A 113,262-nucleotide genomic window follows, 5' to 3' on the forward strand; every position below is an offset into this window, starting at 1 on the left:
TGGCCAGCTCCTCCCAAAAACTCATCTCCCCGACGGCGCTCTTGATCCCGACGGGCAAACCCGTCTGGGTGGCGAGCAGTTCCACAAAGTCGAGCATCGAGTCCACGTCGGTAAACGCGGTGTGCCGCGACGGCGACGCGCAGTCCTTGCCCGCGGGGATGCCGCGGATCGCGGCGATCTCGTCGCTCACCTTCGCACCCGGCAGCATCCCGCCGAGCCCCGGCTTCGCACCCTGCGAGAGCTTGATCTCGATCGCCCTGACGGGCCCGCTCGCGACCACGGACTTCAGCTTGTCGAGGTTGAACCTCCCGTCCTCGTCGCGGCAGCCGAAATACGACGTACCGATCTGCAGGACCAGCTCCCCACCGTTGAGGTGGTAAGGCGACAGACCGCCCTCACCGGTGTTGTGCAGCGTCCCCGCCAGCCCCGCACCCTTGTTCAGCGCCGTGAGGGCCGCGCCGGACAACGAGCCAAAACTCATCGCCGAGATGTTGACGACACTGGCCGGACGGAACGCCTTCGCGCGGCCTCGTGGTCCGCCCAGCACCTTGGCCGAGGGCAACGGCGCCTGCGCGTCGCGCCCATCGGGCAGCCGACCGGCGAACGTGCGCTGCTTCACATACGCGTGACCCTGCACATGCTCGACATCATTGTCGGTACCGAACCCGAAGTAGTTGTTCTCCCCCTTCGCCGACGCATAAATCCAGCGGCGCTGATCCCGGCTGAAGGGCCGCTCCTCGTCATTGGACGTCACGACATACTGCCGCAGCTCCGGGCCGATCCTCTCCAGCACATACCTGGCATGCCCCACCACCGGAAAGTTCCTCAGCAGCGCGTGCTTCTTCTGCACCAGATCACGGACGGCCACCAGCCCCAACACCGCGGCCGCTGACGCACCTATATTCCGAACACGCATAAAAACGCTCCTCTCCACAACCGGCCAAACCCCACCACAACCAGCTACCCCACCCCACCCAAAAACCACGACAAGACAGCCACCGCTCACCACCCACCACCACAAGCCAGCAGCACCACAGCAGCCCACAGCCGTTCGGGGCCGGCGGCCGCCCACCCGGAGCCGTGGTCACCGGCCCTGTACGCCACGACCTACTCACCAAAGCCACACCGCCGCGCGCCTTGCCCGGCCCAGCATCACCCCGCGGCGGGCCTGATATCGCACGGCCCGAACTCCTCGAAGGCACATGCACGATCCGGGAAACACTCCAGCACCTCCCCGACGCGGTCCAGCTAGGCGTCTTGCTCCGGATCAGGCGACTTTGTCCCTGTCTTGTCCGTTGGAAGGTGACGCCGCGACGGCGAGCAGGCACCGTAACGCCCCGCGGCCGACGCAGATGACACGGCCGTAAACGCGCCGCACGTAGGCGGCGAGTTCGCGGATGGACCAGCGAGTGAAGGGCCGGCCGAGCTTGGTCAGGCGAGTGGTCGCCCTCACCAGCGGTCTTCAGGATGATCACCGATCCGTAGGTGTCGGTGATCCGGTCACCTTCTCCCAGTGGCCATCGCGGCATTCATGCGTCGGCACGTTCCGCTGGAAGAAGTACCTGCCGCCGCCTTCAGGGCACGTACTCCCGACGTGGGGCGGCTCCCAGATGATGTGCACCCAGTGGCCCTTGTGGCACCGGAACTGCTCATCCTCGCGATCCCGCCCCCACCCCGCTTCCTCTTTGCAGCGCGCGCCCCTCGCCACACCTTCCTGTCCACCGACGTTGAAGGCTGAGCCCAGGGACGAGCTGGCACCCGCACCGCGACCGTCCCCCGTGGGTGCCGGGATCACACTGGTATAGGGGTCGGGAGAGCCTCCTTGCGTCGAAGTGCCGCATCCGGCAAACGCCATGACTGCGATCGATACCGCAGCAAGGGATGGAGTCAAGCGACTTGGCATGCCCGGACCCTAGCTTCCCGCCGCGAGCCTGGCACTGCTGGTGCTGCAAGACGCCTCTGGCATCAGGGGGCGCGCGTCGGGGAGCCTTTGGATGGCTGTGTATGTCAGCCGGAACACCCTGCGTCGCGCCGGCTTTCATCTCCTGCGTAAACGGGTTCTCCTCGCCTGGCCTCCCGGCGCTCGTCCTGTCAGCTTCTTGCTCCTACAGCGCCGTCTGGTACCGCACTTCAGGGACGGACACCCCGTCGTAGTCATCAACCTGGACAGCGCCATCAGCGACATAGCCAGCTCGTTCGTAGAACCGCCGGGCCCCGGAGTTGTCCGTGAGGACCCACAACAGCACCAGGTCAAAGCCGTCGGCGCGAGCGTGAGCGTGCACGGCGTCAAGCAAGATGCGACCGATTCCGGACCCAGTGAGTGAGGGTTGAACGTACAGAGCGTAAAGCTCACCCCTAGTCGCACTCGTTCCACCGCCACCAAGGGGCCCGAGGCACGCCCAGCCCACGACTCGTCCACGGGGATCGACCGCTACCAGGTTAGTTGCGCCCTCCTTTGCCCCCTTGAAGTGCTGTCGGAGCTGCTGAATATCCGCCTCGACCGTCATGTCATCAAGGAAGGACCGGGGCACGATTCCGGCGTACGCGGACTTCCAGCCGGTCACCCGTATCGCCGCGACAGCCGGAACATCGGATTCCGTCATAGCTCGTACAGTCAACATCACCGCACCGTACGAGACTTGCCACCAGAACTGCCCGGGAATTACGAATGCTCGGACGCAGCGACTACCCAACGTGCGCGCCCCAGGAACTCGCCCAGAGCCCCAACTCACGTTCATAGCGACCTTGGGTGAAGGACACGTTCTCAGAAGATCTGAACAGAAGGACTTGCCAGGGAAAGCCATGAACGTGTGGTCCATCGCCATGGCGGAGCACCACGACCAGAACATGCTCTCGGGCATCATCCCTGCCGCGTTCTCCACCGGCAGCTTCCTCGGCGGCCTCATCTACGGCAGCCGCACCTGGAATGACACCACCACCAGGCGACTGATCATCGCCACAGGCGCCTTTCTGACCGGGTGGCTCCCGCTCTTGGCCCTTCCGGGCCCGTATGCGGCCATCGCCGCGGTCACAGTGCCCGGTGCGTTTCTGAGCATCGTGGTCGCCTGCGCCTACGTCACCACCAGCGCCCTCACTCCCGCGGGCCGCACCGCAGAGGCGTACGCATGGCTCATCCTCGCGATCGGCGCCAGACAGTCCGCCGGCGCCGCCCTCGCCGGACGCCTCCCGAAACTCCGTACTCCCGAGGCAGCGGGCCGCTGGACCTGGCTCCTGGTCGTCGCTCACACCCAACTGCGGCTCCCCCGGCCCCTCGCCGCCCGGACCTCCACCGGCCCTGGGAGAAGCCGTGATGGACATCCTCGACCGGGACGGCCGGTGAGCGTGAGCTGCACGAGATTGCGCGTCTACCTCCTCGCTCCTTGATAGTCGGCGCGGCCCGTGCAACCGGCGGGCCGTCCCGGCTCTTTGGAGGTCCTGTGTTCCCCGCCTGCGGCGCCCTGCGCTCCGTCCGCCCCTCGGAGTGAGAGGCCCGTTCCATGCCGTCGCTCATCGACCTGCCCGATTTGGTCACCGCGCTGGTCGGCAGGGCGGTGCTGACCGGCACCGGGGTCACCTGGCAACGACTACGCACCCGCCGTACTCCTGAACTCGGCGCCCCGTCGCAGGCGCCACGCCAGCTGCGCCGTTACACCCTGCTGCGCACTACCGGAGTGGACGGCACTCCAGACCGGTACGAGACCACCCGGCCGCCCGGCACCGTCATCACCCACCGGGTAAGCGGTCTCCCGCAGCGCTTCGAGCTGACCGACGCACCCCTCGGCGACGGCACCTACGCCGCCGAGCCGCTCGACCCCCTGTAGGAACAACCTGGCCCCAGAGGTCCGTTGCCTGTGCCCCGCCCCGCTCATCCCATGGGCCGGGGCGCAGCAGCATCCACGGCGACGCGGTGAGCAGGGCGGGGTGGCTCCGTGGTGTCGCCTCTTCCGGTGGTCGTGTTCCCACCTCTGGCACGCTCCTCTACGAGAGCTCATGCACCAGGTCGGCTGCCCCCTCGAGTGCCCGTGACGATGCGCGGGCCGCAGCGTTGGAAACGTCACCGCGTAGATGGACTCCGTCCCCCACGGATACGCGGGTGAGGCCCTGTCCCGGCGCAGCAGCGCAAGGGCAGGGCCTCGCGCCTCGTGGTGCCAGGAAGTCCAAACAGGGGCACCGGTGTGGCGGCTTGGCGGCTCCATCGACCCTTGCGACCATGTCCCCAGAGGCAGCGGGTGCTGGTTGCGGGCCGATCGCGCCTGCCTGCCGCCTGGCGATAGTCGGGTTGCACCTTACGAGGTTCCATGCCCCTCAACGAGTTCGTCGAGGTGTACTGCGCCATCGCAGGCTTGATCATCGCCATCCTCACCTTCCTGCACGGCCGTGGCGATGGCGGTGACGACTGACCCTGCCCAGTCCCCCGCTGCGTGTCCCTCGGCGCACAGCGGGGCCTGATAACAGGACCATGCGCCTTGTGAGTCAGGTACGCAACGAGCCGGATACCGGGGACGGTGCACGCTCAGCCAGCAGGGATGGACAAGTTGATCGAGTTGGCCAGCACGCTCATCTCGGGGTGCTCATCGCCGTCCTCGCGGCATCGCTGACCAACCGCTCCCGCAACCGTGCGGCCGCCGCTCGACGGTCCCCGTCGGCGTATGGATCGACATCCTCCGCCAGCTCATCCGGCCCCTCGTCACCGTGCTCATCGCCGTCAACGTAGAACGACGCACGGTGCGGATCTACGACATCCAACGTCGCCGCCGCTGACACTAGAAGGCCCCTGCACCCGCGATGCGGGGGCTTCGGCACGCAATCACTTGACGGATACGCGCACGGAGCAGTCCGAATGATGGATGCCGTGGCTCCATGCGCCCCCTCATGCACCGTGCACTGTAGAGATGCCGCGCTATCCGGCCGTACCAGGGGGAAGGGAAATCACACGGCAACACGCCGAAGCCCTCCGGTGCAGGACAACGGCTTCCCAACCAGTCTGCACCAGAGGGCCATACCGACCAGGCGAACCCAGAAGGAGAAGTACGTGACCGTACCTCAGTGTGTGAATGCCCCCGACGACGGCTGGACACACGGCGCGAATGAGTGGCACGTAATCGTGATCACCGTGACCATCGCAGTGATCGTGCTCGCATGCGCCGGAGTGACCCCTGAGTGGATCGCCGCCGCCACGGCGCTGGCAGGCGTGACGACCCGAGCAGCCGAGAAGTAGATCAAGGCAACGTCCCCTCTCAGATGGGAGGGGACGTCGCGATCAGCCGGAAGGCCGAGGGACTCTGGCAGCGTCGCAAGGAGCAACCCCATGGCCTGGGTTGATCGCGAACACATCCGGACGCTTGAGCAGGACCACCGCTACACGCGTCTTCTCAGCCTCACCCGGCGGCTCCTGGAGGAACGGATGCCCAGAGGGGGCACGAGGCCTGGGACCGCTGTCCGGCTACCCCGCGCCGGACCAGAACGGCTATCTCTTACGGGAGCCGCCCTCGGCAACGCCTGGGCTGCAGGGGCTCACCTCCACCGAGCATCGGGATCGAACGTCACTGCGCTGTCCCGTATCTCCACCCCGGGCACACTCGTATCCCCGTGTCCGGGCAGCGCACGCATACTTCTGAAATCAGCAGCCATGAGGAGAGCAGCCGGGACGTTCTCCACCTCTTTCCCTCCGGGATCGAGCGGGGATGCGCGGTAGTAGCGCCTGGCGTACTCGATCAGTGCGTGGGGGTCCAGCACCTCGCACTCGAACTCCACCGTGATCATGACGCGCTGCGGGCTTTCTTCGCCGCCGTCCATGGCACACCGCTTTCTTGTCATGAAGGCGGGCGCCCCCTGGCGCCGCCGCCGCTTCCGTTCAACGGAATCAGGGTCTGCAGGCGAGCGCCCCTGACCCAGGCTCCCAGCAGGTCGCGATGGAGGGCCACGATGTCCTGGCGCAGCGCCTGGCCGAGGGCGTCCTTGGTGAACGAGCGGCCGGTGGTGACGAACAGGGCGACATCCGCCCGGTGCTCGAGGCGGGCGGTGCCGACGAACTTCTGCATGTCCGGCGAGGACACACTGCGCTGCGGCGCGTATTTCTTGCACTGGGCAACAAGTTTGCGGCCGTCCGGGAGATAGCCGATGACGTCGGCGCCCAGGTCGCCGCTCTTGCCGCTGACGACGACCTGCGTGCAGCCGTCCCGCCGGCACAGATCGGCGACGTAGCGCTCGAACTCCTGCCAGGACAGCGCGTCGACCTCCGTCATCGACAGCTCCCGCGCCTTCGCCTCCTCCTGTGCCCGCCACAGCCGGTCGCGCCCGACCGCGAGCCGGTGCGCCCGCCACAGGCCCCACCCGGCCCCGCCCGCCACCGTGATGGCGAGCCCCCACACCAGGACGGGCCACACGCTCGCCCAGTTGCCCGCCACCCCCACCGCAGCGACGACCGCCGCCACCGCACCCCAGCCCTGCACGTGCCGGCGCGAACGCTTCCTCATCCGCCGACGCCGTCGTCGTGCCGCCATCACTCCCCCACTCCCCGTGCCCCTGGTCCGCAGTGTGGAAGGCCTGTCCGGCCCCGGCAAGAGGGCCCGACTCCCCCACCGGGCGCTGCGGCCAAGCTCATTGGTCCTCGCACCGGATCGGGTAGGAAACCGTTGGCCTCGGTGCGGGTTTCGGATCCTCCTGGCCCTCGAAGCGCACCGGGTACGTAGCCGTGCCGCGGGTCTGGCCCCGAACCCCCGCTGCCGGACGCACCGCTCGTCCCGCCGTAACCCGCGATCACGATCCCCAACAGGACCAGAATCGACAGGTCCCGCCGCGCGCCCGGCGCCCACCGGAAGTACCGGCGCACCTTCCCGCCGCCGCGCTCGTCTTGCCGATCCACATCCGGCACTGGATGTGTGTCCTCTGGCGGACGATCTTCACTGATTGCCAAGTGAGCTTGACCGCCGCGGCGAGAGGCGGTGCGTTTCACCGTGGCCGCGCGTTGGTCGACGTTCGACGGTTTCCGCCCGGGCGCTGGGGGTCGTAGTGGAGCATGGCGGGCGGCGTTCAGCCTGGGCGCCGCGCTCTGATGGACACAGCGGAGGGGACCGTATGACAGGCGGGGCTTTCACCAGTGTCTCCGGCACGTACGAGCTGGTCAGCAGTGAGGGGTACGAGAAGTACCTGGAGTCGATCGAGGTCAACGCGTCAACGCGGGCAGTGCTCGCGGCGGATCCGCAGACGGTGAAGATCGTGCAGGAGGGCGACGTCTACACGCTGCGGAGCGCCGTCGCCGCCAAGGAGTTCGTCCTGCGGTTCACCTCGGCCAGGAGTTCGTCTCGGACTTCGGGTACGGCGACGATCGCCGGGCCAAGGGGATAGCGCGCCGCGACTTCAACCATGTCATCCTGCAGCGCAAGGGCGGCAACTCCGAGACCACGGTCATCTACAGCGCCGACGAAGAGGGCCTCGACGTGCAGTTCACCGACCCGAACGCCGTCACCGCCAAGCGGCGCTACAAGCGCCAGCCCTGACCAAAGAGCACCGGCGATGGGCCGCGGCACCCTGCCGGAGCCCATCGCCGTACACCGCCAGGGCAACCGCACCGCCCCCACCGGTCAAGATCACTTGGCATACGGTCAAGATCGCCCGCCAGAGGGCAATGAGGGGCCGAGCGGCAGTCCGGACAGGGTACCTGGGCAGCTCACGGGGCGGCTCCCATCGTGCGGGCGACGAAGCGGGCGTGTCCCTCCCCCACCGTGTTCCTTCCGCGCGCCCTTGTCCTGGCTCCGGAGATCAAGCAGCACAGATCCAGATCGGCCAAGGAGCGAATGAAGTTGCATTCGGCCATGCCTACGCCCGCCCGATGGACCTGGCGAGCACTCATCCACTCCATCAGCATGGCCGCTGCCTTCTGCACCAGCCAGGGTGAGCGGTAGTCGGCCCGCAGCTGCCGTCCGCCGATCGCACGGTGCCACGTTTCATCGAGAGCCCGGCGAGACGAACCGCGAGCCGCCGCAACCATCTACGTATGGAGTCAGGTCACCCACAGCGAACGCATGCTGCACCCCGCCTGAACTCAAGCGAGCCCGCTAAGCCCACCGATTCACCGACTCACCGCTGAGGCCTTGGTCACCCCGTGATCATGTGATGGCCAGTCAGCGGCTCGGCAGTGATGGGGAACGGGGCCGGAGAAGCCGCGAACGTCCGCGGGTGCTAGCTTCCTTCCCCGTGATGATGTACCAGGACGAGACCAGGGCGGCCTACGACGGGGTCGTCGAGCTGTATGCGTCGCTGTTCGCCAACCAGCTGGAGACGCAGCCGTTCGCACGGAACATGATCGGCACCTTCGCCGAGCTCGTGCGCGAGACGGGGAATCTGCGGGCCGCCGATGTCGGGTGCGGACCCGGCCATCTGACAGCCATGCTGCACGGCTTGGGGCTGGACGCCTTTGGGCTCGACCTCTCCCCTGCCATGGTCGACCACGCCCGGCGGGCCCATCCCACGCTGCGGTTCGACGAGGCACGCATGGAGGCCCTGCCGGTCGAGAACGGCGCCCTCGGCGGAGTACTGGCCCACTATTCGATGATCCATACCCCGCCTGGGGAATTGCCCGCGCTGCTTGCCGAGCAGGTCCGGGTCCTGGCACCAGGAGGTCTGCTCCTGGTGTCGTTCTTCGGGACCGAGGGACCGGAGCCGGTGGGCTTCGACCACAAGGTGGCGCCCGCCTACAGCTGGCCGGTGGACCGATTCGCCGAGCTGCTGGCCGGAGCCGGGCTCGTCACGGCTGCCCGGCTAGTCCATGACCCGGCCTCCGAACGGGGCTTCCTCGACACCCACTTGCTGGCTCGCCGCCCCTAGCACCTGCTCCGTGGTCTCAGGGATGGCGAGCGATGATCGCTGAAGGTGCGCGGGCAGCAGGCAGCCTCGTCGGCAGAGCAGGTTGTCAGAGGCGCTAACAAAGCCGTTGGACGTGGCGGTGTGTGATCAGGCAGACCGCGAGGCCGAGGAAGGCTTCGTGGATGTCGTCGCGGCGTTCCCAGCGGATGCGCAGGCGGCGAAAGATGTGCAGCCAGGCGATGGTGCGCTCGACGACGTACCGGAAGATGCCCAGGCCCGTGCCGTGCTGCTCACCTCGTTTCGCGACCACCGGGCGGATCCCGCGCTGCCAGAGCAGACGGCGGTACATGTCGTGGTCGTAACCGCGGTCGGCCAGCAGCGCGTCTGGGCGCCGGCGTGGTCCAGCTCGAAGGCGATCCGGGCCTGGCTGCGGCGCCGGGGCATCGCGCACACCATCCCCGAACGAGCCGACCAGGTCCGCAACCGGGCCCGGCGCGGCAGCCTCGGCGGGCGCCCGCCCGTCGTCGACCGCGAGACCTATAAGCAGCGCAACATCGTGGAACGATGCTTCAACCGCTTGAAGCAGTGGCGCGGCATCGCGACCCGCTACGACAAGACCGCCGAGTCCTACCAGGCAGCCGTAACCCTCGCCTCTCTGCTGATGTGGGCGTGACATTTGACGACACTCCCTAGGACAGCGGGACGGCAGTGGCACGAAGCTGGTGGAAGGCCTCAAAGCCCAGAAATTCCTACCCAATGCCCTGTACGCCGGAGCGAGCAACGCCTACTTTCCCGACCTGTGCCTCGGGCATGGCTGCACGAGCTGGGCATGGGCTACGGCCCTTGCGCTGGCCGACGACTTCTTCCAGCGCACCGGGACCGCGGCCATCTACGAGGACGTGCGCACGCGGCTGACACGGTGAAGCGCTGCGGCGGCGGCTCCGTACGAAGCGAGCTCCTCCATACAAGGATTCAGGCGATGGTCACAGCCGAGCGTCAGCCTTGTTCGTCGGCCTCACGCCGGTCCTGCCGTGCCCTGCAGGCCGCGCCGCGTGCGTCGTAGCCTCGTCTCTCCGTCCCTCGTCCCCCGGCCCCCGCGCACCGCGCTTGGCACCTGAAGGCGACCCCTCTTCCCTCCCTCACGGCAGGCGCGGCGTCACTTCGCAGCGCGTTTTACCCGCACTGGCTCACGGCGGAGAAGTTCTTCGGCGGTGCAGCCGAAATCAGGATCTTCCACCAGGCAGAGATTGAGTCCTTGCTCGTCCCGCATGACCTGAGCCGACAAAAGACAGGAGTCCTTCGGAGACTCGATGGTCAGGGAGACGGAGTCGCCGCTGGTGAGCGCTTTGTCCTCGAAGGAGGAACCCGCCTCGTCGGGCGCGCTGAAGAAGCTCCAGTTTCCGGTTGCAGCGTCCGGGCACGAGGTGCCTCCCAACATTGCACTGTTCAGGCTTTCCCCCGTCATACCCCGGTCCGCCTGCAAGCGAAGAAGGGCGCCACCCGGGCTGCTCCACTCGCCCGCAAGCTCCGACTGATCAATGCGAGCCGCCCTTCCACCTGCATCAGCGCAAGCAACGCAGGCCCACGCCAAAGCGGCAACCAGAGCTGACCACCGTCTGACTGAAGTGCTCATCCACATCCCCGCCCCACACTCGATGCACACGTTCAGAATAGATAGCGGGCTCGGACGATCTCGCAGCGCATGGTTCCTCTCGCCGGGTGATGGGCCCAGGAGTGCCGTCGCACTGCATGCGTCCACCCGGTCAGTTCCTTGACGCCGGCGCGTCCACCGCTGGCTGCGGCGCGCCCCAAATGGTGCCGCCTGGCCTCGATGGGATGGTGCACGCCCCACGGCGTAGACGAGCCGGTGCGATACATCCGCGGCGCGGGCCGTCCCCGATGAAGGTGACCGGTTCGTCGTCCGTGATCGGCTGGTCGGCAACGGCCAGTACGCGAGCGGGCCTGGCGCATGACCCGGTTGGCCTCGCGGCGGCGCTTTGCCGGGTGCGGCCCTGTGGCGCCCGGGACTTGCGGTGGAGGTAGGCGAAAGCGGTCTCGGCGTGGTCCGCGGCGCGCAGCGGGCGCGCATCTCGTCTCGTGGCGGGGGCGTCAGGTCGCGTGGAGCAGCCGAGGGTGGGGGTCGAGGCCGAGGTAGAGGCCCGCTGTCGCGTGGGCGGGGTCGCTGGGCAGGTGCAGCATGTGGCTGGTTCCGTGGCCGCCGAGCCCATGGGCGCGGTGCCCGTTGACAGGCTCGGTGAGTCGGCGCTGGACGAAGGCCACGGTGTCCTGCTGGGCGTCGTGGAGATCATCGACTCCGGTGATGATGTTGAGGAAGGACTCGTGCAGGCGCAGGTCGTTCTGGTCGCGATGACTGAGGGTCTGTGCCTTGTGGAAGTAGGCGTTGCGCCCGTCGTGGATCCGGTAGAACGCGCTGACCAGTAGGAGCAGCCGTTCGTAGGCGTGGCGGTAGGTGGTGTCGTAGAAGCGGCGGGCCGCCGGCTCGTCGACGTCCTTCTGCATGATGCTGGTGAGGGAGGCCGAGGCGAGCAGGCCGCTGTACATGGCCAGGTGGACTCCGGTGGACAGCAGCGGGTCGAGGAAGCAGGCGGCGTCTCCGGCGAGGAAGTATCCGGGTCCGCTGAACTGTTCGGAGACGTAGGAGTAGTCGCTCTCGACCTTCAACTTTGAGCTGAGCCGGGCGTTTTCGAGCAAGCGCACCAGTGTGGGGCAGCGGCTGAGGGCCTGGTGGTAGAGGGCTTCGACGGAACCCGTGGCTCGGCGTGCTTGGTTGAAGGAACGCTTGTCGGTGACAAGGCCGAGGCTGAGAGTGCCGTCGTGCAGGGGAATGGCCCAGAACCAGCCGTCGTCGGGCAGCGAGAAGACGCCGATCGCCCCGGCGGGAGCCCCGGGCAGGGGCGGGGCGTCGCGCCAGTAGCCCCATGCCGCGACGTTGCGGAAAACGTCGTGAAACCTGCGGTGGCGCAACTGGCGGGCGCTGAGCACGCCGGCCCTGCCGCTCGCGTCGATGACGTGCTCAAAGGCCGTGGCGCCGTGTTGCCCTTGGCTGGTCGACCAGGTGGCGGTGGCGGCCCGCTCGCCAGCCCACTCCACGCGGCCTACGGTGACTCCTTCGCGCACGTCGACGCCCTGACGTCGGGCGTGCTGGAGGAGTAGGTGGTCGAACTCCGAGCGGACGACCTGGAAACTGTAGGGAGAGGGCCTGCCCGGCTCGTCGAAACCGAGTGACCACTCCTCGCCGCCCCAGCCGTAGAAGGCGCCCGTCTTGCGGACGAAACCATGGCCTTCGACCAGCTGTCTGGCCCCCATCACGTCGAGGAGCGGCAGCAGGGACGGAAGGAGCGACTCGCCCACGTGGTAGCGGGGGAAGTGCTCCCTCTCCAGGAGCGTGACCTGCAGCCCTTGGCGGGCCAGGAGCGCGGCGGCTGTCGAGCCTGCCGGCCCGCCGCCGATGACCAGGACGTCTGTCGTTTCCCGCACAGAGTGCTCCCTCGACCTGGTCGTGCGGCTGCGGTTAACCACACGTGTCTACCTGTTCACCATAAGTGACAGACTGTTCGCCATGAAGAGTCAAAAGTGGTCACATCCGTCAACGCAGGGTCCGACAACCGGCGTTGGGGAGTGTCGCGAGGGCGCGGACGGGTCCGCCTCCCTGACGATCGGTGTCGAGGAGGAGTACCTACTGGTGGATCCCGTATCCCGGCAGGTGAGCCCCGAGGCCGACAAGGTCGTCGCCGAGGCGGCGACCGAACTGGGCGCATCCGTCACCACGGAGATCACCCAATACCAGGTCGAGATCCGCACCAATCCCCACACCCGCCTGGCGGACCTGGGCGACCAACTGCGCGCCGCACGCCACGCGGTGGCGCGGGCCGCCGCCCGATGCGGGCTGCGCATCATCTCCAGCGGCACACCCGTCCTCGGCCAGGACACCCCCGTGCCCTTGACCCCAGGCCCCCGCTACGCGAAGAGCGCCGCCATCTTCCGCGCCCTGGACGACGAACAAAGCGCCTGCGCCTGCCACGTCCACCTCGGCGTACCCGACCTGACCACCGCCGTGCAGGTGAGCAACCACCTGCGGCCATGGCTCCCCGCCCTCATCGCGCTCACCGCCAACTCGCCCTACTGGGCCGGGCAGGACACCGGATACGCGAGTTGGCGGACCATGACCTGGTGGCGCTGGCCGGTGGCGGGACCACCTCCGTACTTCGCCTCCCGCACCCACTTCGACGACCTGGTCGATCGCCTCATCGCATCGGGCACGGTCATGGACCGCGGCGGCCTCTACTGGGACATCCGCCCGTCCCATCATGTGCCCACCCTGGAGATCCGCGTCGCCGACGCCTGCCCGACCGTGGAGGACACACTGCTGCTCGCCGCAGTCCTGAAAGGCCTGGCCACCCGCGCCCTGGAGGCCGTACACCATGCGCGTCCCGCTCCGCGCCCGCAGCCGGAAATGCTGCGCGCCGCATGCTGGCGAGCGGCGCGCGACGGCCTGTCCGGACAGGCCGTCAACCCGCACACCGGCCGGCTCGCCCCCGCCTCGGCACAGCTCGACCAGCTTCTCGACGCGGCACGCCCGGCCTTGACGGCCACAGGCGACCTTCCGACTCTCCAATCCGCGGAAGCACTACTGCGTGCACAAGGCAACGGTGCCGATCGCCAACGGGCCGCTCACCAGCACGGCCGGGACCTCAACGACGTGGTCGACCACCTGATCCACACCGCCACAACGCCCCGAGTCTGATCCCCTGGGCCACGCGCCCTGCTGGCCGCTCGGAGAACAGGGCAAGGCCAGTGGCGATGTGGTGCGAGATCAGCCCAACCGTCTGCAACCGTTTGCGGTGCACTTGGAGCAGTGCCCTGCTGATGCCCAGGTCTCGGGCCAGTTGGCTGACATAGGTGGGGCCCGTCGTCAGAGCAGCGAGTACACGCATCCGATGTGGCCTGGCGAGGGTCGCCAAGACTTTCGCCAGGCCGTCGCCTGTCAGATCAGCGGTTTCCATAGAACTCCGGACCATCTGCGGGAAACGTAGCGTGCCCAGGTCGGCGGGAGTGCCCGCGGTGCAGATCGGGTGAAGAAGACCCCAAGGCCCTGGACCGGGGTGAGGGGAATGCCCATATTGCTCACCATGCCGTCCTCAGACGCAACCGGTGCTCCCGGTGGGAAACGTGTTCCTCCGGCCCCGGTCCTCGCCATGATCGTCTATGTCGGCCTCTTGGCCGTCTCTTTCGTCGCGCTCGGAATCGGGCTCGCGATCGCCAGTGGCGAGCCGGCCGCCTCTTTGCTCGGCCTCGTCGGCCTGTTGCCGGGCGCCACGGCCCTCGGACTGTGGCAGGGCAACCGTGGGGCCCGGGTCGTGGCAATTCTGTTCTTCGGCGTGCTGCCCGGCCTGTTGCTGCTCGCTGTGCCCGGATCTGCCCGTGCATGGTTCAACCCAGACCTCTATCCGGCCGACCAGGACGACCTCGATCTCGACGACCTTGGTGGCCTCGACGGCGAGGCGACGGGCATAACAGACAGGACTTGAGGCCGACGAGTCACTCGTACTGGCGCTTTTCAGAACCGCACCTACCGCTTACCGCGCCGCTCGCGGACCGGCGTGAGACCGGTCTTGTTCTGAAGGATTTTGTTCGTCGAGCGCCCGAGGCGCGAGCGGCAACCAGAGCCAAAATCATAGGCGTCCCCCGCTCGAGAGGCTTCCATGCCCGTCATGCACAAGAGCCGTCCTCCGTCGCTTGCCGTAGCCGTCGCGCTCATGTTCTCTGCTCTCACGTCGTGTTCCTCGCCCTCCGCGGACGGGTCTTCCGACGAGGCACGGCCCAGCGAGTCAACCGCCAGGGCAAGCTCCGCGAAGCCGCCCCGGCCGACACCTTCACCCACCGGCCCCTGTGCCGACGGCACATGTGAGATCAAGGTTTCTGTGGGAGACACCGTGACTGTGCCAGCCAAGTACGGACTCGGACCTATCAAAGTGGTGGCGATCACTGGCGGCAAAGTCGAGATGACCGCGGCCCTGACGGGAACGGGCTACAGCGTCTCTGGCTGCTCCGGAGGCGGCAGCGTGTCCTCGCAGGGTGGCGGTGGCGTCAGTTTCAGCTGCGGTGAGGGTCCCGCCGCCACCATCAACGACGCGATGAAGCTGAAGGTCGCCGAGGTGCTCGACGCCTCCGCCGCCCTTCGCATCGAACCCGCTGGATGAGTTACTGCTCGAATTGAAACGGTGTCCATGAGGTACCTGCGCCACCGCACTTCTGTTGCAAGGCCAGCTTCCGGGCCTCCGATGCCTCTGCGGGCGCATCGGTTGTTTGCGCGCGAGGCAGTCCCTGCTCGTCGTACCGCTGTGCGTTGTGGCCTCCGCGTCGCACAGCCGGCTGTTGCGCGGCCGTATGCCAGCCGCGCAACAGCCCTCACCCTCCCCTGTTTCAGTACGCGATCTTGCCGCTCGTGTTGCGATCGAACTTCAGGTAGAACTTCTTGCCGTTCGCCACGTCGGTCACAGCCGTGTCCCACACGCCCTGCGAGAGCCAGCGCTGCGGGTAGCACTTATGCGGCACGCCCGCGCCCTGGTAGAAGCATGCCTGCACGTTCGCGCCGATCGCTGCCTTTACGTTGACGTCGGCGCAGCTGGTGGTGGTGGTAGCCCAGCCGGGGTAGGCCGGCCACACCTTGTTCGTCGTGCTGAAGCTCTTCGCACCGCCGTAGCAGGTCATCGGAGTGACGTCCGCGGAGGCCGTGCCGGCGCCGCCGGTGAGCAGGCCTGCGGCCAGCGTGCCGACGGCCAGGGCCGTAGCGATCTTCCTGTGAGTGCGCATGGTTCTTTTCTTCCCTTCTCATCGACGCGGGATTTCTGCCGCGGACACGAACGGCGTCCCCCGTGTCTGACGGATTGCTCCTTGGTGCATCCAGGGAGGCAGGCACCAGGTTTCTGCGTCGGTTCGTTGTTGCGCAGCCCCGTGGCACCGCGTGAAACAAAACGCCGAGCCCGTGATCACCGGCCGCAAACGGCTGGAACACGCTGCTCAGAGCTTGGCGACCGGCCCTATGGGGGTGGGAGAGTAGCCGCCCGCTTTCATGCGCGTATGGACTTCTGGGGGAGGTCGAGATGGGGCGTCGTGAGGGCGAGCTGGACCCGGCGGCCGGATCGGCACAGCGTTTCGCATTCGAGCTGCGCAAGCTGCGCCAGGAGGCCGGGGCGCCGACATACCGGGTCATGGCGCGGCGCACGGGCTACTCGGTCGCCACGCTGTCGCGGGCCGCCTCCGGTGAGCGGTTGCCGTCCCTGCCGGTGGCGTTGGCTTATGTACGGGCGTGTGGCGCGGATGGCGCCGAGTGGGAGCAGCGCTGGCATGCGGCGGCCGAGGAGAAGGCCGTGGAGCCACGGCACGGTGAAGGAGCGCGGGCGCCATACCGAGGGCTGGCACGTTTCGAAGCCAGCGACCGGGAACTGTTCTTCGGCCGCGAGCAACTGGTGGCTCAGCTCGTCCAGCGGGTGCGTGCCCACCGGGTGGTCGCGGTCGTCGGGGCCTCGGGCAGCGGCAAGTCCTCCCTCTTGCGTGCGGGTCTGATCCCCGCCCTGCAGCAGGAAGGCGCCCCGGGCCACCGGCCGGCGGCGATCAGGATCCTGACCCCTGGACCTCACCCGCTGTCCACCCATTCCGGATTGATGACGGCAGCCCGGGACCCCGGAGACACGATCGTCGTGGTCGATCAGCTGGAGGAGCTCTTCACACTCTGCGCCGACCTTGGTGAGCGCGCGGCCTTCCTCGACCTTCTGGTGCAGGCGGCGGACCCCGGCCGCCGCCTGCGGGTGATCATCGCGGTGCGGGCAGACTTCCTCGGCCGCTGCGCTGAACACCACGAACTGGCTGCGGAGTTGCGGGACGCCACCGTGCTCGTCGGGCCGATGAGCGCGGCCGAACTCCGCCAAACCGTTGTCAAACCGGCGACCGTTATGGGGTTCATCGTCGAGCGCGAACTGACCGCGAGGATCATCGAGGACGTCAGCGACACACCAGGCGGCCTGCCGTTGATGTCCCACGCCCTCCTGGAGACCTGGCGCCGGCGCGCAGGCCGTGCTCTGACCCTGGCTGCCTACCGGGCAGCGGGTGGCATCCAGGGCGCCCTCGCCCGCACCGCCGAGGACCTCTACACCCAGTTCTCCGTCCGGCAGGCCGACTGCGCCCGAAGGATCCTGCTGAGGCTGATCACCCCGGGCGAGGGCACACCGGACACCCGACGCCCCGCAGCCCGGGCCGAACTTGACCCGGCCGACGAACCGGGCGAGGCCCTACTGGTCCTCGACCGGCTTGCCCGCGCCCGCCTGATCATTCTCGACGAGGACACCGTCAACCTCGCCCACGAGGCGCTGATCACCGGCTGGCCCCGGCTGCGCGACTGGATCGAGGGTGACCGCGAGCGGCTGCGCGTCCACCGAAGGCTGACTGAGGCGGCAGAGGCCTGGGCCGATCTCGGCAAGGACCCGGGCGCGTTGTACCGAGGCAGCCGTCTTACCACGGCCGAGGAACAGCTCGCCGCACCTGAACTGACGCCGGTGGAAGAGGCGTTCCTCAGCACCAGTGTCGCCCAGCGCTGTCAGGAGCAGCACCTGGCAGGACGTACGGCCAGACGATTGCGTCGGCTGCGTGCGGCCCTGTCCGTGGCAGCCGTGCTCGCCCTGATCGCGGGGGCGGTGGCGTGGCAGCGCAACCAGGACGGCGAGCAGCGGCTCGCCGAGGCCACGTCCCGCCGGGTCGCGTCGGCCGCCGAGAGCATGCGCTACTCCGATCCCTTGACGGCCATGCGACTGAGCGTTGCCGCTTGGCGGATCAGCCCGACGCTGGAGGCGCGAGCCGCGCTCATGGGCGCCATGACCCAGCGCGAACAAGACGCCTTCGCTGAACCCGGCGCACGTAGCGGCGACCACCGCCAGCTCAGCTCCGACGGCCGCACGATGGTCTCCGGCGGTTCGGGGCGCGTACGCGTGTGGGACCTGGAAACCCAACAACAGAACGGCACGAGACCAATCAAGAGGCAGCAGGAACTGTTCGCCGTCTCCTCCGACAACCGGCGTCTACTGCTGACCTCGCACGCCGGGTGGGAGTTGTTGGACCTGACATCCGGCGAGTCGACCCGTCTCCCGGCCTCCCTCACCGACTTGGGGGTGACGTTCGGACCGAACACCGACATGCTCAGCCTTTGGTCCGGCAACCGGCAGACCGGGCTGTGGGACCTGCGACGGCAGCGCAAGTTATCGAGGAGCGAGACGGAAGAAGCTTGGCGCTCCGCCGACCGTCCGGACGACCGACGCCGCGCCGTCTGCACTGACTCCCGCGAGTTGCACCTTGTGAACGGCCGAGAGATCCGCCGGCTGCGCACCACCGGACGGTGGGCGCCCGTCGTCCGTCTGGCCTGTGGCCCGCGGGACCGCGCAGACGCCGATACCTCCGGCGGGCTGTCTGTCCCCGCTCTCCCTCTCCACCCGAACAGAAACACCCTGATGATCGTTCTCGATGACCGGATACGGACCTGGAACCTGGCTACGCGTAAAGAGCTGCCCCTCGTCCCGAAGACCGGGCCGTACCACGTCACCCCCGACGGGAAGTTCCTGACCACCGCGGACGACCGGGGCATCCGCGTACGACGCTTCAGCGACCTCGCCGAACCGGTCTACCAGTACCCCCTCAAGGGCCGGAGCGTCACCGAGGTGCGTCTGTACCCGGACCGCAGGAGGATCCGCTACATCGAGCGACAGACCGGCTCGGCCTCGGTGGCCCGCACCCTCCATCTCGGAGATGCCCTGGACCCCGGCTGGCGGAGCTTCGCCCACAAGAAGACCGCGCCGCAGCGCGATCGCTCGGACAGCTTCGTTGATCGCCGGCTGACCTCCGTCGCGGTCGGCCCAGATACCGTCGACCGGGTGGCGACCGGGGATGAGACGGGCTGGGTCACCCTCTGGGACCGGGCGGTCGAACGACGCCTCAGCATGTTCGCAGCCACCCCCGCAGATGACGCGGCAGACGGCGGGGCCCAGCCCATCTCCGCGCTGGCCTATTCGCCCGACGGCCGCATTCTGGCCGTCGCGGCCGGCGCCATCGTGCAACTCTGGGACACCGCATCGACCCAGCCCCTGGGCAGCGGCCTGCTCACTACAGGAGACACCGCGACGTCCCTCACCTTCAGCGACGACGGAAAATCACTCACGGCGCGCGGCGCCCACACTCGGCCCCACACCTACCCCGTCGAGCCCAGCCTCGTCGCCAGGGCCGTGTGCGAGCGTTCCGGCGGGGGTGTTTCCGCCGCCGCCTGGCAGACGTACGTTCCAGAAGTCCCATACAGGAAGACGTGCTGAAGAAGTGCGCAAGCGGACCCCTTCAGCGACATGGCCGTCGATTCGTCCCTGGCGGTACGGACTGCTCCAGGCCACGCAGTTCTCCAGCGGCTCGGTCGTCTTCGACGAGGCGCAGTTCCTCTGGCGACACGGTCGACTTGACCGGGGCGCAGCGTGTAGTGGATCGAATTCTCAAGGCGGGCTCGGAGCCGGCGGAAGATTGCTTTCCTGCTGGTTTCCTATCGGCGCTTGGTTGTGCGGCGCCAGCCCCAAAGGGGCCCGGCAGGTCCATCGACGTGGTGCGCCGGCCGGTGCTGCTGTGGGTGCGGCGGGGGCCGTGATTGCCGCCTGTGGTGAGGGACCATGAGCTGGTACCGCGACGCCGACCGTGACCCGAAGGCGCTCCCCCAGCTGTTCGAGGACTGGGAGACCGAGACCATGCACGCCCACGGCTGGGCCCGAGCACCTCAGCTCGCGCCTCCCGAGAGCCCCTCCGGCCTCACCACGCGCGGACGGGGCTGAACACATCGGCAAGGGTCTCCTGCGCCACTGACATTCATCAGCGTCATGGCCTTCTACTCAAGCCTTTGCGATGCAGGCCCCGGCCCCCCTCGACGCCCCCCGACCGATACGCCCCTGGCGCTTTGCTCCCGGCGTGGCTGCAGGCCCTCAGAAGACGACGCCTGTGATCGTCATCCCCGGGCTCGGACGCCGGCTGTGGTGCTGTAGAAGCTCTGAGTGATCCACATGTCACTGCCGTCCGTGGAGGCTTCGGCGGCGAAATAGGAGCACTGGAACTTGGACTTCTTGCCGAGCGGGACCTTCGTGACCCGAGGCAGTGTGTCGCAACGCAGGTCCGTGCCTGCCTCGCGATGATTGCCCCAGAAGTAGGTCAGGGCGCCCTCCCGGGTGAGCAGACCGGTGCTGGGCTGGGCATCGTATCCATCCCCCATGCCGCCGAACCCCGGCTTACCCGTGAACTTCACCGGCCAGGTCACCTCGATGCCCTCATAGATGACAGTGCAGGTGACGCGGGCACCTGTCACCGGCCGGACGGAATCCTTGTCGCATCGGGCGCTGGTCTTGCCCGGAGCACCGGCCATCTTCACCGTGCGCGTGCGCAGTTCGTACTTGACGTGCTCGATGAACGGAGCATCCGGATCCGGCTCCGGAACGGTGTCGCCCAGCCTCTGCGGCATCGCCTTCGGTGACTCGATCGGCTTGCCCACCGGCGAGCCGATGACCGAGGGCTCAGCCGCATCGCCGTTCTTCCCGTCGTCGGCGCTGCTGCAACTCGTGAGCATGAGGCAGGAAATGGCGACGGCAGCTGTTAGGGATCCCCGTGAATTGTGCATGACCAGCACAGTAGCCGCCAGTAACGGACCGCCTACGGCGGGGTCGTTGCCGGAGAAACCCCATAGCGATCAGACTTACCGCTCGTGCGGGTGACACGAACACCTTCTACGGCCCGGCGGCAATCGCTGACTCGCTACGAAGTCCACGACCAGTTCGTGCTCTTCGAGGAGACCCGTGCCCGCCATCACCCGAACCGCCGTCCTGCTCACCGCCGCCGTCGCCCTGGCCATCCCTGCCGCCACCGCGCACGCCACGCCCGCTGGCAGCCCCGATGCGGATCCACGCGCCGGTGAAACCGTTACGAAGCCGCTCATGGCCGCGCTCAAAGCACTGCCCGTGAGGGAGGAGGACCGCACCGGCTACCAGCGGACCTCGCTCAAGCACTGGGTGAATGCCGACAAGGACGGCTGCGCCACGCGCGCTGAGGTCCTCAAGGCCGAAGCGCTCACCGCCCCCGAGCAAGGGCCCAAGTGCAAGCTGAGCGGAGGCCGCTAGTTCTCCGAGTATGACGACCAGTACGTCGACGGCCCCTCCGGCCTCGACATCGACCACCGGGTCCCGCTCGCGGAATCCTGGGACTCCGGGGCCAAACACTGGAGCGCGGCTGAGCGCCAGGCTTATGCCAACGACCTCGGCGACGAGCGGGCGCTGATCGCCGTCACGGCAAAGTCCAACCGCAGCAAGGCCGACCAGGATCCCTCCACCTGGATGCCGTCGTCCGAAGGCAACCGCTGCGACTACGTGAACCAGTGGGTGGCTATCAAGACCCGCTGGAAGCTGACCATCGACCGCAGTGAAGAATCCGCCCTCGCCGAGAATGCCGCCCGCTGCCCCAACTCCCCGATCACCGTGAAGCTCGCGCGGTAGCCGGTCGGGGCACGTGTGGTGCCGGGGCTGCGGGCCAGGATCTGATGGGCTGCCGTCCCGGGCCGCGCTCACGACGGCGCAGTTCCTAGTGGGACTCCGTTAGGTCTGTCTCGATCTTGGCGCCGTGTGTGTCCTGCTGGGACGGGGTTGGTGGCTGGTGGTGCAGATGCCGGTCCAGCACCTCAGTGCGTCCTGGAGAGTGTCGAGGACGGGGTAGAGGGCGAGGCCGGCGTGGAGGCTTTTGGGGCCAGGCGTTGTTCGGTGAGGAAGGCGTGGGTGGCGGTCACGAGGGTGACGTGGTGGTGCTGGCCGTGCCAGGAGCGGCGCCCGGCCTACTTGGCGGCGAAGGCCCATCTGTACGTCGTGCCGCCCTGATCGGACCAGCGGACCTCGATCTCCTTGGCGTTTGCCGGGACCATGTAGGTCCGGCAGATGGTGTAGCTCTGCCCGGCCTTCCAGTTCTCGATGTCGATGGTGCGGTCGCAGCCGGGTGCGTCCTCGGCGGCCATCAGTACCAGCCTCGCGGGGGCGCCGTCCGCGTAGATCTCGGTCGCCGTGCCGACGTCGGGCGAACTCTCCACCACACCACCGGACTTGTTGGTGAACTTCACATGGGCGATGGCGGCGATGCGACCCTTGGCGTTCTTGGGGTCATTGGCAATCTTCTTTGCCTCGGCCTCGGTACTCAGGTCGACCTTCAGCGCGGCAATCTCGTAGGTGATCTTGGGTTCGTCCTCCTTGAAGGGGACGGTGATGGACTCGCCGGCCTTCATCGGCCCGGACTCCGTCTCGCCACCCTCGGGATTGTCACCCTTCGGCGTGCTGTCGGTCGAGCCCTGCTCCGGCTTGTCCGCCGGCTTGGCGTCGGAGTCGGAGCCCCCGCAGGCGGTCAGGGCGAGGGCCAGGATAGCGATGGGCGCGGCGGCGCGCAGGGCGCGGGTACGGCGGGAGGTGCGGATGGACGTACGGCTGAACATGCGGCGGGACAACTACGGTCTCCTGTTCGTCGATCTCCCCCCTCGCGCCCGCTCAGTTGAACGGAGACTGGCGCGCGATCGGCTTTCGACCGGGAAGCATATGGGTGGCGCCGAAAGCACAGGAACGGGGTGGTGGCTCATGAGGTGGACTCCCTTGCTGCGGAGGGCGATCCGGCCGCCCGTCGCGTGCTGCTAACGGACTTCGACGGAGTACCAGGCGCCGGAGAACTCCCAGCCGTCGGTGCCTTCGCCGATGTCCTCGACGATGACGTCGTCGATGAAGTGGTCCTCGAACTCGTCGTCGGTGAGTTCCCCGGCGAGCCAGAGTTCCTCGATCTCGTCCCAGTTGCCCCGGCGGCCGTCGATGCGCAGGGGCGCGGCGGCCCGGGTGCCGCGCGTGCGTTCGTCGTCGCCGGTTTTGACGTCGCCGCTGATCTCGAACTGGCGCTGTTTGAGGTGGGCGGGGATCGGTCCCTGTCGGCCGCGCCCTCAACCCCATCTCCCACGCGAACTGGGAAGGAACCGGTGTGCAGCCAGACATCCCTTGCGCTGCTGCTGACGCCCTCAACCGCGCTCACCTGCTGGCCCGCACCCGTCTGGCAGGTTGAACCAAGTCCAAGTCGGATGCGCTTCCAGGTGGGATCGCCGTCGGGTGGTTCTGCCACCAACTCCTCGTAGGCTGACACTTGCATGTTGGTGGGGGCGTCTAATCGAGAACCGGTGGCCCCGCCTCGATACGCCGTAGCACCGGAGCCAGGCAATTCCGTCTGGAACCTTCCGTACCCGCCCTACGACACCGGCGGGGGCTAAAGGAAAGACCTGCGTCGATGCTCTCTTCGCCCAGCGGAGGCCTGCCCCGCATGTGGCCGGCCGGGGGGACGCTTAAGAGACTGTGCGGCGGCGGCTTGGGCCTGGGGGCAGAGCCGCCGGTCATCCGTGCGCTGTCGGCGGCAGAGTTCGTCCCCGGGCGGTCGCCGTCTCGAACTCCTCCTCGCCCAGCGCCCCTCTCACCAGCGCCGCCGCGCGCTCCACATCGGCGCGCTCGGCCGGGGGCAGGTCGGCGTCCAACGAGGCGCGCAGCGCTTCGGCCGTGCCCAGGAGTTCGGCTGCCGTGACCATCGTTCCCTTGAGCGCGTGCGCCCCCGCCAGCCCCTCCAAGGCCATGGCCACCGCTCGCGGGTCCGCCGTCCTGCGGGCCGCGGCCAGGCCCTCCCGGTGGAGCGCCAGCGCACCAGCCGCGTCTCCGCGCTGCTCGGCGACGTAACCGAGTTGCACAAGGATCAACGCGGCACCGGAGTCGACGCCGAGACTGCGGTTCCACTCCAGCCACGGGCGCAGGTGTTTTTCGGCGTTGTCCAAGTCGCCGCGGCGGCGGGCGCCGAGGGCCAGGCCCGTCTCGGCGAACTGTTCCGCGGGCCGATGTGACTGCTCTATCGCCAGGCGGCGCGCTTGCTCGTGGTACTCGGTGGCGCGCGCGTCCTCACCGTTGAGCAGCGCCACGCGCCCGAGTCGTGCCAGGCGGAAGGAGACCTCGGTCCACAGTTCGAGCTCCTGCGCGCTGCGCACACCGTCCTGGTGCAGGCGGGCCGCCTCCTCGTACGAACCGGTGATCTCGGCGAGCACGCCCAGGTGTTCCGTCGCTCTCAGATGCCCCCAGCGGTCGCCGAGTTCGTCGAACAGCGCCGCACTCTCGTGTGCGTGGTGCCGCAGCTCGGCCAAGTCGCCGCAGTAACCCGCCCGGGTCGCGCGGGAATTGTGGACCGCGGCGATACCCCAACGATCACCCCTCGCGCGGAACTCGACCAACAGCCCGTCGAGCGGATCCTCGGGGGGCACCCCGACGTCGAAACCACTTCGGGAAAAGTCCACCAGCCACCGGGCTCTGGTGTCCGCCCCTTCGAAGCTCTCGTCGTACGAGGTGTCCCCGCCCAGCGTGCCGTCGTCCGTGAGCAGCGCGAAGGCCGCGCGTCTGGCGCGGGCGCTCTGTCGGGAGGTGTCCGGGCCGCCGGGGCATCCCAGCGCCAGATCCAGCGCGCGGCACGCCTCCCTGAGGCGCCCGCGCAGGAACCAGTACCAGGACATGGCGTTGACCAGGCGCAGTGCGAGTGCCGTGTCGGCCACGTCCACGGCGGTGTCCAGGGCCGCGGCCACATTGGCGGCCTCGCCGTCGAGCAGGCGCAGCCACCGGCGCTGGTCGAAGCCGTAGAGGTGCGGCTCGGCCCGCTCGGTCAGGTCGGCGACGTAGGCCGCGTGCAACAGGCGTGCCCGCGCGGTCTCATCCGCCGCGTCGAGACGTTCGGCGCCATATGCCGTCACGGATTCGAGCATCCGGTAGCGGGTTTCGCCGGATGCGGCCAACGCTGCATCGGCCACCACCAGCGAGCGGTCGACCAGACGCCCGACCAGGTCAAGCACCGCATCCCTGGGCACCTGCCCGATCGCGCACACGGCTTCCGCCCCGTCGAGGACGAAACCACCTCGGAAGACGGACAGTCGACGCAGCACGCTTTGCTCCGGAGCGCTCAGCAGCTCCCAGCTCCAGTCGATCATCGTGCGTAGTGTCCGCTGGCGGGCGGGGGCGTCGCGGCGCACCTGGTTGAGGAGACGGAAGCGGTCGTGCAACCGATCGGCCAAGGAGTGCACGCCCAGTGCTCGTACCCGAGTGGCGGCCAGCTCGAGCGCCAGAGGGATGCCGTCCAGGCGGCGGCAGATGAGGGTGACGGCCTCGGCGTTTTCTTCGTCCAACTCGAAGCCGGGAGCCGCCGCCCGCGCACGGGCGGCGAACAGTCGTACGGCGTCGCTCTCGGCTAGCGGCGCGACCGCGTCCAGGACTTCGCCCGCGATGGCCAGCGGTTCTTGGCTGGTCGCGATGACGCGCAGGCCGGGCGCGCGGCTCAGGAGCCGGTGGACCAGGTCGGCGACGGGCTCGAGGAGATGCTCGCAGTTGTCCAGTACCAGCAGCATTCGCCGCTCCCCGACCGCTGCGGCGATGCGGTCGGCGCTCGAGCCGGGCCTCGCCCCGACCGGCTGCCCGGGCTCCGCGCCGAAGGGAGCGTCGTCACGTACCCCCAGGACCGCCGCGACGCTCTCGGCGACCGGCGAGCTCCCGCTCCCGACGGCGGCGAGTTCGACCAGCCTCACACCGTCGGGGAAGGAATCCGCGAGGTGCGCCGCGGCCTCCAGCGCCAGGCGCGTCTTGCCCACGCCGCCGGGTCCCGTGAGCGTGACCAGCCGTGCCTCGCGAGCGAGCGCGCAGACACGACGGACCTCTTCCTCGCGCCCGATGAGCCTGGTGACGGAAGCAGGCAGATTCGTACGGGGCGGTGCGGCAGTTGGCTGCCCGGAGATACCGACGGCGGCCTCGCGCGCAGCGGGTCCGGCTGCCAGCGCGGGGTCCTGTTCCAGGACCGACTGGTGGAGCGCGACCAGCTCGGGGCCTGGGTCGAGGCCCAGTTCATCGGCCAGGCGCTGCTTGAGGTCGTGATAGGCATCGAGCGCTTCCGTCGGCCGCCCTGCCCGGTACAGGGCTCGCATCTGGGCCGCACGCAGCCGCTCCCGCAGCGGGTGCTGGGCTATCGGGCTCGCCAGCGCGTCGGCCAGCGCAGCATGTTCCCCCAACTCCAACTTCAGCTCGGCGAGCTCCTCGATCACCGTCAGCCTCTGCTCCTCCAGCCTCGCGGCATCCGCCCTCACGAACTGCGCGTCCCGGAAGTCGGCATAAGCCTGCCCGCGCCACAGATCCAGTGCTTCCACAAACAGCCCCACCTTCACGCGCGCGTCGTCGGCGGCGCGCGCCGCGGTGGTGAGCGCGGCGAACTCGGCTGCGTCCACCGCCGCGTCGGGCACGCGCAACGCATAGCCTGCGGGCCCGTACACCACCAGGGCGCGGGCCCCGGACTCCGCGTTGTCCAGGGCCTTGCGGAGCTGGGAGACCTTGGTCTGGAGGGCGTTGACCGGGTTGGCGGGCATGCCTCCCTCACCCCACAGGTCGTCGATCAGGCGGTCGACGCCAACGGGCCGCCCGTGGTGCACCAGCAGACGGGCCAGCAGGGCACGCACCTTGGGCTCGGATACGGCCACGGCAACGCCGCTGTCACTCGTCACCGTCATCGGCCCCAGCACGTCGAATCGCATGCCGCCCACGCTAATGCGTTGCCTGGACGGGCTGTTGGGCGGCCGTGCGTGATCCGTCAGCGGTCCGTGCGCGGCGCCCTCCACAGTGGCCACATCAGCCCGAACGAAACAACTGGAAGAGGCAACACAGCCATGACCGAGACACTCCGCTCCCGTGAGATCCACCTCGTCTCCCGCCCCGTCGGCTCCCCCGTCCCCGACGACTTCACCCTTGTCACCACCTCCGTGCCCGAGCCCGCCGACGGGCAGGTCGTGGTCCGCAACACCTGGATGTCCGTCGACCCCTACATGCGGGGCCGTATGAACGACGCCCCCTCCTACATTCCGCCCTTCGCCCTGGACACCGCGATGGAGGGCAGCGCGATCGGTGAGGTCGTCGCCTCGCGTGACGCGTCTATTCCGGTCGGGGCGACCGTTTCCCACTTCCTCGGCTGGCGGGAGTACGCCGTGGTGGACGCTGCCGGAGCGACGGTGGTCGACCCGGCCCTGGCCCGTCCGCAGGACTATCTTGGCGCCCTGGGCACCACCGGCCTGACGGCGTACGCCGCGCTCACCCGGGTCGCACCGGTCAAGGAGGGGGACGTCGTGTTCGTGTCCGCCGCGGCCGGGGCCGTCGGTAGTGTGGCCGGGCAGCTGGCGAGGAAACTCGGCGCCTCCCGGCTGATCGGTTCGGCGGGCGGCCCCGCCAAGACCAAGAAGCTGCTGGACAACTTCGGCTACGACGCGGCCGTGGACTACCGTCAAGGGACCCTGGCCGAACAGCTGGCCCAGGCCGCTCCCGAGGGCATCGACGTCTACCTCGACAGCGTGGGCGGCGACCACCTCCAGGCCGCGATCGGCGCGATACGTCCCGGTGGCCGCATCGCACTCGTCGGCGCGCTCAGTGGTTACGACGCGACCGAGCCGGCGCCGGGGCCCAACAACCTCTTCCAAGCGGCGGCCAGGGAAGTCACCCTGCGCGGCATGCTCGTCAGCAGCTACTTCGAGCTCTTCCCCGAGTGGATCGAAAAGGCAGCCGCCTGGCTCGCCGACGGTTCGCTGCACACCCAGGAGACCGTCATCGAAGGCATCGAGCAGGCGCCGGCTGCGTTCCTCGGCATGATGCGCGGGGCGAACACCGGCAAGATGCTGGTCCATCTCGAGGGCGGCCGCCGATGAACAAGCGCGCACTGGTGGTCGTCGGCCGCCCCCGGTCGGACTCGCTCACCGCACAGCTCGCGGAGCGGGCCCGCGCCCGACTCGGTGTGTCGCTGGAGGCGGCGGGGTCGGTACGAGGGGTCCGATCGGCGATGGTCGGGCCTGTCCTCAGGCCGGGTTGCGTCGGCACCCGTCGTCCGGCGCCTGCCGGCGGTCACCGGGCCGCGGCGGCGCCGGTGCGGTCAGGGCCTCGCAGTGTTGACCGCGCGCACGGTGTCGTCGTCGATGCGCGCGTACCAGCCGGAGGAGTCGGCGGCGAAGTCGGTGATCCCGCCGTCGAGGGGCCACTCCTCGATCAGCTTCCCGCCGCGCAGGCTCAGCGCGCGGCACACCCTGCCCGCGGTGGCGTACACGGTGCCGCCCGCGATCACCGGTGGTATCTGGGCGGTCGTGTCGAACGTCGCGAGCCACAGGCTCGTGCCGTCGCTCAGGTCGATCGCTTGCAGAGTCTTGTCGTTGGTCCAGTGCAGCAGGACGCCGTCGGCGGTGACGGGGCCGTGCCCGCCGCCGGGCAACCGCCTCCAGCCGGCGTCGAGCCCGGCGCTGGGGACGTTCCAGCGGGCCTTGCCGTCCGCGGGGTTGAAGCCGATGAGCCGTCCGGCGCCGCCGGCGAGCAGGAGCCCGGTCCCGGGGTGCTTGTGGCCGGCGGGGATGTGGCCGAGCGCGGTGCTGCCGCGACCGGCTGCGACCTTCATGTCCGCCCGGTGAAGCCGACGGCCGTCGCGTGCGTCGACGACGTGCAGTTCGGCTTCCTCTGTGAGCAGGCCGAACCGGTCGGCGCCCAGGGAGACAGGAGCGGTGAGAACCTGCTCGTCGTCGGCCAGCCCTTGGTAGGTCCACCTCGTTTGTCCGGTGGTGGCATCGAGGGAAAGCGGTGTGCCTCCGACCGGCGAGGGTTGTGGCGCGAGGAACAGCACGGGGCCGAAGACGGCGGGCTTTTGCCAGTCCACGACGCCTTCGTCGAGGGTCCAGGAGGAGTCACCCGAGGGCAACATGCGGGAGCGCAGCGCGTGTTGTGATCCGCCGTCCTCCCCGCTGCTGAGGGTGACCAGACGGCGGGCGGCGACGACGAACCACCGGAGCTCATATCCCCAGGCGTCCTCAGGTTTCCATGGGTCGCCGTCGGTCAAGGCCCGCACCTGGTCGGTGAGGCCGGGCGCGATGAGTGAGCCGTCGATGACACCCCAGAGAGGCTGGGGGGTGTCGGTGGTGGCGCCGAGCGTCTGCCAGCGGCGGGAGCCGGTGCGCGCGTCGGCGGCGCGGATGAGGCCCTGTGTGTCGGAGTAGGGCCTGGTCCCGTGCACGAGCACGGTGGACCCGCTGAGCAGGGCGCCCTCGAGTGCGCCGCCATCGGTGCGCAGCGTCCACCGGACCTTGCCCGGCCGCGCAGATCCCTTCTCGACGCGGAGCCCGGCGTCTTCGTCGTCCCCTTCCCTGTCCTTGCCTGGCGACGAGTGTGAGATCCCGTAGCCGAGGAGCCCGGTGAAGCCCGCGCCGGTGAGGGCCAGGAGGGAGCGGCGGGTGAGACTCTGGCGGCGCTCGGAACGGAGTGCGGCTGCGCGGTCGAGGGGAGCGGGCCGGGCAGGAGTCGGCCGGGTAGGAGTGGGCCGGGTACGGGTGGGCCGCGTGGGCTCGGGTGCGGGTTCACTCATGGCGGCTTCCGTGCGCGGCGCGGCCGGGGTGATCAGGGACCGCAGTGGCTCGCCGCGCCACCACAGGGGCGCGGCGGGATCCGAGGTCCGAGCGAGGACGTCGGCCACGGAGGGCCGGGAGGCCGGGTCCTTGCGCAGGCACTCCGCTATGAGCTCACGCAGCCCGCCGTCCGTCGGTACGCCGGTGAGGTCGGGCTCCTCATGTGTGGCGCGGTAGAGCAGCACCGCTACGGGCCCGGAGCCGAAGGGGTGCTCTCCGCGGGCGGCGAAGGTAAGGACCGCGCCGAGCGCGAAGACGTCGGCGGGCGGCCCGACGTGGGCCCCATCGATCTGCTCAGGGGCCATGAACCCCGGGGTGCCGATCATCGCCCCCGCCTCGGTGAGCACCCGGTCTCCCGCGGCGCGCGCGATACCGAAGTCGATGACGCGGGGGCCGTCGCCGGTGAGCAGGACGTTCGACGGCTTGAGGTCACGATGCACGATGCGGGCCGCGTGGATACTTCTCAGGGCCTCGGCCAGATGGGCCCCGAGCGACAGCGTGACGCCGGCGTCGAACAGCGCCCCGGCGGCGCGTGCCTGACGCAGTGTCACGCCCGGCAGGAAGGCGGTGGCTAGCCACGGCACCGAGGAGTCCGGGTCGGCATCGAGTACGGCGGCGGTGTACGCCCCTGTCACGGCCCGCGCGGCGGTGGCCTCCCGGCGGAAGCGCTCCCTGAAGTGCTCGTCGGCGGCGAGGTGTTCGTGCACGGTCTTGACCGCGACGAGCCGTCCCCCGGGACTGCGCCCCAAGTAGACCTGCCCCATCCCCCCGGAACCGAGCCGCCGCATGATCCGATGCCCGCCGAGCGCCGCCGGGTCACCGGCCAACAGGGGGGTTCCGGGCAGGGCCGGGGGCGTCGGGCCGGGGGCTACTGCGCTCATGAGTGCTCCGGGGTGCGGGGCGGGTCGGGGGTTCGGGCGGCGCTGCTCATCTCGCCGGGGGTGTTGACGTCACGGCGGGGCGGGGCGAGGGCTGCTGCTAGGTGGGGCATACGGGCGGTGTCGCGGGGTGGTGGTGTCATGTCCGCTCCGGGCCACTGATCGCATACAGCGTGCCGTCCGCGCACAGGTGGACCAGGCCGCCGCTCGCGGTGGCGATGTCCACGTTCGTGACGGCGTCCAGGGCCAGGGCCCACTGCGGCACACCCGTAGCCGTGGCCAGGGCGTGCAGCCCCCAGGTGGGCTCGCCCGAGCCGCCGGGTTCCGGACCAGCGACGTACAGCAGGCCGTCGGCGACAAGTGGAGTGTCCCCCAGGACGCGGACGCCCTCGCGGGTCCAGCGGACCGCGCCCGATTCCGCGTCGTACGCACGGACGCCGTCCGCCGTCGAGGCGAATACCAGGCCGTCCGCGGCGGTCGCGGTGATGAGCGAGCCGGCGTCCACGGAACGAGCCCAGCGGACGCGGCCGGTGGCCAGGTCGACGGCTTGGATCTCCTCCCGTTGCGCGTAGTAGCCAGTCCCCTTCGCGCCGGGATGAACCTGCGGTCGTCGCGCGCCGCCCTCGATTTCCTTCTCCATCGTGCCGTTCGAAGCCCGCAGGACGATCAGCGACTCGTCCTGCGCGAAGGCGTCCGTGCCGGGGATCCCCGGGTTCGCGGAAACGGCCAGGGCGATGCGTCCGCCCGCCTGATCGGCACCGATCACCTCGCCCGCGCTCCCCCCATGGAACCAACGCGCCTTTCCCGTACGGGAGTCGAAGCCGTAGGCCCGCCACTTGCGCCCCCAGGCGCTTCGGCGGGCCTGAGCGGTGCCGTACGCGGCGTAGGTCAGCAGGCAGACGACATCGCCGGCCACGATGAACTGCGCCTGGTCCCCCTCCAGTTCACTCGGCTTGGCATTGAACGTGGGCCGAGCGCGGTGCGGGTTACGGGACAGCAGACCGGAATCCCAGGCCTTGCGGCCCGTGGCCTTGCGCAGGGCCACGAGTTCGGCGTCGAAGAGCGGGTCGCGCAGAACGTAGACCAGGTCACCGCGGGCCTCCACGCCCCGCAGGTCCTGCGCCGGGTATTCCCAGCGCAGGGTGCTGGTGGCCGCGTCCAACCGCATGGCAGCGGCATTGTCGACGATGTACAGATCGTCGCCCTGGCGCACCATCGAGCCCCCATAGGTGACTTCACCGATGCCGGTCTTCCACCGCACCCGGCCCCGCGGCAGCCGCGTACGCCGTGCGTCGGGCGGCTCGCTGGTGCCGCCGTCGTCGCCCTGGTTCAAAACGATCCCCGTGGCGGTGGCCACTCCCGCCATGGCGAGCGCGGCACCGGTCCAGGCGAGCAGGCGCCGCCGGGACGGCGGCGCGGGGCGGGGCTGCCGTGCCTCGGGCAGGGGCTCGCGCGGGTGGCGGCTGGTGGCGCCGGGAGGCAGTGCGTCGGTCCTGGCGGCGGAGCGTTTGGGTGGCGGTGTGTCGGTCCTGGCGGCGGATGGTGACGGGCCCGCCATCCCCGCCTCCCCACCCACGTTTTCCGCGCCCGCGACCAGCTCCGCGACCTCGTCCTCATGGCGGCCCACGAGCCCCGACACCGGCTCCCGCTCCCACCATGGCGCGTCGGCGGCCCGCGCCCCGCACCAGGTGAGGATCTCCCCCACCGACGGCCGCTTCCCCGGGTCGCGGGCGAGGCAGCGGCCGAGGAACGCGCGCCAGGTAAGACCCGGCACACCCTCCAGGTCGGGTTCGCTGTGCAGCGTGCGGTAGAGGACCGCGGGCGCGCCGTCCATGCCGAACGGGGCGTGGCCCGTGGCCGCCAGGGCAAGGACCGCGCCGAGGGCAAACACATCGGCGGCGGGGCCCGGTTGACCGTCCCGAGCCAGTTGCTCCGGGGCGATGAAGCCGGGCGAGCCGATCGCCTCGTCGGTGGCGGTCAGCCTCTCCTCGGCCGCGCTCTTGGCGATGCCGAAGTCGAGGACCTTCGGTCCGTCCCGGCCGATGACGATGTTCGACGGCTTCAGGTCACGGTGCGCGAGCCCCGCAGCGTGCACCCCGGACAGCGCCTCCGCGAGTGCCGCGCCCAGCGAGGCGAGTTCGGCGCAGCCGAGAGGCCCGTGCGCCGAGACGGCCGACGTGAGATCGGGCCCCGGGCAGAACTCGGTGGCCAGCCACGGCTCCACAGCATCCGGGTCGGCATCGAGGACCGCCGCGGTGAAGGGGCCCACGACGGCGCGCGCGGCCACCGTCTCCCTGCGGAACCGCTCCCTGAACTCCGGCTCCGCCGCGAGGTGTTCGTGCACCGTTTTAATGGCGGCGAGCCTCCCGGACGCGGAACGCGCGAGACGCACCCGCCCCATTCCGCCCGCCCCGAGCGGTGCGACGATCCGATACCCGCCGATCACCTCCGGCCCGCCATGTGCGGCCTGCGCCATGCCCCGGCTTCCTCCTCCGCCTCGACCGAACCTCCGAACCCCCGCCCCTCCGGACGCTCTGTGCGACGCCTGCGCAGCATCCTACGGTTGCACCGAAAACTGAGGTGGAGACAGGAGCGGGAGCAAGAGATCAGGCCGAGGCGGCCCGGGAGGAGATCGCGGAGCTGACCGCGCTGCTGGACGGATACGACAAGGCTGTCGAAGAGGTCCGGATCACCCGCAAGACGCTGCCGGACCATCCGGGCCTACCAGCAGATCATGGCCGTGTTCTCCACGGCCGACTCCCCGCTCCGCGCGCGGTATGCGAGGCCATGGACCTGGAGATCGCACCCAAACAACAGCAACAATGTCCGCCTCAAGTTCAAGCGGCCGGCTGACCGAGGAATCCTGATCGAGCCCGAGCAGGGGCGGTTCACCCACCCGCGGCCATAACCACCCGGCGAACCCCCGAGCAGCAGGCTTCGACCCACCCGAAAGCCCGAAACGGGCGTCATTTCACGCACCCACTGAGGAAGCCGACGAAGGTCGTCCAAGCGTGTGCCACCGCTGTAGGAGGACTTGCGCCAGTCGGTCAGGTGCGAGGCCTGCTGACGTAGCTTGTTGGGTAGCTGAGTTGGGCGCATAACGGAGGATCGACATGACGCTTCGCCTTCCCCCAGGACAACGTGCCGTCGGCGGGTTCCCGCGCTTCGGCAAGGACCTGAAGAGCCCGCCGCCGCCCATACCGGCCGATCCGGTGATCGAGCTGGGCGGCGCTCTGACGGAGGACGTGACGCTGTCGGTGGCGGAGTTGGGGAAGTTGCCGCGGCGCGAGGTCCGGGCCGACTTCCACTGTGTGGCCGGGTGGTCGGCGACCGGTCTGGTGTGGGAGGGGGTCGCGTTCCAGGACTTCTACCGGGTGCTGGTGGAGCCGCGGCTGCGGCCGGGGGCGATGGTGAGCCACCTCGTGTTCGTGGGGTCGGACGGGGTGCGGGCGTTGGTGCTGCTGGAGGATGCGCTCGGGGAGGACGTGCTCATCGCCGAGCGGCTCGGCGGGGAGCCGCTCACCGGCGATCACGGGGCTCCGGTACGGCTGGTTAGCCCGTGGCAGTACGGATACGTCAACATCAAGCACCTCTGCCGGATCGAGTTCCACGCCACCGCGCCCCGGGTCACCGACCCGTGGTCGCCTCTCGCGGCGCACACCCGGGCCCGGGTGTGGAGGGAGGAGCGGCACCGCCGGTTGCCCGGCCGGGTGGTGCGGCCGCTGTACCGGGCGGTGGTCGTGGTGATCAGGGCGCTCAGTGCGAGGGGTGGGAGTGCGCGACAGGGGTGACGGCTGGGGGGGCGAACGCAGATGCTGCGGGCGTCGTCGTGCCGCCCGCAGCGGAGGGTCGCCGCGGTGACGACGCGCTTGAGGAGCCTGGCGATCTTGTCCCGGTCCTGCGTCAACGGCCTCGTGATCGGCCCGCTGTCCGTGGACATCGGATAAGTCGCTCTTGTAGGGCTGGCGGCCGTTCACCGGGACACGGGACACTCCAGCGCAACCCGCCCCTCCGACCCACGCGAATACAGCGGTCCCACACGTTCCGGTGACCACAGAAACGGCATCAAGTCACATACCGCCCTCTGAGTTCCGTGTCCCCGCCGGGCGCCATCCGCACGCCGCACCCCTCGCCGTGCACACCCGCCTGGGAAGAGGTTCAGGGCAGTTCAGGGATTTCGTCGAGCAGGTCGGTAACGAACTTGCGCAGATGACCGGTGCGCACGGGGCTGACGCCGTGGATGACGTGCGCGCCGTAAGCGACGGCGGTGCCGGCACGGGCGGAGGTGGTTCAGCGCGTACGGCGAGCTTCCTCAAGCCGCTTGGGGGCGCTGTCATGCACGGGGACGTCCGGCTTCGGGGCATGGGGCAGGCTGCGCGTGAGGGGGGTAGCAGGCATGAAGCCCTCCCCTTCACTCACCTCCTGGCCAGACCAGATCCCCGGGCTGGAGGTGGTTTCAATGTAGAAGTCGCCGCCCGCTTCAGCGTCGTCGAGAACGACGCCGATACCGTCCAGGCGACGCGGCGCAGTGGTGGGATCAGGGATGCCATCGAGGTGGGTGGGGACCTCTTGGCCTGCGGTGAATTCGGGATAGGCCCACGGGGCCGCGACGGTGATCGATGGCATGGTGCAGCGGATCGCGGGCATGGCCCGGCGGGTGGCGTCCTGGAGGACCTCCTGGGCGGCTGGCGGAGCGAGGAGAATCTCGGCCTGGTGACGAGGATGCCATCCGCGGGGCTGTCCAATCAACGGTGTAACTGGGGTTGTTGAGGTTAGTGGCGTGCTGCGCTGAGTCGGCCGTCGAAGGTGATGTCGAAGGCGTTCAAGGCTGTCTTCCAGTGGCTGGTCCAGCGGGCCTGTCCCTTACCGGTGGGGTCCAGCGACATGATCGTCATGTAGACGCATTTCAGCGCGGCCTGCTCGTTGGGGAAGTGGCCGCGGGCCTTGACCGGTCGGCGGATCCGCGCGTTGACGGACTCGATGGCGTTGGTGGTGCAGACGGCCCTGCGGATCTCGGCGTCGAACCGCAGGAACGGAGTGAACTCCTCCCAGGCGTTCTCCCAGAGAGGCCCCTGGGTTCAGCGGAACTCAAGCTTGTTCAGCGGGAACTCGGGGGGGCGGTCCGTGTGTGTCGGCTGGGGGTATCCGTAGGTTCGGCAGGAACGTGGGGGTGGGCTACGTGGTTGCGCAGACTATCCCTGGGCAGTGGGGCGAACCACGATGTCGCCTACATCGACACCGTCCGGCTGCTCGATGGCGAAGGCGATGGCGCGGGCCACCGCGTCGGGCGAAAGAGCGGTCTCCATCATCTTGTCGACCTGGGTCTTCACCGCCGGATCCATGCGCTCAGCGAAGTCCGTGCGGACGGCGCCGGGAGAGACGACGGTCACGCGCAGGCTGTCGCCGGCCTCTTGCCGCAAGCCCTCGGAGATGGTGCGCACGGCGTTCTTCGTGCCGGCGTACACCGACTGGAGCGGCACGATGCGCAGTCCGGCGGTGGACACGGTGTTGACGAAGTGCCCGAAGCCCTGCTCTCGGAAGACGGGAAGGGCCGCGGCGATCCCGTACAGGACCCCTTTGAGGTTGACGTCGATCATCTCCTCCCAGTCTTCGACGCGCAGGTCATCCAGACGGGAGATCAGACCGACCCCGGCATTGCTGACGAGGACGTCGAGTTTGCCGTATCGATCGCGTGCCAGCTTGACGATGCCGGAAAGGTCCTCGCGTCGCGTGACGTCTGTGCGGGCCCAGGCGGCTTCACCGCCGGCCTCCTCGATGCGGGCGGCCAGAGCCTCAAGACGCTCCGGACGGCGTGCCCCGAGGACGATCTTCGCGCCGCGCTCGGCGAGCAGGAGCGCGGTCGCCTCGCCGATGCCGCTGCTGGCGCCCGTGATTGCCACGACTTTTCCTTCAATTCCCGACATGATGGACAGTCCTTCCGGCGGAGGAGCGGGGGCGGCCATGCCTTAAAGTGGAGGCGCCGCCACTTGTTCCAAGTTAAGTGGCGGAGCCCCCACTTAGCAAATGAAGGCAAGGGAGAGCCACTGATGGCCCGGGATGCAGGACGCCCGCTGAGGGCTGACGCACAGCGGAACCGGGAGAAGATCCTGGCAGCCGCGGTGCACGTGTTCACCGAGGAAGGACTGGATGCGCACTTCGAGCGCATCGCCAGAGAAGCGGGCGTGGGAACCGGCACCCTCTACCGCAACTTCCCGACCCGGGAAGCTCTGATCGAGGCGGCGTACCGCAACGAAGTGGCCCGGCTGTGCGACGCCGTCCCCGGCCTCCTTGCGGCGATGTCACCGCCTGAGGCGCTGCGAGCCTGGACCCGCCGCTTCATCGACTACGCCACCGCCAAACTCGGCATGGCCGACGCCCTGCGAGCTGTCGTCAACGTGGGAACCAATCCCTACGCCGAAAGTCACGAGATGATTCAGGCCGCCCTCTCCTCCCTCATGGACGCCAACACCGCGGCCGGAACGATCCGATCCGACATCAGCCCAACCGACATGTTCGCCGCCCTCGCTGGCATCGCCCTCACCTCGGCCAAGCCCGAGCAGCGAGAGCAGGCCGAACGCCTCCTCGACCTCACCCTGGACGGACTGAAACCCGCGCCGTCGCGGACCCCCGAAAACTGACGGCAGAAGTCCGGACACCATCGAATCTGCTGTTCAGCGGCCTGTTCCAGTAGTGCTCGCGCGGAGTCCGAGTAGCGCATCGCTGTCTTCTCATCGAGCCCGAACACCTCGGCGAGGTGGAGCGGACCGGGCCCGTGGGTCAGGGCCTCTTCGAGCTGCCGGTCGACGCGGAGGCTCTCCAAGGTCGCTTCCTGGCCGCGCAGGGGCCCACGGATCCAGCGGTTGCTGGCGCGACCGGTGCCAGTGGCGGTCTGGTTGTTGATCAGCAGGTGGAGGTCGGCCGTGTTCGGCCAGCGCTTGCGCCGGGATTCCAGCCAGGCCAGCAGTAGTTTCAGGGTGAGATCGTCGAACGGCCGGACTCGCCCGGCGATAGTCAGGCGGCGGTTCCCGATGTCGACGTCGTCGAGCATGACGGTGGCGATCTGGGCGACCCGGGCTGCGTGCACCGCCGCGAGAGCGAGGACGAGCCGGGAGGCCGGGGTGGTGGCCGCGGCGACAGAGCGATCGACCTGTTCGGGTGCGAGCGGAGCCGTGTTCGACGCCTCGTTCGGCGATCACCGGGCGGATGCCGCGTAGCCAGAGCTGGCGGCGGTTCTTGTCGTGGTCGTAGGCACGGTCGGCGAGCAGGGCATCGGGTCTGCGCCTCGGGCGGCCGACCACGCCCGCCACCGCCGGAATCTTGTCCAACAAGGGCAGCAGCTGCGTGACGTCGTTGCGGTTTCCGCCGGTCAGCGACACCGCGAGCGGGATGCCCTGGCCGTCGGTGATGACGTGGTGCTTGCTGCCCGGCCGTGCGCGGTCGACCGGGCTGGGACCGCTTTTGCGCCCCGCCGGTCCGCCCTGACGTGGGAGGAGTCGATGACCGCCCGGGACCAGTCCAGCTGGTCCTTCGACCGCAGTTTCTCCAGCACCACCGCGTGCAACTCGTCCCAGACGCCCGCCTCGTTCCAGGCGGCCAGGCGCCGCCAGCAGGTCATGCCCGAGCCGAAGCCCAACTCCTGGGGCAGGTACTCCCCCTGGATACCGGTGTGCGCACGAACAAGATCCCGCACAGAGCCTGGCGGTCCGCCTGGGTCTCCCCACCGGAAAAAGCCGCACGCTCCACCGACAGAGTCCCCGTAAGTGGACTGACGAGCACTCGTGAACGATCGAGGCTAACCTCCGTTTTCATGCAGTTCACCCTCGATGGCGAATCCTTCGAGCTGACGCCCACGCTTGTTCGTGGGCGTCTTGCTGGTCACATGCCCGAGGAGATCCGCGAGTACTGGGTCGAAGTAGACGGTGTGCGCTGGCCGGTCAAGCAGGTCATCGCCCTTGCGACAGGTGTCAAGCGCAGCCGGTTTCAGTCGCAGGCCTCTCGGCGGTGGCTGCACAACCTCGGGTTCCTGATCGGTGCCGGATCCTCGGCCATCGTGAGCGGCTCAGTCCCGCGGCTGACCGGCGCGTCGCGTCGTGGGGCTTTCGACGAGTCTCAACTCAAGGAACTGGAGGCGCTCGACGTCCGCGTTGCGTTCTCGTGGCTGAGCGCTGGCCCGATCACGCTGGACAATGCCGGCCTGCCGAGGTTTCCCGGTCTCCCGCGAGTGCCAGGGCTCTACCGCTACGATTTCGGTGTGGACGACGACGGCATCCGTGTGCTCTACATCGGGGAGTCCGTGGAGCTGGCCAGGCGAGCCAGCAACTACCGCAACGCCAAGACTGATCGTTCTAGTCAGCGCACCAGCCGCCGCATCCACAAAGAGATCGTCGGCCACTTGGAGTCCGGTGGTTCGATCGAATTCGCCATCGCCACGTCAGTCCGCTGGACTGATGATGTCGAGCTGGACCTGCGGCTCAAGTCCGCCCGACGCCTTGCCGAGAACGCTGCGGTGCTCATCGCGCAGTCGCACTCCGGGACCCGCGTGCTCAACATCGACGCGGAGCTGGGAGAGGACAGCCGGTGAGCAGTCTTCCAGACCTACGCTTCCTGCTTTCGATGAACAGCGAGAACGCGTGAACCGATCTGCTCGACACCCTCATGCGTGCCGACCAGGTGATCACCCGCTCCGTCCACGGGATCAAGGCTGTTGGCCCGCTCCACATGCGTCGGGAGGTCTCGAAGTCGCGGGGCCGGAAGACAGCCCCCAGCCGGGACCGAAGCTGGCCGAGGGCAGACCACGGGTCCCCGACCGGCAGGCTCTGTGCGGGATCCTGTTCGTGCTGCATACCGGCATCCAGTAGGAGTACCTGCCCAGGAGCAGCCGCTATGGCCCGGCGGTCCGAGTTCGGGCCTGGCGGGGTAATCACCCGTCAGCGGGTTCCCAGGGGGCGACGTGTCGGAGCAGTACAGCGTGCTGCACGTCGTCGGCAAGGGCAACCGCAACCCGCAGTTCTCGGACCGGCCCGGATACTGGCAACTGGAGTACCTGCACGACGACATGCCTCACGCCCTGGCCCCGGCAGATCTCGTCATCGGCCGGGCAGGGGCCACCACCCTGGCCGAACTCGCCGCCCTGGAACTGCCTGTCCTCCTGGTGCCGCTTCCCGCCTCCGTCAGCCGCGGGGACCAGCTCGATAGCGCGCGGGCTTACGCCGCTCAGCACCCGGAGCGCTGCCGTGTCATCGCCGACGAGGAACTGACCGATACCGGCGTGCTCGTCCAGGCGTGTGCTGCCCTGTCCGCCGTCCCCCGCGGCGGACAGGGCGCCGGGGCCCGTCCGGAGACCGCGGCCGAGCGCATCGCTGATCTCGTCCTGCAGGCCGCCGCACGGCGCCGGTAGCGCGGAGTCACTTGTCGTGGTGGCCGTACATGTCGCGGATCTCCTGCTCGCTCTCGCCCCGGTAGAACACGTGCCAGTGCAGGTGCTTGGACTCCTGGTAAAGGCCCAGATTCGTTCCGACAGAGCACGATCCGTGCTCCCTCTCCACTCCGGCGGCCACCTCCCGCACCACTGCTACCACCTCGTTCAGCAACCCCTCATCGGCGTTGCCGAGGTCGGTGAGCGAGGGGACGTGCTCCTTGGGGATCACCACGATGTGCACCGGATGGGCAGGGTTGGTGTAGTGAAAGGCCAGCACCCGTTCGGTCTCCCGCACCTTCTCGATGGAAACCGCGCCGTCAGCGCCTGGTGGCAGTAGAAGTCGGAGACGGTCGCGGTCACAGATGCACACCTTCGCTGGGCAGCAATGTCGGAAGGGCGCCTGCTCGACGGAATCGTCGGGCAGGCGCCGATGCCAGCGTAGCCAGCCAGCGGCCGACAACCGAAACGCCCAACACCGCATTCATGCACGGGCGTTCGTCAACACTGCGTACTCATGACCGAATTCCGCGCAGAGCTGGTTGCGATCGGCGACAGCAAGCCTGCCGATCGCACTCCCAGGCCCGGCGGGCCACTGAGCATGATCCAGTCGGCTACCGCGCGAGCTCCACCTTGACCGGCGAGTTCGCGCAGCGGGTGGCGTTCTCGGCAAGGGCGGCCTCTTCGCTCGGGTCGATGGCGAGCCTCCAGCGGATCTTGACCCACTCGGCCCCCCGGTCCAGGCCCCGGCCCCGGTCCTGATCCTGATCCTGATCCTGATCCTGATCAAAGCCTTGACAGGACTGGTCAAGATTTCCAGACTCATTCCCGCAACCTCGTGTTTACGTAAACATTGTTGAGCGATGTGCTCGCGCGAACTGCACGAGGCATCGGGCAAGGAGGCCGTACAGGCGCCTCCTTGCCCGCCCATTCCCCACGTCACCCCCACACTTCGACAGGGAGAGGCTCATGTCCGCGAAGCCACAGAGGAGAACACCGGGGCCAGAGCGACGGAAGACGAGAGGCTTGGTCGCCCTGCTGTTCGCGGCCCTGGCGGGGCTGCTCCTCGCCTTCCTGCCCCCGCTGGGCTCGGCCCAGGCAGCCTCCGCCGCCGTCACCGTCACCAACGGCACCCAGTTCACCGACCCGAACGGCGAGGCCGTCCACGCCCACGGCGGCGGTGTGATCAAGGTGGACGGCTACTACTACTGGTTCGGCGAGAACCGCAATGAGGACAACACCTTCCGGTACGTCTCCGCCTACCGCTCCACCGATCTGAAGACCTGGGAGTTCCGCAAGAACGTCCTGACCCAGGAGACCGACCCGGAGCTGAAGAGCGCCAACATCGAGCGCCCCAAGGTCATTTACAACAAGGCTACCGGCAAGTTCGTGATGTGGATGCACAAGGAGAACGCGAACGACTACGGCGAGGCCCGCGCCGCCGTCGCGGTCGCCGACACCGTCGACGGCGACTACGCCTGGAAGGGCAGCTTCCGGCCCTTCGATCACATGTCACGGGACATCACCACGTTCGTCGACGACGACGGCACCGGTTACATGATCTCGGCGGCGAACGAGAACCGCGACCTGCACATCTACCGGCTGTCCGAGGACTACACCAAGGCGGACTCGCTGGTGCGCAAGCTGTGGGAGGGCCAGTCGCGCGAAGCCCCTGCCATGTTCAAGCGTGACGGCAGGTACTTCCTGCTGACGTCCGGCGCCACCGGCTGGTCGCCAAACCAGCAGAAGTACGCCAGCGCCGACAGCATCACCGGCGACTGGACCGGCCTGAATGACATCGGCAACGGGAAGGCGTACGGCTCCCAGACCGCGTACGTCCTGCCTGTCCAGGGCTCCTCGGCGACGTCGTACCTCTACATGGGCGATCGCTGGGGCAACTCGATGGGAGGGAACGTCAACGACTCCCAGTACGTGTGGCTCCCGTTGACCTTCCCCACCAAGGACACGATGACGATGGACTACTACCCGCAGATCTCCGTCGACGCGGCGGCCGGCAAGGTGAGCGGCACCGGCACCTGGGAGACACTCACCGCCGAGCACAGCGGGAAGTGCGCCGACATCGCTGACGAGTCCTTCGGTGACGGCGCGGCCGCTGTCCAGTGGTCCTGCGCCCAGGGCCGCCTCAACCAGCAGTTCTGGCTCCAGGACTCGGGGGACGGCACGGTTCGCGCGATGGTCCGGCACAGCGGGAAGTGCCTCGACGTCCGTGACGCCTCCACCGAAGACGGCGCGGACGTCGTCCAGTCCCCCTGTGGCGAGGCCGACAGCCAGCGCTGGACCGTGGAGAACGCCACCGGGGACAGCGTGCGCCTCATCGCACGGCACAGCGGGAAGTGCCTCGACGTGAAGAACCAGTCCACCGGTGATGGAGCCCCACTGCTCCAGTGGACCTGCGACGACGAAGCCGCCAACCAGCGGTGGAAGCGCGCCGGTTCCTGACTCCACCCGAGTCTCTGCACGCCACGCGCTCGTCCGGCATACCGAGGTATGCCGGACGAACTGCGCCACGACCAGCCGCACCCCGGCCCGGAGAAGCAGCCCTGGCCAGCAGCTCGGCCAGACCCTCGACCCCCAGGCGCGTGGAGACGCTCCGGGCGACCGCCGCCAGGCTGAGGCTCTGGCCGTGGACCTCACCCGTCGCAGCACCCCGGCTGAGGGCGGATTGTGCACCTTCACCCTGCCAGCGCCCGGCGAGTTCGAAGGTCCGACGGCCGGAGATCACCGCGCCGGTCGCCAACGCTTCGCGGTAGACCTGGCCGCTCGGACCGTCGGACTCCCGGTCGTCGAGCCAGCAGGAAGAGCCGGTCTCGGTCGATCCATCGACACTCACTACGCTCAGCACGGGCGTGCCTCCCCGGCCGACGGTGCAACGCCGGCCTGCTCGATGACCAGAAGTCGATCACTCGCGAAGGTACGCCCTTCGCGTCCAACCCGAGGCCGATCCACAAGTCATGAGCATTGCTCTCGGCCGCATGTAGTGACTCCAGCAGCCGCATCAGGTCAGACCAGGACAGAGCCATCACGTCCTCCTCCGGGTGAACTGGCCGTTCACCAGGGAGACTTGCGCGATGGCCCACCTCTGTTCAGGGAGTAGTCACTGTCAGCAGGCGCACGCCCCAAGCAGACAACCGCGCATTCCAACGCCCGACCACCTACACCACTCGGCGGGGCACCAGCCAGAGATGCGCCAGAGGCGGACGAAGTGCACCTCTGCGTCGACTTCGCCCAGCTCAACGCCGACGCCGGCCGCGAAGCGGAAATTGCGGCTCCAAGGCCTGCCTCCAAGAAGCCTTCACCCCACCGAAGGTAATTCGTAGGCAGTCATCGTCCACCGCTGCCTACGCTCCCCTCATGCCGAACTCAGAACTGCAGCGGATCAACTCCTTCCTGTCGGCCTTCGCCCGCCGCCAGGCTGCGCGCGTCGTCGACCTCCCGGGTGGGTTCGCCGTATATGACGACGCCTTCACGCATTCACGCGCGAACAACCAGGTCATCATCGACACCATCGTTGACTTTGAGGCTGTGCCCGCCATCGCGGAGGGGGCACTGGGGCATCTGCCTCACCGACTGATCTCCATACTTGAAGACGAAGCCGGAATGGCGTGCGCAGAGCCGCTGATCCGGGCCGGATACACCCACTACACCTATTTGGTCATGCTGCATGCGGGCCCGGTACTGGCCAGCGGGCCCGCAGAGGAGGTGGACCTCGACGCGATACGTATCCCACTCAGCCGGCGATGGCAGAACCTTCTTCCGGACATCGACGACGAGGTACTACGCCATCTCGTCGACCGACGCGAGGCTCGGCGCCGCGGAGCCGACGTCGTTCACTTCCTCGGTGCCCGCACGGAGGAGGGCGAGGTCGCCTCATGGGCCGACCTCTATCTGGACCCGGCAACTGGCATAGCCCAGATCGAGGACCTGATCACCTCGCAGGCCCACCTCAGGCGCGGTTACGCCGACGCCGTCCTGACCACCGCCTTGAGCCTGGCCGCCGGCAAGGACTGCGATACCCGGTTCCTGACCGCTGATGCGGCGGACTGGCCACGACACTGGTACGAGCGCCGCGGCTTCTCCGTCATCGGCCAGTCGCACTGTTTCGAACGGGGCTGACTGCGAGACATCGCGTGCCGGTAACAGGACGCCTGTGGTCCTCGACAAACCATGGCGAGCTCAAGCGATCAACGCACCACCCGCGGATGATCATGTGATCGTGGAGGCACAGGTACGTGACTCCGGGTTCTCGCCGGCTCAGCAGGATGAGGTCTGGAGACGCTGGCGCGAGGGGCAGTCGTTCAGTTGATCGGGCAGGCGCTCGGGGCGCCGATGCATCACGTCCGTCAGCTCCTGTACCAGAGCGGCGGTATCCGGCTCACTCCGCAGCAGCGGTCAGCGCGGCATCTGACCGGTGGCGAGCGCGAAGAGATATCCCGAGGCATCGCCGCCGGAGGGTCCGCCCGGCAGCTGGCCAGACGACTGGGCAGATCACCTTCGACCGTCTCCCGCGAGATCGCCCGCAACGGTGGCAGGGACCGCTACCGAGCCGATGCGGCCGCCTACGCGCGTGGGTGCCGGCCCAAGCAGGCCAAGCTTGCGCAAAGGCCCGGTCTGCGCGCACTGGTGGAGGCCAAGCTGGCTGTGTGCTGGTCGCCCGAGCAGATCGCGGGATCGCTGCGGCTCCAGTTCCCCGGTGACGCCTACTGCAGGTCTCGCACGAAGCGATCTACCTCTCGCTCTACGATCCTCGTCGGCGCCAGGCAATCGACCGGAGTCTCACCCAGCGGCTGCGGTCAGCCAGGCCCATGCGCCGCCCGAAGATCGCCCGCAGGCCCACCGGGCGGGGCATCATCCGCGGCACGGTGTCCATCAGCGCCCGACCCGCCGAGGTCGAGGACCGCAAGATCCCGGGGCATTGGGAGGGCGATCTGAGCTCTGTCATATCTCTCTCGCTTCTCTCACATGACCCTTCCCGCTGGGCCACCGTCCTCAGGGATCGGCCGGGTGACCGCCATGCCCTCGCGCCAGTCCTCGCACCCGTCGGGCGGCCGGCCGCGGTGTGTGCTGCGCGTGTGCTTCGACCTCGCCGATCACCCAAACCCCGATGCGGTGTTCGCGCAGCTGCTCACGCTCGTCGAGGACATCACCCCCTCCCACCAGCCCTACCCGCAGGACTACAGCGTCGACCTGGACGTCACCGGCGGCGCCCTGGGCCATTTCGGCCGGAACGTGCAACAGCTGGGACTGCTCCTGCAGTTGCGGGCCGTCGCCTGGTACGGGGTGCGCACCGCCGCAGTCGGAGGCGGCCACTCCCCCTCCTGGCCTCCATGGCCGCCGCCACGTCACACCTACAGGTCATTGTGATCGCCGCCGTGTGGTCCTGTCGCCGATGAGGCCTTGTGCGTGGGATGTTGGCAGCCCTTTTGGTGCGCATCGTCGCGTGCGTGAGCTGGCCGGGGAGGGTGATGATCCGCGGCCAGCTCAGTTGCCACTGCTGTTCAGTGTGTTGTTCTGCGCGGTGAGGTTCACCGCGCACGGCTACTTCTTCTTGCGGGCTGGCTTGGTCTTGTTCTGGTGGATGGTTGCGCGGGTCTCCTCGGCCTGTGCCTGGATTGTCTTCTGGACCGCCGCGGGCAGGCCCTTGCCCTTGAACGTGGCGACCATGTGGTTGAGCACGGCGTCCGCTTCTTGGAGGTTTCCGTCCTTGGCGTGGACGCGGGCGAGACGGCGCATCGCCTTGTTGAGGGTGATGTTGTCGAGGCCCTCGGCACCGGTGGAAGCGCTGATGGCGGCGCCGAGCTGCTGGACGCTCTCCTTGATGTCGGGGTCGCGGACGATGAGCCGGCCGTCGCGGATGTGCTGGAAGTGACGCCCGGCGTTGGCGCCGCGGGCCAGTCGGGCGTGCACCGCCAGAGGGTGGCCGCCATGGCGCTCGATGACCTCCTGCAAGGCGTCGTTGCCGTTCTGGAGCTGCGGCGCGTCGGAGCCGAGGAACGTCAGCAAGTGGCCCTGGTCGTCGCCCATCAGGAGCTCGCCGACCTGCTGGTCCGCCCGGGCGAGTGGCTGGCGGACCCGGACCGTGCGTGGCGCGGAGGCCACGTGCGAACCGTCGGGAGCCTGGTAGGCGGCGGTCACCTTGTACAGGCCGGGCTCACTGAAGTAGAGCCCGTCGGCGCCGTATCCAAGGTAGACGCTGGCGTAGACGGCGGGCGCCGCGGCGGTGAGGGTGGTGGTGTCGTGCCTGCCGCAGGTGCGGGTGAGTGGCCGGAACATGCGTGTCTGGTTGTAGGGGTCGGTGATCGCGACGGTGACGTGTCCCGCCTCGGGGTCCAGCTCGGGCAGCACGGCGATGTCGCCGTGGCTGCCGGTGCTGCTCAGCTTGAACTGCGCGACGACCGGTTCGCCGTACTCGAAGGCTGCCTGTCCCTCCACCGCCAGTACGAGGCCGGACTCGTCGGTCAGCGGCTGCGTGAACCACTCCATGGACGGCTGCTCCTTGGCGGCGCCGGTCACGAAGTTATTGCCGCCCATGACCACGTTGCGGTAGAAGCCGTGCCGCAGGTGCCGGATCTCGTTGTCGGTGAACCGGAACGCGAAGGCACGGAAGAACGCGGCCATCTTGTCGGATCCGGTCTGCGCGCTGCTGTCGCCCTGGTAGAGGTGCGGATATTGCATCCACGACAGGTCGCCGTAACCGTTCAGGGGACCCGACGGTGCGGGCGGGGACGCCGCCCCCTTGGAGAAGGAGTGCAGCAGGTTGAAGGCGTGGCCGAGCTCGTGGATGTAGGTGTGCAGCTCGTCGTTGGTGCCGGGGGTGTTGCACTCCGTGAACACCGCCATGCCCTGCCGTTGCAGGCCGATGCTGTCGAACATGGTCCCGGAGATCGCCGTGCTGTCGCCGTCGGCGTAACCACCCGCGACCAGGGTCCACAACTTCCACTGTGGTACGTCACGGTAGCCGCTGAAGTTCGCCACCATCGCCGCGTGCAGCTCGGGCTTGGACCACAGCTTGTCCTCGTCGGCCCCGCTGAGGGAGATGACGTTGCTGCCGGAGGTGCGCAGCTCGATGCCCGCCTCGGCGAACGAGGAGGGCACGGTGAGCGTCCGGTTGGCGTAGCCGGGAGGTACAGCGGCTTTGGAGGTGTCGTAACTGACGATCGCGGTCTCGCCGACCACCGTGTCGACCTCGTAGTCGACGGTGTGGAAGTACGTGGACACCCTGGGCAGGTCGTGCCAGCCGTCGTAGTAGTGGGTCTCGTCCTCCAGGTACAACCACTGGGCCGCGGACGCCGTCTGGCCGGCCGCGGTCAGAGGGATCAGGAGCCGGACCGTGGTGGCGGGGTCGGCCGGCGGTGTGGCCCACGCGAGTCCCTTGCCCGTGACCACCATGTAGGTCCCGGTCCACTGCACCTCCGCACCGGCGGAGCGGAAGGAGTTGGAGTAGGCGGTGGTCCCGCCCGACTCCGTGAAGAGGTCGCCGCTGATCGTGGACAGCGTGCCGACTCCGTCGACGTCGACGCGTGCTTCCACGGTCAGGCCGGCGTTGGTGGCCCGGTAGGTCCCGGACACGGGGAGGTACTGCGTCGTGTACGCCGGCGGAAGCTTGCCCAGGCCGGTGATCAGCGAGGTGAGCGCGCCCGACTTCTCCACGCCGGTGCGCCAGTTGAGGACGATCCCCTTGGCCCCCTTGACGAGCAGCGAACGGCGTACGCCGGAAGCGGGGGGCAGCGCGACGACGTGGTCGAGGTCCGACTGGAAATCGGCCGGGAGCCTGGCCCAGCCCGGCGCGTCCGCGTCCGGGCCCTGGGTAATCAGCGCATCCCGTTCGACGGCGGCGGAGGAGGCGCCCCCGTTGTACGTCATGACGCGACTGCCCTTGAACAGGTAGGTGCGCCACTCGTTCGCCGGCGAGTTGGGCGCCTGCAGCAGGGCATCGACGTTGTTCTTCCACTCGGCGGGCAGCCAGGAGTGCATCACCAGCTGTTCACGCTTTATCGCGCCGGTGCCCACACGGTAAAGCAGGCTCTCCGTGCCGGTGATGAACAGGTACTGCTTCGCCCCGTCCGTGTGGTCGGGCAGTTGCAGCACAGCCTCCGGATACAGCTTGAAGTCCTGGTACTCGTACTTGGCCAGGTCGGCGAACTGCCTCCCGTACGCTTCATGGGTCGCCGCGTCGAAGAGCAGAGCCGTCTCACTGATGCCCGCGGCACTACTGGGACGCAGGAACATCGCGGACCACCCCTGGCCGGTCGGGCACGCCACCGCGCAGCGGAACCCCGTGGACTTGTGCCTGAGGAACGCCATGAGCGTCCCCTTTCTGAGGATGGTCGCGGCTTCAAGCACACGACGCTGGGTCCTCACCACAACACTGAAGCCCGCATTCCCCCAGGTTCGCTACCGGCCATCCCATTCCACTGTCGTGTGCCGGTCAGCGGACATCATCCCTGGGCTGTCCCGGCACCAGAGAACCAGAAGCAGCCCACCCGGCTCGACAGCAACCGAGCGATCTCCATATCTGAACGGAACAGCGCACGTCTGACTCCAACCGGTCAAGGCGGATGGCCCATGCCCTCCCTCAACCTCACGCGTGGGACGCGAAGCTTCCGGTGTCCGTATGCCGGACAAATGCACGGCTGAACCCGGCAAGGTCGCGTGTTTCAGATGAGTCCACCATTTCGGTTCTCAAGCGCGAGGTTCTCGCACAGCGCCCGCCCTGGGGATTGGACAGGGCGTACTCCTTGAGCGAGGGCGTCGGCCGTCGCATGACGCGGTCGGAGCGCATCCGTCCCAGCACCTCGACCGGGAGGCCGTCAAGGCGGTGGGCCATGCGCGGGCCGTCATAGCCGGCGTCGAACACGACCAGGATGTCGCGGTCGCCGAAGTGCCAGCGGCCCATCTCGATCAGGTCGACGGCCACCCGGCGGACCTGGGCGGCGGTGACCTCGGCGACGTCGTCGTCCGGCCCGATACGCCCAGCGTCCAGGAGCTGACACCAGGACGTCCGGCCCGACTCCAGGGCTGCGACGAACGAGTACGGCCAGCCGGGCCCCGGTATGCCATTCACCGACGAACGGCCCGGACATCAGCAGCATCGCGGCAACCCGGTCAGGATGCGTCAGGCAGAACCGGCTCGCCAGGTCACTACCGTAGGAGTGCCCGACCAGCACAGCCCTGGGTACATCTCACGCGTCAAGCAACTCGACGAGATCGTCGACATGCCGGGCGAAGGAATGGCGCCCCCGCCACGGGGATTGACCCGTGCCACGCTGGTCGTACCGGTACACAGGCGTGAGGTCCGCGACCATGGCGGCGACATCGCCCAGATAATCCGGCAGACCCGGACCGCCATGGAGCATGACCACGGCCGGCCGCAAAGTCGTGTCCCCCAGCGCCATCCAACGTAACTGCGTCTCGTCGGTCATCGACGTGAGGCCCTGCGTCTCCATCAAGGTCACCGCGGAAAACCTACCGGTGTCACTGAGGCTCCGCCAAAGGTTAAAGAGCAAGTTCACAACCTGTCTCGGAACCGGCTTGGAGTCTGCAAGACGGGTTCGCAGGGGCAGTTAAGCTAGCGCGTTCTGTCCATCTTCCTGCAACGGAGTCCTCGGCAATGATTTTGGCCCCCTATCGGGTTGTCTGGCTGGCCCTGTGGGTCGAAGCATCGCCTGCGGAGAACGCGGCGTTCACCGAACTCTTCCGTGCGGCTCTCGCAACCCACGGCGAGGTGGCCGTGCACGCTCGGGGACCTTTCCACCGCACCCCGGAGATGCTGCACTTCGAGATCGACCTGACGCCTCGCACATCCACCTCCGCATGCCTGCAGGCACTCGGCTTCGACCGGGTCGGACACGACTGGGAACGGCCGGCCGATGGCAGGGCCTTCCTTCACCCTGCCGTGCACGGCGCCCAGGCCGGCGAAATCGAGGCGGCCACCGCTCCACAGTTCGACACGGGAGACGTCGTGAGGGTTCGCGACACCTCTGACGCCCGCGAACTGGGGCTCGTTGCTGCGGAGGTGATCATCGGGTTCCCCGATTACGACGCCTCCACCCAGCCCGGGTGCAGGACGTGGCGCTATTCCGTACACGTCGAAGGGCAAGACGAGACGGAGGACTTCGACGAAGGAAGCTTGGAGCCAACCGGTCGACACGTACAGCTATACGGTGACCGCATCAGCGTCACTCGCGACGGCGTGGTGGCGGGGCCATCCGGCACAGGCTGACCGTCGGGGACATGGGGCCCGCACGGCGGTTGCAGCAGCTCGGTATCCTCCCGAGCGGCACCCAGGCGTACCACCACAACGGCCGCGCCTATCGTTTCATGATCAGCAGCTTCAATCGAACCCGTATGAAAGAGCGTTTCGTCCCGGCGGGGTTGTCTGGTGGCGCTTCGGGGTGTGAGTTGCCGAGGAGAGCTGACGACGGTCGTGCCGTTCGAGCCCGTGGACGCGGTCCTTGCGGAGACGCGGACGGTGCAGCGGCGGCTGCGTGATCTGCCGTCGCGGGTCGGTGTCTACTTCCTCCTGGCGATGTGCCTGTTCCCCGAGGCGGGCTATCGCCTCGCGTACCGTCGGCGGTCGAACACGCCGCACACGGCGCGGCTGGTGCCGGAGTCCGCGCAGTCCCCCCCTGACGCGGCGCGGCCCGCAAGCCGTCGTCGTCCGTCTTCCCGTCCCAGTCCACCGTTCCATGGGGACGGAACTCCCGCAGGCCACAGGCCGTTTCACCGTTCCAGCATCCCGTCCTTTCCGTAGAACGTTGGGGGTCGGGCCGACGCGGCGCGAAGCTCGTTCCTGCCGGCGGCGGCGCACGCTTCGCGACGTTGTCCGGCGCATCAGTCCTCGCCCTCACCGCAGAACGCGCTACCCGATAACGGCACCGTCAGGGCGTGACTTTCGCTGACCCTCGTGCGGCTGTCCGAAGCCGGGGCGCCCAGACCCGGAGACCGAAGGGGGGTCTCCGGGTCTTGGCGCCCCGGGTCAGGCGAGGGCAGGGGCCGGTGGGGGCCTCCGTTGCTGGACGGAGGCCCCTTGCCCGGCGGACCCAGTCCGCTCCGTGGCGGAAGCCGGCCGACGATCTCTCCGAAAGGAACCACCAGGCAATGCTGTTAAGACATCGCAAACATCGAATACGTCTTCCACGGAGCCGCCGCGCGCGCGTCACCCTGTTCGTCGCCGTGGCAGCCCTTCTGCCGCTGCCACTCGTCGTGCCGGTCCTGCCCGGCATCGGGACTCCCGCCCACGCCGCCCCCACGGACCGGCGACTCGGTTCGTGGAACATGAACGGCCAGTTCCTGGGCATGGACGGCCCCGGGCGCGACTCGCGCTGGACGACCAGTGTGGTGCCCCGGTTCGACAACGTCGACGTCCTGGCCCTTCAGGAAGCGGGCAGCGAGCCGCCCGGGGCCAATACCGGACGCCGCTTCTCCCAGTCGACCGTCTCCGAGCACATCTGGCATGCCGGAGCGAACGAGCGCAACCCGAACCGGGTCGGCCCCGCCAACATCTACTGGGCCGACGTGGGCCAGCAGCGCAACGGCCTGGCTTTCGTGACCCGGGACACCGTGACGGACGCGGTCACGGTGGACGTCGCCGGGTCCCGGCGGCCCATTTTCGGGATCCAGATCAACAACGACTGGTACTGGACCGGGCACGCCCGTTCCCTCGGCAACCAGCCCAACGACCAGGTGCAGATGTACGAAGCGGCCCGGGACTACATGCGGGGCCACGCGCCCGGTGCCGACTGGATGTTCATGGCCGACTTCAACAACCCGCCCGGCAGCATCCCGGTCCAGCTCCAGCGCCACGCCGTCATCGCGGACCAGCCCACCCATCAGGGCGGACGCGAGCTGGACTACTGGCTGATGGGGGGACGCAACAACGGCACCCTCAGACTTGACCGCCCGGGCGGGCCGGACACCTCGGACCACTTCTACCTGAACCTCGTGCGCGACCAGTGCCGCAGGGACATCGCCGACTGCGCCTCCCCGCTGCCGGGCCGCACCTACCGGTTCGAGTCCCAGGAGGAGGCAGGACACGCCCTTTCGATCGGGGACCGCCCGCAGGTCACCAAGTTCGACGAGGCGAAGGCCGGAGACGATCCCACCTTCCGGGTGACGGTGCGCTACAGCAACTACCCCGGCACGTACATGCTGTCGGTCGCGGGCGACAAGTGCCTGGTCGCGAAGCCGCAGGGCCGGGACTGGTACGCGGATGCCGGGCAGTGCAATCCTGACGACCCGTCGTACCAGTGGAGGCTGACCGCCGACGGAATCCACTCCGTGGCCGCCAAGAACGCCGGTGCCGGTACGGAACTCCAGGCCGGGATGTCGATCATAGGGAAGGGCCTCAGTAACCCGCTCCTGGAGGACCGCCCCTCCCCCTACCGCCCCGTCGAGGTGGAGGAGCCCCTGCTCGACGACAACGCCGACGACAGCCCCTACAAGCGCGGGGACGACGACGCTCCCGGCGACGGCGAGGACGACCGGGGCGACCCGGGTATCGGCCAGGCCGGCTGACTCGTACACGGGGCGCGTCCCTTGCGGGACGCGCCCCGCTGCTGTGCTGGGGAGGTCTGCGCTGGGGGTACTCGCGCACCAGTACGACCTCACCGCCAGCGGATCCGTCGATCTCGAATGCGCCAGCGAGCTCGTCAAGGCTGGCGGGGCTCTCAAAGCCACGCCGGACGACCCTGGGATGTCCGGAGGTGAGGAAGCTATGGGATTCAGTGCCCTGGAGGCCCGCTGCGAGGAAGTCCGGGGCCGGGTCAGAGGCTGCGGCCGTCGCGTCGGTCCAGTAGCGCGCGGTGGGCCCGTACCGGTCGAGCAGAATTCGGGCGTCTGCCAGCACGGCGTCCTGGTCCGGCCGGGGCCCTGAACTGGGCCTTCCCGAGAAGCGGCCACGACAGGGTTGCACTTTCTCATCGGCCCCTGAAACGCGATCCGGGCCCTCTCGCGACAACGCTTGTCGTCCGGCGCCTACCGGGAGGCGGGTTGGTAGGTGAGGCGTTTGACTTCGCGGAGGATCGGGGCGGTCTCGATGGATTCCACTCCGGGCAGGGTGCCGATGCGGTGGTCGAGGTAGTGGTAGAGCTCGTGGGTGTCGTGGAACATGCCGGTCGCGACCATGTGGGAGGCGCCGGTGGTGGCTGCCACGAAGGGGATCTCCGGGTGGTCGGCGAGGGCGGTGCCGACAGTGCCGAGCTGTCCAGGGGCGATGCGCAGCCAGAACCGGACCAGGACGTGGAAGCCGAGGTATTCGGGGGCATAGTCGACGGCGAGGTGCAGTGCCCTGGTGTCTCTCAGCCGCTCCAGACGCCGGGTGATGCCGGCCGGTGAGCGGCCGGTGGCCCGGGCGAGTTCGGTGAGCGGGGTGCGGCCGTCCCGGGCGAGTTCGGCCATGAGCTGAGTGTCCACCGCGTCGGGTGCGGTGGCTTCGGGAGCCGTCTCCGTGCGGGACTCCTGGGGGGTGTCGGGCCGGGGAAGGGGGGCGTACCAGATGTCGGAGGTGCCGGCGAAGGTCTGCAGGATCAGGTGGGCGCTGACGGACACGACGCGGGGGGTGTGGGGGAGTTTGTCCAGGAGGAGCGCGTCGCGTTCGCGGGTGCTGTAGGTGTCGACGGCGCAGTGGAGTTCGGTGCCGCCGGAGGCGATGACGACCCAACTGGTGTCGTCGCGCCGGGCGAGCGCGTCGGCGATCTTGGTGGCGGCGTCGGGGGCGCAGTGCACCCGCAGCATCCACCGGGTCGGTCCGCTGTGCTGGGGTCCGGGGACTCCGATGACGCGCAGGCCCATGTGGTGCAGGCGCCGGTAGCGGCGGGCGACGGTGTGCTCGGAGACGCCGATCGCCTCGGCGATACGGGCGAAAGGCGCACGGGCGTCCCGCAGGAGTTCCTGCACCAGGCGCTGGTCGACTTCGTCAGGGATGCCGCCGGAAACCATCGCTTCATCCTGCCCATGTGACGGATTTCTTCGGTTCTCAGCGTACGGCTCCGTGATTCGCAGTTCCTGTTGTGACGGTGGAGCGGGTCCCTCCCCCATCTGCTCTCCGATTCGACAGGAAGCCCGCCATGCCCACCCCCACCCCCGCACCGGCAGATCCCAGACGCTGGAAGGCGCTGTTCTTCATCTGCCTGGCCCAGCTGATGGTCGTCCTGGACGTGACCGTCATGAACATCGCGCTGCCCTCGCTCCAGCAGGACCTCGGCATCTCCGACGGCTCCCGCCAGTGGGTGATCACCGCCTACTCCCTCACCTTCGGCGGCCTGCTCCTGCTCGGCGGGCGCCTCGCGGACCTGTGGGGACACAAGCGGACCCTGCTGACCGGCATCATCGGCTTCGCCGCCGCCTCCGCCCTCGGCGGCGCGGCCCTGAACACCGGCACGCTGATCGGCGCCCGCGCCCTGCAGGGCATCTTCGGTGCGATGCTCGTACCCGCCGTGCTCTCCCTGATGTCGGTGATGTTCACGGACACCAAGGAACGCGCCAAGGCATTCGGCGTCTTCGGAGCGCTGTCCGGGGGCGGCGCGGCCATCGGCCTCATGCTCGGCGGCATCCTCACACAGGCGCTGAACTGGCGCTGGACCCTGCTGATCAACATATTCATCGGCATCGCCGCCGCCCTCGGTGCGCTGCGCACCCTGCCCGCCCCGACCGCCGACCGGCCCCGCCCCCGCCTCGACGTCCCCGGCGTCCTGCTCGCCTCCACCGGAGTGACCGGCTTCGTCTACGGCCTCTCCCACGCCGCAGAAGACGGCTGGACCTCCACTGCCACCCTGGGCCCCATCGGCGCCGGACTGCTCCTGCTGGCCGCCTTCGCCGGATGGCAGAGGCGGGCGAAGTCCCCGCTGCTGCCCCTGCGCGTCCTCGCTGACCGCAACCGCGGCGGCGCCTACCTCGCGGTGGGCCTGGCCGTCATCGGCAACTTCGGTATGTACCTCTTCTTGACGTACTACCTGCAGACCGTCCTTCACCTCAGCCCGGTGAAGACCGGTGCCGGGTTCCTGCCGATCGCCGCCGCCTCAGTGTTCGCCTCCACTCAGATCGGCCCCCGCCTCGCCCCCCGACTGCCCGCCCGCGCCCTGATGGGCCCCGGCTTCCTCATCGCCGCTGCAGGGCTGCTGATCCTCACCCAGATCACCCCGGACAGCTCGTACTGGGTGATCGTGCTGCCCGGCATGCTCGTCACCGGCCTGGGCCTGGGCACCGCATTGATGCCCGCCTTCAGCCTGGGCACCCTCGGCGCCCGCCCCGAGGACGCCGGCATCGCCTCCGCGATGGTCAACACCTCCCAGCAAGTCGGCGGCGCGATCGGCACCGCCCTGCTCAACACCCTCGCCGCCACCTCCACCGCCACCTACCTCGGCAGCCACTCCGGGCAGAGGACCGACGCCCTCGTCCACGGCTACAGCACCGCCCTGTGGTGGGCCGCAGGCATCCTCACCCTCGCCGCCCTCGCCGCCACCCTCCTCATCACCCACGATCCCCGCCCGCGCCCGGATACCGCACAGCAGGACGACCTCAACAAGGTGCCCGCCACCCACAACTGACCCCGACCGCAGCCACCCAGAACACCCACCCACAAGGAGTGCCAGAGCCATGTCCGTCTTCGACATCGAGATCGACGCCCTCACCGGCGGCCCCGCCCGCCTCGACCAGTACCAGGGCAAGGCCGTCCTGATCGTCAACGTCGCCTCCCAGTGCGGCCTCACCCCCCAGTACGCCGCCCTGGAAAAGCTCCACCAGACGTACAAGGCCCGCGGCTTCACCGTCCTGGGCGTGCCCTGCAACCAATTCATGGGCCAGGAACCCGGCACCCCCGAGGAGATCGCCACGTTCTGCTCCGCCACCTACGGGACCACCTTTCCGATGACGGAGAAGATTGACGTCCACGGCACGACCCGCCACCCCCTCTACGACCAGCTGGTCAACACCCCCGATGCCGAGGGGTACACCGGCGACGTCCGGTGGAACTTCGAGAAATTCCTCATCGCCCCCGATGGCACCGTCGCCGAACGTTTCGCGCCCCAGACCGAACCCGACGCCGACGAAGTCACTAGGGCAATCGAGGCGGCCCTACCCGCTTAACGGCCACGCGTGCCGCTTGCCGGCATTGGCCCAGGACAATGTCAGTTCGGCGCATCCGTCGCATTGTGAATTATCGCCGGCAGGCCAGAAGTAGCCTCCGGCGATGGACATCGGACAAACAACAAACCCTGTCCATAACTTCGGCTCCAGGCTCAAGCCGACACCACCGCGGACCTCTTGCGTCGAGCGGCACAGGGCCATCGGAACAGGAAGTGCGAGGGACATACCCGCTTCGCGATCATCGCTGATCTGGCAGGTCAGTCTTCACCTGCTCGCCGTTGCGGGTGACAAGCGCTCAGCCCGCGCGCATGGTGTGGGACTGGCTGCCCACGCGATGAACGGTCGAGGCGGCCTCGATCACGTGGCCGCCCACGAGCGTCTGTACAGCTGTGGTCAGTTGCGCTCTACGGACGCCGCGTCGATCCACCGCGCAAGCACACTGAACGCGGCTGGTTGTTCCAGTGCCTCATTCTCCGGCAGTTCGGGAGCCTGTCCTCGTGGCTGCTGGGGTTGCGGATCCCCGCGAAGCAGCCCTCCGCATAGTGCGGCTGCGCCCCGGTGCACGCTTGCGGAAGGTGTCGCTGCCATCGTCACTCATGACTCGCAGGCGCGGCTGGCCTGCCTTGGGGGTGTTCTTGGAGAGCACGCTCTGGAACACGGCGGTTTCGCTTACGTCCCTGCGGCCGCCTTGTTCTGCGTCTCTGCGTCCTCCTTCCTTGCAGCGGCTGTGACCGCCTGCCGGAAGTGACCGCTATGCCATAGCGACCGAGCGCCGCCCCAGACCCAGGGATGCATGGCTGCGGCGCTGATCTGAGGCGCGTCGTCGCCCAGGCGCTCTCGGATCTCCGCGTTTCGCTGTGGCGCGGCGTCCGTCCGCTGGGCGGCTTCCTGGTGCTGACACCAGCGGTTGACGAGCTTGTTCCGGGAGGGCATTACGTATGGTTCGTCGCGGCCGGTCGCCTGGGTGGTGTCCCACTGGGCAGCGAGTTCGTTGAACGGTGCGGTGACGAATTGTGCGGTCGCGGGGGTCCAGGCGGTCCTGCCGCGGGCGAGGTCTCGGTGAAGGTGCGGAAGCCAGCGACTGGACCAACGGGCGGGTGGGCTTGCTGAATGCCATTCCCAGAGAGGGCTTGCCTTCCTATGCTGGGCACTCAGCTAGAACTCCAGAGGGATATCCGGGGGGCGCGTGTCACCACCAGCTCATCCGCACACTGCCGATCACCGCCCGTACTTCTATCTGAGCTACGCGCACACACCGAAGTACCGGACCGGGGGACCGGACCCCGATATCTGGGTGGAACGGCTGTACGGCGATCTCTGCGATCACGTGATGGCGATGACAGATCTGCCTGCAGGATCGCCTGCGGGGATCATGGACCGGGAGGTGCGCTCCGGTGAGGACTGGTCCGCACAGATGGCGGAATTCCTGGCCACCTGCCGGGTGTTCGTGCCGTTGTTCTCACCGCGTTACTTCGCCAGCGCGCTGTGCGGAAAGGAGTGGCATGCCTTCGAGCAGCGTGCCATCCGTCACCGCGCATTCACCGACCAGCCCGCCCAGGCAATCGTCCCAGCCCTGTGGGTTCCGGTTCCTCCGCATCAACTTCCCGGCCCCGCGGCGGACTTGCGGTTCAATCACCGTGACTTCGGGGACCGTTACGTCACCGAAGGCCTCTACGGTCTCATCAAACTCCGCATTTACGCGGAGGAGTACGAGCGTACGATTTATGAGCTCGCCAAGCGCATCGTACGTACCGCCGAAGCCACCCAGGTCGCGCCGTGGCGTCCCGTCGACTACCGCATGTTGCCCAGCGCCTTCGGGACAAGCCAAGAGGGCCCCCGCCCGATGCACGTCACGGTGGCCGCGCCGACCTTGCACGACCTGCCGGAGGGCAGGGACCCCTCCTACTACGGCAACAGCTCCCTGGACTGGAACCCCTACCACCCGTCCTCCGCAAGGCCGTTGGCGTCTGTCGCCGAGGACATCGGGCGCTCGCTGAATTACCAGGTCACAGTCTCCTCACTCGATGAGGAGGCACCGTACCGGGATGGCACGCAGCCTTCCCGGCCCGAGGTGCTGCTGGTGGACCGATGGGCCCTCATGGACCCAGCCCGGCGCGCCCGGCTCGCCGCATACGAGGCGGATCAGCCCTGGGCGAGCGTCATCGCTCCGTGGAACCCCGCCGATCAGCAGAGCGGATCCGCGGAGAAGGCCCTCAGCGAGCAACTGGTGACGACCATGCCGTCCACGACGCAGTGGCGCCCCGCCGCTGGTCGGACCGCGGCCAAAGGGGTGTCCAGCCTCGAAGCATTCGCGCAGCTGATGCCGCAAATCGTCGAAACGGCCGCCCAGCAGTACCTGCGGCACGCAAAGATATACCCGCCCGCCGGTGCGGTCATTGCCGAACGGCCGCGTCTGAGGGGGCCGATGGGCAGTTCGGCCGCCAACCGTCCTGGCGCCTCCCGGCCGCGCCGCACAGGCCCGTCGGCGAGTGCCGCACGACCGTCGGGAGCAGACTCCCGGCCCACCGCAGCCCCCCTTCGCAGCCGGAACGCAGAGCCGGAGGTCGCGCGCGCTCGGGTCCACGTGACGCTCGTCGACGACGATCCGTGTACCGGGACCCCGGTACACCTGACTGTGGAGCTGGTGCCGGAATCCGCGCATCCCTGGGCGCGCCCAAACGCCCGGCCTCTGCTGGACGTCGTGGCCGTGCCGCTGAGCCTGGCGGACGTCGCTCCCGTCACGGCGTCGTACACCCCCGGAGACGCCGGCTCCGTGCAATTCAGTCTCACGGCCACGGAGCCCGGTCGCCATGGCATCCTGTTCACGCTCGTCCACCACGACACCGGCGTCGTCCTGCAGCGAGTGGAAACGCACGTGGACGTCGCAGGGCCCGAGCCCGCCCGGGCGGGACAGGGGAGGTCCTGACCGGATGCCCCGCTCCTTGACCACGCGTGTCGTCCAGGATCCCAGTGACGGCTTCCGTTTCCTTCCGCACCTGGAGACTGAACCTCCTGACCTACGGGTGAGTTTCGATGTCCTCGGCGGCGGCAGAATTCGGGCCCGCATGTCAGGCACCTCTGTACCGGCGCTCCAGGGCACCGAGCACAAGGCCGATCTGAGGGCGCGGCCCGATGAGGTCCACGGTGCGGCGGCCCGGCTGTGCGCACGCTGGAAGGCGAGGTTCGTCGACTTCCAGCCCGAGGACGAGCAGGGCCGGGTGCTGCGCGACCGGAATCGCCCGTACGCCTCGTCCGCCGACCTCAGCGCCGAGCCGGAGGCCCCCTTGCACCGGACGGTGGCTGATCTGGCCCGAAGCGGTGAGTCCCTGCTCTTCGACACCCTGCTGCGCGGAGACGACGCACAGACTGAGACCTTCCGCTCGTATCTGCGTTCCGCGCTGTCCCTGGAAGGGCTTCGGGTGCGGTTCGATTCCGACCTGCACCTGCCCTGGTCCATGCTCTGCACCTCCGGCGACTCCAACGAGCCTGGCGCAGACCTCGACGCCCTGTTCGGACGCTTCCTCGGCCACCGCCACCAGATCGAGCACACCGGATCCGCCTATGCGTGGCTCGGCCCGCCCCGTGCCCCGCTGCTGCGGCCCGTCGTCAGTCTCAACCACGACCCCCGGGTGGGCCGCGCGACCCGGGCGGACGACGTCGCCAAGGCACTGGCCACGAACGCCACGTGCACCATCCGTACGACGTACGACGAGCTCGTACGCGACTTCGGAGACGCGGGCCTGGACGAACAGCTGACCTACTTCTGGTGCCACGGCGAGTTCCTCAGCAACGAGCCCGAACCACCCATGCTGGTGATCAGACTTGAGGACGGCATCCCCTTCGACGGGCACAGCGTCCGTGAACTGCGGGCGGCTCACCGAAACAGCCGTTTCCGGCCGCTCGTACTGCTCAACGCCTGCCACGCCGGCATCACCAGGGCGTACACGGACCAAGCGTTCTTAGGGCGGATGCTCATCGACCACGGCGCGGAAGGGGTGCTGGGACCTCAGATCGCCATGCCGCAGGCGTTCGCCGCCGAGTACGCCCTGGAGTTCGTCACCCGGTACCTGCGCGGCGGGGCAACCGCAGGCAGCATCACGAACGCACTGGCCCGGCATTTCGCCGCCCGGTACCGCAACCCCCTGGGTTTCGCTTACGGCCTGCAAAGCGGCATGGACGCCCGGCTGGACCGGGCGGCGGAAGGCGAGGCATGACTCACCCTCCTGCGATCGATACCCTCGACCTGGACGAGACCGGATGGCTGCTGGATGGCGGCTCCGGTGTGCCCGTGCCCGGCCATAGGCTGCGCGCTCACTTCGCGGAGCGCTTGAACCCGCCCGCGTGGGCAACGGACATCTTCATCTACGTGCACGGGTGGCAGACATCCCCCGCCTCTGCCGTGCGCACTGCCACGCGGCTGTTGACTCTGGCGCAGCGCAACCTCACAGCGGCGCCGGACCGCTACCCGGCCCTGACGGCCAAGGGTTACGACCCGTGGTGTGTCGTGGTGCGGTGGCCGTCCTCCAGCCGGGTCACACCCGCCGGCTACCGCCGGATCCGGGACCGGGCGCACGCCATGGGCGCCCGCGACAAAAACGGACATGCTGCCCACATCCTGGGCCGGTTCCTCGGCTACCTGGATGCCGAGCGCGCCGACCCCGCAGCCTCGCCTGTCCTGGCCAACCGCGACGGCCAGTACCTTCACCTGATCGGGCACTCCTTCGGCTGCCGATTTCTGTGCGAGGCGGTGCAGTGGGCGGCCGACGCTCGGCTCGACGACACTCTCGCCTGGAGCACGGCGGTCCACCCGACCAGCCGCCCCTTCACCGCAGACAGCATGCTGCTGTTCCAGATGGCCGCCCGGCGCGACGCGTTCCTCTCGCTCTTTCCCTACGTCCTGCCGAGCGAGACGCACGACGGTGCTCCTTTGAGCGGCCCAGTGGTGACCACCTACTCCCGCCACGACCGGGCGACTGGATTCTGGCACCTGCGCGCCGAACAACAGCCCGGCATCGGGCACTCGGGCGTCGGCCCCACCCCGGCACCTCTGTTCTCCACACGTCTGCTGCCGGTCGGCGAGCGGTACCAGCTCTCCACGCTCGACCACCGCTTCGTGAACGTTGACGCTTCCGACGTTTACGTCCGCGGCCGTCATCTCAATCCGGCGGGAGCCCACTCGGACCACGTGCACCCGGAGTCAGCCCACCTGATCCTCACGCTCGCTGACTATTCGCGCTGAGCGCCACCGGCAGGAACCAGCCGCCACGACACGTCCGGCTGCTCCCGCGAGCAGGACCGCCCGCCAGGCGCGGGCACCAGCTCGGCGCATCACGCCGGCGACTCCGGCAGCGTGGGCGGAGGCCAGCCCGCCGGAGAGGCCAGTGCCTCCCACACCAGGCGCCGGTGCACGCCTGTTTCCGCGACAACGCACGGACCAACAGCTTCTGTTGTCCCGGCGGATTCGGTCGAAAGCTCCTGCTTGGACAAGGACATCCACAGCACCCACCCTCGGCGGACCACATCCACCGTTCCCCCACAAGAGCCAGGGAGGGTCACTTCACCCCGCCACTCCCCCACATCACAAGCAAGCGATGGAGGCATAAGGATCAGATACCTGCAGTCAAGGTGCCACTTACCGAACGAGACGATCAGGAGGTCGGGGCGTGACAGTCATATCGCTCATAGGGCCCGCTCGAACGCGATCCAGACCTCGCTGTTGGCGGAGAGCTGAAAGCCGTCCCGCCGGTCGTAGGTCACCGGCAAAAGCCCTTCCGTGACCGCGACCTTCCGCAGGAACTTCAGACCCGTCCAGACCTGCGAGGGCCACTGGCTGGCGGCGAACTTCTCCGCCAAGCCCTCGTCAGCGTCATGTCGTGCGGGTGCGCACTTTTGCGGGCCTACGGTCGAGCAGCGGAGGAGACGGGGCGGTGACGCCGTGCCCCGGTGGATTGGGGGGGCAGCTCCGTTCTGCACGGCTCGAGCCGTTCGTGCGCGATGACGCGTGCCTTCGTACTGTTGCGGGTGTCGTTGAGGACGCACAGCACGAACCTGAGGTCTCGCGGCGCGGGGTGCGCCCCGGCGCGGGCCTCGTGCCCGCCGTGAGCACGCAATGCTGCTCGATGAGCGTGCGCAGCGGGCTCGGAGGGTGATCGAGGGCATGCTTCCTGTGCCCGGTGCGTCACATGCGTACCCGCGGGTGTCGCAGGGGTGCGCCGGCGGCATGAAGACTTGTGATTGCCAGACGGTAGGAGTCGAGCAGTCCCGTCTGTGCGTAGGGCACCTGGTGTTCTTGGCAGTACGCGCGGACGATCAGGTGTGCCTTGCGCAGGTGGGGAGCGGGCATGTGCGGGAACAGGTGATGCTCGATCTGGTAGTTGAGCCCGCCCAGGAGGAGGTCGAGGATGCGACCGCCGCGCACGTTGCGGGAGGTCAAGACCTGGCGACGTAGGAAGTCGGGCCGGTCCTTCCCGCTGAGCATCGGCATACCTTTGTGGTTGGGCGCGAAGATGGAGCCCAGGTACAGGCCGAACAGGCACTGGTGGACGAGGAGGAACAGCAAGGCCTTGCCCGGCGGCAGCACGAGGAACAACGCGCCGAGGTACAGCACGAGGTGAGTGATGAGCAGCAGGGCTTCGGTCCGCCGCTGTTTCAGTGCGGGGTCGTTGAGGGATCGCAGTCCAGAGGCGTGCAGGTTGAATCCCTCCAGGGTCAGCAGGGGGAAGAAGAGGTAGGCCTGCCGGCCGCCGAGCAGCCGGGGCAGCCCCTTGGCGTTCGCGGCCTGGTCAGGGTTCCAGACCAGTATGTCGGGGCGCACGTCCGGGTCGAGATCCTCGTGGTTGGGGTTCGCGTGGTGGCGGGAGTGCTTGTCCTGCCACCAGCCGTATCCCATGCCGATGCCGAGGTTGCCCAGCGCGCGGCCGGCCCGGGCGCTGGATGCGCGCCGCAGAACACCTGACGGTGCGCCACATCATGTGTCAGCAAGGCCATCTGTCCGAAAACCAACGCCATGAACGTCGCCAGGCCCAGGGTCCACCAGGTGTCGCCGAGCAGCACGAAGGCCAGCCAGGACAGGAGGTAGGCCAAGGAGACGAGAGCGATGCGTGCCGTGTAGTAACCGGGGCGGCGCCCCAGCAGCCCTGCGGCCTTGATCTTCCTGGACAGGAGCGTGAAGTCGCTCCCCTGGTCGGCTTTGGATGGTGCGAATGCGGAACTGGCCATCTGTTCGGCCTTTCGAAACTGTCCACGCATGGCGGCGGACCGAGGGCCTCGCGCGGCTTTGGTCTGCGGGCCTTTGGCAGCGCCCAAGAGGGCACAGTCGCCACCTGGCAGCCGTTGCGTTTGGGCTTGCTGCACGCCATGTCGCCGGAATCAATGAGCTGTCCGGGGCTCTGGGGACAGTGGGTGTCGAGAACCGACCCCCTACACAGAGGATAGCCGCACGCGCAAGCCCACTCAGTCGGAAATGGTGCAAATCAGGTGGGGTGGTCCAGTTCGTGCAGAGGTGTGCCGGCGGCCCAGCGGCTCAGCCCGATGCCGTCGACAAGCCGCACCCGGGGCTGGTGGCAGGCCCACAGGACATCGGCGCGATCGAACGAGCCTCGGTGGACGATGAGTTGCCGGCGCTCGCCCCCGGCGCTGGTGGTCGCCTCGGGGCAACGGGCCCCGGCGACGTTCCCCTGGCCAGGGACATCGATCGTGGTGCGGACCGTGACATCAAGCTCCCGGCCGTGGGCGTCGCGGGCGTAGAGCCGCACGCTGCTCTTCTGGGAGAGGTCGGTCACCTGCCATCCGTCCCGGCGCAGCATGCGTTCGATCGCTTTCACCAGGCCACGGCGGCCCAGACGAGAAAGCTCAGCGGGGGTATAGAAACCCAGGCGACGGTGGACCAGAACACGGCGCCCCCACCGCCACACCCCGACGCCGAAGGCCAGCACAGCGACCGCGAGCGCCAGGGCCCCCAAGCCGAACCTGCGGTACACCGTCACCACAGCAAGCGGCACACACAACAGTGCCAGCCCCAGCCCCACGAAGGCGGGCAGCACCTCGCGCAACTCCGGACCGTAGCGGCCCTGGGCACGCAGCTCAGCCACAACCCGCCGTCGAGAGTCCCGCAAGTCAGCAGCCCCAGACCACCACAACCAGCACGGCGCCAAATACCCACCGCGGCGTCTGCACCTGCTCACCGAAGCCAACCCCTCCCCCATCACCCCGCACGCCCCCTCGCGGAAAGCAATACCCCTTGACGCGCGGCGATGCCAGAGCAACCCCCGCAGACACCACCCACACGCGGCTGCCTCCGGCCCCGGGGGCCCGGGGGCAGGGGGCGCACGGCGTGCACCCGCAGCACACCATCCTGCGGGGGCCGGCATACGCGAATCAACGTGCCCTCGACGAGCGGAAGTTCTCCGTCCAGGTCGATCCAGGCCGAGCGGTGGGCGAGCCGGGGATGGACCCGGTCCCTGGACCCCCCGGAAATCCTTGCAGGGACCAGGATCACGAGGAGCCGGTCTCGCGTCCGGCGATTACTCGAACGAGCGGCTGCCTGGTCACGAAGGGCCGCCCGCGACGTGGGTCTGCTGGGGAAGTAGCCTCCGACGCATGGCCCGCCCCCTCCGCTCCCTGCACCTGACCACACGCTTCGTGGACGGACGGATCTGTGTCTACGACCTGGCCACAGGTGCCATGGGCGTTTTGTCGCCCGTCATGGCCTTTCAGCCAATCTCCGAAGACGACGTTGTGGATCACACCATCGCCACTGGCCTTCAGCACGCCTACTACACAACCCTCAACGCGCTCGTCTGCGTCGCGGCCGACGGCACCGAAGTGTGGCGTTCGAAGTTCGACCCGCAGTCAGCCCAGCAGCACGGACACCGGCCCGGCTGCATGCTGTCGTGGGACGAACGTGTGGTGTGGGTCTACCGGCCCGACGCCATGGCCGACCGCAACCGAGCTGACCAGTGGGTGGCCTTCGACGCCGAAGCCGGAACGGTCCTCGCGCAGGTGGACCTGGAAACCGTCGGACACGGCGGGCGGCAACTACGGCACCCAGCCGACGATCACGTCTTCCTCGACGTGGGCGAAGGACAGGACGGCTCGGTCACCTACCGCGCGCTCCTGGACAAGGGCCGGATTGATCTCACCCGATACCCCTGGGACGACCGATGTCTCATCGGCCTTGCACCCGACGGAAACCACTTCATGACCGTCCATCACGAGCAGACCGACGTCGCCGTCCACACCTGTCCAGACGGCGAGGTGACGTTCGCTCTCACCGTCGACGCCTTCGGACACGACCCTGAGCAGATCTTTGTGGAATGGAGCGGCGGCTACCTCAGCCCGGACACTCTGATCGTCACGCTTACCGGTGAAACCGAGGACGAGCAGGAATGGGTCCGTCATTACCGCGTCGACGCGCACTCCGGTCACGTCCGCACGGAGTTCCACGCCGGCACCAACAACCCCTACGACGTCCAGCCCCTGGGCGACGGAACCTGGCTCACTACAGATGAGTCCGGTCACCCCGTCCGCTGGACCGACTCGTAGGAGATCTCTCGACCGCTCTGACCCTGGCCTCGCGAAAAGCAGCGGGACGTTAAGGATCAAGCTTAAGAGGCCGGCCGTCCCCACAGGAACCCGTCGGTGTAGGAAAGGCATCACGGAACCCAAGGACGCCCCGCGCTGTCGGCCGCCGCGTGGGCGGTGGCGAGCTCCGCAGTCCCAAGCTCGCCGCGCGGGGTCGTTGACGAACTCCGTCCTTGTTTGAAGAACCACAAGCGGGTCGCGCCAACCCGCCGTATCGACCGGCATCTGCCGTCGGCGCTCCTCCCAGGCCCCATGGCCTCGACCGTTTGATGCGGTGGCACGGGGTGCGCCCACAAAAACTGCGCCCCGGCCAGGAACTCGTTGCGGAATGTTGCCGCGTTCGGCAGTGTCGGCCCGCCGTGGCTTGCCGTCGAACTTGACGAGCAGCACGCCGAGCGCGGAGACCGCGAAGGTCGCCGCGTCGATGCCGATCGCAGCGGCAGGACCCGCGGACGAGGCCACGAAGCCCGCGAGCGCGGGCCCCGCGACGCTGGCCACGGCGTACGTCGCATACCTATGGCCATTGGCCCTGGTGATCTGGTCCGGCTGGACGATGGCTGGCACCGCGGTCACATAGGTGACCTGGAAGAGCATCGAGAAGCAGCCCGCGATGGGGACGACGGTGTAGATCAGCCAGAGCGGCGACGCGGAGATCCACGCCAACGGGGGCAGCAGATAGAGCAGACAGCGCGCCCCGTCGGCGAGCGTCAGCAGCCGTCTGCGGTCGAAGCAGTCGGCGACGACACCGGCGAACAGGCCGACCAGGACCGACGCGACACCGGTGAGCCGGTGACGAGGCCCATTTGAAGGACCAATCCCGTGGTGTGGAGCACCAGCAACGGCAAGGCGACATACGAGAAGGAGTCACCGAACGCGCAAAGAGTCCGAACGCGCAGGAAAATTCTATACGCGGGGTTGCTCCATAGCGAGGGCGCCGCCCTCCGCACCCGTCGGCCGTGCCCGATCCTGCTCCTCGGACAGTTCATCTGACGGCACCGGTTCCCCAGTCCGGATCTGCCGGCGGGCAGCGAATTCCAAGCCCACGAGGGCGTCAAGGTCGGCCAGAGCGTGGCGACTTGATGCCCCGCTGCACGCCCGCCCGCGTCGACGCCTCGCACTCCCCCAGCCACGCCCAAATTAGCCATCTTGCGCTGAGCGGACGCCTCTCGTCCGCGCTTCGCCTTGCCGGCCCGCGTTCCGGTGCGGGCATCCGGTCACCAGGTGAGGGCTCTCTGTGCTGCGGAAACTCGGACAGCACACTACTGGGCGACTCAGTGCGCGGCCGACTGCTGCGCGTGTTCACGTCGCGCTCACATCTTCTTCACTGATCTGAGCATGGCTTTTTCGCCAACGTCGCCACGGCGTGGCGTACTTGACAAAGCGTCATGATCGTTTGGTGTTACGATCACGGGCACATGCCACGTGGACTTTTTCCTCGGCTTGGCTACAGCCAGGGGGCTCTCCGGGTGGTGAAGGCTGCCCACGTCGAGAGTCCGCATGGATAGATTCCGAGAGCTGGACTCCAGCCGCTCAAAGAGAGTCACATGACAATTTTGCAGGATCCGACGGTCTGGGCACTTGCTGCCGGCGTCCCTGTCGCCACCATGGTGGTCGTTCGCCAGCGAAAAACGACTGAGTCGTTGCGCCGTCAGAAGCGGGGCCTCGAAAGCGATCTGACCGAACTTCAGGGCAGCCACACTCACCTCCAATCCACCATCACAGAGCTCCGCAGGGGCTACGACGAGGTGGTCCGACAGGCAAAGGAAGAGGCGGAGAACGCCACCAATACCGTACTGAAGTCTGCGATGCAGACCCTCCAGGGCCTCGCGGCGGAACAGCAGCGGGCCATCTCCGGGCTGCAGAAGAAGTACGGCGATTCGGCCGTGCTACGAGATCTGCTGGACATCGACCACATGAACTCGCAGTTCAACCGGCGTGCACAGTCCATTGCCGTGCTCTGCGGCGGGTGGCTCGGCCGGCAGCGGGATGCGGCATCCATCTACGACGTGATCCGCGCAGCTCAGGGCCGTATCCGGCACTATCAACGCATCGACATCGCCTCGCGGGTGGACATCGCGGTGACCAGCCGTGCCGTCGAACCGGTCGCGCTGACGGTGGCCGAACTGCTCGACAACGCCACCAGCTATTCGGCGCCGTCTTCCATGGTCGACGTCGAAGTGCGGACGGTGCCCAAGGGCATGTGCATCGTGATCGACGATGCAGGCGTCGGGATGAGCGAGGAAGAGAAGACGGCCGCCACAGCTCTGCTGTCCAGTGAGTCCGCGGTGAGCGTCTCCGAACTCGGCAATCCTCCCGCGTTCGGTTTCGCAGTGATCGGTGCGCTGTGTGCGCGCTTCGGGTTCACGGTCACCATCGACAGCACTTCTCCCTACGGCGGCGTCCGAGCGGTGGTGATGGTGCCGAAGGAGTTGCTGACCGACATGCCGGAACCCGCGAGGCCCGCCGCAACGCAAGGAGCCAACGCGGGCACAGGGGAAAGCGGTTCGGCTCCCGCGACGACAGCGGGCGACCTGCCCCGGCGACAGAACAAACGCCGCGCCATGGCACTCGTGCCGGACAGCCAGCCCGACGAAGAGACTGCGCCGCCGGCCAGGTCGGCGGAGGCACGGGTGGCGGCCATGGGCGCATTTCAGCGCGGCACTCTCAGCGGCCGAAGTGCGGGGGTACCGGCCGCCGAACGCGACACTCCTGCCGATACACACGAAGGATTCGATGCCCCGTGAGCGACGACCTGTCCTGGATGCTCGAGGACGCGCTGGCGATTCCCCATGCCCTGCACGCGGTCCTGATCTCTGCTGACGGCCTGCAGATGTCCCGCACCGCGGAGATCGGCCGGGACGACGCCGACAAGGTGGCCGCCGCCGTGAGCGGACTGCAGTCGCTCAGCCGGTCCGTCGGATTCTTCTGTGGAGACGACGGCACGACCTGGCGCCAGACGCTCATCGAGTTCGACGGGGGCTGGGTGTTCCTGAATGCCGCAGGAGGTGGCTCCTACCTCGCCGTGGCAGCGTCCGCCGACGTCGACATGGGAGACATCACGTATCGGATGCAGCAGCTGGTCAGCCGACTGGGCAAGGCCATGTCGACCGGCCGCCGCACCGACACGGTCACCTCATGACGGATCCGGACCGTACCGAGCCCGAGCTCGTGTCCGAGGCCGGAGAATTAGTCCGGCCCTATGTCATCACCCGTGGGCGTGACCTACTCGACGAGGGCGCGTTCGCCCTCATCACTCTCGTCACGTCATCCACCGATGATCAGCAGCGCTCCCAGCGGCTCTCGCCCGAGGAGCAGCAGATCCTGGAGATGTGCTCCAGCGGCTACCTCTCGGTCGCAGAGATCGCCGCCCATTCTCAACTGCCTCTGGGTGTCGTCAAGGTGCTGCTCAGTTCCCTCGCCGAGGGGGGCTATCTGGTCACCCGTGCGCCGGTGCCCTCGGCTCGTCTCGCCAACAAGGCCTTGCTTCAGGAGGTGCTCGATGGTCTCAAGGCTCTCTCTGTCTGAGGACGCCTACGTGCGCAGCGGTGCACAGCAGACTGCGGTGAAAATCCTGGTCGTTGGGCACTTCGCCGTCGGCAAGACCACTTTGATCGGCTCGCTCTCCGAGATCGCGCCACTGTCCACCGAGGAGCAAATGACGAGCCTCTCGGAGAGGGTCGACGACCTCAAGGGAGTGCAGGGGAAGACCACGACTACGGTCGCCCTGGACTTCGGTCGCCTGACCCTCAGCGAGCGCATCGTGCTGTATCTGTTCGGGTCACCGGGCCAGCAGCGGTTCGTCAATCTGTGGGACGACATGGCCCGCGGAGCGCTGGGCGCCCTGGTCCTGGTGGACCCCGAGCGACTGGCCGACAGTTTTGAGGTCATGGATCTGGTCGAGAGCTACGGCCTCGACTTCGCCGTGGCCCTCAACCAGTTCGACGGCAGCGCGGTACACACCCCCGAAGCAGTCCGGGAGGCGCTCGACCTGCTGCCCGACACCCCGGTCGTCACCATCGACGCGCGCGACAAAGCGTCGTCCGTCAACGCCCTGATCACCATGGTCCGCTATCTGCAAGAGCGCGCCGCCCTGGAGCACGCATGACAACCCCACCCGTACCTCCGCCCGGCTGCCCCGCACACGGCAGTGGGCAGCGCATATCCCTTGACACCCCGGAGTTCGCCGCCAACCCGCACGCGTACTACCGTTACATGCACCAGCTCGGCCCCACGGCGCCGGTCACCATCGCGCCCGGCGTGGAGGCCACCCTGGTCACCGACTACAACGCGGCTCTTGAGCTGTTGCAGGATCCCACTACCTTCCGCAAGGACGCGCGCCGCTGGCGTGCACTGAACGAGGGCCTCATCCGCCCCGACAGCCCGGTCCTGCCGCTGCTCGCCTACCGGCCGAACTGCATGTTCACCGACGGCGCCGAGCACGTGCGACTGCGGCAGGCCATCACCGAGAGCTTCGCCCGCGTCAGCAACAGCCGGCTGAGCCGCATCGTCAACCAGGCCGCCCAGTTCCTCATCAACCAGTTCAGCGCTCGCGGCAGTGCCGACCTTCTCAGGGACTACGCGCAACAGCTCCCCCTGTACGTCTTCAACGAACTCTTCGGCTGCCCGCCGGAGATCGGCGACCGAGTCCTGTTCGGCATCTCCGGCATGTTCGACGGCGTCAACGCCGAGCAGGCCAGCCAGGTCCTGCTCCAGGCGGTGGGCGAGCTGGTGGCACTCAAGCGCGCCCAGCCCGGGGAAGACATCACGTCCTACCTGATGCAGCACCCGGCACAGCTGACCGACGAGGAACTGGCGCACACGCTGGTGCTGCTCCTCGGCGCGGGCGGCGAACCGGAAGGCAACCTCATCGGCAACGCCTTCTACACGATGCTGACCGTTGAGGAGTACGCGCGCAACGGGCAGTTCGACAAGGCCCTCGACGACACCCTGTGGCGCAACGCGCCCATGTCCAACTACGCGCCGCACTACCCGGTCTCCGACACAGACGTAGCCGGCGACAAGGTCCGCGCCGGTGAGCTGGTCCTGGTGTCCTTCGGTGCCGCCAATACGGCGCTCGCGGACCAGGGGGCCGACACCCGCGGTCACCTGGCCTGGAGCGCAGGCCCGCACGCCTGCCCGTCCAAGGAACCGGCCAGGCTCATCGCCCTGACCGGCCTGGAGGCTCTGTTCAACGCGCTGCCGGACGTTGAACTCGCGGTCCCCTCAGACAGCCTCGCCTGGCGACCCGGCCCCTTCAACCGAGCTCTGGCCAGCCTGCCCGTCCGCTTCGGTGCGGTCACCCCGCGCCCCGCGGCCGCGCCTGAGCCGACGGCCACGTCCCCCCGCCACCAGGCGCACCCTCCCCTGGCGCCCACCCCCGCGCCCGCGGAGCCACAGGCCACCGGCAAGCCGGCGCGCTGGAGCAGCTTCGTGAGGTGGCTAACAGGCCAGTAGCCGGTGCACCCCCTGTGATGTAGGCGACACGGGCAGTTGTTGTAGCCTGCATGAAAGATCAACTGCTGGGGTAGGAACGCGCGGAGTGTCTGGAGTGACACGAGATGAAGGAGAGGCAGTGAACCTCGCAACCTCCGCGCCCCGTTCCGCAGGTAACCGGACGGGCCAACGGCGCACCACATCCAGCAGCAGGTACTCGTGCGGGTGCGACGACCCCGAAAAGGCGCAGGGCCGAATACCCGCGGCTTACGACGGATCGGCCCTGGTCTCCCGCCTCGTTGGCGCAGCACGTCCCCGTACCTCCGCGCCATGCAGAGGCTTGTTGCGCAGTGCCGTGCGAGGAACGCGATGATGTCCCTGCCGGAGGCGGGCATAGCGGCAGACGAACCCGGTAAGGCCACGCTCGGCGATCACGTGCTGGGTCAACTACAGCGCCTCGGCGCCGCGGTGGGCCTGAGCGAGGCGGACACCGCGCTGTACGGGCAGGTCCTGCTCGACTCCCTCGCCGACTCCGCCCGGCGACCGTTGTCTCTGCCCCCGGCGTCGCCCAGCTTCCTCTCCGACGACCACACCCCCGTCGAGTTCTCCCTGGCCTGCACGTCGGACGCCCCGGCACTGCGGGTGCTCGTGGAGCCCGGATGGACCCACGAGGACATGGGCGACAGCGGCCGCGCCGGACTCGAGACCATCCACGCGATGGGCGCCCGCTGGAACTTTTCCACCAGTCAACTCGACGCCCTGCACGACTTGTTCCTCCCCGCTACAGCCGAGGGGCCGCTGTCACTGTGGTACGCGCTCGATCTGCGCGCGGGAGGGGTCCCCGGCGTCAAGGTCTATCTGAACCCCTCCGCCTCCGGACCCGAGCGCGCTGCACACACCGTGCAAGAGGCGTTACGCCGACTTGGCTACGCCAAGGCCTTCGCGCAGCTTCCCCCCGCGGCGGGCTATCCGTTCCTCGCACTGGACCTGGGCTCCTGGGAGTCACCTCGCGTCAAGGTCTACGTGAAGCACCCACGTATGTCGGCCGACGACGCCTGCGCGCTCAGCCATGCCTCTGGGGCAGCAGCGGCAGACATCCGCCACTTCTTCCACGCGGCCGCCGGCTCCCTCCCGCCATCCGGGCAGCACGGGGACGGTACGCCGCGCCTGCTGCGGCGGTCCGCGCTCACCTGCCACTCCTTCACCGAAGGCGACAGCGACCCCAGCGGCTTCACGCTCCACATCCCCGTCCGTGACTACGTGCGCGACGACGAGGAGGCCCTCGACCGGGCAACCGCCCTGCTGACCCGGTTCGGCATGGATCCCACGGTCCTGCGCCGGAGCCTGCGCGCTCTCACCCAGCGACAGCTCACCGACGGTGTGGGGCTGATCGCCTACCTCGCTCTCGTATACGAGCGAAACCGGCAGCCCCGCATCACGGCCTATCTGTCCTCTGAGGCCTATCTGACCAGGGCGCCGACAGAGCAGTACGCGCAAGTCGGCCTGTTGGCTGCACAACGCGCCCAGAGCGCTCTGAACTCCGCTCGCACGGCCGCCGGTCATGCCATCCCGCACACCGCACCAAAGGAAGTTTCGTGGAACCGTATCGCATCAAAGTTGTAGAACCGATCGCGTTCACCACCCGAGCGGAGCGCGAGGCCGCGCTGAAGCGGGTCGCCTACAACCCCTTCGATCTGCGTGCCGACGAGGTCACCATCGACCTGCTGAGCGACTCGGGTACCGGTGCCCTCTCCGCGGACCAGCTCGCCGCGGGCATGCACGGCGACGAGTCCTACGCCGGCAGCCGCAGCTACTACCGGTGGCACGAGGTCGTCTCCGAACTCACCGGATATCCCCACATCCTGCCGACACACCAGGGGCGCGCCGCCGAACGCATCCTGTTCTCCGCCCTGCTCAAGCCCGGCACGAGCGTGCTGTCCAACACCCACTTCGACACCACCCGCGCCAACGTCGAACTGACCGGCTGCCAGGCCTACGACTTGCCCTGCGCCGAGGCGAAAGACCTCGACAGCGATTACCCGTTCAAGGGCAACATCGACCTGATCGCCCTTGAGCATGCGTTGGAGAGCGCGCATCAAGCGCCCGTGGCGGCCGTGCTGATGACCATTACCAACAATGGTGGCGGTGGCCAGCCGGTCAGCATGGAGAACCTGTACCGGACCGCCGAACTGTGCCGCCGCCACGACGTCCCCCTGATCCTGGATGCCGCGCGTTTCGCGGAGAACGCCTGGCTGGTGATCCAGCGCGAGCCCGGCTACGCCAACCGCACCCCCCGGCAGGTCGCCGAGGAAGCCTTCCGCCTTGCGGACGGCTGCGTCATGAGCGCGAAGAAGGACGGCATCGTCCACATCGGCGGCTTCATCGGTCTCAAGGACCCTGAACTCTCCGAGAAGTGCGCGGGCCTGCTCATCGCCACCGAGGGCTTCACCACCTACGGCGGCCTGGCCGGCCGTGACCTCGACATGATGGCCCGCGGACTTGTGGAAGTCACCGAACCGGCCTACCTCGCCGAACGCGCCGACATAGCCGCCTACCTCGCCGCGCGCATCCGCGAGGCCGGAGTCGACATCGTGGAGCCGGCAGGCCTGCACGCCCTCTACGTCAACGCCGGGCGGCTGTTGCCCCACATCCCCCCGCACGAGTACCCGGGCACCGCACTGGTCTGTGAGCTCTACCTACGCGGAGGCATCCGCTCGGCGGAGTTGGGCAGCCTGTACCTCGGGGAAGAGGACGAACAAGGCAACTCCATCAAGACCGCACCTTATGAACTCGTGCGGCTGGCACTCCCCCGTCGGGTCTACTCCCGCAGCCACTACGATCATGTCGCCGCCACCCTGGCCGACATCGCCAAAAACCCCGAATCTGTGCACGGCTACCGCATCGTGGGTCAGTCGCCGATCCTTCGCCATTTCAGCATCAAGCTGGAGCCCGTGCAGTCCGGCGGCTGATCTCTCCTCGACACGTCGCGTCGCGCAAGAGTGGGGCCGGCAGCGCCGGCTCCCACTTCTTGAGCTTGACTCTGTCGGGGATTTTGGAGTTTCCCGGTACGGCAGCAGGGACTGACACGAAAATAGAGTCAGTCGTGCAGGTCAGCCCGCTTTGATGGGTTCGAAGCGGATGGTCAGTCCGAGGCTGTTGGCTTCTTTGAGCATGCGGCGCATGGCACGTCCGGGGGTGCGTTTGGAGAAGTAGTCGGCGCCGAGTTCGTGGTAAGGAGCCTCGTCGTGCAGGACGTGCCAGATGGCGATGGCGAGCTTGTGCACTCCGGTCCTGCGAGAGCTGGGAATCGGCCTGGTTCCGTACTCGCCGCTCGGCCGCGGCTTCCTCTCCGGCGTGGTCAAACCCGCCGCCGAGTATCCCGAGTACGACATGCGCCGCTGGGACGAGCGCTGGCAGCGCGAGAACAACGTCTACAACCTGAGCGCAGCCGAGCAACTCCGAAAGCTCGCCGCCACCAAGGGCATCACCCCCGCCCAGCTCGCCCTGGCCTGGCTACTCGCCCAGGGCGAGGATGTCGTCCCAATCCCAGGCACCCGCAGCGCCACACGTCTGGAGGAGAACGTCGGCGCCACCGACGTAGAACTCACCGAGGCCGACCTGGCCCGTGTCCGGGAAGTCCTCCCCCAGGGCTCCGCAGGCAGCCGCTACCCGGCCTCGGTGATGGCCGGCTTCCGCACCGACTGACAGCCCGTACTCCAATGTCCGGCCGTACGCGCTCCAGCCACTGATCGGCGGGACAACGCAAGCCAAGAGAAGTGGACCAGTGACGGAGAGCGAAAGGGCGATATCTCGCCACGATGCCGGGTATCGACCAACGATTGACCCTGGCATTGGGCGCTCGACCGCCCCGCGTCGCACGCGGGTACTGGTCTGGCTGGCTGGCCAAGTAGACCGCGCACTGCCACCAAGAGACTCAGCGTGAGTTTTGACCCCGGGCCAGCCTGTCGGCCCCGTCTCCGTGGTGTGCACTGCCGGTTCCGCCCGGCTCAGGCAGATGACGAGAGGTCCTGAAACGGCATGGGGCCATCGGGCTGCCCTGCAGGTGTTCCATAGCCTCTTCCTCCGGGGCCCGAGGTGTGTGCGGCTCCGGGCGGGTTCCGCTCGAGCGAGGTTCACGACTCAGGTTGAAGTTTCCCGGGCAGCTCCGCGACAAGGTCGCGGACGTACGCCTCATCCGTACCGGGGATCGAGAAGACCACCCTGAAGTAGAGCGGCGCAATGATCCGGTCCAGCACCTGCTCCAAGGACGGGGGTGCTTCGCCGCGCTCCCGCGCCGCGTCGAGGACCGGGCGGAAGCGCTCGCTGACCCTGCGCAGGCATTCACGCAGTCCGTCGTGGCGCTCGTCGACATCGGGCGCGACCTCGGCGCGGAAGAACGCGATGCCACCGGGGCGGGAGAGCTCCGCCAGCGTCCAGACCGCCTGATTCTCCAGGTCGGTGCGTAGGTCGCCGACGAGCGGGGGCGCGCCGACCTCGCCGCGGTGCTTGGCGACGTCGGCCAGGAGCGCGGCGAGCGTACCCCAACGGCGGTAGAGGGTACTGGAGTTGACCCCTGCGCGCTGGGCCACTGCGGGGAGGGTTACCTGGTCGGCGCCGACCTCGCCCACCAGCGCGACCGCGGCGCTGTGCACGGAGGCACGGACGCGGGCGCTTCGGCCGCCGGGCCGCTTCGTCGATGCGTCTGCGTTCACCCCTCCACCCTAAAGCAAAGAGTTGCGCCTTAGCGGTCAGGGGACTTACGGTCACACTAAAGCGGAGATCACCGCTTTAGTGTTGTGAAGGGAATGCCATGTCCACCAACGAAGCCCCCCTCGCCCTCGGGCGCACCTTCCACCAGGCCCTTGTCTCGGGCGACTGGGGCGGCATCCGGGCCCTGCTGCACGACGACGCCACCTGGACCCTGCCCGGCGACAACACCATCTCCGGCACAGCCGACGGCGCCGACGCGGTGGTGGAGCGCGCTCAGCTGATCGCCTCGTACGGCCTCGACTTCGAGCTGCTGCATCTCCTGGTCAGCAGGGAGAACATGGCTCTCTCCCTGCACAACACCGCGCACCGGGAGGACGCCGTGCTGGACGAATACCTGGCCACGGTCTGCCGGCTCCGCGACGGAAAGATCGCGAGTATCGAGACCTATCTTTCCGACGTGCCCGGGATGAACGCCTTCTTCGTCTGACGCCTCCCGGCTCGGGCTCTGACCTTCGACCGGCTCCTCGCTCCAGCGCGACTATGCCTCGGCTCTCCCGTCGTCTGTCTGAGCCGGGCGGGATCGGCGGCGGATACGCGGATACGGGGCGAGCAAGTCGCCTGCGGTTATAACTCAAGGTCAGATCCTGTTTCTGGACCCCCGTCGTCCACACGGACGACGGGGGTCCAGAAACAGAATCGGAGGCCCTTCGCGGGCGCGCGGCTCCGGTGCCCGGGGCCATGCCCCGGTGCGCCTTGACGTGTCAGCGGTGAGGCGCTCCAGGTCGTCGACCTCCAGCACCCGATCCATGCCGTCCAGCGCGAGGATCACGCTCCCTTCGATGGCATTGGCGCCCCCGACCCCGTACATCTCCAGAGAAGTCGACCCACATGGGGCGGAAGGAGACCTGCGGCGTCCAGGCTCACTGGGCGCGGCAGGTCCTGAGGTAGCTGAGGAACGATGCCTGCAGCCCGGTCACGTGCGTCTCGTGCATGAGTGCGCTGGTGACGGATCCTCCGCGTGAGGTGAGGCGGTGAAGGAACGTGGCCGTGTTCTTCGTGAGGTTCTGGTAGACCGCCAGGTCTCCGAGGATCTCCTGCTCGTTGAAGGTCACGTGCAGCTTGGTGCCGGGCAGGGTGTCACCCATGGCTTCCAGCCGAGCGAAGACCTGACTGTCCGCATTGACGATGCCGGGGCTGCCCGCGCCGACGCTCTCGAAGAAGGTGCTTTTGGTGAGCCAGGCATAGAGACTGAAGAGTCCGCCGTATGAGTAGCCGAAGAGGCCATGACCGCTCGGCGCCGTGCCGTAGTCGCGTTCGATCCGCGGGTGCAGATCGTCGGTGAGGAAGTTCAGGAACATGTCCCCGCGGCTGTCGCTCAATTCAGCGAGGTAGGCGTCGGCTTGCGCGCGCGTCATCGAGCCCTTCTCGACCCCCATCTCCACCGCATCGATGAACTCCTTCGCGATGGGTTCGCCGGGGGGCACGAGGTCGCGGTTGCGCAACCGCTCCCAGTGCTCGGCTTCCTCGCCCGCGTACCCCACGCTGACTTGCACGTAGGGCTGAACCGACTGCATGGGGTCCAATTGTGTGACGATGAGTGGAGCAGTCATGCCCACGGCCCAGTTGCCGTCGAGCACGTACACGACAGGCGCTTGCGCTGTGGCCGGGTCGTAGCGCGGTGGCGTGGTGACCCAGACGCCGTAGTCGTGCCCACCGCTGGAGCGCATCTCGAAGTAGTCGGTGTGGGGGAGGCAGCCCTGCCACATGGTGCTCATCTGAGGTCCTTCATGATCTGGCCGGCTTGGATGACCAGGACGGCGTTGGTGGGGTCGGAGAACAGTTCCGGGTCTTCCAGCGGATTGCCGTTCCACAGAACGAGGTCTGCCTGCGCGCCGGGAGCGATGACACCCACCTGGCCGGACAGACCGAGGATCTCGGCGTTGGTCCGGGTCGCCGCCACGAGCGCTTCCATCGGCGTCTCAAGGGCTGCGCGCAGGCTGAGTTCTTTGCCGCGACGGTCCTGGGCCGGGCCGATGAGATCGGAACCCAGCCCGATCCGTACTCCGGCGCGCTTGGCGACTGCGAGTGCATGCGTCATCTGCTCGCGGGCGCCCTGGGCCCGGTCGCGGGTCCACTCGGCGAGACCGGCTCCGGCGGTGTCGTGCAGCAGTTGCTCGACGACGGCGAACGTGGGCACGAGGGCAATCTCGCGAGCGGCCATCAGGGCCGCTGTGGATTCGTCGAGGCCGGTGCCGTGCTCGACACAGCGCGCCCCGGCCTCGACCGCATTGCGTATGCCTTCGTTGTTGTGGGCGTGGACTGTCACATAGGTGTTCCGCGCCGCGGCTTCTTGAACGGCGACAGCGATCTCTTCGACGGTGAACTGGGTGTCGGTCAGTCGATCGTGTCCGCCCACCACTCCCCCGGTCACGCAGAGCTTCAGGAAGGAGGCTCCGCGACGGAAGGCTTCGCGGACGTTGTGCCGCAGCTCGTCCGCGTTGCCCGCCATCACCGACAGGGCGCACAGGCCCGGGATGTGGTGGCTGCTCCACAGCTCGGTGGGTTCCCATTCGGCTCCGTAGTAGCCGTGCCCGCCGATCTGGCACTGAACAGGTCCGCACGACAGGACGCGAGGCCCTCTGACCTTGCCCTTCGCGATGGCGGTGACGACACCGCCGTCGATTCCACCGGTGTCGCGCACCGTGGTGAAGCCGGCGTCGAGCGTCGCGCCGGCCGTGGCGAAGATGTCCGCCGCGATCTCGGCGGCGCTGATCTGAAACGAGAAGTGCGGCTGAATCGGGCTGGACAGGCCCAGGTGGACGTGGGCGTCGATCAGGCCGGGCGTCATCGTCAACCCCTGGGCATCGAGACACTCGCCGTGCGTGCTGGAAGGGCCGAGGCGGGTGATGCGCCCGTTCTCGATCGTGAGGCCGAGGTTGCTGGGGTCGCGGCCCGATCCGTCGATGACCGTCGCGCCGACCACATGATCAGGTCCCATCGTCGATCCTCCGTCGTTGCGAACTTCTTTTCCAATGGATAAACTGCGGGAGTGATCCTGTCAACCTCGCAACGCAGCGGCAGCGCGCGCGAACGACTCCTGGCACGACTTCTCGACGCCTTCGGTGAGGCCCTTCCCCCGCCGGAGATGTCGCTGCGTGAGATCGCCGCCCGGATCGAGAGCAGCCACGCCCTGTTGCGCTACCACTTCGGGTCGCTCCCGGGCGTCTTGGCCGCCATGCTCACGGCCCAGCGGTCCCGTGACAACGAGGCACTTCTGGAAGCCGCCCAGCAGGGCACCTTCGAGGATTTCGTCGCGGCGATCTGGCGTGCTTACACCCGGCCGGAGCAGCTGTCGCGTGTCCGCGGCTTCTTCTACGTCGTCGGCCTGGCCGCGTACGCCCCCGAGGACTTCCGTGAGTTCGTGGAGTCGATCGACGACCTGACCGTGATGCTGTCCTCACTCGCGGAACGCGAAGGGGTCGAGGCGAAAAAAGCGCGGGAGGTGGCCACCGTCACCATTGCCGCGATTCGCGGCCTCCTCCTGCAGGAAGTCCTCACTCCCGGAACCCGCTCGGAGGACGCGGTCACCTTGATCTTGCGCATGAGCCAGGTCCGGCCCCCTCCACGATCACGTGCGGAACGTTGAAGGGCCTTCGGCCCTCACGACTGAGCATCGGCGCACAAGCGCGACAACGGTGGGGTACGGCGACGGAAAGCGGCGACCCGCCGCGCCGCCACAGGAACCATCTGGTCCGGCAAGAAGAAGGTGAGTTGGGACGTGGCTGAGAGCACAGACGTAGTCGTCGTCGGGGCCGGGATCATCGGATCCTCCATCGCTCTCGAACTGGCGCGGAGTGGCCTGCGGGTGGTCGTGGTCGACAAGTTCGGCGGCGCAGGCAACGGCTCCACCAGCGCCTCGAGCGCCGTGATCCGCTTCACGTATCCCACGATCGCGGGCGTCAATGCCGCGTGGGAGTCCCGTCATTGCTGGGAAGCATGGCGAGAACATCTCCAGGCACCCGCCGATGAACCCCTCGCAGCGTTCAACCGCTGCGGCGTCACCCTGCTGGACGTGGACTTCGCACCCTGCAGCCTGTTCACGCGCCACTTCGACAAGGTCGGTGTCCCGTACGAGAAATGGGATGCACAGGAGCTGTCCGAGCGGTTGCCCGCCGTGGACACCGGCCGGTATTTCCCGCCCCGCCCCGTGGATGACGACGAGTTCTTCGCCGACGCGTCCGCTCGGCTCGGTGCTCTCCACACACCCGACGGAGGCTTTGTCGACGACCCGCAGCTCGCCGCGCGCAACCTTGCTGCGGCCGCTCAGCGGCACGGAGCCGCCTTCCGCTGGAAGACCGAGGTCACCGCGGTGATGCGGCGCGGGGGACGCGTGCGCGGGGTGCGCCTCGACGAGGGAACCGAACTGTCCGCCGGGGTGGTCGTCAACGCGGCCGGCCCATGGTCGGGACAGCTGAACCGGCTCGCCGAGGTGGGCGGCGACTTCACCGTCGGTCTGCGGCCGCTTCGCCAGGAGGTGCACCACGTAGCGGCCCCCGCCGGCTACCACGACGTCGGCGGCGACCGTCAGGCACCAGTGCTGGCCGATATGGACCTCGGCACATATATACGGCCCGAGGGCCGGGAGTTCCTGCTCGTCGGCGGCACGGAACCCGAGTGCGACCCGCTGGAATGGCTCGCCGATCCGGACGGCGGGAGCCCCCTTCCGACCGTGTCGCAGTTCAGGACGCAGGTGACGCGGGCTGCTCGCCGACTGCCCGGCCTGCGCGTTCCCAGCAAGCCCCGGGGTGTGGCAGGCGTGTACGACGTGACCGACGACTGGACCCCCGTGTACGACCGAACCGAACTTGCCGGGTTCTACGTGGCCATCGGCACCAGCGGCAATCAGTTCAAGAACGCCCCGCTGGTGGGCCGCCTCATGACCACCCTGATCCATGGTGTCGAAGGCGGGCACGACCACGACCGCAGTGCGCTCACGCACACCTGCGAACACACCGGCCAGACCATCGACCTCGGTGCGTTCTCACGCCGCCGCCGGCCGACCGCATCCACGGGCACAGTCCTCGGCTGACGCCGGGCCGCCGGGGGCCGGTCAGGCGGCAGATGCGCTCGCGGCCATCCGGCAGCGCATCAGCCGCCTGATGGCGCGAGAAAGCACGCGCAGCTGAAGGAGCCCGCCGGCAGGGAGCGCAGGCACCCGGCTGCGGGCCCGCCGCTACGGCAAGACCCGCACCCGGTGCACATCTTCGACCTCAACGCGATCCGGCCGATGTGGAGCATGGTGGCGTTGGAGCTGACGAAACCTCCCGCCGACCGCGGTGACGCCGGCCGCTCCCCGTCCTGCCCCGCCTCGTCGACCAGGCCGAACAACCGGTGCTCCACGACCACTTTGAGCTCGCGAGACGCCACGAGTCGAGGCATACGACACCTCCTGAGAGGGCTGTCAAAGGTGACACTCCCGCAGGATCCGCCCCCTGCGCCACGGTCTGCCGGGTCATGTCGCGCGGGCGGTTCGACCACTCCTCAGGCGTCATGACGTACACCGACGCGGACGGAAAGCAGGCGTACCGCCTCGCGTGCGTACTGATTTCTTCGCGTACGTCGCGTCCTTACTTCTTCGCGTACGTGAGGAAGACGGTGCCGCTCTCCATGATCTTGCTGTCGGCCAGGGTGAAGAACGTGGGGTCGAAGGGCCTCTTCTGCCCGAACAGCGGCGTCCCTGAACCGATCGCCAACGGCGCCAGCTTGACGACCAGCCCATCGATCTCCGGGAAGAGCGCCCCGGCCAGCTCGCCACCCCCGCACAGCCAGATGTCTTTGCCGTCCTCTTGCTTGAGCTCGCGCACCTTGGCCACGGGGTCGCCGGCGACGATCTCGACACGCGGGTCGGGGGCCGTGGAGAGGGAGCGGGAGAAGACGAGGTGCCTCAAGTGGGGCCAGGCGTCGTTGACTCCGGCGTCCACGCCGTTCTGGTACGTCCGGCGTCCCTCGATGACGGTGTCGAAGTGCGCGCCGTCCCCGCTGATGCCGAAAGCGTCTCGCGCCGGGCCGGGGAGCGTCTCGGGGTACTCGGCGACGAGGTGCTGGACGTAGTCCTGTCCGATCGGCCAGAAGGCGCCCGGCCCCGAGGTGGGGTCGGAGCCGTCGGGACCCGAGATGTATCCGTCGAGGCTGACAGCGATGAAGTAGACGAGCTTTCGCATGGGAGTCTCCTCATGGTCGGATCCGGGGCCGTGGCCTGCTGCACGGTGATCTTCGGTGACGTGTGCGATGGGGTCTGTCATACGGCCTTTCGGTGGCGGATGCCCGGTTCGGGCGATGGGGCGGAGCTTGGCGGGTGCCGGGAACCGGGCACTCCGCGCGGGGTTTCAGCTGGTTTCGCGTGCGGTTCCTCTGGAAGCATTCCTCCACGTCGAGTGATGTACTCTAGGTGAAGTGGTTAGACCGTAGTACTGCATCCGCAGTGGTGTCAACAGACTTCCGGAAGGAAAATGCCGTGCGCCAGAACCCCGCACGACGGGCCGCCCTGCTCGACGGCGCGATCGAGGTCCTCGCCCGCGAGGGCTCGCGCGGCCTCACCCTGCGCGCGGTCGACGCCCAGGCCGAGGTCCCCAAGGGCACCACCACCAACTACTTCGCCAACCGCGCCGAACTGCTGGCGCAGGTCATGACACGCATCCAGGAACGGCTGACGCCCGACGAGTCCCAACTCGCCGACACCATGAGCGAAAAGCCCTCCGTCGAGCTGGTCGCCACCCTCCTCAAGCAGCTCCTCGGCCGTATGCGCGCGGACCGCAGCAGTTGGCTCGCCTTGATGGAGCTGCGTCTGGAAGCCACCCGCCGCCCCGAACTGCACGCCGAGCTCACCCGGTTCTTCACCGCCCAGCTCGACGCGAACATCGACTTCCACCTGGACCGCGGCCTGCCGGGCGACCGGACCGGCGTCATCCTGATGTATCTCGCCATGGTCGGACTGATCGTGGACGACCTGACCGTGCCGGACCTGCTCGCCCCGCACTCCGTCGACGAGCTGATCGACGAGTTGGCGCGTCGCGTCGTGGGCGTGAGCGCCGACGGCTGAGGCCGGGCGCCTGGGTCACCTCATGAGAACTCGTTCGCGGCCGTGGGCGGGCCCCGGCGTCGTGGAGCGGCATCGGGGTCTGCCCAGCTCGTGGACGCCGGGATGGCCAGGACGGCTCAGGCCAGCCGGCGCAGCGCCGCCGACACCAGGGTTTGGACACCGGGGACGAGCACCGACGGGTCGGGGGCGAACGAGGGGCTGTGGTTTCCCGGTACGTTGCCGACCTTCTCGGCCAGGCCCGTACCGGGCGCCGCCTCCCACACCTTGGGCGGGGTCGACGTCACGTACCAGTAGTCGTAGGGCACACCCTCGGGCGCGAGGAGGGAGAAGTCCTCGCTGCCCATCGCGGGGCCGAAGTCGAACACCGTGGGGGAACCAAACAGTTCGCGGTGGACGGCGGTGATCTCGTCGTCGAGGACGGCGTCGTTGACGGTGTTCGGGTATCCGGGACGGACCACGACTTCCGGCGCGGTCGGGCAACCGGCGGTCCGGCACTCCCCCTCGACGATGCGGCGGACGGCCGCGAGGACGCGGTCCCGCACGTGTACGTCCTGAGTGCGCAGGTTGAGGGAGAGCCTGGCCTCGGCGGGGATGATGTTGTGCTTCGTACCGGCGTGGAACTGGCCCACGGTCAGGACCACCGGGTGAGCGGCCGCGACCTCGCGGGACACCACGGTCTGCAGGCGCGTGACGATGTAGGCGGCCGTCACCACCGGGTCGGTCGTCGACTCGGGGCGGGAGCCGTGACCGCCGACGCCGTGGACGACGACATCGATGTCGTCGGCGGCCGACATGGTGAGGCCCGGGGTGTGCGGGTAGAACCCGGCGAGGCCGGGCGTGACGTGCTGGCCGAGCAGTACGTCGGGGCGGGGAAAGCGGGTGTGCAGCCCGTCGGCGACCATGGCCGACGCCCCGCCGCCGGACTCCTCGGCGGGCTGCCCGACGACGACGAGCGTGCCCGCCCAGGTGCCGCGGGCCGCGGACAGCGCGTCGGCGGCTCCGGCGAGCCACGTGACGTGCAGATCGTGGCCGCAGGCATGCATCACACCGTCGACGGTGGAGGCGTACTCCAGACCGGTGGCCTCCTGGACCGGCAATGCGTCCATGTCTCCGCGCAGCCACACGGTCGGGCCGTCGCCATTGGCGAGCACACCAACCACTCCGGTGCCGCCGACGCCTTCCGTGACGGCATAGCCCGCCGCACGCAGCCGCGCGGCCAGCTTCGCGGCGGTGCGGTGCTCCTGGAAGGCGAGTTCCGGGTGGCGGTGGAGGTCCTGGTAGAAGTCCTCCAGGGTGGCGGGCTTCAAGTCGGCGGTGATCTCTTGGGTGAGGCGGGCGACGGCGGTCGGTGCGCCCGTGCCGCCTCCTGCGTCGGATTCCTTCATGCCGCTTCCTCCTTCTGTTCGAATGTCGGCACGCTCGCCAGGAGACGGCGCGTATAGGGGTCTCGTGGGGCCCGGTAGACGTCGCGCACCGGTCCTTGCTCCACCAGCTCGCCCCGCCGCAGGACGGCGACCTCGTCGCTGACATGGCGGACGACGGCCAGGTCGTGGGAGATGAAGAGCATCGTCAGGGCCAAGGAACGCCGCAGGTCCGCGAGGAGGTTGAGCACCTCGGCCTGTACGGAGGCGTCCAGCGCCGAGGTGATCTCGTCGGCGATCAGGACTTCGGGCTCCACGGCCAGAGCGCGGGCCACCGCGATGCGCTGGCGCTGGCCGCCGGAGAACTCGTGCGGGTACCTGTCGGCCGCGGAGCCGTCCAGCGCGACGGTCCCCAGCCATCGCTCGACCGCCGCCGCGTGCTTCCTGGGATCGGCCCGCACGGGGTCGATGGCCTCGGCGATGGCCTGACCGACCGTCATGCGCGGGTTGAGCGAGGCGTAGGGGTCCTGCGAGACGAGCTGCACCCGACGGCGCACCGCGACGAGTTCCCTGCTCCGGAGACGGGTGAGATCCACTCCGTCGAGCAGGATGCGGCCGGCCCGGGCCGGGTGGATGCCGACGATCGCCTTGGCGATCGTCGACTTTCCGGAGCCGGACTCACCGACCAGGCCCAGGGTCTGCCCGGCCCGGACACCGGTGGACACGTCGTGCAGCACGGTTCGCGCGCGCCTGCCGTGCCCGAAGCCGACGGTCAGCTCCTCGACGAGCAGCTTGTACGAGGATGCGGTCATGGGGCCTGTACCTCCTGGCGTACGGCATGGCAGGCCACGTCGTCGATCAGATGCGGCCGCTGTGTCGCGCAGATCGCGTCGAGCACCACCGGGCACCGGTCGGCGAAGGCGCAGCCGGCGGGCCGGGCGGCGGGCGCCGGGGGCCGGCCCGGAATCGTGGCGAGCGGTGCGCGTCGCTCCGTGCCGGTGTCCTCGAGGCGCGGGCTCGCCGCCAGCAGCGCCCGCGTGTACGGATGCCGGGCGCGGCCCGCCCGCAGGTCGGCCGCCGACAGCTCCTCGACGACGCGTCCCGCGTACATCACCATCACCCGGTGGCACACCGTGCCGACGACGCCGATGTCGTGGGAGATGAAGAGCATGCTCGTGCCGCGTGTGCGGTTGATGTCCTTCAGGACATCGAGGACTTCGGCCTGGACGGTCACGTCGAGGGCGGTGGTCGGTTCGTCGGCGACGATCAGCCGCGGTCCGGGCAGGAGCGCCGCGGCGATCATCGCGCGTTGCCGCATGCCGCCGGACAGCTCGTGCGGATACTGCTTCATGACCCGGGCGGGTTCCTTGATCCGTACCTGCTCCAGGGCCTCGACGGCCCGACGGTCCGCTTCCGTCTTGCGTACGCCTTGGTGGACGCGGAGTGTTTCGGTGAGCTGACCGCTCATCCTCAGGGCGGGGTTGAAGGAGGACGACGGGTCCTGGAAGACGATGCCGATCTCAGTCGCCAGACGCCGGGGGTCGGCCTCGGGGGCGGCCAGGTCGAGGTCGTCCAGGGTCAGTTGTGCCGCGTGGGCGGCCAGTTCCTGGGGCAGGAGCCGGGCCACGCTCATCGCCGTCAGCGACTTGCCGGAGCCCGACTCGCCCACCAGGCCGACGATTTCGCCGGGCATGACGTGGAAGGAGACGTCGTCGACGAGGCGGGTGCCGTCCGGCAGGACGACGGCCAGGCCGTCCACCGTCACCAGGGCGTCGTCGGGAGCCCGGTGTGCGGGGGTGGCCGCAGAGGCAGGACGCCTCGCCGCGGTCTTCGTCCCGCCTCCACGGGGATCGAGCGCCGCGGCGAGACCGTCGCCGACGAAGCCCGCGAGGACTCCGGTGACGGTGATGGCCACGGCCGGGCCGATCGCCTCGGCGGGGTTCGTGTAAAGGGATTCCAGGCCGGTGCTGAGCAGCGCACCCCAGTCGTAATCCGGTGCCTGTACGCCGACCCCCAGGAAGGAGAGACCGGACAGGGCGACGAGCACGTTCGCGAAGGCCACCGACAGCAGCACAAGCAGCGGCCCGGAGATGTTCGGCAGCAGGTGCCGCACGAGCACGCGGTAGGGCGGTACGCCCATCAGGCGCGCCTGCGCCACGAAGTCGCGCTGGGCCACGGAGGCCGCCATGTTCGCCGTGAGCCGGGCGAAGGCGGGGGCGCCGCCCAAGCCGATCGCGAGGACGGAGGCGGTGGGCCCGGTCCCGAGGACCGTGGCGATCACCAGGGCCAGGATGAGCGCCGGGTAGGAGATCATCACGTCGATCAGGCGCAGGCCCAGCTCGCGCACGCGCCTGCCCGACACCCAGACGCCGGTGCCGAGCAGGATGCCGGTGACGGCGGCGACCGCGGTCGCCGCGAGGGTCATCTCCAGGGTGAGGCGGGTGGCGACCAGCGTCCGGGCCAGCACGTCACGGCCGAGCGCGTCGGTGCCGAGCCAGTGTTCGGCGCTCGCGTGCGCGCGTGCGGCGCCGCTGAGCGCGGTCGCCTCCTCCTCCAGCAGAAGCGGCGCGACGACGCCGAGCAGGAGGAGCAGTCCGAGGCCGGCGAGGGCCACGACCAGGGGTGGGTTCCAGCGGATGCGTCGCATCAGTGGCCTGCCTTTCCGGCCAGGGTGCGGGGGTCGAGCAGCGCGAGGACGATGTCGACGACCAGGTTGAGCAGGGCGGCGAGCAGCCCCAGGATCAGGACGCAGCCCTGGATGACGGGGTAGTCGCGGACGAGGAGCGCCTCGACGACGCGCTGGCCTATGCCGGGCCAGGCGAAGACGGACTCGACGACGACGGTGCCGCCGAGCAGACCGGCGAGGATCAGCCCGCCGAGGGTGAGGGTCGCGGTCAGCAGATTGGGCAGCGCGTGGCGGGCGTACAGGCGCAGCGGAGGCAGGCGGCGGCCGCGGGCGGTGCGCATGTAGTCCTGGGCGAGGACGTGGGTGGCTTCGCTGCGCACGATGCGGGCCATGACGCAGGTGGCCGGCAGCACCAGAGCGGCGACCGGGAGCACCATCGCCGAGACGGTCTCGGCACCTGCGGCCGGGAACCAGCCCAGTTTGATGGCGAAGCCCAGGACGAGGAGGGTGCCCACGATGTACTCGGGGGTGGCGCCGAGCGTTCCGGTGACGAAGGTGAACGCACCGTCGGTGCGGCGGCTGCCCCGTGCCGCGGCGGCGAGTCCGATCGGCACGGCGAGCACCAGCACCACGAGGACGGCGATGAGCGCGATCTCGGCGGTGAACGGCAGGCGGCCGCCGATGATCTCGGCGACAGGCTCCCGCGTCTGGAAGGAGGTGCCCATGTCGCCGCGGAGCAGATTGCCGGTGTAGGTGCCGAACTGGGTGAGCAGCGGCTGGTCCAGGCCGAGTTCGTGGCGGGCCCTGGCCACGTCGGAGGGTGTCGCGTCGGATCCGACGACCACGCGGGCCGGATCTCCGGGGATGAGCTGCACCATCAGGAACGTGCCGGCGACGAGCGTGGCCGCGACCGCGGCGAGCCCGGCCAGACGGCGCAGGAGGTAAGTGCCCCAGGGGCCGAGCAGGGCCGAGCGCCCGGCCCCCGCGGTCGTCGGGGCGGCCGACGTCGCCGCCATCAGCCGACGGTCCGGAGCGTGGAGAGGGTCAGAGACCCGCTGGGCGTCGCGAAGGAGATGCCCTTACGGGCGATGTAGCGCACGTCGACGGTGGCCAGCGGGATCACGTCGTTGGCCTTGAGCAGTGCCGCCTGGGCCTTCTGCCAGGCGGCGCACTTGGCGTTGCGGTCGGTGGTGGAGGTGGCGGCGACGTAGTTCTTCGCGAACTCCGCGTTCTTCACCGCGCCGTAGTTGAGGCCGCCCTTGGCCGGTTCGGGGCCCAGCAAGAACGTGCCACCGCGCGCGAGGGCGCCGGTGATCAGCGGGTAGACGGTGGCGTCCCAGTCGCCCTGGTTCGCGGTGACGTCGGTGGCCCAGGTGGCGTTGTCGGCGTTGATGAGCTTCACCTCGGCACCGGCGGCGCGCAGAGCCTCTGCCACGTAGGAGTTGCCGGCGCCGCCGGCCACCGCGTTGGATCCCTCCAGCTTGATCGACACGCCCTTCAGCGCCCGCTTCGCCGCAGCCTTGTCGGTCTGGGTCAGCAGGGAGCCGTCGGTGGAAACGCAGGCCGCCTTCTCGTCCACGTACGAGGTCAGGGCTTGTCCACCACCGCCGAAGACTTTGTTGAACGCGTCGGCGCTGACGGCCTGTGCGATCGCCTTGCGGACCTTCGGGTCGGCGCCCGGGCGCCCTGGGCGCTGGTTGAATCCGATGTAGTTGCGGATGATCGGCGCGGACGTCGTCGTGAAGGTGTCGTCGTCCTTGAACCGCGCGGCGTCCGTGCCGGTGATGGGGGCCAGGTCGAGTGCGCCGGTCTGCAGCTGGTTGGCGAGCGTCGATTCATTCTTCGAGATCTGGATCCGCAGGCGGTCGGCAGGCTTGCCCGCCGGCATCGAGGCGAAGCGTGGATACGCCTCGAAGCCCTTGCGCAGCCGCAGTTCGTACGCGGCGCCGCGCCGCGCCGCCGCCATCTCGTAGGGGCCGGTGGCAGCGCCCTTGACGGCCCCCCGGGCGAGCCCGGCGGCGCCCGCGTCGAGACCGGCCCCGCAGATGATCCCGGCGCCGGTGCCGGACAGGCCGGCGAGGACCTCGCCCCACGGGGCGGCGGTGGAGACGGTGACGGTGCCTGCCGCGTCGTCGCCGGAGATCCTGGTCTTCTTCCCGGCGTTCGCGGCGCCGAAGGTGAGCGAGGCGTGGGCCGAGGTCGCCCGGTAGCGCTTCAGGGAGGCGACGACCTGCGAGGCGGTGAGCGCCGACCCGTCGGAGCAGGTCAGGCCCTTCTTCAGGGTCAAGGTCGTCTTCGTCGGTGTGGACGTCCAGGAGTCGGCGAGACCGGGCACGAACGTACCGCCGTCGTCCTGGCCGATCAGCGGCTGGTAGAGCAGCGACGTGACGAGGTAGTCGGTCGCGCCCGCGCCTTTCGCCGGGTCGAACGAGGTGACGTCGGAGGTGACACCGATCTTGACGGTGCCCCCGCTCCCGGCGCCGCCCGAGGAAGGGCCGTCGGCGGGGCCGGTGGTGCAGGCGGAGGCCAGGAAGGACGTGGCGGCGGCCAGGACGGCGCCGGAGAGGAACCGCGAACGGGGCATGGAGGACTCTCCAGGGCTGAGGACTGAGAGCGGGTGCTGCGGTGTGTTGCGGCATACAGAACAGGCCACTTCCCGCCGGGCCCCGCAATTGCAAGAATCCGCACCGGAAAGGTGATCACATGCACGAATCCGCAGCACCCAGCGTCCTGACGCCACAAGACACCCCGCCCCGGGGAACACTCGATGAACTCGATCTCGCACTCGTCAACGCCTTGCAGATGGCTCCCCGCGCCCCCTGGGCGCAGCTGGCCCGTCCGCTCGGCGTGGACGCGGCCACCCTCTCCCGCCGCTGGGCCCGGCTACGTGAATCCGGTGACGCCTGGGTCACCTGCTACGCCGCCCCCTCCCAAGTCACCTACGGCGCCCTCGCCTTGATCGAGGTGTCGTGCCTGCCGCAGGCACGGGAGACGCTGGCCGAGCAGCTCGCCCGCCACCCGCAGGCCATGAGTGTGGAACTGGTGGCGGGTTCGTGCGACCTGCTCCTGACGGTGGCCACGGCGAACATGTCATTGATGAGCAGGTACGTTCTCGCCCTCGGCCGGATCGAGTCGGTGACCGCCACGCGCACCCACCTGGTGCAGCACGTGCACCGGGACGCCAGCGAGTGGCGCATGGACTCCCTCTCCCGTGACCAGAGACGCGACCTGGCAGAGACCGAGGACGGCGGCGCCCAGCGCGCCGCCGCCACGCTCACGCCCGAGGATCGCGTGCTGCTGCTCGCCCTCGCCGAGGACGGCCGCCGCTCCGTGACCTCGATCGCCGCCGAACTGGGCCGCCCGGAGTCGACGGTGCGACGGCTGCTGCATTCGCTCCTCCACGGCGGCAGAGCGGTGCTGCGCTGCGACGCCGCTCATCTGTACGCGGGGTGGCGCAGTTCGGCGACACTCTGGATGTCCGTTCCGCCCGCTCATCTCATGGCCGCAGGTGATGAGTTGAGCCGCCTGCGGAGCACCCGTATGGCGGCGTCGGTGTCCGCCGAGGCGAACCTGCTGAGCGTCGTGTGGCTGCACGCCCTGGACGACCTCGCCCGCTACGAGGTCCAGGCCGCCGCCAGGGTCACCTCCCTGCGCGTGCTCAACCGGGCGGTGAACCTGCGCTGGACCAAGCGCATGGGCCGCCTGCTCGGGGACGACGGCCGCAGCACCGGCTGCGTCCCGGTCGACCCGTGGCACCCGGTCGCCTGAAGCGCTCCCCGCCCGCCTCGCTCCGCCCGGCCGAATCCCATCGTCCCGAGCACACTGCGTTTTCCGGCACACCGCCCCCGATGCTGGCGGATCCATGCAATCCACGGATCGGGCGGGGCCGGTCCCCGAGGCTGACACCACCGCCGGACGACCGCCCGGCCGCCCTCGGCCTCCGAAGGGGAGCACGCCCATGTCCAGTCGCACGTCCGCCGGCGACGACCTCGTCCGCCTCAGCGCCACGGAGGCGCTGCGGCTCTTCGCCCGCCGTGAGCTGTCACCCGTCGAGCTCATGCGGGCCGTCGTCGAGCGTGCGGAACAGGTCGAACCGCTGATCAACGCCTTCACCGAGCAGCTCTTCGACGAGGCGCTGGAGCAGGCCCGGCACGCCGAGGACCGCTACCTCGGCACCAGCGGCCTGTCCCCCCGTCCACTGGAGGGAATTCCGGTGGCGGCCAAGGAGAAGCACGCCATCAAGGGCCGCACCCTGACCGAGGGCTCTCTAGCACACGCGGGCCGCGTCGCCACCGAGAACGCTCCCGTGGTCGACCGCATCCTCGACGCCGGCGGCATCATCCACGCCCGCACCGCCACCCCCGAGTTCTCCCTCACCACGTTCACCCACTCCCGCATGTGGGGCATCACCCGCAACCCCTGGAACCTCGACTTCAGCCCCGGCGGCTCCTCCGGCGGCGCGGGCGCCTCCCTCGCGGCCGGCACGACCCTGCTCGCCTCGGCCTCCGACATCGGCGGATCCACCCGCATCCCGGCCGCCTTCACCGGGACCGTCGGCTTCAAAGCCCCCTACGGACGCAACCCCGGCCTGGGCGTGCTCGCGGCAGACCACTACCGCGGCGACGGCCCCATGGCCCGCACCGTGGACGACGCCATCGCCTTCCAGAACGTCCTGGCGGGCCCCGACCCCCGCGACCACACCTCGATCCGCCCCAAGCTGACCCTGCCCACGTCCCACGAGGACGTGGCCGGAACGCGTATCGCCCTGTGCGTGCGGCTCGGCGAGTACGACGTCCATCCAGAGGTCGAGGCCCACACCCGCGCCGCCGCCCAGACCCTCGCCGACGCCGGCGCACAGGTGGAGGAGGTCACCCTCCCCTGGACCCGACTCGACCTGCTGACCGCGGTCGCCGGTCACTTCTCGACCATCTTCGGCGCCCTCGTCGTGGAGGCCGCCGAAACCCATCGTGACCTGCTCAGCCCGTATGCGGTCACCTTCGCCGACACCATGGCCCACGTCCGCACCCGGGTGAGTTATCTCGACTCCCTCCGCGCCGAGCACCGGTTGCAGCGGGCGCTCGCCGACGCCATGGACGGATTCGACGCGCTGATCTGCCCCACCACCGCCGTTCCCGGCTGGCACGCGGGCGATGATCTGGCCGGCGACCGGGTCGTGGTGCACGGCGCGGAAGTGGCCGACACCCTGTGGAGCGCCATGACCACGCCTTTCAACATCAACAACCGCTGCCCCGTCCTCAACATCCCTTCGGGTACGTCGGGTTGGGGTATCCCCATTGGCCTCCAGATCGTCGGCCACCCCTACGACGACCCCTCCGTCTTCCGCGTCGGCAAGGCTCTGGAGGCCCTCCGGCCCTGGTCGTACGCACCGATCGAAGACGGCCTGTCGTGACCGCGGCCGGCGTCTCAGCCTCACACCCACCAGCCGACCGTCGAAAGGCAGTTCCCGTGCACGCCCCCCAACCCGATCTGCTCTGGCCTGCGTACGACCAGCCGGGCGCCCTGGCGACGATCGAGACCATCCCTCTCGAGGACCGCGGCCTGCCCGGATCCACGTACGACGTCCTGGCACGCGCCGCCGTGTTGTGGCCCGACCGCCCGGCACTCACCATGCTGCCCAGCGCGCAGCAGTGGACGCGCGGCGAGACCGTGTCCTTCGAGCAACTCCGCGACCAGGTACACCGCACCGCCAACCTCTTCCACCGACACGGCGTGCGCCGTACCACCGCCGTGGGCCTGCTGACCCCCAACGCCCGCCTGCTGCCCGCCACCCTCCTGGCCGCCCAGCTGGCCGGGTGCGCGGCACCGGTCAACCCCGCACTGGCCGCCGACCACGCCGAACGGCTGCTGCGTCTGGGCGGGGCAAAGGTACTGGTCGCGGCCGGGCCCGAACTCGACGCCGACGCATGGCGGACGGCCCGCACCGTGGCGGCATCGCTCCGCTGCTCGGCGCTGTTCGCCCTGCGTCCCGTCGGCGCGCCCGATCCCGCGCCCGAACTGGAGCAGGTGGAGGGGGTTCACGTCGCCTATCTGCACGTCGAGGCCGACGCTGAGCCGGCAGAGCTTCATCCTGGCGTGGTGCCTCCGACGGCCGGTGACCTGGCCGCGTACTTCCACACCGGCGGCACCACCGGCGCCCCCAAGCTGGCCGCCCACACCCACGCCAACGAGGTGACCGACGCCTGGATGATCGCGGCCAACAGCGTGCTGGACTCCGATTCCGTCCTCTTCTCCGGGCTGCCGCTGTTCCACGTCAACGCCCTGGTCGTCACTCTGCTGGCACCGCTGTTCCGCGGTCAGCACAGCGTGTGGACCGGCCCCCTCGGTTACCGGGAACCGGCGCTGTTCGCGGTCTTCTGGAAGATCGTCGAGCATTTCCGGATCGCCACCCTGTCCGCGGTCCCGACGGTCTACGCCTCCCTCGCCCGGGTGCCGCTCGACGCGGACATCACCTCGCTGCGCTTCGCGATCGTCGGCGCGTCCCCTCTGCCGCCGGCGGTACGTACGGCGTTCGAGCAGCACACCGGCGTCCCCCTCTGCCAGGGATACGGACTCACCGAAGCCACCTGCGGCAGCGCCCGGAGCTTCCTGCACGAACACCGGCGCCCCGAGGCCGCGGGCCAGCGCATGCCCTACCAGCGGGTGAAGACGGTACGGATCGACGGCGACGGCACCTGGCACGACCTCCCGCAGGGCGAACCCGGCATTCTCGCCATCAGCGGTCCCACCGTCTTCCCCGGCTACGTCGTCGGCCACGACGCCACCGGACCACGGGTGGACCCCCTCGGCAGTGTGCGCAACGGCTGGCTCAACACCGGCGACCTCGCGCGCGTGGATCCCGACGGATTCATCCACCTGCTCGGCCGCGCGAAGGACCTGATCATCCGCGGTGGCCACAACATAGACCCCGCCGTCATCGAAGACGCCCTCCTCACCCACCCGGACGTCACCGGCGCCAGCGCCGTCGGACGCCCCGACCCACACTCCGGCGAGGTCCCCGTCGCCTACGTCACCCTGCGACCCGGCACGACCCGCACCGGACCCGACGAGCTGATCGCCTTCGCCGCGCAGCACGTGCCCGAACGAGCGGCAGCCCCCAAGGACGTCGTCGTTCTGCCGGCCCTGCCTCTGACCGACATCGGCAAACCCTCCAAGGTCCCGCTGCGCCTCGACGCCACACGCCGCGCGATCTCCACGGCGCTGGCCGGCCTCGACACCCCCGTCGCGGACGAACAGATCCGATGTGAACTGACAGACGGCCGCCCGACGGTCCACCTCCCTCCCGCCACCGACCCCGGCCAGCGCCGCCGGATCACCGAGCAACTCGCCCCGTACGACGTGAACTGGACCTTCACCCGTCTCGGCACTCCCTAACCCCTGACCCCCGTCACCGCCGCATCCCGCGGTGAATCGACTCCAGCTCGGTCAGGTCGGGCGGAGGGGCGCGCAGTTCGACCTCGTACCCGCCCCGCGGGGCGGGTACGACGGTGACTGTGCCGTGGAGCAGAGTGGTCCGCGCCCCCCTATGCGGTGGAGCCTGCGGTGCGGGGCTCGCTCCCACCCTCGGTGCGCGGCATGCGCCCACCGCCTTCAACCACCGTGCGCACACCGGTGAGCGTGAAGGCCAGCGCCGCGGCGGCCACGATCGCGAGCAGGACGAGACCGATCGCGTACGACTCGCAGGCTCCGTACAGCGAGCCCATCACCAGCGGCGGCAGAAAGCCTCCCAGGACGCCGGCGGCGCCGACCGCTCCGGTGACGGAACCGACCTGGCCGGCCGGGGTGCGCAGGGCCACGCCGGAGTGAACGCCGGCACGCCGGCCACGGCCAGCGTGCCGGCCAACACCCGGACCGGGCCCACGCGGTCCGCCAGCCAGCCACCGATCGGGCGCATCGCCACCACCAGGAGAACGAAGCCGGCCATGCGATTGGCAGCGTCCGCCTGGGTCAGGCCGTAACCGGTCTTGAGGTAGGTGGGCAGGTAGACGGAGAAGGCCACGTAGCCGCCGAACGCGACCGCGCACAGCGCGGATGCCTCGCCAGGGGCCGAGCGGGCTGGAGAAGGAGGGCGGAGTCAACACGCCGATTCTGTCGTCAAACGATCGTTTGACGACAGGCGGCTGACGCGTCCAATGAACCCGGGACATCCGGGGGTTCGCGGCGGCGCGAATCGCTCGCAAATCCTCAGTCGCTGGTGTGTGGTGCGGGTTCGGGGGGTTGGGGCGTGGCGGCCCAGGAGGCGAGCAGACGCAGGCTCTGTTCGGAGGGGGAGGCGGGTTCGGCGGTGTAGATGGTGAGGGTGAGGCCGGGTTCGGCGGCCATCTCCAGCCCTTCGTAGGCGAGGGTGAGTTCGCCGACGGCCGGGTGGTGGTAGCGCTTGAAGCCGGTGCCGTGGTGGCGGACGTTGTGGGCGCCCCAGCGGGTGCGGAAGGCGTCGCTGCGGGTGGACAGCTCGCCGACGAGGTCGTGGAGGTCCTTGTCGTGGGGGTTGCGGCCGGCTTCGGTGCGCAGGATGGCGACGGAGATGTCGGCGGCCTGGTCCCAGTCGGGGTAGAAGCGGCGGGCGTCGGGGCTGAGGAAGGTGAAGCGGGCGAGGTTCTCCTGGTTGTGGGGGTCGGCGTAGACGTCGGCGTAGAAGGCGCGGGCGAGCCGGTTGACGGCCAAGAGGTCCATGCGGCCGTTGCGGACGAACGCCGGGCCTTCGGTGACCGCGTCCAGGGTCCACTGCAGGCTGGGGTGCGGCTTCCACCGCCGGGTGGTGGCACGGCGGCGGGGGCGGGCGAGTGCGTCGGAGCCGTCGGCGGCCTGGGCCAGGTGGAGCAGGTGGGCGCGTTCGGCGTCGTCGAGCCGCAGTGCACGGGCGACGGCCTCCAGGACGGCCGGTGAGACGCCGGCGAGGTTGCCGCGCTCCAGCTTGGCGTAGTACTCGACGCTCACGTCGGCCAGCGCCGCGACCTCACTGCGGCGCAGCCCCGGAACCCGGCGCCGCGGGCCTGCGGGGAGTCCGGCCTGCTCGGGGGTGATCTTCGCGCGTCGCGAGGTGAGGAACTCGCGGACTTCTGCCTGGTTGTCCACGCCTTCGACGGTACGTCCCGCGCACGGCCATAGGGATGTACTGGCAGTACACCCTTTGATGGTGCCTCGCTCCGGGCCCCGGGACGGGGTTACCTGGATGACGTGGTGCTTTCCGCCCGCCATCACGACGGGCAGGCACCCGGCCCAGCACTCGGCGACGACCCCCGGATCCCGGCGGCCGCCTGCCACGGCACGTAAAGGAACTCTTCCCATGCGCGGAGCAGTGATCCACGCCCCTGGCGATGTCCGCTTTGAGACCTTGGACGACCCGAAGATTCTCCACCCCACCGACGCGATCATCCGCACGGCTGTGACGTGCGTGTGCGGCTCGGACCTGTGGCCCTACCGCGGTGCGGAGCCGATCGGTGACTCGCACCCGATGGGGCACGAGTACGTCGGCTTCGTGGAGGAGGTCGGCGCCGAGGTCACCTCCCTGCGGCCCGGGCAGTTTGTCGTCGGCTCGTTCGCGACCTCGGACAACACGTGCGCGAACTGCCGCAACGGTTTCCCGTCGAATTGTCTGCACCGCGAGTTCATGTCGACCTGCCAGGCGGAGTACGTCCGCATCCCGAACGCCCAGGGCACCCTGGTCGCGACCGACGGGGTGCCGGACGAGGAGTTCTGGCCCGGCCTGCTGGCCGTGTCCGACGTGATGGGCACCGGCTGGTGGGCCGCGGACGCCGCCGAGGTGCGCCCCGGCTCCACCGCCGTGGTCGTCGGTGACGGCGCGGTCGGGCTGTGCGGCGTGATCGCGGCGAAGGAGATGGGGGCCGAGCGGATCATCGCCATGTCGCGGCACGAGTCCCGCCAGAAGCTCGCCCTGGCCTTCGGTGCCACCGACCTCGTCACCGAGCGCGGCGACGAGGGAGTCGAGAAGATCAAGGAGCTGACCGGCGGCATCGGCGCCGACAGTGTGCTGGAGTGCGTCGGCACCGCCCAGGCCATGCGCCAGGCCCTCCACTCCGCCCGGCCCGGCGGCAACGTCGGCTTCGTCGGCGTCCCCCACGACGTCGCGGTCGACGGGCAGGAGCTGTTCTTCTCCCACGTCGGCCTGCGCGGCGGTCCCGCCCCCGTACGCCGCTACCTCCCCGACCTCATCGACCGCGTCCTGACCCGCCGCATCGACCCGGGCAAGGTCTTCGACCTCACCCTGCCCCTGGAGCAGGTCGCCGAGGGCTACAAGGCGATGGACGAGCGCCGCGCCATCAAGACCCTCCTCAAGCCCTGACCCCTCCCGCCACCCCGTATAAGGAACACCCCCGTGCAGATCACCCGCAGCTCGATCGACACCGCCAAGGGCCCGGCCGACTGGTTCACCGGCGACGTCTACATCGACGCAGTCGCCGCCGCGCCCGCCCCGTCACGGGTCACCGCCAACCTGGTGCACTTCATGCCCGGCGCCCGCACCCACTGGCACCGCCACCCGCTGGGCCAGACCGTCTTCGTCACCGAAGGTGTCGGCCTGTGCCAGCGCCGTGGCGGGCCGGTGGAGGTCATCCGGCCCGGTGACCGCGTCCTGTTCGAGGCTGGCGAGGAGCACTGGCACGGCGCCGCTGCGAACCGGCTGATGGCGCACCTGGCCATCAACGAGGGCGATGCCGACCACGATGTCGTGCACTGGCTGACTCCCGTCACCGATGACGAGTACGCCGCCGCTCCGGCCGTCTGATCCAGCGCCCGGCCCCGTGTCCCCGCCCGCAGGACGGCCCCGGAGGTCCTCCCCGTGCACTTCGCACTCTTTCGCCATCCCGTCCGCATGGTTTCCGGGGCTGCTCTGCTGCTGGCCGTGGCCGCCTGCTCCGGCCCCTCGCGGGAAGCCACGCCGGCCGCCACCACGGCTTCCGTCTCGGAGCCCGCCGGACGGCAGCGGACGGCAACCCCCACTGCGCCACCATCCCCGTCGACCACCACCGGCAGGAACAGCGCCATGGACATCCGCGTCACCCTCGACGGCCGCCCGGTCGAGGCCACCTTGAACGACAGCCCTGCCGCACGCGACTTCGCAGAGCTGCTGCCGCTCGCCCTGGACCTCACGGACTTCCACGGCCTCGAGCGGGTCGCTGGCCTACCGCGCAAGTTGGACACCGAAGGTGCCCCCGAACCGACCGCGGCCACCACCGGTGACATCGCCTACTACGCCCCCTGGGGCAACCTGGCGCTCTTCTACCAGGACGGGCCTGCCGCTTCCGCCGACCTACTCATCCTCGGTCACCTCGACGTGGCCGCCGACCGGCTCGGCCGAGCCGGTCACATCACCATCGAAGCCGCCCCCTGACCTCCCCGCCCTCACTTCCCGACGGGACGAAAACGGTATGAACCCCACCTACGACTTCACCGGCCAGGTCGCCTTCGTCACCGGCGCCTCCTCCGGCATGGGCCTCGCCGCTGCCCGCGCCTTCGCCGAAGCCGGCGCCGCCGTCGGCCTCGCCGACATCGACGAGGACTCCGTCAACGCCGCCGTGAAGGACCTCACCGGCGTCGGCCACCAGGCCCTCGCCCTCGTCTGCGACGTGTCCGACGAGGACCAGGTCGCCGCGGCCGTCGACCGCACGGTAGAGACTTTCGGACGGCTCGACATGGCCTACAACAACGCCGGCATCATGCCCCCGCCCACCGACGCCGCCGACGAGAGCGCCGAGCAGTTCGACCGCGTCCAAAACATCAACCTGCGCGGCATCTGGGCGAGCATGAAGCACGAACTGCGCCACATGCGCGAACAGGACAGCGGGACGATCGTCAACTGCTCCAGCCTCGGCGGCCTTGTCGGCAACCCCGGCCGCGCCGCCTACCACGCCACCAAACACGGCGTGATCGGCCTGACCAAGAGCGCCGCCCTCGAATACGGCTCCCGGGGCGTGCGCATCAACGCCGTCTGCCCCGGCACCATCGCCACCCCCATGGTCGACGCCATGGTCGAAGGCGGAGAACTCGACCGCCACCAGGCCGAAGCCGGTCAGGCCATTGACCGCCTCGGTACCGCCGAGGAGATCGCCCAGGCCGTTCTGTGGCTGTGCAGCGACGGCGCGAGCTACGTCACCGGCGTCGCCCTGCCCGTCGACGGCGGCTACACCGCCCAGTAGAGCCACCCGGACCCGTCCAGCGCCGGCACGGCTTCGTGACGGCGCGGGCCCGGTCTCCTGCGAGGTGCTGCCACCAGCCGTCCACTTCGGGTGGGGCGTCGGCTTCGACGCGCTGACCGGGCCGGGGGACGGCCAGTGGGGTGCCGGCGGCCCGGGTGGCGTCCCAAATGCGGTCGGCGGGCTCGGCCCAGGGGTGCAGGGCGAGGTCAAAGGTGGCCCAGTGCAGCGGGATGAGGAGGTCGCCGCGGACGTCGTGGTGGGCGGTGAGGGCTTGTTCCGGTGTCATGTGGATGTCTGCCCAGGCGTCGCCGTAGGCGCCGATCTGCATGAGGGTGACGTCGAAGGGGCCGTGGGCGGATCCGATGTCGGCGTAGCCGGGGAAGTAGCCGGAGTCGCCGCTGTAGAAGACGCGCCGCCTCTCGCCCGTCAGGACCCAGGAGGCCCACAGGGTCTTGTCGGTGGTGAGGCCGCGGCCGGAGTAGTGCCGGGCTTCGGCGGCGGTCAGCCGTACGCCGTTGACGGTGACGCTCTGGTCCCAGTCGAGTTCGATGATGCGGGCGGCGGGGACGTTCCAGCGTTGAAGGTGCGCGCCGACGCCGAGCGGCACCACGAACGGTGCGCTCTGCAGGCGGGTGAGTGCGCGCACGGTGGGGGCGTCGAGGTGGTCGTAGTGGTCGTGCGAGATGACGACGGCGTCCAGAGGCGGCAGTTCCGCCACGGGCAGCGGGCTGGGATGCAGGCGCCTCGGGCCGGGCAGCGGGGCAGGTGAGCAGCGGTCGCTGAAGACGGGATCGGTCAGGATCCGGGCGCCTTCAATCTCCACCAGAGCGGTGGAATGGCCGTACCAGGTGATATGCAGACCTCCCGGGGTCTGCTTCTCGATGGCGGGCGGGGTGGTGACGGGGACCGGGCCCGGGGGGCGGCGCCGGCGGCGGCCCGTCGCCCAGGTGCGGGTCGAGGCCAGGGTGGTGCCGGGCTCCAGCGTGCGGGTGGGGATCCGGTTGTGGAATTGTCCGTCGCGGTACTGCGGGGAGCGGCGGACCCGTTCGGCGCGTTCCCCGGTCGGGGTCGCGCTGAGGGCGCGGTGCAGGTCCCTGACGGCCGGGACGAGGGCGAGGGCGGCGGCCAGTGCCACGGCTGCCCGTATGTGCTGTCTGGTGGGGGGTGTCATCGGCCGCTTCTCGCCTCCGGCGCTGGGGTGGGTTCCTTCAGGTTGTGGTGGCCTGGTGCGTCACCGCTGGGCGGGCAGGATCCTGCGCAGCCACGGGCCGCGGGCGTCGCGGGCGTCCTGGGAGACGGCCGCCTGGGCGGCCATGAGGTCGAAGCCGTGGAAGGCGCCGGGCCAGACGTGGAGTTCGGCGTGGCCTCCGGCCTGCCAGATGCGGCCGGCGTATGTGACGACCTCGTCGCGGAAGGTCTCGGCGGAGCCGACGTCGAGGAAGGCGGGCGGCAAGCCGGACAGGTCGGTGGCGCGGGCGGGTGCCGCGTAGGGCGAGACGGTGTCGGTTCCGCGTGCCTGGCCCAGCAGGGCGTCCCAGCCCGCCTGGTTGGAGGCGCGGTCCCAGACTCCGAGGCCGGCCATCTGGTGGGCGGAGGGGGTGTCGTTGCGGTCGTCGAGCATCGGGTACATCAGCATCTGGGCGAGCAGGGCGGGGCCGCGGCGGTCGCGGGCCATCAGGGCGAGGGCGGCCGCGAGACCGCCGCCGGCGCTGGCTCCGGCGACGATGATCCGGGCCGGGTCGATGCCGAGTTCCACCGCGTGGCCCGCGGTCCACACAAGACCGGCGTAGCAGTCTTCGACGGGGCCGGGGTGCGGGGTCTCGGGGGCGAGCCGGTACTCGACGGACACCAGGGCTATGCCCACGCCGTCGATCAGCTCCAAGAGTTCGGGGACACCGCCCCGCTTGTCGCCGGTGATCATGCCGCCGCCGTGGGTGTGGTAGATGACCGGGGTGGGGGCGGTGGCCCCGGTGGGTCGGCAGATGAGCAGGGAGATGTCCGGCGCGCCTTCGGGCCCGGGCACGGTGCGCTCCTCGACGGCGAAGGCGCCGCCGCGGGTGAACGCGTCCCGGGGCGGCTCTTCCCCGCCCCGCATGCCTTCCCGCAGCTGAGACAGGGTGGCGGGGTCGGCGAACGCGTCGGGCGGCAGGACCTCGTTGATCGCGGCCAGGGCAGGAGCCAGTTCCGGATCGAACGGTACGGGAGGCCCGACCGGGGCGGCGGTGTCGGGGACGGGGGTGGCGGTCATGTCGGCTTTTCGGGTTCGGTCCAGGACCGGGGCGGCATTGCGGCACGACGCCGGACGAGCGACCGGCGTCGGGGGCGGGGTCAGGGGGTGGTGTGGGCGGCGGCGAGGTGGTTGATGTCGGCCGTCTCCAGCACACGGCGCGGGGAGCCGTGGCGGGCGGCCCGGAGCATGGCGTGGCCCAGTTGCAGGCTGGTGGTGACGTAGCGGGGGATCAGGCGCCGCAGGAGCGGGTAGAGCGGTGTGACGATGCGGTAGAGCAGGACGTAGGACTTCGTCTTCGCCTTCGTCCCGGGCAGGGGGACGATGAACGCGGGGCGGAACATGTAGGCGCGGGGGCTCAGCTCCAGCAGGGCGTTCTCGGCCTGCCCCTTGACCCGGGCCCACATCATGCGGGTCTTGCCGGTGCCGTCCGTGCCGGCGCCGGTGACGTAGCAGAAGGCGGCGTCGGGGGCGGCGGCCAGCAGGGCGCGGGCGGCGGCGAGCGGGAAGTCGAAGGAGACAACCCGGTAGTCGGCCTCGCTCTTGCCGACGGCGGAGGTACCCAGGCAGTAGAAGCAGGCGTCGTAGCCGGCCAACTGGTCCTTCACGGCGGTGAAGTCGGTGAAGTCCTCGTGGTGGAGCTCGCGGAGCTTGGGGTGGGAGCGCCCGGTGGGAGTGCGGCCGACGACGAGGACCTCGGTGACCTCCTCCTCGCGCAGGCAGGCTTCCAGTACTCCCTGGCCCACCATGCCGGTGGCGCCGAAAACGATGATGCGCACGCTGTTCCTGTTCGGTCGGTCGGTCGGCCTGACTCCGCCGGATCCCCCGGCCGGAGCGCCAGAGGGTCAGACGGGGAAGGTGACGTCGGTGAGCTGCTCGGACACCGCCCACAGCCGCTGCTGGACCGCGGTGTCGTGGGACCTGCCGCTGGAAGCGACCACCTCGGGGTAGCCGCGGGTTCCGCCCATGCCGGCAGGGCCGTAGTACTGGCCTCCGGTGACCTGCGGGTCGGTGGCCGCACGCAGGGTCGGCAGCGCGCCCATGGCGGCGTCCTGGGTGACCAGCGGGAGCATCACGTCGGCCGCCTTGCGCAGCGGGCGCGGCAGGTTCTGCTGCAGCTCGGTGGCCGCCGCCCCGGGATGCGCGGCGGCCGCGATGGTGGTGCCGTGCGCGGCGAGACGGCGCTGGAGTTCATAGGTGAACATCAGGTTGGCGAGCTTGGCCTGGCCGTAGGCGGCGACACGGTTGTAGGAACGGTCGAACTGCAGGTCGCCGAAGTGAATGCCGGCCCGGATGCGGTGACCGAAGCTGCTGACGGTCACCACCCGCGACCCGGTGACCGGCAGCAGCGCCTCCAGCAGAAGACCGGTGAGCGCGAAGTGCCCGAGGTGGTTGACGCCGAACTGCATGTCGAAGCCGTCCCGTGTCTTCTGCCGGGGGGTGTACATCACCCCGGCGTTGTTGATCAGCAGGTCGATCCTCGGGTGCGCCTCGCGCAGCTCACCGGCCGCCGTACGCACCGAAGCCAGGGACGCCAGGTCCAGCTGCTGCAGACCGAGCCGGGCCCCGGGAACGCGGTCAGAGATCTGGGCGGCGGCCCGGCGGCCCTTGTCGAGGTCGCGGACGGCGAGGACGACGTACGCGCCGCGGGCCGCCAGGGCCCGGGCGGTCTGCAGACCAAGTCCGCTGTTGGCGCCGGTGACGACGGCAACGCGGCCCTCTTGCGACGGGATGCCGTTCTCGGTCCACCGGGCGGCGGTCGTGCGGGCCATGATCATGCCTTTCCGTGCTGGCGAGAGGGGCGGTACGGGGGATCCTCGGCCCGCCCGGCGGCTCACAGGTCCAGGGACGCGGCGTGAGACGCCGGGCGGTGTAACGCGGTCAGCCCTGGGCGGCCTGCGAGACGGGAGCCCATGCGGTCCACGCTTCGAGGCGCTGGGTGTAAACGTTCCTGACGTGGTCGACCATGTGGCTGCCAAAGAGCACGCGCAGCGGCGGGTTCTCGGCGTCCACGATCTGCAGCAGCGCCTGGCCGGCGGCCTCGGGGCTGCCGTACTGGGTGTGGGCGAGCTGCTCGGCCAGCGCCTCGCGCAGCGGCTGGTATGCGGGGTTCGGCTCGGCGTGCACGGCCGAGGAGGTGCCCCAGTCGGTGGCGTAGCCGCCGGGCTCCACCAGGGTCACCTTGATCCCGAAGCCCGCGACCTCGGCCGCGAGGGACTCCGACAGGCCCTCGACCGCCCACTTCGAGGCGTGGTAGGCGCCGGTGTGGGGGAAGGCGGTGACGCCGCCGACGCTGGAGACCTGGACGATGTGGCCGGATCCCTGCTCCCGCAGGATCGGCAGGACGGCCTGGGTGACGTGGAAGACACCGAACACGTTGGTCTCGAACTGGTCGCGCAGCTGCTGCTCGCTGACCTCCTCGACCGCGCCGAACTGGCCGTAGCCGGCGTTGTTGACGACTATGTCGAGCCGGCCAAACCTCTCGTGCGCGGCGGACACCGCCTGCCGCACCCCGGCACGGTCGGTGACGTCCAGGGCCAGCGGCAGCACGGCGTCGCCGTACTTCGCCGCCAGGTCGTCGAGCGTGCCGACGGTGCGGGCGGTGGCGGCGACCCTGTCACCGCGGCCGAGCGCCGCCTCGGCGAAGGAACGGCCGAAGCCGCGCGACGCACCGGTGATGAACCAGACCTTGCTCATGAAAATCCCTTCACGTTCCACAGGCGGAACGCCGGGGGAAGCGTTCCACCACTCCGACCAGAATACTAGACTCGTCTAAAAATCGACGAGTCCAGCAAGTATGATTCCGTGAGGGAGGATCCATGAGCCTGCGGGAACGCAAGAAACTGGCCGCGTGGCGTGCCATCAGCGAGGCGGCCCTGCGCCTGTTCGAGGAGCAGGGCTTCGAGGCGACCACGATCGAGCAGATCGCGGCCGCCGCCAACGTGTCCCGCGCCACCTTCTTCAACTACTTCGCCAGCAAGGAAGCCGTCGTCTTCGACCAGGACCCCGAAGCCCGCGACCGCTGGCGCACCCTCCTGGAAGCACGGAGCCCCGGCGAACCGCTCTGGGACTCGCTGGCCGCGATCATGATCGAGGTCAACACCGGACTCCGCGACCGCATGCCGCTCATGCGCCGCCTCAAGGCACAGTCCCCGGCCCTCGCCCGGGCCAGCCAGGCATCCGGAGAACAACTGCGCACCGACCTGCAGACCTGGATCCTTGCCCAGACCCCCGGTGAGGACGCGATGATCGGGATCCTCCAGCTCAACATGGCCCTCGCCGCCGCCGGCACCGCCTACCAGAGCTGGAAGACCGACGAGGACTTCGACACCTACATCGAACGCCTGCGCACCTGCCTGGCCGCCGCCGGCACCGGCGCCGCGGCCCCCGCTCCGTGATCAAGCGGAACGGACCGCACCATCACCCCTGGTCGGCCACGTTCAGTCCTGCCCGCTCCCGTCATCGTCCTCGTCCAGCTCTGGCGCCTCCGGGTCTCGCAGCGGGCGCAAGGCGCCGGCGGCCGGAGTCGACGGCGTGAAGGTGTAGCGGCCGAGAAGAGGAACCGGCCGATGTAGCGCACGGTGCACATCTGGAGCGCGAAGCCGAGCTGGTGGTGCGCGGAGCGGAGCCGCGCGATCAGGTCGCGGTCGACGTCGTCCAGGAAGAAGAACCGCTCCAGCTCGGGGCGGGTCGGCTCCTCGGCGAACTTTCCGTACGCCTCGGCCTGCTCATCAGTCAGAAACTCCACGGGCACGAGCGGACCGTAGCCAGCCCCGGCACCGTTCGGTGATCTTTCCCGAACCCCAGTGGAGCCCTCAGCAGGTGTGCTGTGTCAGGCGGCGCTTCCCACCGGAGCCTGGGCCGCATCAGGGATCGGGACGGTGCCCGCATCATCTGCGACCGCGTCCTTCGCCTGCACCCCGATTCCGAGCTTCTCCAGGATCTTCCGCTCGATCTCGTCGGCGAGGTCGGGGGTGTCCTTCAGGAAAGTGCGGGCGTTCTCCTTGCCCTGGCCGAGTTGGCCACCCTCGTAGGTGTACCAGGCGCCGGCCTTGCGGACGAAGCCGTTCTCCACGCCCATGTCGATCAGACCGCCCTCGCGGCTGATGCCCTGGCCGTAGAGGATGTCGAACTCGGCCTGCTTGAAGGGCGGCGCGACCTTGTTCTTGACGACCTTGACGCGGGTGCGGTTGCCGACCGCGTCCGTGCCGTCCTTCAGCGTCTCGATCCGCCGGATGTCCAGACGCACGGAGGCGTAGAACTTCAGCGCGCGGCCACCGGTCGTGGTCTCCGGCGAGCCGAACATCACGCCGATCTTCTCGCGGAGCTGGTTGATGAAGATCGCGGTGGTCTTCGTCTGACTGAGCGCACTGGTGATCTTCCGGAGCGCCTGGCTCATCAGGCGGGCCTGCAGACCCATGTGGGAGTCACCCATCTCGCCCTCGATCTCGGCACGCGGCACCAGGGCCGCGACAGAGTCGACGACGATCAGGTCGAGCGCGCCGGAGCGGATCAGGATGTCGAGGATCTCCAGCGCCTGCTCACCGTTGTCCGGCTGGGACAGGATGAGGTGGTCGGTGTCGACGCCGAGCTTCTTGGCGTACTCCGGGTCCAGGGCGTGTTCGGCGTCGATGAACGCCACCGCCCCGCCGGCCTTCTGCGCGTTCGCCACGGCGTGCAGCGTCAGCGTCGTCTTGCCGGAGGACTCCGGCCCGTACACCTCCACCACACGGCCACGGGGCAGACCGCCCACACCGAGCGCCACGTCCAGCGCGGTCGAGCCGGTGGGGATCACCTCGATGGGCTCATTGGGCCGCTCGCCGAGGCGCATGACCGCGCCCTTGCCGAATTTCCGCTCGATCTGTGCGAGCGCGGTGTCCAGCGCCTTCTCGTGGTCGGTTCCTGCCATGAATTCTCACCCGGTCCGATGGTGTGGCGCGCCACACGTCGGAGAACGTGAGCGTCTGCTGCCGACAACGGACGTCTCGGAGATCCCAGTAAGCGAACATCCGATCGATTTACGTGTCCAGTGAAAGGTACCGCACCGTGAGGGAGCGGAGTGGAACGCGCACCGGACCGCTCCGGAAGCGTTGCCCGAAGTCGCCCGCGCGCAGACTCCCGGACAGACGAGGCCGCCGGTTCCGTATTGTCACGATCGCCCTTGAAGAGGCGCGTTCCACCAACCGATTCTTCTCGCCCTCCGGGGCATGTACGGCAACGGGAAGCAATCGAGGACCTCGCATTCCGGGTGCGGCACGACGGCAGAGGAAGCGGACCGCCGCATTCCCGCGACGGCGGCCCGCCGCCCCGGCAGCTCCGTCGCCGCCGGGAAGCCCATCGCCCCCCGTGCCGCGGCGCCTCGGGGGACGGCACCACCGGTCTCCAAGGCGAGGGACTTCTGCCTCCGTCCTACACCCCACACACGCACGCACGTGGTGCCAACAGACCCCAGTCGCGGGCCGGTCGGCCCTGCCGAGCCTGACCACCGGACCACGCCACCGGCCCGACCTCCAGGGCGTGATCTCCGCCGGTGAACCGGGTGCCCGTGACGCCTTCTCCTCCCGCCGGGTGCATCGATGACGACGGCGCCGTACATGCCGTTGCCGATGTGCTGGAGCAGCTGGGTCGCCCGCAACATCGCCGCCTTCCGCTGAGACGCCACGCCACCGAAGCACCCGGGCGGTCTCGTACGGCTGCAACCGCACAAGACCGCCCGTCCCCGTAGTACCGCCGCCGTCAGCACCCTGGAGGCGGCAGCGCTGTACGGGAGCCGTGCGTACGCGGACGCGGCCTGCGCCTGAACGCCGCATCGGGCGCGGCGGGCCGGGGCATGCTGGGGGTGCGCTCATGCGCCCAACTTCGACGGCAGAGGGCCGACCGGTGTCACGCGTTCACTTCACGGCCGAAGATCTCGCCCGGCCCCGGGTGGCCGCGACGATCGGCGTCGCGGCGGAGGTCTGCGGAGAGCAGCCGGTGGCGGTTCGGCAGCCCCGTGCGCACCGTGGCCGCAGCCGGCTCGGCGGTGCTGATGTCGACGCACACCGCTTGAAGTACGCCGATCTCGTGACCTTCCACGTTCAGGACATGCCGGTCGCGCCACTCGCGGACACCTGCTCACCGCGTCACGGGCCCGCCCTCTGGGCGGTTGTCCCGGCGGCCGGTGTGGGATGCCGCCGCCGGATCTCCGCATGAGGTCGCCGCAGCGCACGGCGCAACTCCTCGCGCAGCGGCTCGGGGAGTGCTGCACCGTCGGCGGCGGCGACCAGAGCGGCGGCCACCTCACGAAGTTTCACGTTGCTGTGCTGCGATACCTCCACCAGCAGACTCCAAGCCGTCACGTTCGAACACGGAGCCAGGACCATCACCATGCCGATCGACTGGTCGATCACCACCCGGCTGGCCAGCGCCCGCTGCAACTGCTCATTGACGGCACGCAGTTCAACGACGATCGACTCCAGGGTCGCGTCACCCCCGACCACCTTTTCTGCCTGGCCTTTGGCTGTCTGGCCCATGAAGCCCGCCTCGCCCCGAAGGGATCGGGTATTGGGTGGATGCGTCGGTCACCGGTGATGCAGACCGTCCCGCCGGTCCTGACGGTTCCAGCTGCCTCGGCGCTGGCGTCGGTAGCGGCGGTCCCAGCGGTCCTGACGGTCTCTGCGGTCCCGATAGTCGCGATACTCGTACTGGCCGCCGTGATCTCGGCTCCTCCCACCGTCCCTGCCATAGTGGACAGCCCCGAAAATCAGCACGGCTGCCGCTATCCACCACATGGCGTTCAAGAAGCCGAGGCCGATCAGGGCCAGGACGAGGATGACGAGCAAAACGATCACGGTGGGCCTCCCGGGCGGAACAGGTCATTGCTGCCAGGGTCCGGGGCCTTGCTTCGCAGCGTAGCCCTGTCAAGGGGTTGTGGATACGTTTCGGCGGATCCGTATGACACCACGCACATGGCCGTTCGACGGTTTCTCAGGGAATGAGGCGGCGATCAGCGCGTACGGCGCCGCCACCGGTTCGGGCAGCACCAATGTTGCTGCCCCCTCAAAGGCGCCGCTCACGCACCCAGGGCGGCACCGCCGTATCCTGCCCGCCCCGACCGCCTCCACTGTCGCCTCCCCCACGCCGGCGGCCCCAGCGACCCCGCGTCCCGCGCCTAACCCCACGCCACCCAACGCCCGTTGACAGGAGTCGTGGGCAGGCGTTGACTGGCGGCACGGCGTTGGACTGTGCCACTCCTCCGGACCCTTTGGGTGCGGCATTCCGCCTTCCCGCTTCGCCCGGACCCCGCGGATGTCAAGAACCTCTCCGCGTGTTCTGGAGGCCCGGCCATGCTCATGTGGACCTACTGCTGATCCTGGTGATCTTCGGGGCCGGCTTCACCGTGCAGATCCTCTGGTACGTCTCAGCGGCACTGCTCGCCGTCTGGCTCATCGCCTTCGTCATGCGCGGCCGCCGTGGCGGCAATCGGAGCCGCGGCGGTGGCCGCGACCGGTTCAGCCGCGCCCACGGGTAGCCGGCACCCCACCCATCGAGGCCAAACAGAGGACAGCCATGAGTACTGGAAACACGTTCCGGAACAAAGTGCAGGCCTTCAAGGGCCGAATCACTCAGCGCGTCGGCAGAGGCACCAACAACCAGCGGCTTGAGCGCGAAGGCAGGACCGACCAGATGTCCGGAAACCTGAAGCAGTCCGGCGACAAGGCCATGGACGCCTTCCGACGCTGACCACACGAACGCCCCGGGTGGCAATCACGGCACGTGGACGCCACCCGGCCGGCACCAACAGGGCACAACTCCATAGAGGTTGAGGAAATGAAGCAGAACACCGAACAGCGCCGGAGAAGGCAGCCATGTTCATCATCGTGATCATCGCTGTCGTCGTCATCGCGGCGACCGTCCTCCTCTTCATCAAACGCACGCGGACTCCCGGCGGCGGCGAGCGCAGCCTGCAGAGCCGCTTCGGACCCGAGTACCAGCGCGCGATCACTGACCACGACGGTGATGTCAGGGCGGCCGAGCGGGAACTCGGCGAGCGCGTGAAGCGCCACGGTTCGCTCCAGGAGCAGCCCCTGTCACCCGAGGAGCGCGAGTACTACCTGGCTCAATGGGCCGACGTCCAGGAACAGTTCGTCGCATCGCCGCACAAGGCGGTCGCTGAAGCCGACATGCTGTTGACGCGGCTGGCCAGCGACCGGGGGTACCCCGTCGGGGACCAGTTCGAGGAGCGGATCGCCGCACTGTCCTTGCACCACGCCCACTCCGTGCAGGGCTATCGCAGCATGCACACCGCGGCTCGTGGCCAGTGCGGGACCGAGGAAATGCGCGAGGCCATGGTGCAGGCCCGCGGCCTCTTCGAAGCGCTGGTCCCCGCACACCCCACCCGCACCGACCGGCACCGCACGCAGTCCGCCCAAGACCACGGCCATCCGTCGTGGGCACCCGGGAGGCGGCACGCCAAGGGAAGTGGCACATCATGAGGTACGACCAACAACGAGCCCAGCAACCCGCAAGCGCGCCCGCGCAATCCGCAAAGCAGCACGACCCACAGGCGCCGCCCCGCGCATCCCGCCAGACCGGCACGCTCGCTGACACCGGGCAGACCTCTCCGCCGACGCTGATCACACAGGGCGAGCGGGACAAGATGACCGTGCGCCTCCAGCACGCCCTCAGTACGTTCGTCGAGAACCCGCACCAGGCAGTCCAAGAGGCCGACAACGTCTTCGAGGAAGCCGCCTCCCGTCTCACCGACGTTCTGGCCGAACGACGGCACATGCTGCGCACGAGCTGGCAGGACCGGGATGCCGGAACACGGACCGAGGAACTACGCCTCGCTCTGCGCGAGTACGAAGAGACCACCGAGCGGCTGCTGCGCATCTGAACCGGGACGGGCCCGTGACCCGAGGTCGGGGGACGGCGCAGGCCCGTCGTGTCGCGTCACTCCCCTCGTCCAACGACCGCTGGTCCGGCAGATCCCATGGGATCTGCCGGACCAGCGGTCGCGAGGGCGCGTGACCAGAGTCTGCTGACACCACGAACGCCTACCCTCCGGCCCGACGGAACCGGGTGCCGGGTCCAACCCTGAGATCGGCCGGGTGACGGGCGCCGATGTGGGCGGAATGGGGAGTACCCTGAAGTAGCGGACGTCCTGGACCCCGGCGGACCTGTTGTTGCTCAACACAGATGCCGCGGGAAGCGGACCTTTTTCGTCCGATCGCCCGGTGCATCCCCCTGGAGGAACCGGGCAGCGCACTGTCCCCATGGACAGTTTGTCGCACTGCCCGTTCGCTGCCTCCGCCGAATGTATGCCCTTGCCGCACGCGTCCCAGAGGAGCCGGTCATCCGGCCGCATCCCCTGGCTGTGTCGGCAAGTACCAGGAACGAGGCACCATGGCCTTGCCGCAGTTGAACGTCTACCGGCGCAACAGAAGGTTCCAGGCACTGATCACCCTCGCCGGCGAGATCGACTTTGGGACCGCGCCACTGGTGCGCTCAACCCTTGAGCAGTGCCTGCGCGATGGCATACGCACCATCGACGTCGACCTCACTCCCGTCACCTTCTGCGACTGCTGCGGCCTCAACACCTTCATCGAGGCGTTTCAGCACACCACCGCGGCCGGAGGGACGCTGCTCCTGCATTACCCGCCTCCCACGCTGGCCTGGATGCTCGAGCGCACCGGTTGCGGCTACTTGCTCAAAGGGCTTGCGCCCGCTCTCGTGCCGGCGCCCCTCCCCCTCGCCCCGGCTCCCTCTCCTGTGGCGTCCTTCGAGCCCTCGCCTCGCCTCGCTCCGCTCTCTGCTGCCGCTTCGGGCGGAGTGCTGTGAGGGCCCAGACCTGGCGTGAGCAGGAGCCGCAGACCGTCGGCCACAGGCCGTCCGAGATGGCCGCGGTGCGGCTGCGGCAGGTGAACCGCTGGCTGATGGAGGACTTGCGCCAGGATCTGGCCGATCTGTACGAGGCTTGCTGCGCGACCGAGCACGCCATGGGGTACCGCCGCCGCAGCCCGGAGGAGTTCCTGAGCCGGCTGGCCCAGGACATCCGTCGGCCGGGGTTCGCCATGGTGATCGCGGAGGCGGACGGCTTGGTGGGGTGTGCCTTCGGATTCCCGGTACTCGGCGACAGCTCTTGGCGGCTCGGCTTCGGCGGCGAACTACCGCGCACCATCGAACAACTGACCCAATCCGACACCGTATTCGCGATCACCAACATCCTGATCCGTCCGCATCCCCAGGACAAGGCCCTGGCCCGCCGTCTGCAGGAGCGCCTGCTGACCGACCATCAGGCGTCGCTCGGGGCAATCCTGGTGGATCCCGCCGATCATGTCGCCCTCGATGCCTTCCGCTCATGGGGATGGCTGGACATCGGAGGCTTCCGGCGGCCGCCGGGCCGCACGATGATCCGTGTCCTGATCCTGCCGCTCGGCGAACGGACCCTGGAGCGCATCAAAGCAACAGACTCCCCCTGCGCGGACGCGGTGACCCGGTGATGCCGAACGGCCGCTCATCCCGGATCCGCGTGCTGGTCGCCGAACAGGCAGCTCTGCGTGGTGCCCGGGCCGGTCTGATAGACGTGTGCACCGCGGCGGTGGCCTTTCTGCCGGTCGGCGGGGCCGGCATATCGGCGATGTCCCGAACCGCGGCAAGCCATCCGCTGTGCAGCACCGACGACATCAGCGAGCGGCTGGAAGAACTGCAGCTCTCGCTGGGCGAGGGGCCGTGCGTGGACGCCTTCACCCACGGATCGGCCGTCCTGACACCCGACCTGCAGAGCCGTGAACTCCACCATCGTTGGCCCATGTTCGCCGATGCGGCGCTGGATGCCGGAGCGCGTGCGGTCTTCTCTCTGCCTCTGCAAAGCGGTGCGATCAGCCCCGGGGTTTTGGACCTGTACGCCCAGGGCCCGGTCCGATTGGGTGCGGATGCGCTGGTCGACGCGCTGGCCTTCGCTGACCTCGCGACGCTGGTCCTGTTCGACACACGTATCGACGCGACGGGTGGGCCAGCCGGTGGCGGCGGACCGAAAAGACACGTCGAAGACTTGGGCGGGTACCGGGCAGAAATCTCCCAGGCCACCGGAATACTCACCATCCAGCTCGGCGTCGGCATCGAGGAAGCCTTTGTCCGACTGCGCGCCTACGCCTACGCTCAGGGACTCCGGCTCACCGTGGTGGCAGACGATGTGGTGGCTCGTCGGCTCCGCTTCTCGCCACACGCAGAGCCGATCCGGACCGACGAGGATTCCTGACGACCTCGCTCGACGCACAGCGCACGCGATGCCGCCGCACTCCCCTCCCCTCTCTCCCGGCAGGACCAAACTCCATAAAGGGTGTTGACGATGAATGAGCGACTCCTGGCCAAGACCTTCGTCGAGCTTGCGGACACGTTGGTCGCCGACTTCGACCTGATCGACTTCCTGCGCCTGCTGAGCGACCGCTGTGTGGAGATGCTGGGCGCCAGCGCCGCCGGAGTACTGCTCGCGGACCGAAACGGCGAACTCCGCGTCATGGCTGCCTCCGACGAACAGGTGCGCCTGCTGGAACTCTTCCAGCTCCAGAACGACGAAGGCCCCTGCCTGGACTGCTGCCGCACCGGCATGCCGGTGACTGTTCCCGACCTCAGCACGGAGACCGCCCGCTGGCCCCGATTCACCGCCCAGGCCCAGCCGCTCGGGTTCGGGGCGGTCCAGGCCCTGCCCATGCGCCTGCGGGACGAGGTCGTCGGCGCCCTGAACCTCTTCCGTGCCACTCCCGGCCTCTTCGATCCGGTTGCCACATCCCTCGCCCAAGCCCTGGCCGACGTCGCCACCATCAGCCTGCTCCAGCAGCGGGACACCCACCGCACCACGATCCTCAACGAGCAACTGCAGACCGCGCTGAACAGCCGCGTCCTGCTCGAACAGGCCAAAGGCAAGCTCGCCGAGCGCCACAGCGTCAACATGGAAGAGGCATTCATCGCTCTGCGCCGCTACGCCCGCGCTCACAACCGCCGCCTGTCCGACGTGGCCCGTGCGTTCGTGGATGACTCCGAACCCCTCGCCGGCCTGATGCCCTGACCCGTGCCACAGGAGCGTCGGCCGCCGCCGTATGCCTCCACAGGAAGGCCGATGCGTCGCACCGCAGCGGCCTGTTCTCCGCCGCCGGGAATACTCGGCCGTGCCGGGCAAACCTGCATGACTCCGGTCCGTCGGGCCCTGGCCCCTGCCCCCTGTCGAGGCCGCCCGGATTTAGCAGTTTTGTACCTAGAAAGCTGTAAAACCCTTGATACGCGAAAGACTCGGCGGTTTGAG

At 68.9% G+C, this 113,262-nt stretch carries 100 protein-coding genes and 16 pseudogenes (1 of these 116 running past the window's edge); 62 read left to right on the top strand and 54 right to left on the bottom strand.

From position 1 onward, the window contains the following. Both ACWD02_RS05200 and ACWD02_RS05205 read right to left on the bottom strand, forming a co-directional pair. Positions 1–916: the 5' portion of a glutamate synthase-related protein gene (locus ACWD02_RS05200; protein ID WP_451205850.1), read on the bottom strand. The gene continues 599 nt to the left of window position 1, outside the view; the window shows 916 of its 1,515 coding nt (coding positions 1–916); the start codon lies at positions 914–916; its stop codon lies off the left edge, out of view. Between the two features lie 1,189 nt (positions 917–2,105). Next, positions 2,106–2,906 (bottom strand): N-acetyltransferase family protein, encoded by an 801-nt coding sequence (locus ACWD02_RS05205; protein ID WP_451204661.1) that lies wholly within the window; start codon positions 2,904–2,906, stop codon positions 2,106–2,108. Between ACWD02_RS05205 and ACWD02_RS05210 the strand changes: the two genes are divergently transcribed. The 3 genes from ACWD02_RS05210 to ACWD02_RS05220 all read left to right on the top strand — a co-directional run bounded on the left by ACWD02_RS05210 (position 2,803) and on the right by ACWD02_RS05220 (position 5,218). Beyond that, a complete protein-coding gene (locus ACWD02_RS05210; protein WP_451205890.1) occupies positions 2,803–3,384 on the top strand; it encodes a hypothetical protein in 582 nt (193 codons plus the stop codon). The two genes, ACWD02_RS05205 and ACWD02_RS05210, sit on opposite strands and share 104 nt — an antisense overlap. Before the next feature lie 113 nt (positions 3,385–3,497). Further along, complete coding sequence (locus ACWD02_RS05215) at positions 3,498–3,821, top strand: hypothetical protein (RefSeq protein ID WP_451204663.1); 324 nt, start codon at positions 3,498–3,500, stop codon at positions 3,819–3,821. Between the two features lie 1,211 nt (positions 3,822–5,032). Then, positions 5,033–5,218, top strand: a complete 186-nt coding sequence (locus ACWD02_RS05220; protein WP_451204665.1) for a hypothetical protein — start codon at positions 5,033–5,035, stop codon at positions 5,216–5,218. Between the two features lie 296 nt (positions 5,219–5,514). On the opposite strand, the gene ACWD02_RS05225 is transcribed toward ACWD02_RS05220, so the two are convergent. Further along, complete coding sequence (locus ACWD02_RS05225; protein ID WP_451204667.1) at positions 5,515–5,796, bottom strand: hypothetical protein; 282 nt, start codon at positions 5,794–5,796, stop codon at positions 5,515–5,517. Between the two features lie 17 nt (positions 5,797–5,813). Then, a complete protein-coding gene (locus tag ACWD02_RS05230; RefSeq protein WP_451204669.1) occupies positions 5,814–6,476 on the bottom strand; it encodes a restriction endonuclease in 663 nt (220 codons plus the stop codon). Between the two features lie 601 nt (positions 6,477–7,077). On the opposite strand from ACWD02_RS05230, the gene ACWD02_RS05235 reads away from it, so the two are divergent. Together ACWD02_RS05235 and ACWD02_RS05240 are read left to right on the top strand one after the other, a co-directional pair. Further along, a complete protein-coding gene (locus ACWD02_RS05235; RefSeq protein ID WP_451204671.1) occupies positions 7,078–7,347 on the top strand; it encodes a hypothetical protein in 270 nt (89 codons plus the stop codon). Positions 7,348–8,196: 849 nt separating this feature from the next. Then, positions 8,197–8,826, top strand: a complete 630-nt coding sequence (locus tag ACWD02_RS05240; RefSeq protein WP_451204673.1) for a class I SAM-dependent methyltransferase — start codon at positions 8,197–8,199, stop codon at positions 8,824–8,826. Between the two features lie 94 nt (positions 8,827–8,920). Here the strand turns inward: ACWD02_RS05240 and ACWD02_RS05245 are convergent. Further along, positions 8,921–9,184 (bottom strand): annotated as a pseudogene (locus ACWD02_RS05245) (transposase); the annotation flags it as partial. On the opposite strand from ACWD02_RS05245, the pseudogene ACWD02_RS05250 reads away from it, so the two are divergent. Both ACWD02_RS05250 and ACWD02_RS05255 read left to right on the top strand, forming a co-directional pair. Then, positions 9,160–9,478 (top strand): annotated as a pseudogene (locus tag ACWD02_RS05250) (transposase); the annotation flags it as partial. The pseudogenes ACWD02_RS05245 and ACWD02_RS05250 sit on opposite strands and share 25 nt — an antisense overlap. Positions 9,479–9,527: 49 nt before the next feature. Further along, positions 9,528–9,728 carry a hypothetical protein gene (locus ACWD02_RS05255; protein WP_451204675.1) on the top strand — a complete coding sequence of 67 codons (201 nt, stop codon included), beginning with the start codon at positions 9,528–9,530 and terminating at the stop codon, positions 9,726–9,728. Between the two features lie 233 nt (positions 9,729–9,961). Here ACWD02_RS05255 and ACWD02_RS05260 read toward each other — a convergent pair whose 3' ends face one another. Together ACWD02_RS05260 and ACWD02_RS05265 are read right to left on the bottom strand one after the other, a co-directional pair. After that, positions 9,962–10,270 (bottom strand): hypothetical protein, encoded by a 309-nt coding sequence (locus tag ACWD02_RS05260; RefSeq protein WP_451204677.1) that lies wholly within the window; start codon positions 10,268–10,270, stop codon positions 9,962–9,964. 644 nt (positions 10,271–10,914) lie between these two features. Then, a complete protein-coding gene (locus ACWD02_RS05265; protein WP_451204679.1) occupies positions 10,915–12,303 on the bottom strand; it encodes an NAD(P)/FAD-dependent oxidoreductase in 1,389 nt (462 codons plus the stop codon). 82 nt (positions 12,304–12,385) lie between these two features. Here ACWD02_RS05265 and ACWD02_RS05270 point away from each other — a divergent pair, with 82 nt between their 5' ends. After that, a complete protein-coding gene (locus tag ACWD02_RS05270) occupies positions 12,386–13,570 on the top strand; it encodes a carboxylate-amine ligase (protein WP_451204681.1) in 1,185 nt (394 codons plus the stop codon). Here the strand turns inward: ACWD02_RS05270 and ACWD02_RS05275 are convergent. Continuing rightward, positions 13,518–13,844: an ArsR/SmtB family transcription factor gene (locus ACWD02_RS05275; protein ID WP_451204683.1), complete on the bottom strand. Its 327-nt coding sequence runs from the start codon at positions 13,842–13,844 to the stop codon at positions 13,518–13,520. The two genes, ACWD02_RS05270 and ACWD02_RS05275, sit on opposite strands and share 53 nt — an antisense overlap. A gap of 177 nt (positions 13,845–14,021) precedes the next feature. On the opposite strand from ACWD02_RS05275, the gene ACWD02_RS05280 reads away from it, so the two are divergent. After that, entirely contained in the window at positions 14,022–14,354 is a 333-nt protein-coding gene (locus ACWD02_RS05280; protein ID WP_451204685.1) for a hypothetical protein, read from the top strand. Positions 14,355–14,759: 405 nt separating this feature from the next. Beyond that, complete coding sequence (locus ACWD02_RS05285; protein ID WP_451204687.1) at positions 14,760–15,026, top strand: hypothetical protein; 267 nt, start codon at positions 14,760–14,762, stop codon at positions 15,024–15,026. A 223-nt stretch (positions 15,027–15,249) separates the two neighbouring features. On the opposite strand, the gene ACWD02_RS05290 is transcribed toward ACWD02_RS05285, so the two are convergent. Then, positions 15,250–15,639: a hypothetical protein gene (locus ACWD02_RS05290; RefSeq protein WP_451204689.1), complete on the bottom strand. Its 390-nt coding sequence runs from the start codon at positions 15,637–15,639 to the stop codon at positions 15,250–15,252. Positions 15,640–15,929: 290 nt separating this feature from the next. Here ACWD02_RS05290 and ACWD02_RS05295 point away from each other — a divergent pair, with 290 nt between their 5' ends. Next, positions 15,930–19,175, top strand: coding sequence for an nSTAND1 domain-containing NTPase (locus ACWD02_RS05295; protein WP_451204691.1), 3,246 nt, complete (start codon positions 15,930–15,932; stop codon positions 19,173–19,175). A gap of 218 nt (positions 19,176–19,393) precedes the next feature. Here ACWD02_RS05295 and ACWD02_RS05300 read toward each other — a convergent pair. Then, a pseudogene (locus ACWD02_RS05300) lies at positions 19,394–19,521 on the bottom strand (DUF4236 domain-containing protein); the annotation flags it as partial. Here ACWD02_RS05300 and ACWD02_RS05305 point away from each other — a divergent pair. Next, positions 19,518–19,676: a hypothetical protein gene (locus tag ACWD02_RS05305; RefSeq protein ID WP_451205893.1), complete on the top strand. Its 159-nt coding sequence runs from the start codon at positions 19,518–19,520 to the stop codon at positions 19,674–19,676. The pseudogene ACWD02_RS05300 and the gene ACWD02_RS05305 overlap by 4 nt on opposite strands. A 170-nt stretch (positions 19,677–19,846) precedes the next feature. On the opposite strand, the gene ACWD02_RS05310 is transcribed toward ACWD02_RS05305, so the two are convergent. After that, positions 19,847–20,518, bottom strand: a complete 672-nt coding sequence (locus ACWD02_RS05310) for a hypothetical protein (protein WP_451204693.1) — start codon at positions 20,516–20,518, stop codon at positions 19,847–19,849. Between the two features lie 166 nt (positions 20,519–20,684). On the opposite strand from ACWD02_RS05310, the gene ACWD02_RS05315 reads away from it, so the two are divergent. After that, positions 20,685–21,005, top strand: a complete 321-nt coding sequence (locus ACWD02_RS05315) for a hypothetical protein (RefSeq protein WP_451204695.1) — start codon at positions 20,685–20,687, stop codon at positions 21,003–21,005. A gap of 36 nt (positions 21,006–21,041) precedes the next feature. Then, positions 21,042–21,377, top strand: a pseudogene (locus ACWD02_RS05320) (HNH endonuclease family protein); the annotation flags it as partial. A 182-nt stretch (positions 21,378–21,559) separates the two neighbouring features. Here ACWD02_RS05320 and ACWD02_RS05325 read toward each other — a convergent pair. Both ACWD02_RS05325 and ACWD02_RS05330 read right to left on the bottom strand, forming a co-directional pair. After that, positions 21,560–21,700, bottom strand: a pseudogene (locus ACWD02_RS05325) (IS701 family transposase); the annotation flags it as partial. Positions 21,701–21,709: 9 nt separating this feature from the next. Then, positions 21,710–22,366 (bottom strand): hypothetical protein, encoded by a 657-nt coding sequence (locus ACWD02_RS05330; RefSeq protein WP_451204697.1) that lies wholly within the window; start codon positions 22,364–22,366, stop codon positions 21,710–21,712. 120 nt (positions 22,367–22,486) lie between these two features. Between ACWD02_RS05330 and ACWD02_RS05335 the strand changes: the two genes are divergently transcribed. Continuing rightward, entirely contained in the window at positions 22,487–23,032 is a 546-nt protein-coding gene (locus ACWD02_RS05335; RefSeq protein ID WP_451204699.1) for a hypothetical protein, read from the top strand. A gap of 252 nt (positions 23,033–23,284) precedes the next feature. Here ACWD02_RS05335 and ACWD02_RS05340 read toward each other — a convergent pair whose 3' ends face one another. Next, on the bottom strand, positions 23,285–26,488 hold the full coding sequence (locus tag ACWD02_RS05340) for an AfsR/SARP family transcriptional regulator (RefSeq protein ID WP_451204701.1): 3,204 nt from the start codon (positions 26,486–26,488) through the stop codon (positions 23,285–23,287). A gap of 132 nt (positions 26,489–26,620) precedes the next feature. On the opposite strand from ACWD02_RS05340, the gene ACWD02_RS05345 reads away from it, so the two are divergent. Beyond that, positions 26,621–27,646, top strand: a complete 1,026-nt coding sequence (locus ACWD02_RS05345; RefSeq protein ID WP_451204704.1) for an NADP-dependent oxidoreductase — start codon at positions 26,621–26,623, stop codon at positions 27,644–27,646. Between the two features lie 221 nt (positions 27,647–27,867). Here ACWD02_RS05345 and ACWD02_RS05350 read toward each other — a convergent pair whose 3' ends face one another. From ACWD02_RS05350 to ACWD02_RS05360, 3 genes are read right to left on the bottom strand one after another with little or no spacing between them, the layout of a single operon-like run. Then, on the bottom strand, positions 27,868–30,258 hold the full coding sequence (locus ACWD02_RS05350) for a protein kinase domain-containing protein (protein ID WP_451204706.1): 2,391 nt from the start codon (positions 30,256–30,258) through the stop codon (positions 27,868–27,870). Beyond that, a complete protein-coding gene (locus ACWD02_RS05355; RefSeq protein WP_451204708.1) occupies positions 30,255–30,398 on the bottom strand; it encodes a hypothetical protein in 144 nt (47 codons plus the stop codon). The genes ACWD02_RS05350 and ACWD02_RS05355 overlap by 4 nt, the downstream gene beginning before the upstream one ends. Next, on the bottom strand, positions 30,395–32,731 hold the full coding sequence (locus ACWD02_RS05360) for a protein kinase domain-containing protein (protein ID WP_451204710.1): 2,337 nt from the start codon (positions 32,729–32,731) through the stop codon (positions 30,395–30,397). The genes ACWD02_RS05355 and ACWD02_RS05360 overlap by 4 nt, the downstream gene beginning before the upstream one ends. A 104-nt stretch (positions 32,732–32,835) precedes the next feature. Between ACWD02_RS05360 and ACWD02_RS05365 the strand changes: the two genes are divergently transcribed. Together ACWD02_RS05365 and ACWD02_RS05370 are read left to right on the top strand one after the other, a co-directional pair. Beyond that, positions 32,836–33,108, top strand: a complete 273-nt coding sequence (locus ACWD02_RS05365) for a hypothetical protein (protein ID WP_451204712.1) — start codon at positions 32,836–32,838, stop codon at positions 33,106–33,108. A 260-nt stretch (positions 33,109–33,368) separates the two neighbouring features. Next, entirely contained in the window at positions 33,369–34,046 is a 678-nt protein-coding gene (locus ACWD02_RS05370) for a molybdopterin-dependent oxidoreductase (RefSeq protein WP_451204714.1), read from the top strand. Positions 34,047–34,545: 499 nt separating this feature from the next. Here ACWD02_RS05370 and ACWD02_RS05375 read toward each other — a convergent pair whose 3' ends face one another. The 3 genes and pseudogenes from ACWD02_RS05375 to ACWD02_RS05385 all read right to left on the bottom strand — a co-directional run bounded on the left by ACWD02_RS05375 (position 34,546) and on the right by ACWD02_RS05385 (position 36,179). Next, positions 34,546–34,902, bottom strand: a complete 357-nt coding sequence (locus ACWD02_RS05375) for a hypothetical protein (RefSeq protein ID WP_451204716.1) — start codon at positions 34,900–34,902, stop codon at positions 34,546–34,548. A 125-nt stretch (positions 34,903–35,027) separates the two neighbouring features. Then, positions 35,028–35,321, bottom strand: a pseudogene (locus ACWD02_RS05380) (transposase); the annotation flags it as partial. A gap of 126 nt (positions 35,322–35,447) precedes the next feature. Then, positions 35,448–36,179, bottom strand: a complete 732-nt coding sequence (locus tag ACWD02_RS05385) for an SDR family oxidoreductase (protein ID WP_451204718.1) — start codon at positions 36,177–36,179, stop codon at positions 35,448–35,450. A gap of 123 nt (positions 36,180–36,302) precedes the next feature. Here ACWD02_RS05385 and ACWD02_RS05390 point away from each other — a divergent pair, with 123 nt between their 5' ends. After that, the gene (locus tag ACWD02_RS05390; protein ID WP_451204720.1) at positions 36,303–36,893 is read left to right on the top strand and encodes a TetR/AcrR family transcriptional regulator; all 591 of its coding nucleotides are present in this window, start codon (positions 36,303–36,305) and stop codon (positions 36,891–36,893) included. A gap of 525 nt (positions 36,894–37,418) precedes the next feature. On the opposite strand, the pseudogene ACWD02_RS05395 reads toward ACWD02_RS05390, so the two are convergent. Then, positions 37,419–37,959, bottom strand: a pseudogene (locus ACWD02_RS05395) (IS5 family transposase); the annotation flags it as partial. Between the two features lie 103 nt (positions 37,960–38,062). On the opposite strand from ACWD02_RS05395, the gene ACWD02_RS05400 reads away from it, so the two are divergent. Both ACWD02_RS05400 and ACWD02_RS05405 read left to right on the top strand, forming a co-directional pair. Further along, on the top strand, positions 38,063–38,836 hold the full coding sequence (locus ACWD02_RS05400) for a hypothetical protein (RefSeq protein ID WP_451204722.1): 774 nt from the start codon (positions 38,063–38,065) through the stop codon (positions 38,834–38,836). A gap of 369 nt (positions 38,837–39,205) precedes the next feature. Continuing rightward, entirely contained in the window at positions 39,206–39,652 is a 447-nt protein-coding gene (locus ACWD02_RS05405; RefSeq protein WP_451204724.1) for a glycosyltransferase, read from the top strand. Between the two features lie 7 nt (positions 39,653–39,659). On the opposite strand, the gene ACWD02_RS05410 is transcribed toward ACWD02_RS05405, so the two are convergent. After that, positions 39,660–39,968 carry an HIT domain-containing protein gene (locus tag ACWD02_RS05410; RefSeq protein WP_451204727.1) on the bottom strand — a complete coding sequence of 103 codons (309 nt, stop codon included), beginning with the start codon at positions 39,966–39,968 and terminating at the stop codon, positions 39,660–39,662. A 671-nt stretch (positions 39,969–40,639) separates the two neighbouring features. Between ACWD02_RS05410 and ACWD02_RS05415 the strand changes: the two genes are divergently transcribed. Beyond that, positions 40,640–42,130: an RICIN domain-containing protein gene (locus ACWD02_RS05415; protein ID WP_451204729.1), complete on the top strand. Its 1,491-nt coding sequence runs from the start codon at positions 40,640–40,642 to the stop codon at positions 42,128–42,130. A 232-nt stretch (positions 42,131–42,362) separates the two neighbouring features. On the opposite strand, the pseudogene ACWD02_RS05420 reads toward ACWD02_RS05415, so the two are convergent. Then, a pseudogene (locus tag ACWD02_RS05420) lies at positions 42,363–42,482 on the bottom strand (dihydrofolate reductase family protein); the annotation flags it as partial. Between the two features lie 560 nt (positions 42,483–43,042). On the opposite strand from ACWD02_RS05420, the gene ACWD02_RS05425 reads away from it, so the two are divergent. The 3 genes and pseudogenes from ACWD02_RS05425 to ACWD02_RS05435 all read left to right on the top strand — a co-directional run bounded on the left by ACWD02_RS05425 (position 43,043) and on the right by ACWD02_RS05435 (position 45,052). Then, on the top strand, positions 43,043–43,804 hold the full coding sequence (locus ACWD02_RS05425) for a GNAT family N-acetyltransferase (protein WP_451204731.1): 762 nt from the start codon (positions 43,043–43,045) through the stop codon (positions 43,802–43,804). Positions 43,805–43,904: 100 nt separating this feature from the next. Further along, positions 43,905–44,619: pseudogene (locus ACWD02_RS05430) on the top strand (IS30 family transposase); the annotation flags it as partial. Positions 44,620–44,692: 73 nt separating this feature from the next. Continuing rightward, positions 44,693–45,052, top strand: coding sequence for a hypothetical protein (locus ACWD02_RS05435; RefSeq protein ID WP_451205896.1), 360 nt, complete (start codon positions 44,693–44,695; stop codon positions 45,050–45,052). A 174-nt stretch (positions 45,053–45,226) separates the two neighbouring features. On the opposite strand, the gene ACWD02_RS05440 is transcribed toward ACWD02_RS05435, so the two are convergent. The 4 genes and pseudogenes from ACWD02_RS05440 to ACWD02_RS05455 all read right to left on the bottom strand — a co-directional run bounded on the left by ACWD02_RS05440 (position 45,227) and on the right by ACWD02_RS05455 (position 49,143). Further along, positions 45,227–47,992, bottom strand: a complete 2,766-nt coding sequence (locus ACWD02_RS05440; RefSeq protein ID WP_451204733.1) for a hypothetical protein — start codon at positions 47,990–47,992, stop codon at positions 45,227–45,229. A gap of 400 nt (positions 47,993–48,392) precedes the next feature. Beyond that, a pseudogene (locus ACWD02_RS05445) lies at positions 48,393–48,734 on the bottom strand (transposase); the annotation flags it as partial. A 67-nt stretch (positions 48,735–48,801) separates the two neighbouring features. Then, positions 48,802–48,855, bottom strand: a pseudogene (locus ACWD02_RS05450) (hypothetical protein); the annotation flags it as partial. Between the two features lie 15 nt (positions 48,856–48,870). Then, positions 48,871–49,143, bottom strand: coding sequence for an alpha/beta fold hydrolase (locus ACWD02_RS05455; protein WP_451204735.1), 273 nt, complete (start codon positions 49,141–49,143; stop codon positions 48,871–48,873). 155 nt (positions 49,144–49,298) lie between these two features. Between ACWD02_RS05455 and ACWD02_RS05460 the strand changes: the two genes are divergently transcribed. From ACWD02_RS05460 to ACWD02_RS05470, 3 genes are all read left to right on the top strand, one after another. Then, complete coding sequence (locus ACWD02_RS05460; protein ID WP_451204737.1) at positions 49,299–49,910, top strand: hypothetical protein; 612 nt, start codon at positions 49,299–49,301, stop codon at positions 49,908–49,910. A 219-nt stretch (positions 49,911–50,129) separates the two neighbouring features. Then, a complete protein-coding gene (locus tag ACWD02_RS05465) occupies positions 50,130–50,441 on the top strand; it encodes a transposase domain-containing protein (RefSeq protein WP_451205853.1) in 312 nt (103 codons plus the stop codon). A 422-nt stretch (positions 50,442–50,863) separates the two neighbouring features. Further along, a complete protein-coding gene (locus ACWD02_RS05470) occupies positions 50,864–52,204 on the top strand; it encodes an endonuclease/exonuclease/phosphatase family protein (RefSeq protein ID WP_451204739.1) in 1,341 nt (446 codons plus the stop codon). A gap of 459 nt (positions 52,205–52,663) precedes the next feature. Here ACWD02_RS05470 and ACWD02_RS05475 read toward each other — a convergent pair whose 3' ends face one another. Further along, complete coding sequence (locus ACWD02_RS05475) at positions 52,664–53,626, bottom strand: Lrp/AsnC family transcriptional regulator (RefSeq protein WP_451204741.1); 963 nt, start codon at positions 53,624–53,626, stop codon at positions 52,664–52,666. A gap of 128 nt (positions 53,627–53,754) precedes the next feature. Here ACWD02_RS05475 and ACWD02_RS05480 point away from each other — a divergent pair, with 128 nt between their 5' ends. The 5 genes from ACWD02_RS05480 (at position 53,755) to ACWD02_RS05500 (ending at position 61,010) form a co-directional block, all read left to right on the top strand. Next, positions 53,755–55,233 (top strand): MFS transporter, encoded by a 1,479-nt coding sequence (locus tag ACWD02_RS05480; RefSeq protein WP_451204743.1) that lies wholly within the window; start codon positions 53,755–53,757, stop codon positions 55,231–55,233. A 49-nt stretch (positions 55,234–55,282) separates the two neighbouring features. Then, entirely contained in the window at positions 55,283–55,771 is a 489-nt protein-coding gene (locus ACWD02_RS05485) for a glutathione peroxidase (protein ID WP_451204745.1), read from the top strand. A gap of 1,186 nt (positions 55,772–56,957) precedes the next feature. Then, positions 56,958–58,697, top strand: coding sequence for a TIR-like protein FxsC (locus ACWD02_RS05490; RefSeq protein ID WP_451204747.1), 1,740 nt, complete (start codon positions 56,958–56,960; stop codon positions 58,695–58,697). Between the two features lie 139 nt (positions 58,698–58,836). Next, positions 58,837–59,985, top strand: coding sequence for a CHAT domain-containing protein (locus tag ACWD02_RS05495; protein WP_451204749.1), 1,149 nt, complete (start codon positions 58,837–58,839; stop codon positions 59,983–59,985). Further along, a complete protein-coding gene (locus ACWD02_RS05500; protein ID WP_451204751.1) occupies positions 59,982–61,010 on the top strand; it encodes a hypothetical protein in 1,029 nt (342 codons plus the stop codon). The genes ACWD02_RS05495 and ACWD02_RS05500 overlap by 4 nt, the downstream gene beginning before the upstream one ends. 440 nt (positions 61,011–61,450) lie before the next feature. Here ACWD02_RS05500 and ACWD02_RS05505 read toward each other — a convergent pair whose 3' ends face one another. From ACWD02_RS05505 to ACWD02_RS05515, 3 genes and pseudogenes are all read right to left on the bottom strand, one after another. Continuing rightward, positions 61,451–61,624 (bottom strand): hypothetical protein, encoded by a 174-nt coding sequence (locus ACWD02_RS05505; RefSeq protein ID WP_451204753.1) that lies wholly within the window; start codon positions 61,622–61,624, stop codon positions 61,451–61,453. Between the two features lie 325 nt (positions 61,625–61,949). Continuing rightward, positions 61,950–62,989, bottom strand: a pseudogene (locus ACWD02_RS05510) (fatty acid desaturase family protein). 254 nt (positions 62,990–63,243) lie between these two features. After that, positions 63,244–63,822 (bottom strand): hypothetical protein, encoded by a 579-nt coding sequence (locus ACWD02_RS05515; RefSeq protein ID WP_451204755.1) that lies wholly within the window; start codon positions 63,820–63,822, stop codon positions 63,244–63,246. A gap of 589 nt (positions 63,823–64,411) precedes the next feature. Here ACWD02_RS05515 and ACWD02_RS05520 point away from each other — a divergent pair. Then, complete coding sequence (locus ACWD02_RS05520) at positions 64,412–65,314, top strand: hypothetical protein (RefSeq protein WP_451204757.1); 903 nt, start codon at positions 64,412–64,414, stop codon at positions 65,312–65,314. Between the two features lie 405 nt (positions 65,315–65,719). On the opposite strand, the pseudogene ACWD02_RS05525 reads toward ACWD02_RS05520, so the two are convergent. After that, positions 65,720–66,169, bottom strand: a pseudogene (locus ACWD02_RS05525) (MFS transporter); the annotation flags it as partial. 728 nt (positions 66,170–66,897) lie between these two features. On the opposite strand from ACWD02_RS05525, the gene ACWD02_RS05530 reads away from it, so the two are divergent. From ACWD02_RS05530 to ACWD02_RS05560, 7 genes are all read left to right on the top strand, one after another. Then, on the top strand, positions 66,898–68,097 hold the full coding sequence (locus ACWD02_RS05530) for an ATP-binding protein (RefSeq protein ID WP_451204759.1): 1,200 nt from the start codon (positions 66,898–66,900) through the stop codon (positions 68,095–68,097). Further along, on the top strand, positions 68,094–68,492 hold the full coding sequence (locus ACWD02_RS05535) for a roadblock/LC7 domain-containing protein (protein ID WP_451204761.1): 399 nt from the start codon (positions 68,094–68,096) through the stop codon (positions 68,490–68,492). The genes ACWD02_RS05530 and ACWD02_RS05535 overlap by 4 nt, the downstream gene beginning before the upstream one ends. Beyond that, entirely contained in the window at positions 68,489–68,878 is a 390-nt protein-coding gene (locus tag ACWD02_RS05540; RefSeq protein WP_451204763.1) for a DUF742 domain-containing protein, read from the top strand. The genes ACWD02_RS05535 and ACWD02_RS05540 overlap by 4 nt, the downstream gene beginning before the upstream one ends. Next, entirely contained in the window at positions 68,853–69,458 is a 606-nt protein-coding gene (locus tag ACWD02_RS05545; RefSeq protein ID WP_363213270.1) for a GTP-binding protein, read from the top strand. The genes ACWD02_RS05540 and ACWD02_RS05545 overlap by 26 nt, the downstream gene beginning before the upstream one ends. Then, positions 69,455–70,807, top strand: coding sequence for a cytochrome P450 (locus tag ACWD02_RS05550; protein WP_451204765.1), 1,353 nt, complete (start codon positions 69,455–69,457; stop codon positions 70,805–70,807). Before ACWD02_RS05545 ends, ACWD02_RS05550 begins: the two co-directional genes overlap by 4 nt. A gap of 309 nt (positions 70,808–71,116) precedes the next feature. Next, entirely contained in the window at positions 71,117–72,409 is a 1,293-nt protein-coding gene (locus ACWD02_RS05555; protein WP_451204767.1) for a tryptophan dimethylallyltransferase family protein, read from the top strand. Next, positions 72,382–73,755, top strand: coding sequence for a tryptophanase (locus ACWD02_RS05560; protein WP_451204769.1), 1,374 nt, complete (start codon positions 72,382–72,384; stop codon positions 73,753–73,755). Before ACWD02_RS05555 ends, ACWD02_RS05560 begins: the two co-directional genes overlap by 28 nt. 141 nt (positions 73,756–73,896) lie before the next feature. On the opposite strand, the gene ACWD02_RS05565 is transcribed toward ACWD02_RS05560, so the two are convergent. After that, complete coding sequence (locus ACWD02_RS05565; RefSeq protein WP_451204771.1) at positions 73,897–74,070, bottom strand: hypothetical protein; 174 nt, start codon at positions 74,068–74,070, stop codon at positions 73,897–73,899. A 1-nt stretch (position 74,071) separates the two neighbouring features. Here ACWD02_RS05565 and ACWD02_RS05570 point away from each other — a divergent pair. Beyond that, positions 74,072–74,491 (top strand): annotated as a pseudogene (locus tag ACWD02_RS05570) (aldo/keto reductase); the annotation flags it as partial. Between the two features lie 428 nt (positions 74,492–74,919). Here ACWD02_RS05570 and ACWD02_RS05575 read toward each other — a convergent pair. Further along, positions 74,920–75,498 carry a TetR/AcrR family transcriptional regulator gene (locus ACWD02_RS05575; RefSeq protein ID WP_451204773.1) on the bottom strand — a complete coding sequence of 193 codons (579 nt, stop codon included), beginning with the start codon at positions 75,496–75,498 and terminating at the stop codon, positions 74,920–74,922. Between the two features lie 98 nt (positions 75,499–75,596). Here ACWD02_RS05575 and ACWD02_RS05580 point away from each other — a divergent pair, with 98 nt between their 5' ends. After that, positions 75,597–75,983, top strand: a complete 387-nt coding sequence (locus ACWD02_RS05580; RefSeq protein WP_451204775.1) for a nuclear transport factor 2 family protein — start codon at positions 75,597–75,599, stop codon at positions 75,981–75,983. Positions 75,984–76,416: 433 nt separating this feature from the next. Here ACWD02_RS05580 and ACWD02_RS05585 read toward each other — a convergent pair whose 3' ends face one another. After that, positions 76,417–77,271: an alpha/beta hydrolase gene (locus ACWD02_RS05585; protein ID WP_451204777.1), complete on the bottom strand. Its 855-nt coding sequence runs from the start codon at positions 77,269–77,271 to the stop codon at positions 76,417–76,419. Beyond that, entirely contained in the window at positions 77,268–78,494 is a 1,227-nt protein-coding gene (locus tag ACWD02_RS05590; protein WP_451204779.1) for an amidohydrolase family protein, read from the bottom strand. The genes ACWD02_RS05585 and ACWD02_RS05590 overlap by 4 nt, the downstream gene beginning before the upstream one ends. Before the next feature lie 51 nt (positions 78,495–78,545). On the opposite strand from ACWD02_RS05590, the gene ACWD02_RS05595 reads away from it, so the two are divergent. Continuing rightward, a complete protein-coding gene (locus ACWD02_RS05595; protein ID WP_451204781.1) occupies positions 78,546–79,142 on the top strand; it encodes a TetR/AcrR family transcriptional regulator in 597 nt (198 codons plus the stop codon). A gap of 132 nt (positions 79,143–79,274) precedes the next feature. Beyond that, positions 79,275–80,585: an NAD(P)/FAD-dependent oxidoreductase gene (locus ACWD02_RS05600; protein WP_451204783.1), complete on the top strand. Its 1,311-nt coding sequence runs from the start codon at positions 79,275–79,277 to the stop codon at positions 80,583–80,585. Positions 80,586–81,123: 538 nt separating this feature from the next. On the opposite strand, the gene ACWD02_RS05605 is transcribed toward ACWD02_RS05600, so the two are convergent. Then, positions 81,124–81,717 (bottom strand): dihydrofolate reductase family protein, encoded by a 594-nt coding sequence (locus ACWD02_RS05605; protein WP_451204785.1) that lies wholly within the window; start codon positions 81,715–81,717, stop codon positions 81,124–81,126. Between the two features lie 293 nt (positions 81,718–82,010). Between ACWD02_RS05605 and ACWD02_RS05610 the strand changes: the two genes are divergently transcribed. Then, positions 82,011–82,595 (top strand): TetR/AcrR family transcriptional regulator, encoded by a 585-nt coding sequence (locus ACWD02_RS05610; protein ID WP_451204787.1) that lies wholly within the window; start codon positions 82,011–82,013, stop codon positions 82,593–82,595. Between the two features lie 116 nt (positions 82,596–82,711). On the opposite strand, the gene ACWD02_RS05615 is transcribed toward ACWD02_RS05610, so the two are convergent. From ACWD02_RS05615 to ACWD02_RS05635, 5 genes are read right to left on the bottom strand one after another with little or no spacing between them, the layout of a single operon-like run. After that, positions 82,712–83,980 (bottom strand): amidohydrolase, encoded by a 1,269-nt coding sequence (locus ACWD02_RS05615; protein ID WP_451204789.1) that lies wholly within the window; start codon positions 83,978–83,980, stop codon positions 82,712–82,714. Beyond that, on the bottom strand, positions 83,977–84,768 hold the full coding sequence (locus ACWD02_RS05620) for an ATP-binding cassette domain-containing protein (protein WP_451204791.1): 792 nt from the start codon (positions 84,766–84,768) through the stop codon (positions 83,977–83,979). Before ACWD02_RS05620 ends, ACWD02_RS05615 begins: the two co-directional genes overlap by 4 nt. Next, positions 84,765–86,603 carry a dipeptide/oligopeptide/nickel ABC transporter permease/ATP-binding protein gene (locus tag ACWD02_RS05625; RefSeq protein WP_451204793.1) on the bottom strand — a complete coding sequence of 613 codons (1,839 nt, stop codon included), beginning with the start codon at positions 86,601–86,603 and terminating at the stop codon, positions 84,765–84,767. Before ACWD02_RS05625 ends, ACWD02_RS05620 begins: the two co-directional genes overlap by 4 nt. Continuing rightward, positions 86,603–87,598, bottom strand: coding sequence for an ABC transporter permease (locus tag ACWD02_RS05630; RefSeq protein ID WP_451204795.1), 996 nt, complete (start codon positions 87,596–87,598; stop codon positions 86,603–86,605). The genes ACWD02_RS05625 and ACWD02_RS05630 overlap by 1 nt, the downstream gene beginning before the upstream one ends. Beyond that, positions 87,598–89,166, bottom strand: a complete 1,569-nt coding sequence (locus tag ACWD02_RS05635; RefSeq protein WP_451204797.1) for an ABC transporter substrate-binding protein — start codon at positions 89,164–89,166, stop codon at positions 87,598–87,600. The genes ACWD02_RS05630 and ACWD02_RS05635 overlap by 1 nt, the downstream gene beginning before the upstream one ends. Positions 89,167–89,285: 119 nt before the next feature. On the opposite strand from ACWD02_RS05635, the gene ACWD02_RS05640 reads away from it, so the two are divergent. From ACWD02_RS05640 to ACWD02_RS05650, 3 genes are all read left to right on the top strand, one after another. Next, on the top strand, positions 89,286–90,350 hold the full coding sequence (locus ACWD02_RS05640) for an Lrp/AsnC family transcriptional regulator (protein WP_451204799.1): 1,065 nt from the start codon (positions 89,286–89,288) through the stop codon (positions 90,348–90,350). 190 nt (positions 90,351–90,540) lie between these two features. Then, entirely contained in the window at positions 90,541–91,992 is a 1,452-nt protein-coding gene (locus tag ACWD02_RS05645; protein WP_451204802.1) for an amidase, read from the top strand. Positions 91,993–92,048: 56 nt separating this feature from the next. Beyond that, positions 92,049–93,974 (top strand): acyl-CoA synthetase, encoded by a 1,926-nt coding sequence (locus tag ACWD02_RS05650; protein WP_451204805.1) that lies wholly within the window; start codon positions 92,049–92,051, stop codon positions 93,972–93,974. A gap of 149 nt (positions 93,975–94,123) precedes the next feature. On the opposite strand, the pseudogene ACWD02_RS05655 reads toward ACWD02_RS05650, so the two are convergent. Both ACWD02_RS05655 and ACWD02_RS05660 read right to left on the bottom strand, forming a co-directional pair. After that, a pseudogene (locus tag ACWD02_RS05655) lies at positions 94,124–94,638 on the bottom strand (MFS transporter); the annotation flags it as partial. 146 nt (positions 94,639–94,784) lie between these two features. Further along, the gene (locus ACWD02_RS05660; protein ID WP_451204807.1) at positions 94,785–95,675 is read right to left on the bottom strand and encodes a helix-turn-helix transcriptional regulator; all 891 of its coding nucleotides are present in this window, start codon (positions 95,673–95,675) and stop codon (positions 94,785–94,787) included. 211 nt (positions 95,676–95,886) lie between these two features. Here ACWD02_RS05660 and ACWD02_RS05665 point away from each other — a divergent pair, with 211 nt between their 5' ends. The 4 genes from ACWD02_RS05665 to ACWD02_RS05680 all read left to right on the top strand — a co-directional run bounded on the left by ACWD02_RS05665 (position 95,887) and on the right by ACWD02_RS05680 (position 98,755). Further along, positions 95,887–96,903 carry a zinc-dependent alcohol dehydrogenase family protein gene (locus ACWD02_RS05665; RefSeq protein WP_451204809.1) on the top strand — a complete coding sequence of 339 codons (1,017 nt, stop codon included), beginning with the start codon at positions 95,887–95,889 and terminating at the stop codon, positions 96,901–96,903. A gap of 33 nt (positions 96,904–96,936) precedes the next feature. Beyond that, positions 96,937–97,344, top strand: coding sequence for a (R)-mandelonitrile lyase (locus ACWD02_RS05670; protein ID WP_451204811.1), 408 nt, complete (start codon positions 96,937–96,939; stop codon positions 97,342–97,344). An 87-nt stretch (positions 97,345–97,431) separates the two neighbouring features. Next, entirely contained in the window at positions 97,432–97,950 is a 519-nt protein-coding gene (locus ACWD02_RS05675) for a cyclophilin-like fold protein (protein ID WP_451204813.1), read from the top strand. Positions 97,951–97,987: 37 nt separating this feature from the next. Further along, the gene (locus ACWD02_RS05680) at positions 97,988–98,755 is read left to right on the top strand and encodes an SDR family NAD(P)-dependent oxidoreductase (protein WP_451204815.1); all 768 of its coding nucleotides are present in this window, start codon (positions 97,988–97,990) and stop codon (positions 98,753–98,755) included. Here ACWD02_RS05680 and ACWD02_RS05685 read toward each other — a convergent pair. The 5 genes from ACWD02_RS05685 to ACWD02_RS05705 all read right to left on the bottom strand — a co-directional run bounded on the left by ACWD02_RS05685 (position 98,709) and on the right by ACWD02_RS05705 (position 103,679). After that, on the bottom strand, positions 98,709–99,926 hold the full coding sequence (locus ACWD02_RS05685) for an MBL fold metallo-hydrolase (protein WP_451204817.1): 1,218 nt from the start codon (positions 99,924–99,926) through the stop codon (positions 98,709–98,711). The two genes, ACWD02_RS05680 and ACWD02_RS05685, sit on opposite strands and share 47 nt — an antisense overlap. 60 nt (positions 99,927–99,986) lie before the next feature. Further along, a complete protein-coding gene (locus ACWD02_RS05690; protein WP_451204819.1) occupies positions 99,987–101,003 on the bottom strand; it encodes an alpha/beta hydrolase in 1,017 nt (338 codons plus the stop codon). 80 nt (positions 101,004–101,083) lie between these two features. Next, the gene (locus tag ACWD02_RS05695) at positions 101,084–101,761 is read right to left on the bottom strand and encodes an NAD-dependent epimerase/dehydratase family protein (RefSeq protein ID WP_451204821.1); all 678 of its coding nucleotides are present in this window, start codon (positions 101,759–101,761) and stop codon (positions 101,084–101,086) included. Between the two features lie 66 nt (positions 101,762–101,827). Continuing rightward, positions 101,828–102,754 carry an SDR family NAD(P)-dependent oxidoreductase gene (locus tag ACWD02_RS05700; RefSeq protein WP_451204823.1) on the bottom strand — a complete coding sequence of 309 codons (927 nt, stop codon included), beginning with the start codon at positions 102,752–102,754 and terminating at the stop codon, positions 101,828–101,830. Between the two features lie 109 nt (positions 102,755–102,863). After that, on the bottom strand, positions 102,864–103,679 hold the full coding sequence (locus ACWD02_RS05705; RefSeq protein ID WP_451204825.1) for an SDR family oxidoreductase: 816 nt from the start codon (positions 103,677–103,679) through the stop codon (positions 102,864–102,866). A 122-nt stretch (positions 103,680–103,801) separates the two neighbouring features. Between ACWD02_RS05705 and ACWD02_RS05710 the strand changes: the two genes are divergently transcribed. Then, positions 103,802–104,380 carry a TetR/AcrR family transcriptional regulator gene (locus ACWD02_RS05710; RefSeq protein WP_451204827.1) on the top strand — a complete coding sequence of 193 codons (579 nt, stop codon included), beginning with the start codon at positions 103,802–103,804 and terminating at the stop codon, positions 104,378–104,380. Positions 104,381–104,538: 158 nt separating this feature from the next. Here ACWD02_RS05710 and ACWD02_RS05715 read toward each other — a convergent pair. The 5 genes and pseudogenes from ACWD02_RS05715 to ACWD02_RS05735 all read right to left on the bottom strand — a co-directional run. Further along, positions 104,539–104,736, bottom strand: a pseudogene (locus ACWD02_RS05715) (DUF4158 domain-containing protein); the annotation flags it as partial. 78 nt (positions 104,737–104,814) lie between these two features. After that, on the bottom strand, positions 104,815–105,891 hold the full coding sequence (recA, locus tag ACWD02_RS05720; RefSeq protein ID WP_451204829.1) for a recombinase RecA: 1,077 nt from the start codon (positions 105,889–105,891) through the stop codon (positions 104,815–104,817). A 974-nt stretch (positions 105,892–106,865) separates the two neighbouring features. Continuing rightward, positions 106,866–107,057, bottom strand: coding sequence for a hypothetical protein (locus tag ACWD02_RS05725; protein ID WP_451204831.1), 192 nt, complete (start codon positions 107,055–107,057; stop codon positions 106,866–106,868). Positions 107,058–107,104: 47 nt separating this feature from the next. Beyond that, positions 107,105–107,494, bottom strand: coding sequence for an ANTAR domain-containing protein (locus ACWD02_RS05730; protein WP_451204833.1), 390 nt, complete (start codon positions 107,492–107,494; stop codon positions 107,105–107,107). 48 nt (positions 107,495–107,542) lie between these two features. Continuing rightward, positions 107,543–107,812, bottom strand: coding sequence for a hypothetical protein (locus ACWD02_RS05735; RefSeq protein ID WP_451204835.1), 270 nt, complete (start codon positions 107,810–107,812; stop codon positions 107,543–107,545). Between the two features lie 503 nt (positions 107,813–108,315). Between ACWD02_RS05735 and ACWD02_RS05740 the strand changes: the two genes are divergently transcribed. From ACWD02_RS05740 to ACWD02_RS05775, 8 genes are all read left to right on the top strand, one after another. Further along, positions 108,316–108,492: a hydrophobic protein gene (locus ACWD02_RS05740; protein WP_451204837.1), complete on the top strand. Its 177-nt coding sequence runs from the start codon at positions 108,316–108,318 to the stop codon at positions 108,490–108,492. Positions 108,493–108,530: 38 nt separating this feature from the next. Next, the gene (locus ACWD02_RS05745) at positions 108,531–108,704 is read left to right on the top strand and encodes a CsbD family protein (RefSeq protein ID WP_451204839.1); all 174 of its coding nucleotides are present in this window, start codon (positions 108,531–108,533) and stop codon (positions 108,702–108,704) included. Between the two features lie 125 nt (positions 108,705–108,829). Further along, positions 108,830–109,456 carry a hypothetical protein gene (locus ACWD02_RS05750; RefSeq protein ID WP_451204841.1) on the top strand — a complete coding sequence of 209 codons (627 nt, stop codon included), beginning with the start codon at positions 108,830–108,832 and terminating at the stop codon, positions 109,454–109,456. Beyond that, the gene (locus tag ACWD02_RS05755) at positions 109,453–109,857 is read left to right on the top strand and encodes a hypothetical protein (RefSeq protein WP_451204843.1); all 405 of its coding nucleotides are present in this window, start codon (positions 109,453–109,455) and stop codon (positions 109,855–109,857) included. Before ACWD02_RS05750 ends, ACWD02_RS05755 begins: the two co-directional genes overlap by 4 nt. A gap of 509 nt (positions 109,858–110,366) precedes the next feature. Then, complete coding sequence (locus ACWD02_RS05760) at positions 110,367–110,801, top strand: STAS domain-containing protein (RefSeq protein ID WP_451204845.1); 435 nt, start codon at positions 110,367–110,369, stop codon at positions 110,799–110,801. 56 nt (positions 110,802–110,857) lie between these two features. Continuing rightward, positions 110,858–111,463 (top strand): hypothetical protein, encoded by a 606-nt coding sequence (locus ACWD02_RS05765; RefSeq protein WP_451204847.1) that lies wholly within the window; start codon positions 110,858–110,860, stop codon positions 111,461–111,463. Next, entirely contained in the window at positions 111,463–112,221 is a 759-nt protein-coding gene (locus ACWD02_RS05770; RefSeq protein ID WP_451204849.1) for a GAF and ANTAR domain-containing protein, read from the top strand. The genes ACWD02_RS05765 and ACWD02_RS05770 overlap by 1 nt, the downstream gene beginning before the upstream one ends. A gap of 90 nt (positions 112,222–112,311) precedes the next feature. Continuing rightward, positions 112,312–113,028, top strand: a complete 717-nt coding sequence (locus ACWD02_RS05775; RefSeq protein WP_451204851.1) for an ANTAR domain-containing protein — start codon at positions 112,312–112,314, stop codon at positions 113,026–113,028. Positions 113,029–113,262 lie beyond the last annotated feature (234 nt).

The organism is Streptomyces sp. NPDC002853 (assembly GCF_053591915.1).

Excerpts from the sequence above, each read along its gene's own strand:
- ACWD02_RS05210 (WP_451205890.1), top strand. The coding sequence starts at position 2,803 with ATGAACGTGTGGTCCATCGCCATGGCGGAGCACCACGACCAGAACATG.
- ACWD02_RS05205 (WP_451204661.1), bottom strand. The coding sequence starts at position 2,906 with ATGAGGCCGCCGAGGAAGCTGCCGGTGGAGAACGCGGCAGGGATGATG.
- ACWD02_RS05215 (WP_451204663.1), top strand. The coding sequence starts at position 3,498 with ATGCCGTCGCTCATCGACCTGCCCGATTTGGTCACCGCGCTGGTCGGC.
- ACWD02_RS05225 (WP_451204667.1), bottom strand. The coding sequence starts at position 5,796 with ATGGACGGCGGCGAAGAAAGCCCGCAGCGCGTCATGATCACGGTGGAG.
- ACWD02_RS05230 (WP_451204669.1), bottom strand. The coding sequence starts at position 6,476 with ATGAGGAAGCGTTCGCGCCGGCACGTGCAGGGCTGGGGTGCGGTGGCG.
- ACWD02_RS05235 (WP_451204671.1), top strand. The coding sequence starts at position 7,078 with ATGACAGGCGGGGCTTTCACCAGTGTCTCCGGCACGTACGAGCTGGTC.
- ACWD02_RS05260 (WP_451204677.1), bottom strand. The coding sequence starts at position 10,270 with ATGACGGGGGAAAGCCTGAACAGTGCAATGTTGGGAGGCACCTCGTGC.
- ACWD02_RS05270 (WP_451204681.1), top strand. The coding sequence starts at position 12,386 with ATGAAGAGTCAAAAGTGGTCACATCCGTCAACGCAGGGTCCGACAACC.
- ACWD02_RS05275 (WP_451204683.1), bottom strand. The coding sequence starts at position 13,844 with ATGGTCCGGAGTTCTATGGAAACCGCTGATCTGACAGGCGACGGCCTG.
- ACWD02_RS05280 (WP_451204685.1), top strand. The coding sequence starts at position 14,022 with ATGATCGTCTATGTCGGCCTCTTGGCCGTCTCTTTCGTCGCGCTCGGA.
- ACWD02_RS05290 (WP_451204689.1), bottom strand. The coding sequence starts at position 15,639 with ATGCGCACTCACAGGAAGATCGCTACGGCCCTGGCCGTCGGCACGCTG.
- ACWD02_RS05295 (WP_451204691.1), top strand. The coding sequence starts at position 15,930 with ATGGGGCGTCGTGAGGGCGAGCTGGACCCGGCGGCCGGATCGGCACAG.
- ACWD02_RS05305 (WP_451205893.1), top strand. The coding sequence starts at position 19,518 with ATGAGCTGGTACCGCGACGCCGACCGTGACCCGAAGGCGCTCCCCCAG.
- ACWD02_RS05340 (WP_451204701.1), bottom strand. The coding sequence starts at position 26,488 with ATGCGATTCGACGTGCTGGGGCCGATGACGGTGACGAGTGACAGCGGC.
- ACWD02_RS05345 (WP_451204704.1), top strand. The coding sequence starts at position 26,621 with ATGACCGAGACACTCCGCTCCCGTGAGATCCACCTCGTCTCCCGCCCC.
- ACWD02_RS05350 (WP_451204706.1), bottom strand. The coding sequence starts at position 30,258 with ATGAGCGCAGTAGCCCCCGGCCCGACGCCCCCGGCCCTGCCCGGAACC.
- ACWD02_RS05355 (WP_451204708.1), bottom strand. The coding sequence starts at position 30,398 with ATGACACCACCACCCCGCGACACCGCCCGTATGCCCCACCTAGCAGCA.
- ACWD02_RS05360 (WP_451204710.1), bottom strand. The coding sequence starts at position 32,731 with ATGGCGCAGGCCGCACATGGCGGGCCGGAGGTGATCGGCGGGTATCGG.
- ACWD02_RS05370 (WP_451204714.1), top strand. The coding sequence starts at position 33,369 with ATGACGCTTCGCCTTCCCCCAGGACAACGTGCCGTCGGCGGGTTCCCG.
- ACWD02_RS05375 (WP_451204716.1), bottom strand. The coding sequence starts at position 34,902 with ATGCCCGCGATCCGCTGCACCATGCCATCGATCACCGTCGCGGCCCCG.
- ACWD02_RS05385 (WP_451204718.1), bottom strand. The coding sequence starts at position 36,179 with ATGTCGGGAATTGAAGGAAAAGTCGTGGCAATCACGGGCGCCAGCAGC.
- ACWD02_RS05390 (WP_451204720.1), top strand. The coding sequence starts at position 36,303 with ATGGCCCGGGATGCAGGACGCCCGCTGAGGGCTGACGCACAGCGGAAC.
- ACWD02_RS05400 (WP_451204722.1), top strand. The coding sequence starts at position 38,063 with ATGCAGTTCACCCTCGATGGCGAATCCTTCGAGCTGACGCCCACGCTT.
- ACWD02_RS05415 (WP_451204729.1), top strand. The coding sequence starts at position 40,640 with ATGTCCGCGAAGCCACAGAGGAGAACACCGGGGCCAGAGCGACGGAAG.
- ACWD02_RS05425 (WP_451204731.1), top strand. The coding sequence starts at position 43,043 with ATGCCGAACTCAGAACTGCAGCGGATCAACTCCTTCCTGTCGGCCTTC.
- ACWD02_RS05440 (WP_451204733.1), bottom strand. The coding sequence starts at position 47,992 with ATGGCGTTCCTCAGGCACAAGTCCACGGGGTTCCGCTGCGCGGTGGCG.
- ACWD02_RS05460 (WP_451204737.1), top strand. The coding sequence starts at position 49,299 with ATGATTTTGGCCCCCTATCGGGTTGTCTGGCTGGCCCTGTGGGTCGAA.
- ACWD02_RS05475 (WP_451204741.1), bottom strand. The coding sequence starts at position 53,626 with ATGGTTTCCGGCGGCATCCCTGACGAAGTCGACCAGCGCCTGGTGCAG.
- ACWD02_RS05480 (WP_451204743.1), top strand. The coding sequence starts at position 53,755 with ATGCCCACCCCCACCCCCGCACCGGCAGATCCCAGACGCTGGAAGGCG.
- ACWD02_RS05485 (WP_451204745.1), top strand. The coding sequence starts at position 55,283 with ATGTCCGTCTTCGACATCGAGATCGACGCCCTCACCGGCGGCCCCGCC.
- ACWD02_RS05495 (WP_451204749.1), top strand. The coding sequence starts at position 58,837 with ATGTCAGGCACCTCTGTACCGGCGCTCCAGGGCACCGAGCACAAGGCC.
- ACWD02_RS05500 (WP_451204751.1), top strand. The coding sequence starts at position 59,982 with ATGACTCACCCTCCTGCGATCGATACCCTCGACCTGGACGAGACCGGA.
- ACWD02_RS05530 (WP_451204759.1), top strand. The coding sequence starts at position 66,898 with ATGACAATTTTGCAGGATCCGACGGTCTGGGCACTTGCTGCCGGCGTC.
- ACWD02_RS05540 (WP_451204763.1), top strand. The coding sequence starts at position 68,489 with ATGACGGATCCGGACCGTACCGAGCCCGAGCTCGTGTCCGAGGCCGGA.
- ACWD02_RS05545 (WP_363213270.1), top strand. The coding sequence starts at position 68,853 with ATGGTCTCAAGGCTCTCTCTGTCTGAGGACGCCTACGTGCGCAGCGGT.
- ACWD02_RS05550 (WP_451204765.1), top strand. The coding sequence starts at position 69,455 with ATGACAACCCCACCCGTACCTCCGCCCGGCTGCCCCGCACACGGCAGT.
- ACWD02_RS05555 (WP_451204767.1), top strand. The coding sequence starts at position 71,117 with ATGCAGAGGCTTGTTGCGCAGTGCCGTGCGAGGAACGCGATGATGTCC.
- ACWD02_RS05580 (WP_451204775.1), top strand. The coding sequence starts at position 75,597 with ATGTCCACCAACGAAGCCCCCCTCGCCCTCGGGCGCACCTTCCACCAG.
- ACWD02_RS05585 (WP_451204777.1), bottom strand. The coding sequence starts at position 77,271 with ATGAGCACCATGTGGCAGGGCTGCCTCCCCCACACCGACTACTTCGAG.
- ACWD02_RS05590 (WP_451204779.1), bottom strand. The coding sequence starts at position 78,494 with ATGGGACCTGATCATGTGGTCGGCGCGACGGTCATCGACGGATCGGGC.
- ACWD02_RS05605 (WP_451204785.1), bottom strand. The coding sequence starts at position 81,717 with ATGCGAAAGCTCGTCTACTTCATCGCTGTCAGCCTCGACGGATACATC.
- ACWD02_RS05615 (WP_451204789.1), bottom strand. The coding sequence starts at position 83,980 with ATGAAGGAATCCGACGCAGGAGGCGGCACGGGCGCACCGACCGCCGTC.
- ACWD02_RS05620 (WP_451204791.1), bottom strand. The coding sequence starts at position 84,768 with ATGACCGCATCCTCGTACAAGCTGCTCGTCGAGGAGCTGACCGTCGGC.
- ACWD02_RS05625 (WP_451204793.1), bottom strand. The coding sequence starts at position 86,603 with ATGCGACGCATCCGCTGGAACCCACCCCTGGTCGTGGCCCTCGCCGGC.
- ACWD02_RS05630 (WP_451204795.1), bottom strand. The coding sequence starts at position 87,598 with ATGGCGGCGACGTCGGCCGCCCCGACGACCGCGGGGGCCGGGCGCTCG.
- ACWD02_RS05635 (WP_451204797.1), bottom strand. The coding sequence starts at position 89,166 with ATGCCCCGTTCGCGGTTCCTCTCCGGCGCCGTCCTGGCCGCCGCCACG.
- ACWD02_RS05640 (WP_451204799.1), top strand. The coding sequence starts at position 89,286 with ATGCACGAATCCGCAGCACCCAGCGTCCTGACGCCACAAGACACCCCG.
- ACWD02_RS05645 (WP_451204802.1), top strand. The coding sequence starts at position 90,541 with ATGTCCAGTCGCACGTCCGCCGGCGACGACCTCGTCCGCCTCAGCGCC.
- ACWD02_RS05665 (WP_451204809.1), top strand. The coding sequence starts at position 95,887 with ATGCGCGGAGCAGTGATCCACGCCCCTGGCGATGTCCGCTTTGAGACC.
- ACWD02_RS05675 (WP_451204813.1), top strand. The coding sequence starts at position 97,432 with ATGGTTTCCGGGGCTGCTCTGCTGCTGGCCGTGGCCGCCTGCTCCGGC.
- ACWD02_RS05680 (WP_451204815.1), top strand. The coding sequence starts at position 97,988 with ATGAACCCCACCTACGACTTCACCGGCCAGGTCGCCTTCGTCACCGGC.
- ACWD02_RS05685 (WP_451204817.1), bottom strand. The coding sequence starts at position 99,926 with ATGACACCCCCCACCAGACAGCACATACGGGCAGCCGTGGCACTGGCC.
- ACWD02_RS05690 (WP_451204819.1), bottom strand. The coding sequence starts at position 101,003 with ATGACCGCCACCCCCGTCCCCGACACCGCCGCCCCGGTCGGGCCTCCC.
- ACWD02_RS05700 (WP_451204823.1), bottom strand. The coding sequence starts at position 102,754 with ATGGCCCGCACGACCGCCGCCCGGTGGACCGAGAACGGCATCCCGTCG.
- ACWD02_RS05705 (WP_451204825.1), bottom strand. The coding sequence starts at position 103,679 with ATGAGCAAGGTCTGGTTCATCACCGGTGCGTCGCGCGGCTTCGGCCGT.
- ACWD02_RS05710 (WP_451204827.1), top strand. The coding sequence starts at position 103,802 with ATGAGCCTGCGGGAACGCAAGAAACTGGCCGCGTGGCGTGCCATCAGC.
- recA (WP_451204829.1), bottom strand. The coding sequence starts at position 105,891 with ATGGCAGGAACCGACCACGAGAAGGCGCTGGACACCGCGCTCGCACAG.
- ACWD02_RS05730 (WP_451204833.1), bottom strand. The coding sequence starts at position 107,494 with ATGGGCCAGACAGCCAAAGGCCAGGCAGAAAAGGTGGTCGGGGGTGAC.
- ACWD02_RS05745 (WP_451204839.1), top strand. The coding sequence starts at position 108,531 with ATGAGTACTGGAAACACGTTCCGGAACAAAGTGCAGGCCTTCAAGGGC.
- ACWD02_RS05750 (WP_451204841.1), top strand. The coding sequence starts at position 108,830 with ATGTTCATCATCGTGATCATCGCTGTCGTCGTCATCGCGGCGACCGTC.
- ACWD02_RS05755 (WP_451204843.1), top strand. The coding sequence starts at position 109,453 with ATGAGGTACGACCAACAACGAGCCCAGCAACCCGCAAGCGCGCCCGCG.
- ACWD02_RS05760 (WP_451204845.1), top strand. The coding sequence starts at position 110,367 with ATGGCCTTGCCGCAGTTGAACGTCTACCGGCGCAACAGAAGGTTCCAG.
- ACWD02_RS05765 (WP_451204847.1), top strand. The coding sequence starts at position 110,858 with ATGGCCGCGGTGCGGCTGCGGCAGGTGAACCGCTGGCTGATGGAGGAC.
- ACWD02_RS05770 (WP_451204849.1), top strand. The coding sequence starts at position 111,463 with ATGCCGAACGGCCGCTCATCCCGGATCCGCGTGCTGGTCGCCGAACAG.
- ACWD02_RS05775 (WP_451204851.1), top strand. The coding sequence starts at position 112,312 with ATGAATGAGCGACTCCTGGCCAAGACCTTCGTCGAGCTTGCGGACACG.